Raw genomic sequence first — 113,526 nt, forward strand, 5'->3', positions numbered from 1 at the left:
GACGAAGGCCTGCTGACCGTGCGCCTGAACCGGGCGGATAAACTCAACGCCCTGACCAACGCCATGTACACGCGGCTGGCAGAGCTGTTCGAGGCCGCCAACAGCGACCCGCAGGTCGAGGTGATCCTGATCACCGGCAGCACCGGGTGCTTCACCGCCGGCAACGACCTGCCGGACTTTCTCGACCAACCCCCGACCGACCTGCAAAGCCCGGTGTTCCGCATGATGTGGGCGGTGCTGGCGCTGGACAAGCCGCTGATCGCGGCGGTTGCAGGGCCGGCGATCGGCATCGGTACCACGCTGCTGTTGCACTGCGACCAGGTGCTGGTCAGCCGTGACGCCAAGCTGCGCACGCCGTTCGTGGCACTGGGGGTATGCCCAGAGTTTGGCGCGAGCCTGTTGCTGCCACAGGTGCTGGGGCACGTGCGGGCGGCGCAACTGTTGCTGTGCAACCAGGCGCTGAATGGCGAACAGGCGGTGCAGTGGGGCCTGGCGAGCGAACTGTTCGACGATGGCGCGCAATGCCTGGCCGCCGCCGTCAAACTGGCGCGGCGCCTGCAGCAGCTGCCGGCCGATGCCCTGCGCATCAGCAGGCGTCTGCTCAAGGATGGGCAGCGCGAAGCATTGGCTGCAACGGTGGCCAAGGAAGGCCTGCTGTTCATCGAGCGGCTCAACAGCGATGCAGCAAGGGCAGCCTTGACCGCGATGGTATCGCGCAAGGGTGCCTGAGCCGGCACGCCGATTACGTGCGCAATACCTGCTCGCCAGCATTGCCGGGCAGGCGCACGGCATCGACCAGCGCGAGGCAGGCAATCAGCGCCACGCCGAACAACGCCCAATGGAAGTCGCTGACCGTCATCCCGCCCTCGCCGCCACGCAGCATCATCGCTACCCGTAACAACAGCGCCACCACGGCGACCCCCAGCGCCATCGCCAGCTGGAAGAACATGCTGAACAGTGTCGACGCCTCGCCCATCTGTGGCTTGGGCACCTCGGAGAAACCGACGGCATTGTAGGTGGTGAACTGCATCGAACGTGACAGCCCGCCCATGAACAGCACCAGCGCCATCCAGTACCACGGCATGCCCTGCTGCAAGCCCAGGCAGGCCAGAATGCTGCAGACACCGATCATGCCATTGACCAGCAATACGCGGCGGAAACCATAGCGGCGCAGCAAACCGGTGGTGAACGGCTTCATCGCCAGGTTGCCAGCGAAGATCGCCAGCACCAGCCAGCCGGCATCCACCGGTGACAGGCCGAAGCCGACCTGCAGCATCAGCGGAATGAGGAACGGCAAGGCGCTGATCGACAGGCGGAACAGCGTACCGCCGACGATGCTGGCCCTGAACGTAGCGATGCCCATGGCTGCCAATGGCAACAGCGGCGCCGGGTGGCGCTGGCAATGGCGAACCGCGAACCAGCTCAGCAAGCCGCCCGCTGCCACCAGTACCGCCCCGCCAGGCAGGCTGCCAGCGGCCAGCGATCCGAGCATTTCCAGGCCGATCATCCACGCGGCGCAGGCCGAGGCGAGCAAGCCGAAGCCGCGCAGGTCGAAGCGGCGTGCTTCGCCAGGGCGGCCAGCGGGAATCAGCCACCATGCTGCCGCAATGGCCAGCACGCCAAGCGGTATGTTCAGGTAGAAGATCCACGGCCACGACAGGTGGGTGACGATCAGCCCGCCGATGGGTGGCCCCAGTACCGGCGCTACCAGCCCGGGCCAGGTGACCACCGCGAGCCTCTTCACCAGGTCCTGCTTGTCGGTGGTGCGCAACACCACCAGGCGGCCGACCGGCACCATCAGCGCCCCGCCGATGCCTTGCAGCACCCGTGCGAAAACGAAGGTCTCCAGATCGGTCGCCAGGCCGCAGAGCCACGACGCCAGGGTGAACAGGCCGATGGCCCCGGCGAACACCTGCCGCGCGCCAAAGCGGTCGGCCAGCCAACCGCTGAGCGGGATGAACACCGCCACCGCCAGCAGGTAGGCGCTGATGCCGATGTTCAGGCTGACCGGGTGCTCGGCGAAGTCACGGGCCATCTGCGGCAACGCCGTGGCGATGACGGTGGCGTCGAGGTTCTCCATAAAAAAGGTAATGGCGACCAGCAAGGCGATGAAAGTGGTGTGCCGAGACGCGTTCACAAGTCCCTCCGGTGATTGATGGGTCCGGACCTGCGCGTTTTGTGCAGGCGCGCCGGCCATCAGATCATGTTCAGCGCCGCACGCAATGCCAGCAGGTAGGTCTCGACGCCAAACCCGCAGATCTGCCCGCGCACCACCTCGGCAAATACCGAATGATGGCGGAACGGCTCTCTGGCGTGGATGTTCGACATATGCACTTCGACCACCGGCGCCTCGACAATCGCCAGTGCGTCACGAATGCCGTAGCTGTAATGGGTCCAGGCCCCGGCATTGATCAGCACGGCATCCACCCGTTGCTCATAGGCCCGATGGATGCGTTCGCACATTGCGCCTTCGTAGTTGGTCTGGAAGCACTCTACGTGTGCACCGAGTTCCTCGCCCAGCGCCTGCAGGGCCTGGTCGATGTCGGCCAGGGTGGCCGTGCCGTACTGGCGCGGGTCGCGCTTGCCGAACATGTTGTGGTTGATGCCATGCAGCATCAGGACATTGGCGGGCATGGCTCACTCCAGGGGAATGGTCAGGCGGTCGATCACGGCACGGGTTTCAGGCCGTACCCCGCGCCACCAGGCAAATGCTTCTGCCGCCTGCTCCACCAGCATGCCGACGCCATCGGCCAAGCGCGCCACACCTTGCGCCTGCGCCATGCGCAGGAACGGTGTCAGGCCTTTGCCATAGGCCAGCTCATAGGCCAGGCGCGCGCCGCCCAGCACGCCAGCAGGCAGCGGCGGCAACTCACCGGTCAGGCTCGCGGAGGTGGCGTTGACGACGATATCGAAGGCTTGCCCGTCCAGTTCCTCATAACGGCTGATGCGCAGCCGGGGGTGATCCAGTTCGTTGCGCAAGGCCAGTGCCTTGGCCATGTCGCGGTTGGCGATCACCAGCTCACGCGGCCCGGCCTGCAGGAACGGCAGCAAGGCGCCGCGCACTGCGCCGCCGGCACCGAGCAAAAGCACCCGGCGCTGGCGCAGCGGCTCACCGAGGTTCTGCTCGATATCCCGCAGCAGGCCAATGCCATCGAAGTTCTCGGCGTAGATGCTGCCATCCTCGAACTTCAGCGCATTGGCCGCCCGTGCCAGCTGCGCACGCTCGCTGCGCCGGTCGGCCAGCTCGAAGGCGCGCAGCTTGAACGGCGCGGTGATGTTCATGCCCAGCCCGCCCTCGCTGCGCAATTGCAGCACCTGGGTCTCGAAGCCCTCAAGCTCGCCCTCGATGGCGCCGTACTCCAGGGCCTGGCCAGTGGCCTCGGCGAACAGGCCATGGATCAATGGGGACTTGGTGTGGTTGATCGGCCGGCCGATCACTGCATAGCGGTCGCTCATCGTGCATCTCCGTGGGTGAACAGCACACCATCTGCCTGCATGACGGTGATCTCTTCGGGGCTGAAGCCAAGTGCCGCGGCGACTTCGGCGTTGTGCTGGCCGAGGTCCGGAGCCACCTGGTGGATCGTGGTGTCGCAGTCGGAAAAGCGAAACGGCAGGTTGGGCAGGCGCAAGGTGCCGTAGCGCGGGTGTTGCTGTTCGATGACCATGTTGCGGGCCTGGATCTGCGGGTCGGCCAGCACCTCGTCGATGCGCTGCACCTTGGCGCTGGGGATGTCGATGCCATCCAGCAGCTGCAGGATATCGGCCACCTGGCGCGCGCCGACCCAGTCGCGGACCACGGCCAGGATCGCCTGGCGGTGGGCGTTGCGACCGTTGAGGCTGTGGTAGCGCGTGTCGCTGCCAAACCCGCTCGGGCCACCGTTGGCTTCTAGCATGGCGGCAAAGCGTTGCCAGGCATCGTCGACCTGGGCGGCGATCACCAGGTCGCCATCGGCAGCGCGGAACACGCCGTACAGGGTCGAGGTGGGCATGTCATGGCCCGTCTGTTCCGGCAACACGGTGCCATCGGACAACGTGTAGCACTGCACCGCGTACTCATGCATCGACACCAGCGTGTCGTACAGGGCCATGTCGATGTGCTGGCCGCGGCCGCTGCTGACCCGGCCCAGCAGCGCCGCATTGATTGCCGCCACGGCATGGATGCCGGTGTACATGTCGCCCAGCGAAATGCGCAGCAGCGGCGGCGCTTCGCCGGGCACGCCGACCATCTGCATGATCCCGCTCTTGGCCTCGGCGATCAGCCCGAAGCCGGCGCGGTGGGCGTCCGGCCCGGTATGGCCGTAGGCGGAAATCGAGCAGTACACCAGGCGCGGGTTGCGCGCCGCGAGTTCGGCGTAGCCCAGGCCCAGCTTGTCCAGGGCGCCGGGGCGGTAGTTTTCGATGAACACGTCGGCCGAATCGGTCAGGCGCTGCATGAAGGCCTTGCCGCGCGGGTCCTTCATGTTCACGCTGACGCCCTGCTTGCCCATGTTCAGCTGCAGGAAGTAACCGCTCTGCTGGTCGTCCAGGGTGAATGCATGCTGCCGGCCGGCATCGCCGCTGCCCGGCCGCTCGACCTTGATCACCTCTGCGCCCAGGGCTGCCAGGCAGCGCCCGACATAAGGGCCGGCGAGGAAGTGGCTGTAGTCGATGACGCGGATACCCGCCAATGGCAATGCCTGGCTCATGCTTCGGCCCTCCGCGGCACCATCAGCCGGTGCTCGCCGCGCTGCACGACTTCGCCGTGCTGGTTGATCAGCTCCGAGGGCAGCACCACGATGCCCCACCCTTGCCGGCTTTTGCTCGGGCGCATCGCCCCCACGCGCATGCGCACGTGCAACACATCGTTGACCTTGATCGGCAGCACGAAGTCCCAGGTCCAGCCCAGCGACATGCCCGGCAGGAAACGGTAGTCGCACTGGGTCTTCAGGCCGTCGGCAATCGACAGCCCGAACAGGCCGTGGGCAACCAGGCAGCCGAAGTGGCTGGCGTTGGCGTACGCCTCGTCGACGTGCACCGGGGTGTGGTCACCGGTCAGGTCGGCGTAGGCCAGGATCCGTTCGCGGGTCACGGTATAGGTCGGGCTGATGCATTCATCGCCTTCGCGGGCGTCGTCCCAGTATTTTTCCACCACGCTCATGCCTGAACCTCCGCGCGGGGGTCGATGGCCAAGGCCTGGGCGACGCAGGCCGCTGGCAACGCCTGGATGAATTCCACGGCCAGGCCGTCGGGCAGGCGCAACCAGTTACGCCCTTGGGGCATCTCGCTGACGCCGAAACACTGGGCCGCCGCCAAGGCGGCTTCGAGGTCTTCGCACATGATGCCCAGGTGCGCCATGCGCCCTTCCGGGCCGACGAAGTCCGGCTGGTGGATGAACTGCAGGCCACCCAGGGTCCAGTACTGCGCGGGCCGCTCGACGTCGCCCTGCACTTCGCGCATGGTCATGCCGCACACTTCGCTGAAGAAACGGATATGCCACTGGATGTCGCGCACCCAGAACGCGACATGTTCGAGGTAGGCTTTTGGCTGGCTCATGGGTTGTCCCTCTTCTGGTGATCGGCCATGGCGCGTTCGATGCCCTTGATGCAGGCCACCAGGGTTGCGTTGACCGGTGTGGCCACGCCATGGCGCTGGCCCCAGCGCACGACGGAGCCGTTGATGAAGTCGATTTCGGTGATCGAGCCTTTTTCCAGGCTTTGCAGCATTGAGGTGCGGAAACTCGCCGGCAGGCCTTCGGCAGCCAGCGTCCAGGCAGCCTCGGGGCTGGTCAGGCTCAGGCGGATGCCGGCGCGCTCGGCCACGGCGATGGCCTCGGCCACGGCGGCCTTGGCGGTGCTCGCCAGCAGCGGTTCGCTGTACAGCTGGCCGTAGCTGAGCATGGTGATACCGCTCAGCGCGCCGGTGGCGACGTTTACCAGAAGCTTGTCCCACATGGTGCCGAGGATGTTGTCGCTGACCGTGGTGGCCAGCCCGGCGCCGTTGAAGGCGGCGGCAATGGCTTGCACACGGGGCGTGAGCTGGCCGTCCAGCTCGCCGATGAAGGTCTGCTTGCCCGCCACACCGGCACGGATCGCACCCGGCGCCAGGAGCACGCCGCCGACGTAGGTCTTGCCCGCCAGCACCCGCTCGCGCCCTACCGCCTCCGCCAGGATGTCCTCGTGGCCCAGGCCGTTCTGCAGCGACAGCACCAGCGTCTGCGGCCCGATCAGCGCGCTGGCACCGGTAATGGCCTCGGCGGTGTGGAACGACTTGACCAGCACCACCACCAGGTCCGCCACGCCGACGTCCTCGGCATCGATTGCGGCGTTGACCCGCACTTGGCGCTCGCCACGTTCGTCCTGCACCTGCAGCCCGTGCAGGTTCATGGCCTCGACATGCGCACGGCCACGGTTCAACAGCCAGGTTTCATGCCCCGCCTCGCTCAAGGCCGCGCCAATGGCGCAACCCAGGGCACCGGCACCGAGAATGCAGATTTTCACGTCGCAGACCTCCTGTGGTTTGCGACTACCTTATGCAGCGAGGCTTATTTGGGCTATACAATGGCCTCAATAGAACTATTGAGATTCGCAATAATGACCCCGCTCGAGCCCTTGCCGGAACCCAAGCTGCTGCAGTTGTTCGAGGTGCTTTACCAGTGCCGAAGCGTGACCCGCGCCGCCGAGCAGCTTGGCCAGAGCCAACCGACCCTGAGCATCTGGCTGGCGCGCCTGCGTGAGCAGTTGAACGACCCGTTGTTCGTGCGCACGCCGGGCGGCATGGCCCCTACCCCGCGGGCCGACCAGCTGATAGGCCCGTGCCGGGAAGTGCTGGAGTCGCTGCGCCGCCTCAGCGACTGGGCGCCGCAGTTCATGCCGGCCACGGCACAACGGCGCTTTCGCCTGTGTGTCAGCGATGCCAGCCATATCACCTTGCTGCCCAGCATCCTCAACCATCTGCGCAGCCATGCGCCGGGCATTCGCCTGGAAGCGGCGCGGATCGATGGCAATACCGAGAGCGCGCTGGAATCCGGTGAAGCGGACCTGGCCATCGGTTTGGTGCCCGGGCTTGGCGCGGGCATGTATCAACAGGTGCTGTTCGAACAGGACTGGGTTTGCCTGAGCAGCGCACAGCATCCGCGGTTGGGCGATGGCATGAGCGTGGCGCGCTACCGCGCCGAGGGGCACGTGCAGATCAGTGCCGGGACCGGGCAGAAGCTGCTCGAAACCGGCCTGGCGCGGGCCGGGATCGAGCGCAAAACCATGCTCGAACTGCCCGGCTTTCTCGGCTTGGGCATGATCGTCGGGACCACCGACCTGGTCGCCACGCTGCCGCGACACATCGGCCAGACGCTTGCCGACATGCACGGGCTGCGGCTGCATGACTGCCCGTTTGCCGTGGAGCGCTTCACCGTCAAGCAACATTGGCATGCGCGCTATCACCAGGACGCTGGCAATCGCTGGATCAGAGGGGTGATCCGCGAGTTGTTTCAACAGCCGCCAGCCTGATGCTGCACCTCAACGCAGGTAGTCCTGGACCCATTTCACCCAGCAATCGGCGCCTATCTTCACCAGCGCATCGTTGAAGTCATAGTGCGGGTTGTGCACCGAGCAGCCATGGAACTCGCCGGTACCGTTGCCCAGCATGAAATAGCAGCCTGGCCGCGCCTGCAGCATGTAGGCGAAGTCTTCGGTGCCCATGACTTTTTTCGGCATCGTGTCCAGCAGCGCACCGTCAGCGAACAACGGCCTCAGGCTGTCACGCAGCAACGCGCTTTCCTGGTCGCTGTTGCACAGCGCCGGCGCCAGTTGAGTGAACTGCACATCGATCTGCACGCCGAAGCTTTCAGCATGGCCTTTGACCAGGGCGTCGATGCGACTGTTGATCTTCTGCTGCGTTTCGGCCGTGTCGGTGCGCACGCTCAGCAGCATGCACGCTTCATCGGGGATGATGTTGTAGACGGTGCCGGCCTGGATCATGCCAATGCTGATGACCGCGTATTCCTCGACACTCAGGTTGCGCGACTTGATGGTCTGGATGGCGCTGATCAGGCTGTTCAGTGCCATCACCGGGTCGACCGACAGTTCCGGCATCGCACCGTGGCCACCCTTGCCGGTGATGCGAATGCTGACGCGCTGCGAAGACGCCATGGTTGGCCCGGCCTGAACCACGCAGGTGCCCACCGGCAAGCCGGGCATGTTGTGCAGGGCGTACACCGAATCACACGGAAAACGCTCGAACAGGCCATCGTCGAGCATGGCCTTGGCCCCGGCCAGGCCTTCTTCATCCGGCTGGAAGATCACATTCAACGTGCCATTGAAATCGCGCGTGGCAGCCAGCTGCGAAGCGGCGGCCAGGAGGATGGCAGTATGCCCGTCGTGGCCACAGGCATGCATGCGACCAGGGATCTTGCTGGCATGGGCGAAGGGGTTTTTCTCGGTCATGGGCAAGGCATCCATGTCGGCGCGCAAACCGATGCTGCGTGGACTGTCGCCCACCTTCAACACGCCGACCACACCATGCCCGCCCACGTTGCGATGGACCTCGTAGCCCCACGCCTGGAGCCAGTCGGCCACCAGCGCGGCGGTGTCGGGGGTGTCGCCGCCCAGTTCCGGCGCGGCGTGGATCTGTCGGCGCAGCGTGACGAACTCATCCAGTGCCGCGGCCTCGCACTGAGGCGGTTTGCTCAGGAACGTACCCATGTCACTCGCATCCTTTGTTTTCAGGGAAATAACGGAGGCAGGCCAGGCTGACCACGCCACCCGCCAGGAGGAAATAGGCCGGCGCCATCGGGGTCTGTAGCGCGGCGATCAGCCAGGTGGCCACCAGCGGCGCGAAGCCGCCGAAGAGGGTCACGCCGAGGCTGTAACTGACCGAGGTGCCGAAGGAGCGCCGGGCTTTCGGGAAGCCCTCCATGATCAGCGCGAAGAATGCGCCCGCACCGATGCAGGTCGGCAAGATCAACACCGCGACGCACATCATGGCCAGGCCCATGTCGCGCACCTGCCCAAGCAGGTGGAACACTGGCAGGATCAGCACCACCGGCGTGGCCACTGTCCAGGCCAGCAGGCGCTTGCGCAACTGGTACCGGTCGGCAAACTTGCCCGCCAGCGGGCAGATCACCGCCATGCAGCCGCTGCTGATGCAGGCGATGGCCATGGCGCTGCCAGGCGGATACTGCAAGGTGGTGGTGAGGTAAGTGGGCATGTAGAACACCAACAGGTACATGCCGATGGTCGAACTGGCCATCAGGCCGATGCCCAGGGCAATGCGTTTGAGCAGTTGCGCATCGAGCCCTTGTCCGCCATGCGACACTGGCGTCGCCTCGTGGGTTTCTGGCAGGCGCGTGCGAATGTACCAACCGACCGGGCCGATCAGCAGCCCGACGATGAAGGGTAGCCGCCACCCCCAGCTTTCCAGGGCCACAGGGTCAAGCGACTGGTGCAGCGCAAAGCCGAAGGCGGCGCCCACCAAGGCGGCATACCCCTGGCTGGCGGCCTGCCAGCTGACATTCCGACAACGGTTGCTGACCGCACTCGACTCCATCAGAAACACCGATGCCGTCCCGACCTCCCCGCCTGCCGACAGGCCTTGAATGAGTCGACCGAGCACCAGCAAAAGCGTGGCGAAAATGCCAATCTGCGAATAGGTGGGCGCAAAGGCGATTAACGCGGTGCCCAGGGTCATCAGGCCTATGGTGAGGCTCAAGGCGGCCTTGCGCCCATGCCGGTCGGCATAGCGACCGATGACCATTGCCCCGATGGGACGCATGAGGAAACCCACACCAAAGGTGGCCAGCGACATCAATAACGACGCCGTCGCCGATTCGGCGGGGAAGAAATGCTTGCCGATCAGCACGGCGAAGAAGCTGTAGATGGTGAAGTCGTACATTTCCAACGCATTGCCCAGCGAACAGGCGACCAAGGTCTTGCGCGAAGCATGCCCCCCTTGTGCGGCGCTATGCGCGCCGGGCTGCACGGCGGTCGATGCGGGTAGCGGTGTCGTCATTGTTTTCTCCGATGGCAAATCGCGGCGTGCCACGACTATCGGCCAATCGGGCAAGCAACACACTTGCAGTTTCGGCATACACCTAACCGAGGGTTAATCACTCGGCGCAGTCGACGGCCAACATGCCCAGAAGTGGCGCACCATTCGCCCTGCCTGTACCCGCTGCCCCGTTAACGCACATTGAGCGGCCCACCGCACGGCACCTTGCCGGGTGTTGGCAGGCGCTCTGCAGCAGGCGTCGCCGCCAGACGTGGGCAGCGCCAGCAGTTGATTAACCAAGTTGCATAGGGTTGCCGAATAAGCAATCGCACTGAAACGATCTGTTCACCGACGCTACGGGCCACCCCATCAGTGAGTTGGCCTGGAGTCGTGAATGAACACTCGCACTACCTCGATGCTGTTGATGATTCAATGTGCCGGCCTTGCCGTGCAGGCGCACGCCGAGGGTTTCCCGAGCCTGGGCCGGATTGCGCCAGGCTTCGGTTATTACGGGGTGGATAACGGCTTCGATGACAAGCTCAAGGTCTACGGCACCGTGGACGCCTTCACCAGCTATCACGACTCGCAGCACCATTCGGGTTTTCGTCTGGCCGGTGGCGGCGCATGGACCAACAAGCTCGGGCTGTATGTCAGGAAGGCAGTGGGCACCGATACTGTCCTGGAACTGGATGTCGAAGAGGGCTTCAACGTCAACGGCAAAGCCTTGGCAGGGACCTGGGACACGATCGGCAGCCTGCGCCTGGCCACGCTGGCCTTGCGCTCGCGAACCCTGGGCAAGCTTGAGTTCGGCAAGACCTACAGCATGGGCACACCGACCTACGCCGACCCGTTCCTCGCCACGTATGGCTCGCCCTACACCTTCCTGGCCCTGCCTGCGGCCGGCAAAGGTGCCTATAACCTGGACCTGCGGCCGAAACATACCCTGGCCTACACCAGCCCGACCCTGAACGGCTTCAGCCTCGGCACCGCAGTCACCTTCGGCTTCGATGATGCCGCCAGCCAGGGGCGTACCGTGCGCGGTGGCGGCGCCAGGCTGCAATACCGCACCAGTACGCTGATGCTGCTGGCCTCCTACAACCTGTATTACAGCGATCCTTGGGACGACGGCGGCACCTCACGCCAGACCGCCAACCATTACAAGAGCCTGTCGACGTTCTATGATTTCGGCCCGCTGGCCACCAGCCTGACCTGGCAACACCAGGCTGTCGAACAGCACGGCACCCCCAGTACCACGCTGTACACCTTCGGCGTAATGGCACCGATTGGCCAACTGGACGTGCTGCGCCTGGCCGTGATGCAGCGCCAGGTCACGGCGCGCGATAAGAATGCCCAAGGGGTGATGCTCGGCTACGATCATTTCATCAACCCACGCTGGGCTGTGTATGGGCGGGTTGGCAAGATCTTCAACCAGCCTGCGTCCTCGGTCACCTACGCTGGCACCCCGCTGGACCAGCTGGGCGACGACCCCAGCAACCTCTCCCTAGGCATGTACTACCACTTCTGACGGCGCCGGGCGGGTTTGCCTGAGCACCTGCCCGCGCAAGCTGTGAAACAGTTCCTGGGCGGGTGCGGTCAGGCTGTGGCGGTCGATGCAGACCAGGTTGACCGGGTAATCCGGAATCAGCTCCTGCACTGCCACGGCCAGGTACTCGCCATCAACGCCAAAGGCAAACCCCTGGTCCACGGCCAGCTCACTGATGGTCATCAATGATTCGGTGTTCTTCAACAGCTTCAGCGCCATCATCACCGACGTGCATTCAACGGTGTTCTGCGGCACCCGCAGGCCGTTGCTATCGAACAGCTGGTGAAACTGCGATGCCGGGTCCGAGAGTTCATCCAGGCTGATCCACGGGGCGTATTGCAAGGTGCGCAGTGACTTGGCGAACTTCTGCTGATTCGACGCATGGCAGATCACCCGGCCCTTGATGCTGCCAAGCGCTTCCCAGTCCAGGTTGAGCCGGTTCAACGGCTGCTGCGAAGTAATGGCAAAATCCAGGCTGCCATCGCGCAGCCGTTGCAGAATCTGACTGGGGCGCAGGTCGGTGATGGTGATCTTCACCCGCGGGTATTTGCGCCGGAAGGCCAGGATGCTGTCGTCGACCCCGTCCAGCATCGCCGTCAGCGAAGTCACCCCGATGGACACTGCGCCCACCGCGGCGTCCTGGATACTGGCCGCTTCGATCTGCAGGCGGCGAATGCTTTCCACCACCAGGTTGGCATGGCGGATGACGCGCTTGCCTTCCTCGGTCAGGGCCATGCCTTTGGATGAGCGCTGCAACAGGCTGAAACCGACCTCGCGCTCAAGCTCCTTGATCGACCGGCTCAGTGCAGGCTGGGTGATATGCATGAGCTTGGACGCTTCGAGAATGCTGCCTGCGTTGTGGATGGCGACCAGCGCCTTGAGTTGGTGAAGTTTCAAAGGTCTCTACCTTGTTGTCAGCGGGCCACTTCCATGCCGCGCACAGATTACCGCAAGCACCACCTGCGCAGTGCAACGTCCGTGCCGCTTGCGTTACCATGGCGGCCCCTTCGTTGAGGTCGCGTGCAATGAGCAAACACGGCCAGACCATCCTGGTCGCCCTGCGCAAGATGATCGCCTCCGGCGAACTGGCCGGCGGTGAACGGTTGATGGAAGTCCCTACCGCAGAACGTTTCGGCGTTTCCCGCATGCCGGTGCGCATGGCGTTCCGCACCCTGGAACAGGAAGGCCTGCTGGTGCGCCATGGCGGCAAGGGCTTCCAGGTACGTACGTTGAGCGTCGATGACCTCACCGGCGCCGTGGAGGTCCGCGGCGTTCTTGAAGGGCTGGCAGCCCGCCTGTGCGCCGAACGTGGCCTGGACGCACAAGCCATGGCCACCCTGGTGCAATGCCTCGATGAGGGCGACGCCCTGTTCGCCAAGGGCTACATCACCGAACAGGACCTGGCGGCCTATCACGACCTCAACGTGCGCTTGCACCAGGTGATCGTGGCGGGCAGCGGCAACCCCGCCATTGCCGAGGCGCTGGCGCGCAATGACCATCGCCCGTTCGCCTCGGTGTCGGCGCTGGCCTTCGACCGCGACGACATGGCCCGCGAGTACCGGCGCTTCAATTACGCCCACATGCAGCACCACTCATTGGTCGATGCACTGCGCAACGGCCAGGGCGCACGCGCCGAAAACATCATGCGCGAACACGCCAATGCCACGCTGCGCTATGCCGAAGTGTTCGGCGCGGCCAGCACGGCAAGTGGCGTCCAGGTGATTTCCAGGGGCGACTAGGCGCACCCTACAGGTCCAGCACCAGCATGGGCGTCCTGGCCCGTGAACAGCACGGGGTGAACTGGTCATTGGCGGCCTGCTCGGCTTCGGTCAGGTACAGGTCGCGATGCTCCGGCACGCCTTCCAGCACCCGGGTCAGGCAGGTGCCGCAGACCCCCTGCTCGCACGACACCGCCATCGGCACGCCGTGGCTTTGCAAAACCTGAACCACGGTCTTGTCCGCAGGAATCTCGAATACCTGGCCGGTGCTGGCGAGCCTGACCGAAAACACCCCGTCACCCGCGTTGTCGACTGGCGCGGCGGCGAAGTACTCGCGGTGCAGCTGGGTGTCCTGCCAACCCTGACGGCGGGCATCGTCCAGTACCTGCTGCATGAAGCCAGCCGGGCCGCAGACGTACAGGTGATCCTCCGCGCCGGGCACAGCCAGTACCTGGGCCAGGTCAAGCCGGGTCTGCGGGAGCGCGTCGAAATGCAGATGGACCCGGCCGGCGAACGGTGTCGCCGCCAGGCGCTGGAGAAATGCCGCACGCTCGCTGGAGCGGGCGCAGTAGTGCAACTCGAAATGATCGCCTTGCAGCCACAATTGCTCTGCCATGCACAGGATCGGGGTGATCCCGATGCCGCCGGCAAACAGCAAACTGCGGCGGGCACTGGGCGCCAGGGCAAAGAGATTGCGCGGCTCGCTGATCAGCAGCCGCTGCCCCGCTTCGACCTGCTCGTGCAGGCAGCGGGAGCCGCCGCGCGATGCTGCATCATTAAGCACGCCGATCAGGTAGCGGTGACGCTCCTGCGGGTGATTGCACAAGGAGTACTGGCGCACCAGGCCGCCGGGCAAGTGCACATCGATGTGCGCCCCGGCACTGAATGCGGGTAGCGGCCGGCCTTGGGCGCAGCGCAATTCGTAGCTGCAGATACCTTCGGCTTCACGGGTTCGGGCTGTGACGACGACTTCAATCATGGCTCACCTTGCATGGACGGCCACCGGGATGGCCGGTCTGGGCATCGACGGGGACGGTTACTGCGCGGTTGCGATCAGCGCTGCAGCGGCGCCGGTCTGTTCTTGGGCGACCCACCGCTCGAGTATGCGTCGCGCCTGCACGCCGCCCGCATCGATATTGAGCTTGAGCAGGTTGCGCTGCGGGTTCGCCAGCAGGTTGGCCTGTTGCTGTTCAAGCATGTCGAGATCTTCGCTGAAGATCTTGCCCTGCCCTTCGCGAATGCTGGCGGTCAGGGCCTGATCCTCAGGGTTGAAGTTGCGCGCCATGCCCCAGAAGTACCAGATCGAGGTCTCGGTCTCCGGTGTGATGAAGTCGACCACGATGCTCGACGCTTTGTCCTGGGCGGCCGCGTGGTAGCCCCCTTTGCCGGCGAGCGCCACGCCCACTTCGATCAGGACATGGCTGGGTGGGGTGAAACGGCAGATCTGCCAGCGGTCGACCGGCTGGTCGTCGGGCAGCTGATTGCCCCGCAGTGCCATGCGCCAGAACGGTGGCGCCATGATGTTCTGCATGTGGCGGGCGGTGACCACCTCGTCGCCGTTGACCGTAGTGACCGGCGGTGCTTCGTCGATTTCCTTCTGGCCGATGCTGGAGGCATGAACGTAGGTTTCGTGGGTCAGATCCATCAGGTTGTCGATCATCAGGCGATAGTCGCAATTGATGTGGAACAACCCGCCGCCGTAAGCCCACTCGTCACTCTCTGCCCATGGCAGGTGGCACAGGCTGGCTGGGTCGGCCAGTGCCTGATCGCCGGGCCAGACCCAGACAAAGCCATAACGCTCGACCGTGGCATAGGCCTTGTTGCAGGGGAAGCCCCGAACTCGCTGGCCTGGCATCTCGACGGCCTTGCCATCGCCGCCCATGACCAGGCCATGGTAACCGCAGACGAGGTTGCCATGCTCGACATAGCCCAGGGACAACGGTGCCCCACGGTGCGGGCAGAAATCCTCGACGGCGCGGATCAGGTTCTGCTGACCGCGGTAGAACACCATCTTTTCTCCGCAGATCTGCCGGCCCAGGGGTTTTTCGGTGATTTCGTCAGGGGTGCAGGCAACGTACCAGGCGTTTTTCGGGAACATCCGATTCTCCGATTGATTGTTTTTGTGGATCCATTAACAACCAAAAACAGGAAATCAGTCAACAGAAAAGTAGCTTGAGAATATTTATGGATCCACAAGCCACTTAAAACGCGTGGCTACTTGCTGGCGATCGACTGATTCGTCAGCGGGCAGCTCTGGGCGTTGAGAAAACGCGATGTCTTCAGCCAGTGCTGCTGCGGGTAATAAGCAAACACATAACTGCCGCGTTGCAGCGTATCGATCAGCTTGCCGGCAATGGCCGGCCGCACGGCCGGGCAGCCCTGGCTGCGGCCCAGGCGCCCGAGGCCCGGAACCACCTTGGGGTCGGCATAGGCGGCGGCATGCATGACAATCGCCCGTGACATGCTGTTGTCGTTGAACCCCGGCTCCAGCCCCTGCAGGCGCAGTGAGCGGCCATGCTTGCCGCTGTAGATCTGGCCGGTTTCATACAGGCCGATGGACGATTGGTAGCTGTTCGGGGCGTTGGAGAACGTGGTCGGCACATCGGCGCCGCTGTTCTTGCCATGGGCAACCCACTCCTCGAACAACAGCTTGCGCGCGCGCAAGTCGAACACCCACAGGCGCTTGTCACGCGAGGCCTTGGAGTAATCGATCACCGTCAGCAGCTTGCCTGCCTCGCCGTGGCTGGCACAGGCGTAGGCCGTAAGGGCCATGCCCAGCGCCGACAGGCTGGCGTTGGGTGCCAGCTGCTGCAACTCGGCGGCGCTGGGCAGGGGCTGCGCGTGGGCGGCTTGCCAGGCGCTGAGGAAAAACAGGCCAAAACTGGCCACTGAGAGCCGGAAAGCTCCCCGCAAAGATTCAAACATCGACATGGACTACCCCGGGTAAAGGCCTGTCAGCAAAAAGTCAGCTGGCTTGCGGCCAAAAGCCACCACTTTGCTTGAATTCTTCGGGATTGCCGATCATTTCTTGACCAATGGCTTGTGTTCCTTGCCGTCGTCGGTGCTGATCACGGTGAATTTCCCGTCGCTACGGGTATCCCGGGTCGACGCCCAATCGGTGATCACCAGCATCGTGCCGACGTCCATCGCCGCACGCAGGTGTTGGCGGAACTCCGGGTTGATGGTCAATTGCCCTAGCTGTTCATAGGGCGTATTCCCGTATTCCGGGTTGCTCAGGGCGACCACCGACCAACGTAAGGGTAGTTCACCCTCGAGTGCCAGGGCGGAGGGTTTTTGCAGCAACGAGTAAACCGCCATGCCACTGCGGTGCTTGCTGCTTTCAAGCGAGAGTACCGGCGCCGAGCCGATCAGTTGGCCACCGCGATACACGTAGGCGCGCAGGTCGGCACGGCTGATCAGGATCGACAGCGGCCCGGCCGTCGGGTCCGGGTCGTTCCAGAACTGCTCGTTGTTCAATACCAGCGGGCCCTGGGCCTTGCCAGCGCTGACCGTGGGAGCCAGCACGCCAGGGTGGTAGACCTCCACCGGTGCACTCTGGGTATCGGAGACGATCACGGTGGTAGAGCTGAAGCCGGTGACCTCATACAGCTTCTTGGCAAACTCCAATGGCAGGCGCACGCAACCATGGGAAGCCGGGTAGCCTGGCAGATGCCCGGCGTGCAAGGCGATACCGTCCCAGGTCAGCCGCTCCATGTAGGGCATCGGTGCGTTGTTGTAGAGGCTGGAGTTGTACTCGACCTTCTTCTGCAGAATGCTGAATACGCCGGTGGGGGTTTCCCGCCCGGCCTTGCCGCTGCTCACGGTGCTGACGCCAATGGCGATGCCATTGCGATAAACGTAGGCACGTTGCTCGGTGAGGCTGACCACTACGGTCACCGGCCCCGCCGGCGAGACCTGCGGGTACCAGAGAAACTGGCCAGGTTTGAGGTTGTCGATCTGGCTCCTCAGTGCAGCCGGGGTGGGCACCTGCAGCGGCGCCGCTTCAACCCAGGTGGTGGCAAGCAACAGCCCCAGCGCGAGCGGTACATGCAACATCGAACTGATCCTCATGGCATCCTGCGGTAACAACAGTGCACGAAAACGTGCACAAATTTCCCACTTCAAAGCGTAATCCACAACGCAAATAACGGCGAGAACGCGCAGAGGGCTTGTAATCCAGCACTTTCATGGGTTGGTACGAATCTTGTTTGTATACAAATACAAACAATAAAAGTACACAACCATCATGGAGTCCCGATGGCGTCGATTTCCCGTTCCGATGTTGGCCAGCTTGCCGATCTCTCCGCCGAATCGGCCGGCTCCAGTGCGTCGCAGCTGAGCCCGCGGCTGTACAGTAACGACCTTGCACCGACCCGGGCGGCCAATCGCACCTGGGGGCGCTACAGCCTGTTCGCGCTGTGGACCAATGACGTGCACAACATCGCCAACTACTCCTTCGCCATCGGCCTGTTCGCCTTGGGCATGAGCGGCGCGCAGATCCTCGCCGCCTTCGCGCTCGGTGCGCTGGTGATCTACGGCCTGATGAACCTGTCCGGTTACATGGGGCAGAAGACCGGCCTGCCCTACCCTGTCATGTGCCGGATCAGCTTCGGCATCCATGGCGCGCAGATCCCGGCCCTGATCCGTGCAGTGATCGCCATCGCCTGGTTCGGCATCCAGACCTACCTCGCCTCGGTCGTCCTGCGCGTGCTGCTCACCGCCATCGCGCCAGACCTCAGGCCCTACGACCAGAACTCGATCCTCGGCCTGTCGATCCTGGGCTGGGTCACCTTCGTGGCCATCTGGTGCGTGCAGGTCGCAATCTTCGCCTATGGCATGGAGATGGTGCGCCGGTTCGAATCGCTCGCCGGGCCGATCATCCTGATCGCCTTCAGTGCCCTGGCGGCCTGGATGTACTGGCGCAGCGGCCTGTCGATCGCCTGGTCCAGTGGTAACGCGCCGACCGGCGCCGGCATGTGGCTGAAGGTGTTCGGTGCTGCCGCGCTATGGGTATCGCTGTACGGCACCATGATTCTCAACTTCTGCGATTTCACGCGTAACTGCCCAGACCGGCGGACCATCAGCGTTGGCAACTTCTGGGGCCTGCCAGTCAACATGCTGGGGTTCGCGCTGATCGCCGTGGTGCTTGCCGGTGCGCAATTCAGCATCGACGGCAAGCTGGTGCAAAGTCCCAGCGAAATCGTCGCCGCCATACCCAACACCGCCGGCCTGGTGCTTGCCTGCCTGGCCTTCCTGCTGGTCACCGTGGCGGTGAACATCATGGCCAACTTCGTCGCCCCGGCCTTCGTGCTCACCAACCTGGCACCCAAGGTGCTGAACTTCCGCCGCGCGGGCTTGCTCAGCGCCACCATCGCGGTGGTGATCCTGCCGTGGCACCTGTACAACAGCCCGTCGGTGATCGTGTACTTCCTCGGCGGCCTGGGCGCCCTGCTCGGCCCGCTGTACGGCATCATGGTCACTGACTACTACCTGGTGCGCCGTGGCCGGGTGAACCTGCCGGAGCTCTACAGTGAAAACCCCGAGGGCGACTATCACTACCGCGGTGGGGTCAACCTGCGCGCCGTGGCAGCGTTCATCCCGGCCGCGCTGATCGCCATCCTGCTGGCGCTGGTGCCGGCGTTCGAGACGCTGTCGCAGTTCTCCTGGTTCTTCGGCGCCGGGCTGGGTGGGCTGATCCACTACGCCATCGCCAACCGCAGTGCCCGGTATGAGGAAGTGTCTGGGGAGAGCATTGCCGTGGACGCCGCGCACCACTGATTGGTGCCGGTAAAGCAAGTGCCTGCCTTGAGATTGGAGGTGAGGCATAGATCGAGCGCCGCCCGCGCGGCGCTCGATCTCACAGGCGCTACAAATCCAATGCCGAAAGAGGCGGTCAGGAAGCCAGCGCTTGCTCACGCCGCCGCACCGGTGCCGCAAACCGCTGCGGTTGCTGCCAGGCCAGCTGGGCCTGCACCTGCTCCGCCGCATCCATCACCTTCTGCGCCCAATTGCCGTCTTGCGGGTCGACCACGACCACCCGGAAACCGTGATCGAAGCCCTCGATCCCCACCCCTTCGGAATCGTCGACGTGCAAGTCGATATCGAACGCCGGCGGGTATTTCGAAGGGGCATTCTCAAGCCGGCGCTGCGCCAGCACATGTTGGTGGCGATCACTGTTGACCACGCCGTCGACGTGAATACCGTAAAGCATCAGCCAGCGGCGGATATAGGCAGGTGTGCGGCCCGACGAGGTGTAGATCCAGATGCTGCAGCCTTGGCGGCGCAGGTCGCGGATCAACGACCGCGTGCCGCGGCGCAGCGGCTCGCCCAACCAGCGGTGGACGAACGCCGGCAGCTTGCTGTGTTCTTCATCGGCGTGGTGTGGCAGGCAGGCGAGCGTGTCATCGATATCGAAGGATATGCGCATCTGCGGGCGCCTGAATGTACGCCCGATGGCTTGCCACGCGCGTCGGCCACCGGCCTTGCCTTGCTCCAGCATCGAATACCTTTCCATCATCGGCTCCCCTGGCGGGCCGGCACACCGGTGCCGGGCAGGAAGAACTTTTCGGGTTCAGGCGCCTGCGCTTCGAGGAAGGCGGCGTACTTTTTCTTGATCTTGGGCAATTCGTACAAAGCTTTCACACCATGCTTGGCGGAGTTGCGAATGACCGAGGACGGGTTGAAGTAACCCTCGGCGTTGTCCAGCGTCAGCACGAACGGCGGCAGCCCGGCCCGCATCAGCAGATAGCTGACGATGAGCGACCCGGTGCGATTGTTGCCTTCGATGAACAATTGCGGCTTGCTGAGGATACGTACATAAACGCCGGCGGCGCGCTTCCAGATCGACTCGCTGCGGTACGAGCAATACCAGTTGTACAGGTCCTTGATGCCGCCTTCCACGTTGTTGAAAAAGCGTGCCTCGGTGGCCGCAAGGTGCGGCGCGAACTCGCGGCGGCGCGCTGGGTCGCTGCCGCACAGCACGGTGGCGTTGATCTCCAGCATCAGGTTCAGCTGCTGCAGGTCGAACAGGTCAACGCCCCGTGCGACATAGTCGTCAATCAAGGCATAGCCTTCAAGCACATTCAGCAGCACCTCGTCGGTGAACGGATCACGCGGTTCGGTGAAATGCTGGCTGAGTTCGCCAAAGCGGCCCTGCACTTCGCGCAGTGCGCGCTCTACCGCTGGCAGGTGAAGACGACAGGTCGCCCCCATTTCAGCTGAACTTGCCGCTGATGTAGTCACTGGTCAGTTGCTCACGCGGATTCTGGAAGATCTGCGTGGTCGGGCCCATCTCCACCAGGTAACCGGTGCGGGTGCCCTGGGAGATGTCGACCGAGAAGAACGCAGTGGTGTCGGCGACACGGATCGCCTGCTGCATGTTGTGCGTCACCAGGGCGATGGTGTAGTCCTTCTTCAGCTCGACCATCAGCTCTTCCACGCGGCGGGTGGCGATCGGGTCGAGTGCCGAGCAGGGCTCGTCGAGCAGCAGCACTTCTGGCTCGGTGGCAATGGCACGGGCGATGCACAGGCGCTGCTGCTGGCCGCCGGACAACGACAGGCCGCTGACCTTGAGCTTGTCCTTGACCTCGTCCCACAGCGCGGCGCCTTGCAGGGCGTGCTTGACGCGGTCGCCGATGTCACCCTTGTAGCGGTTCAGGCGCAGGCCGAAGGCGACGTTGTCGAAGATGCTCATGGAGAACGGGTTCGGCTGCTGGAACACCATGCCGATGTAGCGGCGCACCACCACCGGGTCCACCCCCTTGCCGTAGACATCCTGGCCAAGGAAGTGCACATGGCCTTCGAAGCGGAAGCCTTTGACCAGGTCATTCATGCGGTTGAGGCTACGCAGCACGGTACTCTTGCCGCAGCCCGACGGGCCGATGAAGCCGGTAATTTCGTTCTTGCGGATCGGTACATGGCTGTCACGCACCGCCATGAAGTTGCCGTAGAAAATCTTGTCCAGCTTGCAGTCCATGACGATTGGCGCTTCGCTGACCATGGGAGCGGCTCTCTGTGCAGTTGATACGTTCACGGTCGAATGCTCCCTTTCTCAGTACTTGGGCTTGCCGAAAATGCGGCTAAGAATATTGACGACCAGCACGATCATTACCAACACCAGCGAGGCCGCCCAGGCGAGCTCCAGCTGGTTGTCGAACGGCATGCCGGAGAAGTTGTAGATGAGTACGGCAAGCGAGGCCGTGGGGTTCATGACGGCCAGGCTGCCATCGTGGTAGATCCAGTAGTTGCTGAACAGCGCGGTGAACAGCAGCGGCGCGGTTTCGCCTGCGGCGCGGGCCACGGCCAGCATGACGCCGGTAAGGATGGCCGGCATGCCGGTCGGCAGGACGATCTTCCAGATCACCTGCGCGCGGGTGCAGCCCATACCGTAGGCGGCGTCCTTCATGATCTTGGGCACCATCTTCATGGCTTCTTCAGCGGTCAGCACGACGATCGGCAGCATCAGCACCGCCAACGCCACACCACCGGCCGGGGCCGAGTAGGTACCAGTGGTCATCACCACCAGGGCGTAGGCGAATACACCGGCAAGGATCGACGGCAGGCCGGTGAGCATCTTCGCGGCGAAGCGCGAGGCGTTGGCCAGCTTGCTCTCAGGCCCAAGTTCGGCGAGGAAGACCGCCGCCAGGATACCGACCGGAACCGCAATGGCGGCGGCGATGCCGACCATGACGAAGGTACCGGCCAGGGCATTACCGAACCCCCCGCCCATCTCGAAACCGGTGGGTGGCAGTTCGGTGAACACTTCCAGGCTCAGGCGCGCACCGCCCCGGGTGATCAGCATGTACAGCACGGAAATCAGCGGCACGCTGGCCAACAGGGCCACGCACCAGACCATGCTGGTCAGCACCAGGCTGCGCAGGGCGCGGCCTTCGAAGCGGCGCTGCAGACTGGGCAAGGCGGTAGTGGCTGCAGAGAGGTCAGTCATTATTTGTTACCCCGCTGGGCGTAGAGCATGATCAGCGACCCGAACACGTTCACCAGCAAGGTGATGAACATCAGGACCAGTGCGGCGTACATCAGTACTTCGATCTCGTTCGGCCCGGCTTCCGGGAAGTTCAGCGCCAGCAAGGCCGCCAGCGTGTTGGCCGGGGCAAACAGGGACAGGGTGATGGTGTTGGCGTTACCCACCAGCATCGCCAGGGCCATGGTTTCGCCCAGTGCACGGCCAAGGCCCAGCACCAGGGAGCCGAAGATGCCGGTGGCGGCCGACGGCACCATGACCTTGAGGATGGCCTCCCAGTGGGTGGTGCCCATGCCGTAGGCAGCCTGCTTGGTCTTCATCGGTACGCTGGTCAGCGCATCCTGGGAAACCGCGGCGATGGTCGGCAGGATCATGATCGCCAGCACCAACGCCGCCGGCAGCAGGCCGGGGCCACTCAGGGAGGTGCCGAAGAACGGGATCCAGCCCAGCTCGCTGTTCAGCCAGGCGGTCAGCGGCCGGATGGCCGGAATCACTACGTAGATGCCCCACAGGCCGTAGACGACGCTGGGGATGGCGGCGAGCAGCTCGACGATGGTGCGAAACACCGCGGCGAGCCTCGCCGGCAGGAAATCCTGGGTAAGGAATATGGCCATGCTGACGCCGAAGAAGCCAGCGATCAACAAGGCGATCAGGGCGCTGTAAAGCGTGCCCCAGATGGCGGGCAGAATGCCGTACTTGCCCTGGTTGACGTCCCACACACTGCCGAACAGCACGTCGAAACCGTGCTTTTCCATTCCTGGAAGTGCTTTGCGTCCTACTTCGTATACCAATGCGAATACCAGCGCGAGAATCAGCACCACACCGATGCGCGCAAGGGCACGGAAGGTGCGATCGACCAGGAAGTCCTTGGTGGACGGCGGCTGGCACGCGGAGTCTGGGTTATCCGGTATGGCAAAAGGTGTGTTCATTTAGCGGGTTCCGGGACTAAGGGCAAACACCCCGGCACGGCTGTCACACCGCGCCGGGAGCGCCTGAAGGTATTACTGGATGCTTTGCGAGGCTTTGCGCACTTCATCGACCACCGACGGCGGCAGCGGGATGTAGCCCATCGAGTCGGCAATCTGCTGACCCTTGGTCAGGCCGTACTCGACCATGTCACGCATGGCCTTGGCCTTTTCCGGGCTGCCGTTGTCCTTGCGGAAGATCATCCAGGTGTAGGAAGTGATCGGGTAGGACTTGGCACCTTCCGGGTCTGGCAGGTGAGCGATCAGGTTTTCCGGCATCTTCACTGCAGCCAGCGCTTGCGCACCGCTTTCGGCGTTCGGCACGACGTATTGGCCAGCCTTGTTCTGCAGCGAGGCGAAATCGACCTTGGCCAGCTTGGCGAAGCCGTATTCGATGTAGCCGATGGCGCCCGGGGTCTGGCGAACGGTGGCGGTCACGCCGTCGTTCTTCGGCGACTTGATGAACTTGTCGGTGGCCGGCCAGTTGACGGTGTTGCCTTCACCCAGGTCTTTCTTGAAGTCGGCATTGATGGCCGAGAGGTGCTTGGTGAAGACCGCGTTGGTGCCGCTGGAATCGGCACGCACGACCACGGTGATCGGCATGTCAGGCAGTTTCAGCTCTGGGTTGGCCTTGACGATCTGTGGGTCGTTCCACTGGGTGATCTTGCCGAGGAAGATGTTGGAGTACACATCGCGCGGCAGTTTCAGGCCTTTCGGGTTGCCTGGCAGGTTGTAGGCCAGGACGATTTCACCGGCGGTCATCGGCAGCAGCTGCACGCCTTCGCCGACCTTGGCAATGTCTGCTTCGCTCATGGCCGAGTCGCTGGCGGCAAAGTCGACGGTCTTGTTCAGGAAGTCCTGAACGCCTGCCCCGCTGCCCTTGGACTGGTAGTCGACGGTGACGCCAGCAGTGTTCTTGCTGAAGTCCTTGAACCAGGTCAGGTAGATCGGTGCAGGGAAACTGGCGCCGGAACCGGTCAGGCGAACGTTGTCTGCGGCAAAGGCCGAAGTGGCGCTGAGCGAGACGGCAACGGCGAGTGCAGCAGACTTCATCAGGCGTATCATGGAAAAGCGCTCCGTGTGATGGCCGACACACTTTGCAGCAGCTGTGTTACAGCTTTGTGACTGTTGAATGGCAGTGAACCTTTCAACCCCCTCTAGAACGGGGCACACAGTCAGCGGGCTGTCATTGCTTGGTAACCAAATGTGACTCGATACCTTGCCATCAGCTGCCTGCGCTGATCACGAAGCACAACTGGCCTGGGTCAGAGCGCCATGACCATTTCATGCCAGGCCATGCCACCGTGGTCCGAGGGCGAAGGCCGCACATACTGGTAGCCCATCTTGCGATACAGCTCGACGTGCTGTTCCTTGCACATCAGGTGGATGGTCTGCTTGCCCTGGGCCTGCATGCGGCTGATGAACTCGCGCATCAGCCGCTTGGCGTAGCCCTTGCCCTGGTGGGCCGTGTCCACCACCACTGACATGATCACCACGTTCGGCGCCTGCGGGTCGTGGCCGACCAGTTCCTTGAATGCCTCGTCGGACATCACCACCTCGTGGGCGCAGCCACTGTTGATGAAGCCGACGATGCCGTGGGGGTCCTGGAGCAGCAGGAAGCCTTCGGGGTATTGGCTGATGCGCGTGCGGATCTTCTCCAGCGTGGCCGCTTCGTCGCCCTCGTAGGCACCGATTTCGATCGCGTAGCAGCGCTCGGCGTCAGCGATGACGGGCTGGCGGAATGAGGTGTTAGTCATGGGTAGGCATCCATCAATGAAATGATCGTGCCACTAGGGTAATAGAGCTGAGCGGCAAACCCCGCATTCTTTTCGAGGGCTATCATGGAACGCCTGCTGCGCCCTGCCCTCCCATGATCATGCAGGACGAACGACGCACTGCCCATTTACCCCTGGAGGACTGGCTCGCATGAAAAAGATCCTGATGGTACTGACCTCGCACGACCAGCTTGGCGACACCGGCAAGAAGACCGGCTTCTGGCTGGAAGAATTCGCCGCGCCCTATTACGTGTTCGTCGACGCCAATGCCGACGTCACCCTCGCCTCGCCCAAAGGTGGCCAGCCACCACTGGACCCGAAAAGCGACGAAGCGGACGCCCAGACCGACGCCACCCGGCGCTTCGCCAGCGACACCGAGGGGCAGATGGCGCTCGCCGACACCGTGCCGCTGGGCGAGGTCGACCCTTATCACTTCGATGCGGTGTTCTACCCCGGTGGCCACGGACCGCTGTGGGACCTGGCCGAGGATACCGATTCGAAAACCTTGCTCGAAGCGTTCTATGCCGCCAACAAGCCGATTGCGACGGTATGCCATGCCCCAGGCGTTCTGAAGAATGTGAACACGCCAGACGGCCACCCGGTGGTAAAAGGCAAGCGGGTCACGGGCTTCGCCAACAGTGAGGAAGAGGCCGTCGGGCTGACCCACGTGGTACCTTTTCTCGTGGAAGACATGCTCAAGGCCAAAGGTGGCGAGTACTCCAAGGCAGCGGACTGGGCAAGCCATGTGGTCGAAGACGGCCATCTGATCACCGGGCAGAACCCTGCCTCATCCGAGGCGGTGGCCAAGGCATTGCTCAAGCGCTTGGCCAGCTGACAGTGCGACGCCCCAGGCGGCCAGGCACGCTGGCTGCCTGGGGCGCAGGCCAGTGCGATTGTCAGTCATTTTGTAACGCCTTTATTCGGCAGAGCCTTCTAAAGGTGAGTTTGCTTTGAACGAGGCCGAAGTCTTCCAAAGCGGTTCGGCTGCCGCAAGATAGTATGGAGCTGGCGAGTTAGCGAGGCGGCTGGATCAGGACTTCAACCTACAGAGTGGCTAGAACTCCACCTTCCCCCGCCCCGCCTTGACAGTACTGCGCCTGGCTTTTCCCTCCAGGCGTCGGGTCTTCGAACCGAGGGTCGGCTTGGTAGGCCGGCGTTTCTTCTCGACCTTGCCGGCAGCGACGATCAACTCGGCAAGTCGCGCCAAAGCGTCAGCGCGGTTCTGTTCCTGGGTGCGGTACTGTTGGGCCTTGATGATCAACACGCCATCACCGGTGATGCGGCTGTCACGCAGCGCCAGCAGCCGCGCCTTGTAGAACTCGGGCAGCGACGAGGCCCGAATGTCGAAGCGCAGGTGCACGGCGCTGGACACCTTGTTGACATTCTGCCCACCCGCGCCTTGCGCGCGGATGTAAGTCAGCTCGATGTCGGCATCTGGCAAATGCACGTTATTGGAAATGGTCAGCATGGCATGGCCCTTGGGATGGTCCTCCATTATCACAGCCTACGCCGCTCGCCCAAAGCACAAACCTCGCTGGACGCCAGGTTCAGTGCCGAGCTTTCTCATCAACCTCAGCCAAGCGCTTTCTGGTCGCGCGGGTCAGCGCTTCCTGCTCCTTGACCGATGTCGGCGTAATCACCTTGTCCACGGCTTCGGTATCAGGGTCCGGATTTTCAAGCACCGGGTCCGGCGCCTTCTCGCCGCGCTGCGCCTCCTCAGAGGAAATCGGCCGGGGGACTTTGTCGCCGGTCTTGCCGTCGGTGTGCTTCATGGGTTGCTCCTCGGGGCAGTGGTGTCTTTTAAGAAGAGCCCTGCGGCACGCAAAAGTTTGATCCATTCGCGCCCGGGCAGACTCCCTGGCAGCCACTGGCGAATCGGATTGAACAGCAACGCCCCTGCGCGCCCTAACGGAAGGTAACCATGCTTTCAGGAGACAGGCCATGATCGATCCCAACCACCCTGACCCGTATGTCGACGAGGTGCCGCACAATCCGGGCGAGCCCGTACCCAAGCCGCGACCCGAACCGCAACAGGAGGCTCCAGACTGGCCTGAGGGACAGGTGCCGCCAGAAGAGCAATCGGACGGCTGAGTGACGGCATTGCAGTGACGAGCCAAGCCTTGCAGGAGCGCGGTGCTGCCCCCGTGTACAGCACCGACATCCCTGCCCGCCTCGACCGCCTGCCGTGGACGCGTTTTCATACCTTGCTGGTGCTGGCGCTGGGCATCACCTGGCTGCTCGATGGCCTGGAAGTCACCCTGGCGGGCTCGGTGGCGGGCGCGCTCAGGGCCAGCCCTGCGCTGCACATGAGCAACACCGACATCGGCCTGGCAGGCGCTACGTACATCGCCGGTGCGGTCATCGGTGCGCTGTTCTTCGGCTGGCTGACCGACCGCCTTGGGCGGCGCAGGCTGTTCTTCATCACCTTGTTCCTGTACATCGGCGCCACGGCAGCCACGGCGTTCTCATGGAGCCTGTGGAGCTTCCTGCTGTTCCGCTTTCTCACCGGTGCCGGCATCGGCGGCGAGTACACGGCCATCAACTCGACCATCCAGGAATTCACCCCGGCGCGCTACCGCGGCTGGGTCGACCTGACCATCAACGGCACTTTCTGGATCGGCGCAGCGCTCGGCGCGGCCGGTGCGGTGTTTTTGCTCGACCCGGCGATTGCCGGTGGTGACCTTGGTTGGCGCCTGTGTTTCGGCATCGGCGCAGTGCTGGGCCTGCTGATCATGCTGATGCGCCTGTGGGTCCCGGAAAGCCCGCGCTGGCTGATGATCCACAAGCAGCCGCAACACGCCGAGCGCATCGTCGCCGATATCGAGCGGCATTACCACGAACGCGGGATCGCGATCCCACCGCTTCAAGACCCTCCGCTGAAGCTGCGCGCGCGCGACCACACGCCTTTGCGCGAGGTGTTCCAGAGCTTGTTCGTCGAGCATCGGCGTCGTGCCCTGGTAGGCCTGACCTTGCTCAGCGCACAAGCATTCTTCTATAACGCGATCTTCTTCACCTATGCGCTGGTGCTGACCGACTTCTACCAGGTGCCGGCGGCCAAGGTGGGCTGGTATATCCTGCCGTTCGCGCTGGGCAACTTCTGCGGCCCGCTGTTGCTGGGCAGGCTGTTCGACGTGGTCGGCAGGCGCATCATGATCAGTTCGACCTATCTGCTGTCGGGGATGCTGCTGGCCATCAGCGGCTACATGTTCCAGCGAGAGCTGCTCGACGTGACCCAGCAGACCCTGGCCTGGATGGTGATTTTCTTCTTCGCTTCGGCGGCGGCCAGTTCCGCCTACCTCACCGTGGCGGAGACCTTCCCGCTGGAAATCCGGGCCCTGGCGATTGCGGTGTTCTATGCCTTCGGCACCGGTCTGGGCGGCCTGGTCGGGCCGACCCTGTTCGGTGCGCTGATCGAAACCGGTGAACGCGCCTACGTGCTGTACGGCTACCTGATCGGCGCGGCGCTGATGATCATTGCCGGCCTGACCCAGGCGCTATGGGGCGTGGCGGCCGAGCGGTGTTCGCTCGAGCAGGTGGCCAGGCCGCTGTCGCAGATGAGCGAACCCTGAGCGCACCGTCCGTCCATTCAATGGCACTCCGGGCGCCCCCAGGCCTTCAACCGTTCAGGTACACCACGCAGGAGTGAATGCCATGCCACGCGGCGACAAGGACAAATACACCGACAAGCAGAAGCGCAAGGCCGAGCATATCGAAGAAAGCTACGAGCACAAGGGCGTGTCGAAGAATGAAGCCGAGGCGCGCGCCTGGGCCACCGTCAACAAGCAGTCCGGGGGTGGCGAGAAGTCAGGCGGTTCTGGCAGCAAGACCTCCGCTGGCGAGAAGAAGACTGCCCGTTCGGACTCGGCCAGGCGTGCAGCGAAGTCACGCGAAGGGCACGCCCGCGCATCCGGCAGCTCGCTGGAAAGCCAGACCAAGGCAAGCCTGCTCAAGGAGGCGCGCAGCAAGGACATCAAAGGCCGCTCGACCATGACCAAGGCCGAACTGGTGGCAGCCCTGCGCAACAACGCCTGACACTGTTGCGCAGGCAACAGCCGGCCAACAGTTGGCGGCGATCCACACAGGAACGCTCGCCCCAGGCTGGCTGCAAAGCCTTGGTTTGCGGCACTCCCGGGGCTGGCACAACAGCTGCAATGTGAAGTCGTCCGACTACACATCGAGTTGTCCATGCCTAGCGAAATCCTCTCTGCAGCCTACGAAATCCGCCGCCCTGCAGCCCACATCATCGAAAACGACGGCGAGGCGATCGCCGTCGCCCACTAGGTCGCTGCACTGCTGCGCGAAGGCGCGGCCGAACGCGATCGACAGCGGCAAGTACCGGTAGACATTGTCGACGCATTCTCCAACAGCGGGCTGTGGGGCATAACCGTGCCACGGGCCTATGGCGGTGCCGAGGTATCGTACGCCACGCTCGCGCGCGTCATCGCCATCGTCTCGGGCGCCGACCCTTCGTTGGGGCAGATTCCGCAGAATCATTACTGCCTGCTCGAAGACATCCGCCTGCAAGGCACCGCCGAACAACAGCGCCACTTCTTCGGCCTGGTGCTGCAGGGCCATCGCTTTGCCAATGCCTTGTCGGAAACCGGCGGCAAGACCGTCCAGGACATCCGCACACGCCTGGTGGCCGAAGGCGACGGCTTTCGCATCGATGGGCGCAAAGGCTACTGCACCGGCTCGTTGTACGCCCACTGGATCGGGGTACTGGCGCTGGATGAGCAGGACCGTGCGCAACTGGCATTCGTCGAACGCGGCACGCCTGGCCTGGTGATCGTCGACGACTGGAGCAGCATTGGCCAGCGCACCACCTCCAGCGGTACCGTGCTGCTCGATGGCCTGCGGGTACCGGCCTTCAACCTGTTCCCCAGCTACCGCTCCTACGAGAGCCCGACCCTCGCCGGCCCCTTCGCCCAGCTGACTACCGCCGCCATCGATGCCGGCATCGGCCGTGCGGCGCTGGACGACACCATTGCCTTCGTGCGCCAGCACGCGCGCCCGTGGATCGACGCCAAGGTCGAAAAGGCCAGTGAAGACCCGCTGACCATCATCCAGGTCGGCTCACTGGAAATCCGCCAGGAAGCGGCCGAGGCGCTGCTGGAGCGCGCCGGCCTGGCGCTGGACGCGGCCAGACCAGCACCGGATGAAGACAATGTGGCCCTGGCCTCGGTGGCCGTGGCCAAGGCCAAGGTGCTCACCACCGAGGTGGCCATCGAGGCCAGCAACCGCCTGTTCGAACTGGGCGGCACGCGCTCGTCACTGACCCAGCACAACTTCGACCGCCACTGGCGCAACGCCCGGGTGCATACCCTGCACGACCCGGTGCGCTGGAAATATCACCTGGTCGGCAACTGGGCCTTGAACGGCATCAAGCCTGCACGCCATGATTGGAACTGAGGCAGCGCGACCATGACCAAGCAGATCCGCCTCAATGCCTTTGCCATGAACACCGTCGGCCATCTTTCGCCGGGGCTCTGGCGCCACCCGCGGGACCAGGCCACCCGCTATACCGATATCCACTATTGGGTAGAACTTGCCAAGACCCTGGAAAGGGGCTGCATCGACGGGCTCTTCATCGCCGACGTGCTGGGTGTCTATGACGTGTATGGCGGCAATGCCGACGCGGCCTTGCGCAGCGCAGCCCAAGTGCCGGTCAACGACCCGTTGCAGCTGGTACCCGCCATGGCCGCCGCCACCCGCCACCTGGGTTTCGGCGTGACCGCGTCGGTGTCGTTCGAGCACCCCTACCCGTTCGCCCGGCGCATGAGCACCCTCGATCACCTGACCCAGGGGCGCGCCGGCTGGAACATCGTCACCTCTTACCTTGCCAGCGGCGCACGCAACCTGGGGCAACCGCCACTCAGCCACGATCAGCGTTATGCACTGGCCGAGGAATACCTGCAGGTCTGCTACAAGCTCTGGGAAACCAGCTGGGAAGACGATGCGGTCCAGGCCGACCGGGCAACCGGGGTGTATGCCGACCCGCGCAAGGTCCAGGGCATCGACCACCAGGGCACCTGGTTCAAGGTGCCGGGTTTTCACTTGAGCGAGCCCTCGCCGCAACGCTCGCCGGTGATCTACCAGGCCGGCGCCTCGAGCCGCGGCCGAGCCTTCGCCGCCGCCCATGCCGAGTGCGTGTTCGTCGCCGCCCCCAGCAAGGCGGTGCTGCGCAAGCAAGTGGCCGAACTGCGTGCGGCAGTGGCTGCCGCCGGCCGCGCGGCCGACGAGGTACAGATCCTCGAACAACTGACGGTCATCGTCGCGCCAACCGACCAGCAGGCCCTGGCCCTGCTCGATGAGTATCGCCAGTACGCCAGCGCCAGCGGCGCCTTGACGCTGATGGCCGGCTGGACCGGTATCGACTTCGCCGAATACGCCCCCGACCAGGTGCTGCGCGACGTGCCCAGCGACGCCATCCAGTCCGCCGTGGAGGCCTTCACCCGCGCCGACCCGACACGCACCTGGACCACCGCCGAAATTGCCGAATATTGCGCCATCGGTGGCGACGGCCCGGTGCTGGTAGGCTCGGCACAGACCGTGGCCGATCAATTGCAGGAATGGGTGGAGGAAACCGGCGTCGACGGTTTCAACCTGGCCAGCGTGGTCGCGCCGGAAACCTTTGCAGCGGTGGTCGACCTGCTGGTGCCGGAGCTGCAGGCCCGCGGCTTGTTCAAGCGGGCCTACCAATCCGGCACCTTGCGCAACAAGCTGTTCGGCCGCGGCGACCGCCTGGGCGGATCGCACCCTGTCGCCGCGCTGCGCCGTGAGGCTCGCCGATGAACGAACTGCTGAGCAACCTCGATTGGGGCGAAATCGCCCAGGCATGCCTCGACACCCTGAGCATGCTGGGCGCGGCACTGGGCTTCACGGTGCTGTTCGGCCTGCCCCTGGGGGTATTGCTGTACCTCACCGGGCAACGCCAACTGCTGGCCAACGGGCCGCTCTACCGTGCCCTTTCGGTTGTGGTCAACGTGCTGCGTTCGCTGCCGTTCATCATCCTGCTGATCGTGCTGATCCCGTTGACCACGCTGCTGACCGGTACTTCCCTCGGGGTCAAGGGCACCATCCCGCCGCTGGTGGTCGGTTGCACGCCGTTCTTCGCCCGCCTGGTGGAAACCGCCCTGCGCGAAGTCGACCGCGGTCTGGTGGAAGCCAGCCAGGCCATGGGCGGCAGCATCGCCCAGATCATCCGCTACACCCTGCTGCCCGAAGCGCGCACCGGGCTGATCGCGGCCGTCACGGTCACCGCCATCGTGCTGGTCGACTACACCGCCATGGCCGGCGTGATCGGCGGCGGCGGCCTCGGCGACCTGGCGATCCGCTTCGGCTACCAGCGCTTCCAGACCGATGTGATGGTGGTCACCGTGCTGCTGCTGATCCTGCTGGTGCAGGTGTTGCAGATGAGCGGTGACCGCCTGGTAAGACATTTCACCCGACGCTGAATCCCTTCAAGGTATCCCCATCATGAGAAAGACCCTCACTGCCCTCGCCGCCTTCATCGCCTTCAGCGCACAGGCCGCCGAACATCTGGTGGTCGGCGCCACGCCGGTGCCCCACGCCGAGATCCTCGAATTCGTCAAGCCAGCCCTGGCCAAAGAGGGCGTGGACCTCGACATCAAGGTATTCAACGACTTCATCCAGCCCAACCTGCAACTGGCGCAAAAGCACCTGGATGCCAACTACTACCAATACCGGCCGTTCCTCAACGACTTCAACCAGACCCGGCATACCGACCTGGTCCCGGTGGTCGGTGTGCACATCGAGCCGTTCGGCGCCTACTCGGCCAAGTACAAGACCCTGGCCGAGTTGCCCGATGGCGCCAGCGTGGCCATCCCCAATGACCCGGTAAATACCGGCCGTGCCCTGGTGCTGCTGGCCGAGGCCGGATTGCTCAGGCTCAAGGACCCGGCCAACCCGCAATCCACCCAGCGTGACATCACCGACAACCCACGCCATCTGAAGATCCGCGAGCTGGAAGGCGCCATGCTGGCCCGTTCGGTCAAGCAGGTGGACCTGGCCTTCGTTTTCGCCAACTACGCACTGGAGGCGGGTATCGACACCAACAGCGCGCTGATCGTCGAGAAAGGCAAGGACCTGTATGTCGAGTACCTGGTCGCCCGCCCCGACAACCTGCAGGACCCCGGTATCCAGAAACTGGCCAAGGCGCTCAACTCGCCCGAAGTGCGCAATTTCATCCTGACCCGCTACAAGGGCCAGATCGCCCCAGGGTTCTGAGCCATGAGTCGCTTTCAGCAGCAGCTCCAGCCAGCCCTGGCCCACGTCCAACTGCAGGGCATCCACAAGCGCTACGGCGGGGTCAGCGCGCTTGATGCCATCGACCTGGAAATACGCCGCGGCGAGGTGTTCGGCATCATCGGCCGCAGTGGCGCGGGCAAGTCCTCGCTGCTGCGCCTGCTCAACCGCCTGGAGGCGCCCAGCGCCGGCCAGGTGCTGATCGACGGCCAGGACATTGCCGGCCTGCAGGGCAAGCCCCTGCAGAGCCTGCGGCGCAAGGTGGCGATGATCTTCCAGCACTTCAACCTGCTGGCCAACAGCAACGTCTGGGAGAATGTCGAGTTGCCGCTGCGCATGGCCGGTGTGCCGCGCGCGCAACGCGCCGCCCGGGTGCGGGAACTGTTGCAGCTGGTGGGCCTGGCAGAGCGCGCCGGAAACTACCCGGCGCAACTGTCAGGCGGCCAGAAGCAGCGCGTGGGCATTGCCCGGGCGCTGGTGTTGCAACCGCAGATCCTGCTGTGCGACGAGGCCACCTCGGCACTCGACCCGCAAAGTACCGAGTCGGTGCTTGAGCTGTTGCGCGATATCAACCAGCGGCTGGGCCTGACCATCGTCCTGATCACCCACGAAATGCAGGTGATACGCGACCTGTGCGACCGCGTGGCAGTACTGGAACAAGGCCGTATCGTCGAGGCCGGTGAGGTGTGGCAAGTGTTCGGCAATCCCCAGCACCCTGTCAGCCGCATCCTCCTGAGCGACGCCGCCCTGCCGCGCCAGGCCAGCCAACCCGGTCACCGTTATATCGACCTGCACTACACCGGTAACCAGCACTTGCAGCCTGACCTGCCGGCTATCAGCGCAGCACTGGGCGAAGGGGTGACCCTGCATTCGGCTTCCATCGAGCCTATTCAAGGCCGCTACCTCGGGCGCCTGCGCCTGGCGATCAGCAACGCGACCCCGGCCGAAGTCCTGATGCAGCGGGCCAGCCGGCTGGCCGACCGGGTCGAGTGGGTTTGACAGCCCAGCGCCACAGCGACCAGGCCGCCCAGGGCTACAGGGCCATGCGCGCCCTCAGTCGTTTGAGGTTCGGTTATGCCAGTGGGTCATCTGCATGCCTGTGGCCGGGTCCTGCGCGGGGACGGGCACGGCAGCGATACGCGCCAACGCCTGTTGGTGCCTTGCCCGATCGGGACGCTGGATGTCGTACTGCTCCTGCCCGTGCGGATAGGCGCCGACCACCAGAAAGTCATCGCTGGCTTCTACGCAACGGTGACCGGTACCCGCCGGCAACACCAGCACATCCCCCACTTTGACACTCAGCGTCTGCCCCGCTTCGCCGCCAAGGGTGACCTGGGCATGCCCCCTGGCGACGCCCAGGGCCTCGTGGGCGTTGGGGTGAAAATGGTGGAAGTCGAAGATGCCGGCACGCCATAGCGGTGCCCACTGGTGGGCCGAGAACAGCGCCTCGAAAGCACTGGCATTGTCCTCTGCAGGGTCGAGCTGAAACCGGTACAGCAGTACCGGAAAACGGTTGTTGGGTGTGGCCCCGTCATCGTCGAAAAGCAGGGTCTGCAAGTTGCCGCTGGTAGTGTCGATAGCGCTCATCTGCATGGGTCCTGATCAGTGGGTCGATGTGCCTGGGAAGCCTGCGAGGACGACGAGGTTCCGGTCAGCCGACAGACGTGAACACAGGTGAAACTTTCCCGAAGCCGGCCAAGTCCAGACCCCTATCGAGGACATTCCGGGAGAAGACGATGACTGGCACGGTAGGCGACTTTCTGGTGGAGCGCTTGTATCAATGGGGGGTGCGGCGCATCTTTGGCTACCCCGGCGATGGCATCAATGGCGTGTTCGGTGCCCTGAGCCGGGCCAACGGCAAGATCGAGTTCATCCAGGCCCGCCACGAAGAAATGGCCGCATTCATGGCCAGCGCCCACGCCAAGTTCACCGGCGAACTGGGCGTGTGCATCGCTACCTCCGGCCCGGGTGCCTCGCACCTGCTCACCGGCCTGTACGATGCGCGCATGGACCACCAGCCGGTGCTGGCCATCGTCGGTCAGCAGGCGCGCGCCGCGCTTGGCGGGCACTACCAGCAAGAGCTCGACCTGCTGTCGATGTTCAAGGATGTGGCCGGTGCCTTCGTCCAGCAAGCATCCACGCCGGAACAGGTCCGCCACCTGCTCGACCGCGCTGTGCGCACCGCGGTCGGTGAGCGCCGGGTCACCGCCATCATCCTGCCCAACGATCTGCAGGACCTGCCCTACAACGAGCCGCCCAGAGCCCATGGCACGGTGCATTCCGGCATTGGCTACAGTAAGCCCAAAGTAGTCCCCTTCGACGAGGACCTGCAGCGCGCCGCCGACGTGCTCAACGCTGGGCGCAAGGTGGCGATACTGGTTGGGGCCGGCGCGCTGCAAGCCACCGAGCAGGTCATTGCGACTGCGGAAAAACTCGGCGCAGGGGTGGCCAAGGCGCTGCTGGGCAAGGCTGTGTTGCCCGATGATCTGCCGTGGGTCACCGGTTCCATCGGCCTGCTCGGCACCGAACCCAGCTACCGGCTGATGAGCGAGTGCGACACCCTGCTGATGATCGGCTCGGGCTTCCCGTATTCCGAATTCCTGCCCAAGGAAGGCCAGGCCCGTGGCGTGCAGATCGACCTGCAACCCGACATGCTCAGCCTGCGCTACCCGATGGAGGTGAACCTGGTTGGCGACGCCGCGCAAACCCTGCACGCGCTGTTGCCACTGCTGGAGCACAAGGCGGACCGGCGCTGGCGTGACAAGGTCGAAAGCTGGCGGGCGCACTGGGACAAGACCCTGGAAAAACGCGCACTGGTCAGGGCCGAGCCGATCAACCCGCAACGCGTGGTGCACGAGCTTTCTCCACGCCTGCCCGACAACGCGATCATCACCAGCGATTCCGGCTCCTGCGCCAACTGGTTCGCCCGCGACCTGCAAATCCGTCAGGGCATGCAGTGCTCGTTGTCTGGCGGCCTGGCCAGCATGGGCGCGGCCGTGCCCTACGCGATAGCCGCCAAGTTCGCTCAGCCAGAGCGCGCCGTGGTCGCCCTGGTCGGTGATGGCGCGATGCAGATGAGTAACCTGGCCGAGCTGATCACCGTGGCCAAGTACTGGCAGCAGTGGGACAACCCGCAATGGATCTGCGCCGTGTTCAACAACGAAGACCTCAACCAGGTCACCTGGGAGCAGCGGGTGATGGAGGGCGACCCGAAGTTCGAGGCTTCGCAATCGATACCCGACGTGCCCTACCACCTGTTCGCCATCTCCATCGGCCTGCAAGGCATCTACGTCGAGCGCGAAGAAGACATCGCCGGCGCCTGGGAGCGGGCCCTGGCCGCCGACCGGCCGGTACTGATCGAATTCAAGACCGACCCCGACGTGCCGCCGCTGCCGCCGCATATCAAGGTGGAACAAGCCAGGAAATTCGCCAGCACCCTGCTGCAGGGCGACCCGGACCAGGCCGGCGTCATCGTGCAGACGGCCAAACAAGTACTCAGCTCGGTATTGCCGGGCAAAAAATGACCCACCGTGAGGACCTCCCATGCGTGCAATCACTCCCGAAGACGCCCAGGCGCACCCCATCAGCCTGACACTGAACGGGCAGGCCCGCTCGCTGCAGGTCCTGCCATGGACGACGCTGCTGGATCTGCTGCGTGAACAGCTGGACCTGACCGGCACCAAGAAAGGCTGTGATCACGGCCAGTGCGGCGCTTGCACCGTGTTGCGTGACGGCCGGCGGGTGAATGCCTGCCTGACTCTGGCGGTCATGTGCGACGGCGCCGAATTGGTCACCATCGAAGGTCTTGCCACTGGCGACCAGTTGCACCCCATGCAACGCGCGTTCATCACCCATGACGCTTTCCAGTGCGGCTATTGCACCCCCGGGCAGATCTGCTCGGCTGTCGGCCTGGCCCGCGAAGGGCGGGCTGACAACCGCGAAGCCATACGCGAGCAGATGAGCGGCAACCTGTGCCGTTGCGGCGCCTACAGCAACATTGTCGCGGCCGTTGAAGAAGCCCTGCCGCTGATGCAGGAGGCAGGCAAATGAACCCCTTCAGCTACCACAAACCTGCCTCCGTCAACGAAGCCATCCACCTCGCCAGCCTGTCGTCCCGGTTCATTGCCGGCGGCACCAACCTGGTCGACCTGATGAAGGAAAACGTCATACGGCCTGAGCGCCTGATCGACATCTCGGGCCTGCCGCTCAGGGAAATCGAAGCCACTGCAAACGGTGGCTTGCGCATCGGCGCACTGGTCAGCAATGCCGAACTGGCCTGGGACCCACGGGTCGAGCAAGGCTATCCACTGCTGTCCCAGGCCATCCTGGCAGGCGCCTCGCCGCAGTTGCGAAACATGGCGACCACCGGTGGCAACCTGCTGCAACGCACACGCTGCGCTTACTTCTACGACACCGGCACGCCGTGCAACAAACGCGAGCCCGGCAGCGGCTGCCCGGCGCGCAGCGGGCTGAACCGGATGCACGCGATCCTCGGTGCCAGCGCCGCCTGTGTCGCCACCCATCCCTCTGACATGTGCGTCGCCCTGGCCGCCTTGGACGCGGTGGTACATGTGCAGGGTACGGGCGGTGAGCGCCAGATCACCTTCGCCCAGTTCCACCGCCTGCCGGGGAACGCACCCGAGCGCGACAATCACCTGAGCGATGATGAACTGGTCGTCGCCATCGAGCTGCCCCCGCCACACTTCGCGGCGCATTGCAGCTACCTGAAGATCCGCGACCGGGCATCGTATGCCTTTGCCCTGGTATCGGTCGCGGCGGGCCTGAGTATCAAGGGCGGCCTTATTGAGCAGGCCCGCCTGGCGCTCGGCGGTGTAGCGCACAAGCCTTGGCGCGAAGCCACCGCTGAACAGGCATTGCTGGGCCAGGCGCCTTCCGAGGCACTGTTCACGCAAGCCGCCCACCTCTTGCTGCAAGGTGCCAGGCCGCTGAACCACAACGGTTTCAAGGTCCCCCTCGCACACCGGGCCATCGTCCGTGCGCTGAGTGAAGCCGCCTTTGGCAAAACCTACCCAGGAGCCACCCCATGAATGGCATTACCCCCGTTGTCGGCCAGCCCATAGACCGTGTCGATGGCCTGGCAAAGGTCACCGGGCAGGCTCGCTATGCCGGCGAATACCCCGACACCGGCCTGCTGCATGGCAGCGTCGTCTGCAGCACCATCGCCCGTGGCCGGGTGCTTCGCATCGACAGCAGCGAGGCGCTCAAGGTACCCGGCGTCATCGCCGTGCTGGACCATGCCCACCGTCCTCGGGTTTCCAGTTACGACGATGACTACAGCGACGCAGACTCGGCCGAAGGCGCGCCCTTTCGCCCATTGTTCAATGACCGCGTGCTGTACAGCGGGCAGCCGCTGGCACTGGTGGTGGCGGAAAACCTCGAGCTGGCCCGCTACGCAGGCTCGCTGATCAGCATCGAGTACAGCCAGGAGGCGCACCAGACCGACTTGCTGGCCGTCCTTGATCACAGCCACCCGGCCCCGGCCGAGACGCCCGCGCCGCGTGGCGACTTCGCCGGGCAGTTCGCCCATGCGCCGGTCAAGGTCGATGCGACCTACCAGACCGCCAACGAGCATCACAACCCCATGGAACCGCATGCCTCGACGGTCCTCTACAAACCCGGCGATCAGCTCGAGATACACGACAAGACCCAAGGTACGCAGAACTGCCGGGACTACCTGCACAAGGTGTTCGGGTTGCCCAAGGACAACGTCCGGGTGCTGGCCGCGTATGTCGGTGGGGCGTTCGGCTCAGGGTTGCGTCCGCAGTACCAGTTACCGCTTGCGGTCATGGCCGCACTGCAACTGAAACGGTCGGTCAGGGTCACCCTCACCCGCCAACAGATGTTCACCTTTGGCTACCGGCCTCGCACGCTGCAGCGCCTGCGCCTGGGGGCCGATACCGACGGCCGGTTGCTGGCGGTTGCCCATGACGCGACTGGCCAGACGTCTCGCTTCGAGGACTTCACCGAGCACCTGGTGGAATGGAGCGGCATGCTGTACCGCTGCGATAACGTTGCCCTGAGCTATCGCCTGACCCCGCTCGACGTGTACACCCCCCTGGACATGCGTGCGCCCGGTGCAGGCTCCGGTGTCCTTGCCCTGGAATGCGCGATGGATGAACTGGCCTGTGCGCTCGACATCGACCCGGTGCAATTGCGGCGGGTCAACTTCGCCGACCATAACGGCAACGAAGGCAAACCGTACTCCAGCAAGGCATTGCTGGCCTGCTATGACCAAGGCGCCAGGCGCTTCGGCTGGAGCAGTCGTACTGCCGTACCACGTAGTATGCGAGAAGGCCGGCAACTGATCGGTTGGGGTATGGCGGGCGGCGTGTGGGAAGCCATGCAGATGAAGGCCAGCGCCAAGGCGCGGCTGGACGCACAAGGCCACCTGACGGTCAGCAGCGCGACCACCGATATCGGTACCGGCACCTACACGGTCATGACCCAGATCGCCGCCGACGCGGTGGGCCTGCCGGTCGCGGACGTGACCTTCGTGCTGGGCGACTCCTCACTGCCCACCGCGCCCTTGCAGGGCGGCTCGTTCACCGTCTCGTCCGTCGGTGCGGCAGTCCTGCAAGCCTGCCAGGTCCTGCGCAGCAAGGTGCTGGAGCACGCACGCATGGCCTACCCTGCACTGGCCAGCCTACCCGTGGAGGACGTCCGCTTCGCCGATGGCCACCTGCATTTCGGCAACCAGCGCATCGCGCTTGCGGACATTGCCGCCACTGCGGAAAAAGGCTGTTTCGAGATACAGATCGATGCAGAACCGAGCACCAAGCGTGACGCGTTTTCCACCGCAACGCACTCGGCAGTGTTCGTTGAAGTCCAGGTAGATGAGGCGCTGGGCACGATCAAGGTCAGGCGCGTGGTCAGTGCCATCGCGGCCGGGCGTGTGGTCAACCCGAAAACCGCTCGCAGCCAGATCCTGGGCGGTGTCGTGTGGGGGCTTGGCATGGCCCTGCAGGAACAGAGCCAGACTGACCACGCGCTGGGCCGGATACTCAACCACAACCTGGCCGAGTATCACATTCCGGTCAACGCCGACGTCGCCGATGTCGAGGTGATATTTGTCGATGAGCAGGACGACATCGTCAACGAGCTGGGTTCCAAAGGCGTGGGTGAAATCGGCGTGGTCGGGGTGGCGGCGGCAGTCGCCAATGCGGTCTACCACGCCACGGGCAAGCGCATCAGGGCGTTTCCGATCACCCTGGACACGCTGCTGTGAGCTATCGCTTGCGCCCACCCACCTCGATCCACACCGGCGCGTGGTCACTGGCCTTGGCTTCGTTACGCACCCAGGCGTCGACCCCGGCCCGTTTCAGGTAAGGCGCAAGGTCCGGGTTGAGCAGCAGGTGGTCGATGCGCAGCCCGGCGTTGCGTGCCCAGTGATTACGGAAGTAATCCCAGAAGGTGTACACGCGCTCGTCCGGGTGCAGGTGGCGGATGGCATCGACCCAGCCTTGGTCCAGCAACTGCTGATAGCACGCGCGGGACTCGGGCTGCAGCAGCGCATCCTTCAGCCACGAGCGGGGGTTGTAGATGTCCAGGTCGGTCGGCACCACATTGAAATCACCGGCCAGCAGCGTCGGGTGGCCGCTTGCGTACAGCCCTTTGGCATGCTTGATCAGGCATTCGAACCAGCGCAGCTTGTAGTCGAACTTCGGCCCCGGCTGCGGGTTGCCGTTGGGCAGGTACAGGCAGGCCACCAGCACGCCATGCACCGCTGCCTCCAGATAGCGGCTCTGGCTGTCATCCTCCATGCCAGGCAAGCCGCGGCGGACCTCCAGCGGTTCGCTGCCACGGGCCAGGATCGCCACGCCGTTCCAGGACGGCTGCCCCTGGTAAAGGCAGCCGTACCCTGCTGCCTCCAGCTCCTGACGAGGGAACTGCACGTCAGGCGCCTTGAGTTCCTGCAGGCAGGCGATATCTGGCTGCTCCCGTTCCAGCCAGGCCAGCAGCGCCGGCAAGCGGCTGCGGATGCCGTTGATGTTGAAGGTGGCAATCTTCAGCGCTTTCATGCGTCCGGGTCGCTCACGTGGGCCTGCACGGCATCTGCCAAGGCATGGACATGGGCGTCATCAGCCAGCGCTTTGAGTGCCAGCCAGTCATCCCAGTCGATGGCACCATCGTCGCGCAAGGCCTCCGCTGTGCGAACCAGTTCATGATAGTAGGCATCCGGCGACTCGCGGCGGTAGCTGATGTCATCGTACTGGGCGTACCAGGCCTCAAGCTCGGGGATGCTGCGTTCGATGCTCATGGGTGACACTCCTCGCTGTGCCCTTTGCATGTATGAGCCCTGCACCCTGGCAACGTTCAACCGCAACGTGGTCGGCGGCCTCTTCGTCGACCTGCGCCATGCTCAGGCGTGAGGTCTCGTGCAGCATCAGCGGGAATCGTGCTCGACCCACCCATGGCTGCGGTTGAGCAGCGGGTGGTGCAGCAAAGCGGCGAGGAAAGTGTGGCTACGCCAAGGTGGCGAAGCTGCCTTGGCGCGTCAGGTTTCGGCGGCACACCACCCTGAGTGCCCGCCGCAGGCGTCTTCATCTGGCGCGCTCAGCAGGCCGTTACGGCAGGCACAGGCGTAATCCGCTTCAGCCCGCGTAGGAAAATTTAGCGTCAGCCTGAGCTTGTCGCGCGTGTCGTAAAGGTCGTAGCCCCTGCCCAAGGACGTGGGGAAGCCCGCCCCTCTCGGTAGGTATTCCTTTTCCAGCGGTAGCGCGGGTACCACAACGAAGCGCGTCTGCATGACCATCCCTCTTCTCGGCAGCTCTTTAGTATTAGTCGCATTATGTGAATGCATCAAGGCAGCTCATGCTTGAATTTCGCCCCACTTTGGCGCCCGCAACGCCCCAAAACCACACATCCCGCCTACCGCTGCACCTGCCCGGCAACCTGCCCTGACTGGCCGTAGGCCCGTCTGCAACGGCCGTCGAACGGGAATCTGACCACCTGGCCATGTTTTTGCTTTGCAAGCTGCTCACCTCCACCACGTCGAGCAGCCCATGTCCGAAACCCCTGCGCACCTGCGCCTCGAGCTACGTGCCATCAGCAAGCGCTACCCGGGTACGCTGGCCAACGACCGCGTCGACCTGCGCATCGCCGCCGGTGAGATCCATGCCCTGCTGGGCGAGAACGGCGCGGGCAAGAGCACCCTGATGAAGATCATCTACGGGGTCACCCGGCCGGACGCCGGCCAGCTGTGGTGGGAAGGTCGGCCTGTGCAAGTGGATGAGCCGGGCCAGGCCCGCAGGCTGGGAATCGGCATGGTGTTCCAGCATTTTTCGCTGTTCGAGACCCTGACCGTGGCGCAGAACATCGCCTTGGCACTGGGCCGCGAGGCGGGCTCGCCGAAGCAGCTGGCGCCGCGCATCCGTGAGGTCTCGCAGCGTTATGGCATGGCGCTGGAGCCGGAGCGCCTGGTGCACAGCCTGTCGATCGGCGAGCGCCAGCGGGTGGAGATCGTGCGCTGCCTGATGCAGGACATCAAATTGCTGATCCTCGATGAACCGACCTCGGTGCTGACGCCCCAGGAAGTCGAGCAACTGTTCGTCACCCTGCGTACGCTGGCCAGCGAAGGCTGCAGCATCCTGTTCATCAGCCACAAGCTCAATGAAGTGCGTGCCCTTTGCCACAGCGCCACCGTGCTGCGTGCGGGCCGGGTTGCCGGCGCCTGCGTACCTGCCGACTGCAGCGACCTGCAGCTGGCGCGGCTGATGGTCGGCGATGCCGAAGGGCTCGAAGCCAGCTACCCGAAGCGCGCCGGTGGCCTGCCACGCCTGCGGGTAGACGACCTCAGCTGGCGCAACCAGGACCCGTTCGGCACCTCGTTCGAGCACCTGCGCCTGGAAGTACGCAGCGGTGAAATCGTCGGTATCGCCGGAGTTGCCGGCAACGGCCAGGAGGAATTGCTGGCCTTGCTCAGCGGCGAAACCCGCCTGAACGCCAGCGAGCGTGAACGCATCAGTCTCGACAACCAGCCCATGGCCAACCTGCATCCGGATGCCCGTCGCGCCCTGGGCCTGGCTTTCGTCCCGGCCGAGCGCCTGGGCCACGGCGCGGTGCCGGACATGAGCCTGGCCGACAATGCCCTGCTTACCGCCTTCCAGCAGGGCCTGGTCGAACGTGGCCTGGTCCGCTCGAGCAAAGTGCAGGCGCTGGCCGAGCAGATCATCCAGCGCTTCGCAGTCAAGGCGCCGGATGCGCAGGCAACGGCACGCAGCCTGTCTGGCGGCAACCTGCAGAAGTTCATCCTTGGCCGGGAAATCCTGCAGAACCCCAGGCTGCTAGTCGCCGCCCACCCGACCTGGGGCGTCGACGTCGGGGCCGCCGCAGCGATCCACCGCGCCCTGATCGCCCTGCGCGATGCCGGCGCGGCGATCCTGGTGATTTCCGAAGACCTCGATGAACTGTTGCAGATCAGCGACCGCATCGGCGCCCTGTGCAGCGGGCGCCTGTCGCCGCTCAAGGCCACTGCTGACACCCACAGCGTGGAGGTCGGCAGCTGGATGGCCGGCCAGTTCGATACCGCGCACACCGCCACCTGAGGAGAACCCGCCATGTTGCTATCCCTCGAACCCCGTAGCCAGCAGTCGCGGGCCATGCTGGTGCTGTCACCGCTGCTGGCCGGGCTGCTGACGCTTGTCAGCGGGGCGATCCTGTTCAGCGCCCTGGGCCATGACCCGCTGCTGACCCTGCACACGTTGCTGATCGAACCGGTCAGCGACCTCTATGGCCTCAGCGAGCTGCTGCTCAAGGCCCTGCCGATTCTACTCTGTGCCCTGGGCCTGGCGGTGGCCTACCAGGCGCGCATCTGGAACATCGGCGCCGAAGGCCAATTGCTGATCGGTGCCCTGGCCGGCAGTGCCATGGCGATTCAGCTCATCGACTGGGAAAGCCGCTGGGCCCTGCTCTGGGTGCTGCTGGCCGGCACCCTCGCTGGCGCATTGTGGGGCGCACTGGCGGCGTGGCTGCGCACGCACTTCAATGCCAACGAGATCCTCACCACCATCATGCTCAACTACATCGCCCTGAACCTGCTGTTGTACTTCGTGCATGGCCCGCTCAAGGACCCGCAAGGCTTCAGCTTCCCGCAGTCGGCGATGTTCGGCGATGCCAGCCGCCTGCCGGCGCTGCTGGACGATGGCCGCCTGCATGTGGGCCTGTACTTCGTGCTGCTGGCGCTGGTGGCGGCGTGGGTGCTGCTGCACAAGAGCTTCCTGGGCTTCCAGATCAAGGTGCTCGGCCTCGACCAGCGGGCCGCCGGTTTCGTCGGCTTTCGCGAACAGCGCCTGGTGTGGCTGGCGTTGTTGATCAGCGGTGGCCTGGCGGGCCTGGCCGGGGTCAGTGAAGTCAGCGGGCCGATCGGCCAACTGGTGCCGCAGGTGTCGCCGGGCTACGGCTATGCGGCGATCACCGTGGCCTTTCTTGGGCGGCTCAACCCGTTCGGCATCCTGGTGGCCGGCCTGCTGATGGCCCTGCTCTACCTGGGCGGCGAGAACGCGCAGATGACCCTCAACCTGCCCCAGGCGCTGACCGGGCTGTTCCAGGGAATGATGCTGTTCTACCTGCTCGCCTGCGACGTGCTGATCCTCTACCGGCCGCGGCTGACGCTGAAGTGGCGGCGGCGTACGCCGATGGCCGAAACGGCCAGTGCCTGACCTTCTTTGACCTGAGGCTTCGACTATGGATCTCGATCTGCTTGGCAACATTCTCTACGCCATGGTGCGTTGCGGTACCCCGCTGCTGCTGGTGGCCCTGGGCGAACTGGTGTGCGAGAAGAGCGGCGTGCTCAACCTCGGCCAGGAAGGCATGATGCTGTTCGGCGCGGTGGTGGGCTTCATCGCAGCCTTTGCCAGCGGCAGCCTGTGGCTTGGCGTGCTGCTGGCGTGCCTGGCCGGCATGTTGCTAGCCTCGCTGTTCGCCCTGCTGGCCTTGGGCTGCCAGGCCAACCAGGTGGCGACCGGCCTGGCCCTGACCATCTTCGGTGTCGGTCTGTCGGCGTCCATCGGCAGCGCCTGGGTCGGCAAGCCGCTGAGCGGCTTCGAACCGCTGGCGATTCCGCTGCTGGCCGACCTGCCGATCATCGGCCACATGCTGTTCAACCAGGACGTGCTGGTCTACCTGTCCTTCGCCCTCTTCGCCCTGGTCGCCTGGGTGCTGTTGCAAAGCCGTACCGGCCTGATTCTCCAGGCCGTCGGGGAGAACCCCGATGCCGCCAGCGCCATGGGCCTGCCGGTGCTGCGCGTGCGCACCCTGGCGGTGCTGTTCGGCGGCGCCATGGCGGGCCTTGCCGGCGCCTATCTGTCCTTGGCCTACACCCCGATGTGGGCCGAAAACATGACCGCCGGCCGTGGCTGGATCGCCCTGGCGCTGGTGGTGTTCGCCAGCTGGCGGGTGCAGCGCGTGCTGCTCGGCGCCTACCTGTTCGGCCTGGCCAGCATCCTGCACCTGGTGGCCCAGGGCGTCGGTGTGAGCGTCCCGGCCAACCTGCTGGCGATGCTGCCCTATGTGGCAACGATCCTGGTGCTGGTGGTGCTCTCGCGCGATGCGATCAAGACCCGCTTGTATGCACCGGTTTCACTCGGCCAGCCCTGGCAAGCGGGACGCTGACGACGCGCCGATAAACCCGGAAAAAACACAAGACCCACAGGAGTGAACCCTCGATGCATCAGAAGAAAAGCAATACGCTGCTACGCACCCTGGCCGCCGCGCTCGGCCTCAGCACGGCGCTCTCTGCCGCCGCTGCCGACCCGCTGAAAGTCGGCTTCGTCTACATCGGCCCGATCGGCGACCACGGCTGGACCTACCAGCACGAACAGGGCCGCCAGGCGTTGATCAAGCAGTTCGGCGACAAGGTCGACACCCGCTTCGTCGAGAACGTACCGGAAGGCGCCGACGCCGAGCGGGTCATCCGCAACATGGCCAAGGGCGGCTACGACCTCGTCTTCGCCACCTCGTTCGGCTACATGAACCCGATTGCCAAGGTCGCCAGACAATTCCCCAAGGTCACCTTCGAGCACGCCACCGGCTACAAGCAGGACAAGAACCTCGGCACCTACCTGGCAACCTCCTACGAAGGCCGTTACGTCGGCGGTTACCTTGCCGCGAAGATGACCAAGAGCAAGAAGATCGGCTACGTCGCCTCCTTCCCGATCCCGGAAGTGCTGCGTGACATCAACGCCATCCAGCTGGCGCTGGACAAATACAACCCCGGCACCGAGATCAAGGTGGTGTGGGTCAACTCCTGGTTCGACCCGGGCAAGGAAGCCGATGCGGCCAACGCCCTGATCGACCAGGGCGTCGACGTGCTGTTCCAGCACACCGACAGCCCGGCGCCAATCCAGACCGCCGAGCGCCGTGGCATCTACGCGGTGGGCTACGCCTCGGACATGGCCCACTTCGGGCCCAAGGCCGTGCTGACCTCGATCGTCAACAACTGGGGCCCGCATTACATCAAGAGCACCCAGGCGGTCATGGATGGCAGCTGGAAGCCGCAGGACTACTGGGGTGGCCTGGCTGACGGCACCGTCGAACTGCCGATCAGCGAGCTGGTGCCGGCCGACGTGAAAAGCGGCGCCGAGCAGATCATCGCCAGCATCAAGGATGGCGCGTTCCACCCGTTCACCGGGCCGATTTACGACCAGAGCGGTGCGCTGAAGATCGCCGAAGGCGCCGTGGCCAGCAATGCCGAACTGGCGGGCATGAATTACTACGTCAAGGGCATCACTGCGCAACTACCCAAGTAAGGCCCTGTTGGCATAACGCGGCCCCATGTGGGAGCGGGTTCACCCGCGAAGCAGGCAACGTAGTGGATGGCACGGGCTGCGCCCGTGTTCGCGGGCAAGCCCGCTCCCACAGGAATCGCGCCAGCTTTTAACATCTGAGCAAGACAGTTGCTCCTACAGGGTCGCGCCAGCGCTTGAAAGTCATTTCGTCCTGGTGACCTCACATAACTTCCGTATTCCGGAGCCCTGATGAACACACTGCCCATCATCGACATCGCCCCGCTGTACCAGCACGACGCCGCCGCCCGCCTGGCGGTGGCCCGGCAGATCGACGCCGCTTGCCGCCAATGGGGCTTCTACTACATCAAAGGGCACCCGATCCCGGCGGCGCGCATCGCGGCACTGAAGGCCGCCGCCGAAGATTTCTTTGCCCGCCCGATCGAGGAAAAGCTGCGCATCGACATCACCCGCAGCACGCACCACCGCGGTTATGGCGCCATCGCCACCGAGCAGCTCGACCCGAGCCGGCCGAGTGACCTCAAGGAAACCTTCGACATGGGTTTGCACATGAGCGCCGAACACCCTGAGGTATTGGCGGGCAAACCGCTGCGCGGCCCCAACCGCCACCCGGCCATCCCCGGTTGGGAAGCGCTGCTGCAACAGCATTACCAGGACATGCACGCCCTCTCCCTGACCCTGCTGCGGGCCATGGCCGAGGCGCTGGGCATCGAAGAGGACTTTTTCGACCAACGCTTTGCCGAGCCGATCAGCGTGTTCCGCATGATCCACTACCCGCCACGCCAGACCGCCAGTAGCGCCGACCAGCAAGGCGCCGGAGCACATACCGACTACGGCTGCGTGACCTTGCTGTACCAGGACGACGCCGGCGGCCTGCAGGTGCAGAACGTGAACGGCGAATGGATCGACGCCCCGCCCATCGAAGGCACCTATGTCGTGAACATCGGCGACATGATGGCGCGCTGGAGCAACGACCGTTACACCTCCACACCGCACCGGGTGATCAGCCCGCTGGGCGTGGACCGCTACTCGATGCCGTTCTTCGCCGAACCGCACCCGGACACCGAGATCAGCTGCCTGCCCAACTGCTCCAGCGCGGACAACCCGGCCAGGTACCCGGCAGTGTCGTGCAGCGCCTACATGCTGTCGCGCTTTGCCGAAACCTATGCCTATCGCCGCGAAGCGGTGGTTTGAACGCAAGGCCGTTGCAGAGGGTTGTAACGGCCTCACATCTCGACCTGAGTACCCAGTTCGATCACCCGGTTCAGCGGCAGCTGGAAGTACTTGAGGTTGCTGTTGGCGTTGCGCAGCAAGAAGGCGAACAGGTGCTCGCGCCAGCGGGCCATGCCCTTCTGCTTGCCGGCGATGACCGTCTCGCGGCTGAGGAAGTAGGTAGTGCGCATCGGGCCGAACGCCAGGTCCGGGTACGGGCAACGGCTCAAGGCCAGCGGCACGTTTGGCTCTTCCATGAAACCGAAGTGCAGGCTCACCCGGTAGAAGCCATCGCCGAAGGCCTCGACTGCAAAGCGCTTGCCGGCAGTGACCCGCGGCTCGTCCTCGAACACCACGGTCAGCAGCACCACCTGCTCATGCAGCACCTGGTTGTGCAGCAGGTTGTGCAGCAGCGCGTGGGGCACGGCTTCAGGCCGGGCGGACAGGAACACCGCCGTGCCATTCACCCGGTATGGCGGTTGCGCCTGCAGGCTGGCAATGAACAGCTCCAGCGGCAACGCGCTCTCGTCCAGACGCTCGACGATGATCGTGCGCCCGCGCTTCCAGGTGGTCATCAGCATGAACAGCGCGACCCCGGCAACCACCGGGAAAGCACCGCCCTGGAAGATCTTCGGGGCGTTGGCAGCGAAGTACAGGCTGTCCACCAGCAAAAACGCCAGCAACATCGGCACTGCCAGCCAGCGGGATGCCTTCCACAGCAACAGCACCACCGCCGAAGCCAGCAAGGTGGTGATCAGCATTGTGCCGGTCACCGCCACACCATAGGCCGCCGCCAGTGCTCCGGACGACTCGAAGCCGACCACCAGCAGCACCACGCCGACCATCAGCGCCCAGTTGACCATACCGATGTAGATCTGCCCCTGCTCCTCACTGGAGGTGTGCTGGATGAACATGCGCGGCACATAGCCCAGCTGGATGGCCTGGCGGGTCAGGGAGAATGCGCCGGATATCACCGCCTGGGAGGCGATGATGGTCGCCAGCGTGGCCAGCCCGACCATGGGCAGCAGGGCCCAGTCCGGCGCCAGCAGGTAGAACGGGTTGCGCACCGCCTCCGGGTTGCCGAGGATCAACGCACCCTGGCCGAAGTAGTTCAGCACCAGCCCCGGCAGCACCAGCAGGAACCAGGCGCGGGCAATCGGCTTGCGGCCGAAATGCCCCATGTCGGCGTACAGCGCTTCGGCGCCGGTCAGCGCCAGCACCACGGCACCGAGAATGGCCACGCCCATGCCTGGGTGGTAGACGAAGAACTTCACCGCCCAGGCCGGGTTGAGCGCCTGCAGGACCTCCGGGCGCTGCACGATGCCGTGCACGCCCAACGCACCGATCGCCACGAACCACAGCACCATGATCGGCCCGAACAGAATGCCGATGCGCGCGGTGCCGTGCTTCTGGATCAGGAACAGCGCCACCAGCAACAGGACTGCCAGTGGCACGACCCAATGCTCGATGCCGTCGAAGGCCAGTTGCAGCCCCTCGACGGCTGACAGCACCGAAACCGCCGGGGTGATCATGCTGTCGCCGTAGAACAGCGCAGCGCCGAACAGGCCGAGCAGCACCAGCATCCTGCTCAGCCGCTTGTAGGGCGCCGCCGCCCGGTGTGCCAGCGCGGTCAGGGCCATGATGCCGCCCTCGCCCTGGTTATCGGCGCGCAGGATGAACAGCACGTACTTGAACGACACCACCCACAGCAACGACCAGAACACCAATGACAGGACGCCGAGAACACCGGCGGTATTGGCCTGGACGCCGTAGTGCCCGGCGAAGACTTCCTTGAGGGTGTACAGCGGGCTGGTGCCGATGTCGCCATAGACCACGCCGACGGCAGCGACGAGCATGCCGATGGCAGCGGGCTTGCGGGAATGGGGAGGGTTTGCTGCGACGGCGGACTGGCTCACGAAAGGGCTTCTCTGGACTGGCGGGTAGAAGTGCATGCCATCCTTGAGCATCGCGCGACAAGTATCCCTTCAGTCCATTGGGAGAGTCGTAAAAAGAGCGTAAAAAATCAGGGGGGTCGCCTTGAGAGGTGCAGCGCCTGTGAGACCGAGCGCCGCCCGCGCGGCGCATCGCGGGCAAGCCCGCTCCCACATCTGTTTCGGGCCAATCTCTCCTGTGCCGCCAACAGGATCCGCCTTGGTGCTTGACTGAAGACTGATGAAAAGCAGTTGAGTCCACCTCAATATGAAAGGGAACAAACAAGGCGGTCCCTGTTGGCTTCACAGGAGTAACTGTCCCGAAACAGATGTGGGAGCGGCGGTGCGGCGATCCGACTTGCCCGCGATGCGCCGCGCGGGCGGCGCTCGGTCTCACAGGCGCTGCAAATCTCCCGGCAGGCACTTGGCGGCCTCCACACAATCCCAAGACAAGCAGACCCCACAGCCCTGCCCGCCATGCCCCCTTCCAAAATGTGCTGTATGGTTGTCGCAAACGAGTAACTCCGGAGACCTTCATGTTCCGTGCCTTTGAACGCTGGCTCGACCCCTTCCCCCCCGACGAGGTGCCGCCACCCCCGGTCGGCCTGCTGCGCTTCCTGTGCGCCTGCACCCGCGGCGCACGTGGCTATATCCTGGCGCTGGCACTGTTCAGTGCCGGGGTCTCGATCTACGAAGCCTGGCTGTTCTCCTTCCTCGGCCAGGTGGTGGACTTGCTCTCCAACTGGCAGGCTGGCGGTGAAGTGAGCCCGGAAGAAAGCCGTGTGCTGTGGGGCGTCGGCCTGCTGCTGATCGCCAGCATCGTGCTGGTGGCCTTGCGCACATTGATGCAGCACCAGGTGCTGGCGATCAACCTGCCGCTGCGCCTGCGCTGGGACTTCCACCGGCTGATGCTGCGCCAGAGCCTGTCGTTCTTCTCCGACGAATTTTCCGGGCGGGTCACCACCAAGGTGATGCAGACCGCGCTGGCAGTGCGTGAAGTGCTGTTTACCCTGATCGAGATCGTGCCGGGCATCGGTGTGTACTTCATCGCCATCATCGCCCTGGCCGGTGGCTTTGCCGCCAAGCTGATGCTGCCGTTCATTGCCTGGCTGGTGCTGTTCGGCCTGGCCATGCTGTATTTCGTGCCGCGCCTGGGCAAGGTCGGCCAGGAACAGGCCCATGCGCGCTCGTCGATGACCGGGCGGGTGTCCGACGCCTACACCAACATCACCACCGTGAAGCTGTTTTCCCACTCCAAGCGCGAGGCGCACTTCGCCCGGGCGGCGATGGAAGACTTCAAGCAGACCGGCTTCCGCCAGATGCGCCTGGTCAGCCAGTTCGAGATCGTCAACCAGGCGCTGGTGGTCGGGCTGATCTTCGGCGCGGGCGGCTACGCCCTGTGGCTGTGGCACCAGGGCCAGGTCGGTACCGGTGCGGTGGCCGCGATCACGGCCATGGCCCTGCGCGTCAACGGCATGTCGCACTGGATCATGTGGCAAATGACCTCGCTGTTCGAAAACATCGGCACCGTGCAGGACGGCATGGCCACTCTCACCCGTGGGCCCAAGGTGCAGGACGTGCCGAATGCCACCGTGCTGGAAACCCGGGGCGGCGCGGTGACCTTCGACAACGTGCGCTTCAACTACAACGGCGAACGCCAGGTGCTCGATGGCCTGAGCCTGAGCATCCGCGCTGGCGAAAAAGTCGGCCTGGTGGGCCGCTCCGGCGCGGGCAAGTCGACGCTGATCAACCTGCTGCTGCGCTTCTATGATGTGGACAGCGGCGAGATCCGCATCGACGGGCAGAACATCGCCCACGTCACCCAGGACAGCCTGCGCAGCGCCATTGGCATGGTCACCCAGGACACCTCGCTGCTGCACCGTTCGATCCGCGACAACATCGCCTACGGCCGCCCGGACGCCACCGAGGCGCAGATCCAGCGCGCCGCCATCAACGCCCAGGCCGATGGCTTCATCCGCCAGCTCAGCGACCGCGACGGCCACAGTGGTTACGACACCCTGGTCGGTGAGCGCGGTATCAAGCTTTCAGGCGGCCAGCGGCAACGCATCGCCATTGCCCGGGTGATGCTCAAGAACGCGCCGATCCTGCTGCTGGACGAAGCCACCAGCGCCCTGGACTCGGAAGTCGAGGTGGCGATTCAGGAAAGCCTCGACGAGATGATGCAGGGCAAGACCGTGATCGCCATCGCCCACCGGCTGTCCACCATTGCCGCCATGGACCGGCTGATTGTCATGGATGAAGGGCGCATCATCGAGCAAGGTACGCACAGTGAATTGCTGGCGAATAACGGTACCTATGCGCGACTGTGGCAGCACCAGAGCGGGGGTTTCCTGGGGGAGGATCAGGGGGTAGCCGAGGCGCTGGAATAGCCACGTACTGTCCTACCTGAAGGCTGCTGCAAACCCTGTGGGAGCGGCTTCAGCCGCGAACACCGGCGCAGCCGGTGCCATCCACCGCGGTGGCTGCTTCGCGGCTGAAGCCGCTCCCACAGGGAAACCTGCCGAATCCACTCGCTAGCCCGGCTTGCTGTATCAGCTCTGGATACGCTGGAGCTACAAACCGGCGCACTGTTCAACGAAACGTCTCGACATTGAGCACAGCGCGAGCGCTCTACCCGGCGCGTCCCATCGATCACGTTGATGAATACTATCGAGCGGCTCGCCTGTCGACGTCCCACTGCCGACTTTTATAATCGCCTCCAATTTTCCCTCCCCCCTTCGCCTGCAACAGGCGACCTCACCTTGGAATCAGGAACATGCCAAGCGTCAGTCAGGCCTCTCACGGCCGTCCCGAACATGATCAACAAAGCGTCAAACAGCAGTGGCTGGCGATTCTTTCGGTCGCCGTGGGCGCCTTCGCCCTGGTCACCAGCGAGTTTCTGCCGGTGGGCGTGCTCAACGATGTGGCCAGCGACCTGGGCATCAGCGCCGGCCACGCCGGGCTGATGGTGACCCTGCCCGGCATCATGGCGGCCCTGGCCGCGCCGCTGCTGTCGGTCGGCATTGGCGCCATGGACCGGCGCTACTTGCTGATTGGCCTGACGCTGATCATGATCATCGCCAACTCGGTGGTGGCCTACGCCAGCGACTTCAGCCTGCTGCTGTTCGGTCGCGTACTGCTGGGCATCAGCATCGGTGGCTTCTGGGCCACCGCCATTGCCCTCAGCGGCCGCCTGGCGCCCAAGGGGGTGAGCGTGGCCCGCGCCACTTCGATCATCATGGCCGGTGTAACCCTGGCCACCGTGCTGGGGGTCCCCGTGGGCACCTGGCTGAGCGGCCTGATGGGCTGGCGCATGACCTTCCTGGCCACCGCGCTGCTTGGCGTGCCGGTACTGTTGGCGCAGCTGTTGCTGCTGCCGCGGCTCAACCCGGACAAGGCCATCCGCATCAGTGACCTGCCGGCGCTGTTCATCAATCCGCAAGCCCGGGTCGGTTTGATCGCCGTGCTGCTGATCGGCCTGGCGCACTTTGCCGCGTACACCTATGTTGCACCGTTCTTCAAGCAGAGTTCCGGCTTCGATGGCTCGACCATCGGTTCCCTGCTGCTGCTCTACGGCGCGGCCGGTGTGATCGGCAACCTGTTCGCCGGCTACGCTGCCAACCAGAGCGTGCGCCACACGCTGTTGCTGGTGGCGGTGATGATTGGCGTCAGCACCGCGCTGTTCCCCTACTTCGCCACCGGCCTCACCGGCGCGGCGATGCTGATCGCCCTCTGGGGCTTCGCCTTTGGGGCGTTCCCTGCCTGCGCCAGCATCTGGATGTTTGTCGTGGCGCCCAAAGACGTCGAGCGCGGCATGCCGCTGTTCGTGGCCATGTTCCAGGTCATCATCGCCCTTGGCTCGTTCTTCGGTGGGCGCATCGTCGACCAGCTGGGCAGCTCGGTGCTGCTGAGCCTGGCCACGGCACTGGTGGGCTGCGGGTTCGTCACGGTATGGGTGCTGGGGCGCAAGGTCAGTAACAGCCTGGCGGCGCAGGCTGGTTGAGGAGATGAGCGATCGCGATCGGTCGCCGCTTTCTCGCCAAAAGGCGTCAGATCGTATTCGACATGCGGCGGTATCACGGGAGCAATGGCCCAGACTCTATGGGCAGTGGCTCGAGCCTTAGCCAGCCCAACGAGATGCACCAACACGTTGTTTAACTGCTGCGGTTCGCTTCGACTCCACGGTATTCTTGCACCATGCCAGGAATGGCTATGTGCCATGGCCTTCCGCCATTGAGCGCCAACGTCGAAATCCGGACTTCTCTCAGGTACTAACGTGAAGCGTGACATTCACCTCGTTGTCCTTTTGCTAACGGTCATTGGTTGCTCGCTCGCTTCGTTGACGCTATGGAAGGTCATGGCTTCTCGTGAACAAGCACTGGAAGACATCAACACCCATGGCCTGAACCTCACCCAGGCGCTTTCCACCTATTCCGAAGGCATCGTGCGGCAAAGTTCGATGTTCCTGCTCGGCCTGGTGGAACGCCTGGAAACCGAAGGCAGCGGGCCGGCACAGATCGAACGGCTGAGCCAGCTGATCAACCGGCAACAACCGCTGATGCCCCAGTTGAGCGGCATCACCATCTACGCTCGGGACGGGCGCTGGCTGATGTCGTCCAATCGCCCGATCCCGGTCGGCGCCAACAGCAGTGACCGGGCCTACTTCATCCATCACCGCGACGACCCTTCGCGCGAGTCGTTCATCGGTCCGCCGATCCGCAGCCGCGCCAACCAGGAATGGGTCATTACCATCAGTCGTCGCTTCAATGATGCCAACGGCGATTTCGCAGGCGTGGTGGCGGTCACCCTGGGGATCGAGAACTTTCTGCACCTGTTCGGTCAGATCGACGTCGGCCGGGATGGCGCCATCGGGCTGACCTATACCGACGGCACATTGCTGGTGCGCTACCCGTTTCGCGAGCAGGACATGGGGCGCAATTTCTCCCAGTCGCCGATCTACACCAAGTACCTGGTCGAAAAAACGGTCGGTACCGCCTCGTTCACCTCCAGCCTGGACGGTGTCGAGCGCCTGTATGCGTTTCGCAAGAGCGACCAGCTGCCGCTGGTGACCACCGTCGCCCTGGGTCAGCATGAAGCACTGGCAGCCTGGCGGATGGAGGCACAACTGTCGGTGCTGGTGGTGTGCGCGCTGCTTGGCCTGACCGGCGCCATCGGCTGGCTGCTGATCCGCGCCATGCGCCGGCGCAACCTGGCCGAGGATGATCTGCGGGTGGCCCAGCAACAGCTGCTCGACAGTAACCAGCAGCTTGAACGCCTGGCCATGCACGACCCATTGACCGGGCTGGCCAACCGCCGCAGTTTCGACCAGGCCCTGGCCGAGGAGGCAGGTAGGGCCCAGCGCAGCGCTGGTGCGCTGAGCCTGCTGATGATCGATATCGACCACTTCAAGCGCTACAACGACACCTACGGCCACCCGGCGGGTGATGCCTGCCTGCAACAGGTGGCCAAACGGCTGGCGGCCTGCATGCGTCGCCCGCCCGATCTGCTGGCCCGTTATGGCGGCGAGGAACTCGCGGCGATCCTGCCCGGCACCGACAGCGCTGGCGCGGCTATTGTTGCCCAGGCAATGCTCGAATGCCTGAGCAAAGCGCCTATCGCCCACCAGCAAAGCCCTTTTGCCCGGGTCACCGTTAGCATTGGCATTGCCTGCACCCAGGGTGGTGAACTGCACTGCTACCACGACCTGCTCGTGCGCGCCGACCAGGCGCTGTACCAGGCCAAAGGTGCAGGCCGCAATGGTGTGCACATCGGCTGAAACCGGCAGCCAGCCGCCGGCAATTGAAAATCCGGACTAAGGTTGCTGGGCACAAGTTGCCTCTGCCGTCATGAGCGCAACAGGTGCACCGCCAGCCCTGCCAGTGCACAGGCGAACAGCACCTGAATCACACCGCGCTTGAACCTGAACAAAGCAATCGCAGCGCTGAGCGCAATCACTGCGGACGGCCAGTCGAACGCCCCATTGAAGCCCGTCGGCCAAAGCACGTGGTAGCCGAAGAACAAGGCTAGGTTGAAGATCACCCCCACCACAGCCGCAGTGATGCCGGTCAGCGGTGCGGTGAATTTCATCTCGTTGTGGGTCGATTCCACCACCGGGCCTCCGGCAAGGATGAAGATGAACGACGGCAGGAAGGTGAACCAGGTGACGAGGCTCGCCGCGACTGCACCGGCAAGGAACGGGTGCTGGTTACCGAACATCGGATGCACGTACCCGCCTATGAATCCGACGAAGGCAACCACCATGATCAGTGGCCCTGGCGTCGTTTCTCCCAAGGCGAGGCCATCGATCATCTGGGTGGGGGTCAACCAGCCGTAATGCCCAACCGCTCCCTGATAAACATAGGGCAGCACCGCGTAGGCACCGCCAAAGGTCAGCAGTGCGGCCTTGGTGAAGAACCAGCCCATCTGCGTCAGGGTGCCGTCCCAGCCAAACGACAGCATCAGCAACCCCATGGGCAGCACCCACAGGCCTGCGCCGACCAGCAGCAGGCGTACCAGGTGACCCCATCTGAAACGCGCATGTTCTGGGGTTGGGGTGTCGTCATCGATCAGGGCTGGGCCATAACTGGATTTTGCCGCACCATGACCGCCACCGATCACGAATGTGCCTGGTGCGACGCGACCGCCCACATAGCCGATGATGGCGGCCGCCAGCACGATCAGCGGGAACGGCACGTTGAGCGCGAAGATCGCCGCGAACGAGGCGCCGGCTATTGCCCACAGCCAGCCATTCTTAAGGGCTCGTGAACCAATCCGGTGAGCGGCATGGACGACAATCGCGGTGACCGCGGGCTTGATGCCATAGAAGATCCCTGCGACGACCGGCACCTCGCCAAAGGCAACGTAGACCCAGGACAGGCCGATCAAGATGAACAGCGAAGGCAGCACGAACAATGCGCCGGCAATCAGCCCGCCCCAGCTGCGGTGCATGAGCCAACCGATATAGGTGGCGAGCTGCTGGGCCTCGGGGCCGGGCAACAACATGCAGTAGTTCAGCGCGTGCAGAAAGCGCTTCTCGCTGATCCAGCGCCTGCGTTCGACCAACTCCTGGTGCATGATCGAGATCTGCCCCGCAGGCCCGCCAAAGCTGATGAAGCCTAACTTGAGCCAGAACAGGAAGGCTTCATACAGGCCGATCGGCTGCCGAGTCGCTTGCGATGGCAGCTGCTCGCTTATTGCCGAGGGGGTATCAACCATTTTGCGATTCCTCACTTGCAAAAGCCGCCAGCAGGCCATCGAAGATGCCCCCGGCGACCACGGTCAATTGATCGTCATCGTCAATGCTCGCTCTCAAGCCTGCGAGGACACGCTCGATACCGGGTGCCTCGGCAGGTTGATTGCCGCCTGCATCCAGGTAGTGAATGACGCCGGCCAAACGTGCCAGGCCTGGCTGCTGCACGGCAAAGCTCTCGATGAGGGTTTCGAAGGAAACCCGCTGGCCAACGTGACTGAACCTGGCCCCATCAAAATCGAAGCCCAGTGCATCGCTTGGGCAGTCGCTGGGATGGTTCAACCAGATGAATTGGGCGTCAGTGTCGATGAAGCGACGAATCAGCCAGGCGCAGGCCAACCGATCCACCCATGGGCGTTTTCGGGTTGCCCATCGTCGTCCCTGGTAGTCGGTGCGGCTGAGTCGAGTGATGACTTGGTCGTGCGCACGTGGCTCATCGGCGGACAGCGCCCGGCTGATAGCGGTCTCAAGGTCTTGCAGGGCCGAGTCGGCATGAGCCTTGAGCAGGCCAGGGAAGAAATCGATGGCTGCCAACTGGCCAAAGGCCTTTCTGAGCTTGCGTGCCTGCCGTGCAATGTGAAGCGCATTATCCGGCGTCAGCTCAGTCCGGCTATCGGCAACGTCTTGCATCAGCCTGGTGTACTCATCGCTTCTGTCGAACAACCCGCTGAAGCGTTCCTCAGGTTCAGACAGCGAGAACAGAAACGCTGTGCCGTTGCTGGCCAGTACATCACGCTCCACGGCTTCGAAGGTTTCTCGGCCCACGTGACTTTCTGGCAGCAGGTATACGCCATCGCGCAGAACTGCTGCGCCAGAGGCTTTAAGGGTTCTCCAGGCACGCATTCGCTCGGTGGCGTTGGCCGTCGGCAACCCAAGGATCAGTAGCGACCACAGGCTCATGTAGAGTATTCATCATAAAATGTACTTACCTCTACAGTAATACAGGCTTATCCAAAAGCAACGATTATTCTTGGAGTGTGCTGAAAACCGGGACGCTGCTTCTACCGCCAGATTTGTCTCCAGTGTTCGTGAACCCGTATCCAGGCGCGCAGTCATACTCGGGCCCTTAGATCGACACGCCCGCCATCATCCCTCCAGAGCTGTTCGCCCATGCGCCAAGCTGCCCGCTGCTCGTCGTTTGTCTCGCTGTGCCTCGTTCACTTCTTCCTCCTGTTCATCAGCCCCGCCCTGGCCGGCGGGGAACGCCAGCTGGTGGCGGCCATCAATGATTACCGCGCCCAGCCACAGCGCTGCGAAGGGCGCAGAGTGGTGGTCTCGACACCGCTGGCGTTGAAGTCGAGCCTGGCACTACCGGTTGGCTACGGCGGCGCTTTGCGGGAAGGCTTGAAGGACGCTGGCTATCAGGCCGTAAAGGTGCGCAGCATCCGTTTAGCCGGCGCAACAGATGCCGAGGAGGCTTTCGACCGCCTGCGCAGCCACTACTGCGCGGCCTTGCTCGATAACCAGTTTGCCGACATCGGTGTCAGCCGCAGCCGCAATGAGTGGCAGGTGGTGTTGGCGCGTCCCGTGCTCGACGCACAGCTCGGCGATCAGCGCTCCGCGAGCAACGCGTTACTGGCGCAGGTCAACGCCGCTCGGGCCAAGTCGCGGCTGTGTGGTCGCCAGCGTTTCGCCGCTGCGCGCCCGCTCAGCTGGAACACCGCCCTGGGCACGGCAGCGCAGCGCCACAGCCGGGCGATGGCCAACGGCAACTATTTCGCGCACCGCGACCCCAACGGCGATTTGCCCACAGACCGGGCGTGGGATGCCGGCTACCGGGGGCGTCAGATCGGTGAGAATATTGCCGCCGGCCAAGGATCCCCGAGCAAGGCGATGGCCGGCTGGCTGGCCAGCCCCGGGCATTGTGCCAATCTGATGAACCCGATGTTCACCCAGGTTGGCGCGGCCTATGTCGCGAATGCGAGCAGTGATGAGGGGGTGTACTGGACGATGCTGTTCGGCGCGCCTTGAACGGCGCGCCAACCTCGGCGCCGATCAGTCGTCGTCGCGCCAGTCGCGGTGATGTTTGCGCCAGCCATAGTGATGACCACGGTCGTGGTGGTGACGGCGCCAGCCACGGTCGTCGTCATCATCGTCATAGTCGCGACCACCGCCGCGATGACCACTTTCATCGTCGTATTCGCGGCCCATGTGGTTACCCAGGGCACCGCCGACGCCGCCACCGGCTGCTGCACCGATCATGCTGCCCGTAGTGCCGCCCATCTGCCGGCCAAGCACGTTGCCGCCGGCAGCGCCCAGTGCGCCGCCAATGGCCGCTTCGCCACGGCTGTGCTTGTTGGCCCCCACCGCACCGCCGGCCGCGCCACCCAAGCCTGCGCCGATTGCCGAGCCGGTGCTGCCGCCGATCGACTGACCGACCACCGAGCCCAGTACCCCGCCCAGCGCGCCGCCTATGCCTGCTTCGGTATTGCCGCCTGCAGAAGCGACGCCGCTCAACAGGCCAAGTGACAACAAGAGAATCGAGGAGTACTTCATGGATGAAAGCCTCAAGGGAATGCCGAGGCGATCCTGAGGCTCTGCAAGGAGGCTTTCAACGGAAATCCGACCAGTAACACGGGTTGCAAAAATTCTCTAAGTTACTGTTTTTCCCGTGAAACTTTGCGGCTTTTTGACAGTCTTTGGCTACTTGGCACTCAGCAGCTCAAAGCCCGCCAGCGCCTGACGCAGCTACTGCGCGTCGACAAAGCGCACAGCTTGCATCCCCTGCGCTTTCGGCACATCCAAGGATATAGGCTGCATGGCCGGCCAAGCTCCAGGTCTGCAACTTCAAGCACACTGAAAGTCAAACTACCCTCACTGCAGGCGCGGGCTCTGTGGGAGCGGGCGCGCCCGCGAACACGGGCGAAGCCCGTGCCATACACCGCGTCGCTTGCTTCGCGGGCTTGCCCCACAGCAACCCAGGACAGCCTGTTACAGCTCAATCCAGCACCGGTTTGAGCAACCCCTGCGCCTCATACAGCGTCGCCAGGTAACGCAGGCGCATCTCTTCAATGCTCAACCGCGACGCATGGGTGGTGATCGTCAAGGTCGCCTTCAATTGGCCGCTGCGATCGAGCAACGGCACGCCCAGCACACGCATGCCGATTTCATATTCCTGATCGACGATGCTGTAGCCCTGCGCCCTCACCCGCTGCAACTCCGCCTCCAGCAACGCCCTGTCGGTCTGGGTATAAGGCGTCAGCGCCTGCAGCGGGTTGCGCGCGAAGTATTCCTCGCGTTGCTGCTCCTCCAGCCACGCCAGCCAGACCCTGCCACTTGCCGTGCAATACATCGGCACCCGCGACCCGGGGCGGATCGACAACGAAGCGATGTGGCTGTAGCGGCTGCGCACCAGGTGGATGATCTCGTCGCCATCACGGCTACCCACCGACACATGTTCCTGGGTCTGCCGCGCCACCTGCTCGACGATCGGCCGCAACATGCGTGGCAACTGCGCCGAGTCGACATAGGCCTGGCCGAGGCGCAGGGCCTTGGGCGTAAGCCAGTAATGGCGGTTGTCGGTCTCGGCAAAGCCTTCGTGGACCAACGTCAGCAGAAAGCGCCGGGCGGCACTGGGAGTCAAGCCAGACAGCCTGGCCGCCTGAGGCACACTCAGGCGTGGCTGCTCGGCATTGAAGAGCTGCATCAGCGCCAGGCCTTTCTGCAGGCCGGCGATCAGGTCGCGCGGGTGGATCTCGGGTCGGGACATGGGTTCGGCTCGGGTAAAGTGGCTGTTGATGCGATTACCGAAAGATAGCTGCGATTATCGCATCAAATGCCCGATAAGCGCATTGTTGATCAAATCGCCTCACTACAAGCTTGCCTCCACAACAACAGTCATGACGGAGGTCAGCATGATCCGAGGTTCAACCGAACTGGTCGCCATCGTCGGTTCACCTATTGCTCAGGTGAAGTCGCCGGAAAACTTCAATACTTGGTTCGCCAACAATGCCCGCGACCTGGCGATGCTTCCCATCGACCTGCAGCCAACCGCGCTGGACACCTTTGTCGACACCTTGCGCAGTTGGCGCAACTTGCGCGGCTGCGTGGTCACCGTGCCGTACAAGCAAGCCCTGGCCGCGCGACTGGACAGGCTCAGCGCACGTGCCCAGGCACTGGGTTCGGTCAACGTGATTCGCCGCGAAGGTGATGGCCGCCTGGTTGGCGACAACGTCGATGGCGCGGGGTTCCTCGGCGCCGCCCGCCAACAAGGCTTTGTGGCCAACGGCAAGCGTGCGCTGATGGTGGGCTGTGGCGGGGTCGGCAGTGCCATTGCCTACGCGCTGGGTGAAGCGGGCCTTGGCCAGATCACCCTCAGCGACCCCTGCGCGGAACGCGTCGGTGCGCTGGGAGAAGTGCTCGGCAATGCCTTCCCGGCACTGGCAGTCGCCACTGAATACCACTCGCTGGAGGTCTTCGACCTGGTCGTCAACGCCTCCCCCATCGGCATGGGCGACAGCGGCGAACTGCCGCTGCCGGTGGCACTGCTGGAGACCCTGCAAGCCAGCACGCTGGTGGCCGACGTGGTCACTTCACCAGAAATTACCCCGCTGCTGCACAAGGCGCGTGAACGCGGCTGCCCGATCCAGACCGGCGCGCAGATGGCCTTCGCCCAACTGGGCCACCTCGGCGCCTTCATGGGCGTCACCCCGCTGGAGATCTGAAACCATGAACGCTAGCGAACAAGCCGTGTTCGACCTGGTGGTGCTCGGCAGCGGTGCCGGAGGATTCGCCACGGCCGCCACGGCTGCCCGCCACGGGCTGAAGGTACTGGTGGTGGAAAAGGCCGAGCACTTCGGCGGCACCTCGGCAATCTCCGGAGGTGCGGTGTGGATCTACGGCAGCGATCAGGCACGGGCCGCCGGGGCCAAGGATTCCCCCGAGGCCCTGCGCACCTACCTGAAGGCCATCATCGGCGATGGTTACAACCCGGCACTGGTGGACGTCTTCATTGACCGGGGCCAGCAAGCCCTGCGCTGGCTGGAGCAGCACACCGAACTGCGTTACAGCCTGCGCCCGCATTCGCCCGACTACTACCCCGACGCGCCTGGCGCCCCCGAGTTCGGCCGCGCCCTGGAAATGGTCGAGTACGACGGACGCCATCTCGGTCCGCGTTTCAAGGACCTGAAAATGCCGCCGCCGGGCATGCTGTTGTTCGGTGGCATGATGGTCAACCGCGTCGACATCCAGCACTTTCTCAACCTGCGCCGCTCGCCCGCCTCGCTGTGGCACTGCCTGAAGCTGATGGCACGCTACGCACGGGATCGCCTCAAGCACCCGCGGGGCACCCGCCTGACCACCGGCAACGCCCTGATCGCCCGCCTGGCCAACAGTGCCTTCGCCGACGGCACAACACTTTGGCTGCGCAGCGAAGCACAAGCGCTGATCGTCGAACGCGGCGTGGTAACCGGCGTGATCGTGCAGCGCGAGGGCCGACGGATACGGGTGCAGGCCCGCGGTGGGGTGGTCTGTGCCATGGGGGGCTTTGCTGCCGGGCAGCTGGCGGCAGCTGACCGCCCGGATACCTCAGCGCCACACCTGAGCATGTCGCCGCCCACCAACGACGGCGCCGCGCTACGCCTTGGCGAGGCGGTATCGGCAGCCCAGGGCGCAGGCCTGGCGGCCAATTTCTTCTGGGCGCCGGTGTCCGAGCTGCAGCATGCCAATGGCCAACGCGAGCGCTTTGCGCACTTGGTCACCGACCGTGCCAAGCCTGGGGTGATCGCGGTCGACCCGGTCGGGCGGCGCTTCGTCAACGAAGCCAACTCCTATCACCACTTCGTGCAGAGCATGTTCGCCAACGGCATCGGCCATTGCTGGCTGATCTGCGACGCCGAGGCGATGAACCGTTACGGCCTGGGCCTGGCGCGGCCTAAGCCGGTGGACAATTCGGCACTGATTGCCGCCGGCTACCTGCTGCGCGCCGACAGCGTGCCCGCCCTGGCTGCGGCCATCAGCGTCGATACGCAAGCGTTGCAGCAGACGCTTGAGCATTTCAATGCCGACGCCCGCAACGGCATCGACCGTGCATTCGGCAAAGGCGGCAACAGCTACAACCGCTACATGGGCGACCCTCGGCACCAGCCCAACCCGTGCCTGGCTCCGCTGACCAAGGCGCCGTACTACGCCATTCGCCTCCATACCGGCGACCTCGGCTCGGCGCGCGGCCTGGTGACCGACGCCAATGCCAACGTACTGAACCGCAGCGGCGCACCGATTGCCGGGCTGTATGCAGTGGGCAACGACATGAATTCAATGATGAACGGCACCTACCCCGGCCCCGGGATCACCCTGGGCCCCGCCCTGACCTTCGGCTGGATCGCTGCCAGCCATATCGTCGAGCGCCTGCAGGCGCCAGCCAGCCACCAGGAGAAACCCGCATGTTCTACGAACTGAGAACCTACACCCTCGACCCGCTGAAGATGGCCGACTGGCTGGCGCTGTACCAGAGCCATGCGCTGGCGGTGCAGCGCGAGCACCTGGGCAACCTGGTGGGCTTCTTCACCAGCGAGTTCGGCGAGGTCAACCAGGTGGTGCACCTGTGGGCCTATGCCAGCCTCGACGAGCGCATGGCGCGCCGTGCCGCCATGGCCGCCGACCCGCGCTGGGCAGAGTTCTCGCGGCGCAATCGGGAGCTGGGCGCGGTGCTGCAACTGCACTCGCGACTACTGCGCCCTACCGGCTTTTCACCGCTGCAATGACTGACCCCTTCATAACCTGAGCGGCCCCCCCAGCATGCAACCCCTCGAATGTGACGTACTAGTGATCGGCTCCGGTGCCTCTGGCCTGGCGGCCGCCGTTACCGCCGCGCATCACGGCCTGCGGGTGATTGTCGCGGAAAAGGCCAGCCAGCTTGGCGGCACCAGCGCCTGGTCGGGGGGCTGGCTGTGGATTCCACGCAACCCGCTGGCGGTTGCCGAAGGTATCGTCGAAGGCGACGACGCCCCGGAACGCTACCTGCGTGCCCAGACCCACGTCACCGAACTGGACCCTCGCCAGCAAGCCTTCCTGCGCCATGGCCCGGAAATGGTGGCGTTCTTCCAGCAGCACACTGCCGTACAGTTCCAGTCCGGCAGCAAGATGCCCGACATGCATGCAGGCGATGGCAGCGCGAGCGGCGGGCGCTTGCTGTGCGCGTTGCCGTTCGACGGTCGGTTGCTTGGCCCATGGCTGCACACGCTGCGCCCGCCGCTGGACATCGTCAGCCTGGCGGGCATGGGCATCGCCGGGGGTGCCGACATGGCAGCCTTCTTCAATGCCCGCCGCTCGCCGCAAGCGGCCTGGCACGTTGCCAAGCGCCTGTTGCGCCATGGCCGCGACCTGCTGCTGCATCGGCGCGGCCTGCAACTGGTCAACGGCAACGCCCTGGTTGCACGCCTGTTGCGCAGTGCCCTGGACCTTGGCGTGACTGTGCTCACCGACAAAGCGGCCGTCCGCTTGCTCGGCGATGGGCGCATCGACGGCGCGCAGTTCGCCGATGGCCGGGTGGTCCGGGCACGCCGTGGCGTGGTCCTGGCCTGTGGCGGATTTGCCCATGATCGCCAACGCATCGCCCAGCTGATGCCCCACGCCCCCGATGGCACACAGCACCACTCGGCGGCGCCGCCAGAGAACAGCGGCGATGGCCTGAACCTCGGCGAACAGGCCGGGGCCCAGCTCGGCACGCTGGTGCAGGCAGGCGCCTGGGCACCGGTTTCCCGGGTGCCGCGCCGTGACGGCAGCGTTGGCCACTTTCCGCACCTGATCGACCGCGCCAAGCCTGGCTTCATCGCCGTGCGCCGCGACGGCCGACGTTTCGTCAACGAAGCGGACTGCTACCACGATTTCATGACTGCACTGTTCGCCGCCACGCCACCGGGCGAAGCGCACGAAGCCTGGCTGATCTGCGACCATGCCGCACAGCGACGCTACGGTATCGGCTGGGCCAAGCCGTTCCCTTTCCCGACCGGTTTCTATCGGCGCCGCGGCTACCTGTTCAGCGGCCAGTCCCTGGCAGAACTGGCGCAGCGCTGCGGCATCGATGCCAGGCAACTGCAGCGCACCGTGGCCGACTTCAATCGGCACGCCGCGCTCGGCGAAGACCCGGCCTTCCAGCGCGGCGCATCGGCCTACAACAAAGCCCAGGGCGAACCGCTGCATGGGCCAAACCCTTCGCTGCGCCCCTTGCTGTACGGGCCTTTTCATGCGGTGAAACTGCTGCCTGGCAGCCTCGGCACCTTTGTCGGCCTGTGCACCGATGCCTCGGCACGCGTGCTCGATCATACGCAACAGCCGATACCCGGCCTGTTCGCGGTCGGCAACGACATGCACAGTGTGATGGCCGGGCATTATCCTAGTGGCGGTATCACCTTGGGGCCGGGCATGACCTTCGGCTACTTGGCGGGCAAGGCGCTGAGCTGCCCGTAAACAGGCGCTATTGTTCGGTTATCGAACAATAGCCCCCTCCCCTGAATTGACGCTCGCCGATTCACTGCTCACCATGCACCGGCCTTGCGTGTACCCCCTGCCTGGGGCCAGGTCACGTTCGAGAAAAAGCCGTCCATTACAATTTCAAGAAATGACCCGGATATGAATCACTCCAAGCTCACAACCGCCAGCCCACAACTGCCCTGCGCCGGCATCGGCAACAAGATCCGTGGTGCCTTCGCCGTCGGCAAGACCCGTTGGGGCATGCTCGCCCTGGTATTCTTCGCTACCACCCTGAACTACATCGACCGCGCCGCGCTCGGCATCATGCAGCCGGAACTGGCCAAGGCCATGAGCTGGACGGCGATGGACTATGCCAACATCAATTTCTGGTTCCAGGTCGGCTATGCCGTCGGCTTCGTGCTGCAGGGCCGGCTGATCGACAAGGTCGGCGTCAAGCGTGCCTTCTTCGCCGCCGTGCTGCTGTGGAGCCTGGCCACCGGGGCCCATGGCCTGGCCACCTCGGCGGCCGGTTTCATGGTCTGCCGCTTCATCCTCGGCCTGACCGAAGCGGCCAACTACCCGGCCTGCGTGAAGACCGTGCGCCTGTGGTTCCCTGCCGGCGAACGCGCCATCGCCACCGGGCTGTTCAACGCCGGCACCAACGTCGGCGCCATGGTCACCCCGGCCCTGCTGCCACTGATCCTCAGCGTGTGGGGCTGGCAGGCCGCGTTCATCGCCATGGGCTGCCTGGGCTTGGTCTGGCTGGTGTTCTGGGGCCTGAAGTACTTCAACCCGGAAGAGCACCCGCATGTACGCCAGAGCGAACTCGACTACATCCTGCAAGACGGTGAGCCGCAAGCAGCGCGTTTGCCCTTCAGCCGTATCCTCGGCATGCGTGGCACCTGGGCCTTCGCCGTGGCTTATGCGATCACCGCGCCGGTGTTCTGGTTCTACCTGTACTGGCTGCCACCGTTTCTCAACCAGCAGTACAGCCTGGGCATCAGCGTCACTCAGATGGGCATCCCACTGATGTTGATCTGGCTGACCGCGGACTTCGGCAGCATCGGCGGCGGCATCCTTTCCTCGTGGCTGATCGGCCGCGGCGTGCGCGCCACCACGGCACGCCTGGTGTCGATGCTGATCTTCGCCTGCACCATGGTCAGCGTGACCTTCGCCGCCCATGCCAGCGGCCTGTGGATCGCGGTGCTGGCCATCGCCCTGGCAGTCGGCGCGCACCAGGCCTGGACCGCCAACATCTGGAGCCTGGTGATGGACTACACACCCAAGCACCTGATCAGCACGGTGTTCGGCTTCGCCAGCATGTGCGCAGCGATTGGCGGGATGTTCATGACGCAGATCGTCGGCAGTGTGCTGATGGCGACGAACAATAACTATGCCGTGCTGTTCACCATGATCCCGGCCATGTACTTCCTGGCGCTGACCTGGATGTACTTCATGGCACCGCGCAAGATCGAAGCCCGATAAGCGCGGGTTGCACTGACCTCGAAGGGGCCTTGGCAGGCCCCTTTTTCATGCCTGCCCGGTTTGCGCAGGTATCGAACCCGGGCGAACCGGTACCCAGCCCTGAACCAGGCAAGCGGCGTCAGACCGCCGTTCGTCGTGATTACATGATTTACATACAACCTTCATGCGCGGGTCCTCCTTCTAAACCAGCACAACAACATATTCAGCAACAATTACAGGACCGGGCGCATGGTAATGGGAACTTCCAAAGCCGCACGACTATTCGGGCTGTTGATGCTGGGCATCATCGCGCTACAGCTTTCGGGCTGCGACATGGTGTTGTTCAACCCAAAGGGCCAGGTCGGGCTGGAACAACGCAACCTGATCATCCTGGCCACGCTGTTGATGCTGGTGGTGGTCGTCCCGGTCATGATCATGGCGTTGGTGTTTTCGGTGCATTACCGCGCCTCCAACGAAAAGGCCCGCTATACGCCCGAGTGGAGCCACTCGCGCGCAATCGAGGCCGTGGTCTGGGGCGTGCCGCTGATCATCATCATCGTACTCGGGGTCGTGACCTGGCGCTCGACCCACGCGCTCGACCCTTACCGCCCACTTGATGCCGCCAAGGCGCCGGTCAAGGTGCAGGTCATCGCCACGGACTGGAAGTGGCTGTTCGTCTACCCCGAACTGGGTATCGCCACGGTCAACGAGCTGGCTATGCCGGTGGACACACCCGTGGATTTCCGGGTGACCTCCGATGGCGCCATTACCTCGTTCTTCATCCCTGCACTGGGTGGGCAGATCTACGCGATGGCCGGCATGCAGACCCAGCTCCACCTGATTGCCAACGCACCGGGGCGCTACACCGGTATCGCCGCCAACTACAACGGCCCCGGCTTCTCCGACATGCACTTCAATGCCCTTGCACTCGACCAGGCCGGTTTCGATGCCTGGGTGGCCAAGGTGCGCAGCTCGCAACGCCAGCTCGATCAGAGCCGCTATGCGCAGCTGGCCAAACCCAGCGTCGCTCACCCGGTAGAGCATTACGCTGCGGTCGATGCCGGGCTGTTCCAGTCGCTGATCGACAAGTACCAGGGTGTCAACCGATCCCGCGAGGTCGAGGAGCGCCTGGGCGCCCCTCAGGGTCAATCGCCGCAAGGCAGCAAGGAGTGAGGCACATGTTCGGAAAACTGACCTGGGATGCCATCCCGCTCGGCGAGCCCATCATCATGTATACCCTTGCGGTGGTCGGACTGATCGGCTTCGGCGGTGTCGCAGCCATCACCTACAAGCGCAAATGGACGTACCTGTGGAAGGAGTGGTTTACCTCGGTCGACCACAAGCGCATCGGCGTGATGTACATCGTCGTCGCCCTGGTGATGCTGCTGCGCGGTTTCGCCGACGCGTTGATGATGCGTACCCAGCAGGCCATGGCCTCGGACGGTTCGCCCGGCTATCTGCCGCCAGAGCACTATGACCAGATCTTCACCGCCCACGGCGTGATCATGATCTTCTTCATGGCCATGCCGTTCGTGGTCGGCCTGATGAACATTGTGGTGCCGTTGCAGATCGGCGCGCGCGACGTGGCCTACCCGTTCCTGAACGCGGTGAGCTTCTGGCTGTTCGTTTCCGGCGCGGTGCTGGTCAACCTCTCACTGGGCATTGGTGAGTTCGCCCGCACCGGCTGGGTCGCCTATCCGCCTTTGTCCGGCATCGCCTACAGCCCCGGAGTGGGCGTTGACTACTACATCTGGTCATTGCAGATATCGGGGATAGGCACCTTGCTGACGGGGCTCAATTTCCTGGTCACCATCCTCAAGATGCGTACCACGGGCATGACGCTGTTCCGCATGCCGGTGTTCACCTGGACGGTGCTGTGCACCTCGATCCTGATTCTGGCGGCATTCCCCATCCTGACCGCCACCTTGTTCATGCTCAGCCTCGATCGCTACCTGGGGATGCATTTTTTCACCAACGAGCTGGGTGGCAACCCGATGATGTACATCAACCTCATCTGGGCCTGGGGCCACCCTGAGGTGTACATCCTGATTCTGCCGGCGTTTGGCATTTTCTCGGAAGTCGCCTCGACCTTCTCGCGCAAGCGGCTGTTCGGCTATTACTCGCTGGTATGGGCGACGATCGTCATCACCGTGCTGTCGTTCATCGTCTGGGTGCACCACTTCTTCACCATGGGCGCCGGGCCGAACGTGAACGCATTCTTCGGCATCATGACGATGATCATCGCTGTACCCACGGGGGTGAAGATCTTCACCTGGCTGTTCACCATGTACCGCGGGCGAGTGCGTTTCGAGACACCGATGCTGTGGACCGTCGGCTTCATCGTCACCTTCAGCATCGGTGGCATGACCGGTGTGCTGCTGGCTGTGCCAGGCGCCGACTTCCTGTTGCACAACAGCCTGTTCCTGATCGCGCACTTTCATAACGTGATCATCGGCGGCGCAGTATTCGGCTACATGTGCGGGCTGACCTACTGGTTCCCCAAGGCGTTCGGCTTCAAGCTCTACGACCCGTTGGGGCGCGCTGCGTTCTGGTGCTGGCTGGTGGGGTTCTATTTCGCTTTCATGCCGTCGTACTTCCTCGGCTTCATGGGCATGACCCGGCGCCTGAACCATTTCAACGTGCCGGAGTGGCGGCCGTTCCTGCTGCTGGAGATGGTCGGCGTACTGATCATCCTCTGCGGCGTGGCCTGCCAGCTGACGCAGCTGGTTGTGAGCATCCGCAAGCGCCACGAAAACCGCGACCACACCGGCGACCCCTGGGACGGGCGCACGCTGGAATGGGCCACTGCGTCACCGCCGCCGTTCTACAACTTCGCCGAGCAACCGGTAGTACACGGCATCGATGCCTATTGGGGCATGAAGGAACGCGGGGTCAAGACGCTGATCGAGGCGGATTTCCGCAAGATTCACATGCCCTGCAACACCAGCCTGGGCGTGGTGATCGGCGCGTTGAGCGCGGTGCTGGGCTTCGCCTTGGTCTGGCACATCTGGTGGCTGGTGATCGCCAGCCTGCTGGCCACGGTGGCGGCATTGATCGTGCGCAGCTACGACCAGCATACCGAGTACTACGTGACAGCCGAGGAAGTCGAACGCGTGGAAACCGAACGGCGCCAACTGATGGCGGAGGCCTGATCCATGTCGCATATCGTCCTGAACGAAACCGCCCATCAGCAAGAGCAAGGTTACGAGGATGCGGGTTCCCTGAGCCTGTTTGGCTTCTGGATCTACCTGCTGACCGACTGCATCCTGTTCGCCACGCTGTTCGCCACCTACGCCGTGCTGGGCCAGTCTGTGGCAGGCGGCCCGGGTGCGGCAGACATCTTCGAACTGCCCTACGTACTCGGTGAAACCAGCCTGCTGCTGTTCAGCAGCGTCACCTACGGCTATGCCATGCTCGCCAATCACCGCAAGGACAAACGCCGCGTGTTGCAGTGGCTGGGTGTGACCTTCACGCTTGGCCTGGGCTTCATCGCCATGGAGGTGAACGAGTTCCATCACCTGATCGCCGAGGGCTACGGGCCACAGCGCAGCGCGTTCCTCACTGGCTTCTTCACCCTGGTCGGCACCCACGGCCTGCACGTGCTGACAGGTCTGGTGTGGATGGCCGTGCTGATGATTCAGGTACAGCAGCGCGGCCTGTGCTGCGTCATGTCCACACGGCTGAGCTGCCTGAGCCTGTTCTGGCACTTCCTCGACATTGTGTGGGTGTGCGTGTTTACCGTCGTTTACTTGTTCGGGGTGATCCGATGAGCAGCGAAAGCCAGGTTCATAGCAGCGCAGGGGCCAGCCAGTCCAGCCACAAGTCCTACAACGTCGGCTTTGTGCTGGCCGCATTGCTGACGCTCGTTCCCTTCGGGCTGGCCATGTATCCCAGCTTGTCGCGCAGCGCCACGTTCCTGCTGGTGCTGGCCTGCGCGGTGATGCAGATTCTGGTGCACATGGTGTTCTTTCTGCACCTGACCACCGCACGCGAGCAGCGCTGGAGCCTGGTGGCGCTTGTTTTCACCATAGTGATCATCGTGCTGCTGGTGGGGTTGTCGCTGTGGATCATGTACTACGTGCACTACAACATGCTCGGTTTGTGAAACCTGGCCGGCCTGTGGCCAGTTCGCCGAACGGTAATGGTTGACACGGCACCAGGCCTTGAAGAAGCCGCGGTCGCCAGACTGTGGGTCTCCGACGTCATAAAAAATGGCCCGCACTGGGCGGACCGAAGACCTGACGTGGAGAGTCGAACGAACTCTACAGCTGTTTTGACGGACGCCTTCGTCGAGGGTTTTTTCCTGTTTGCAAAGCCCCGACGGACGGATGATTCGTGTCTGCCTAAGGCTCAAGCGGCAAATCAGGCTGCCCAGGTTTCATGGAGATGGCGCCACAGAACGCGGTCTCCCTGGAGGCTGAACAGCGCCGTCGAGCGCCGTGCCGTCGCGTCCTGGCCGGGCAGCCGATGGGTCTCTTGATAGCGGACCATTGCACCCTCCGGCCATTGCGCCAAGGTTTCCAACCCAGAGAGCTCGATGATCAACCCCGGCTGGCTACCAGCACGCGTGGCGAACAGGTTGGCGACATCCTGCAGGCACACCTGCAAGCCAGTCGGCGTGATCATGGAGAAATCCGCCGTGAAGCGCTCGACCATGGCTTCGACCTGGCCCTCTCCTCTGGCGAAGAGCGCCTCGATCAACACGTGCAGGTCGATGACTTCTTGTAGATATGGATTCATGGCATTTCAGTCCTGGTTCGATAGCTGATTACAACCGATTGCCTACAAGCCCGACCCAGGTCGAACTCAAGCTGCGCAGTACCCCGGCCGTCGAGCATGATGACTCATATGTCATGAAACAGGTGGACTGCTCCCTGAAATACCGACGTACAGGAATGAGCCTGCAGATTCTGGCCATCGTGCTGTCGCTAACCAGCGGGGTGATGAACATCCTCCCTTGGGCACGGGACCGCCGTCCTTCCCAAGTGTCAAAGACCAAAAGGAAGTTATCGTCGTCGTTCCTGGAGAAGTTGCGAGGGTTTAGGGAGTGAAATAGGCTGCATCTTCATGAGTGGATGCTACTGACGCTGGGGAAACAATGATGGGATTACAAGGATGTGCAGCGTTTCACGGTCTGGCGTGCCGCCCTGTCGGGCCCTCTGACGCCGAAATGATCTGCTCGCATCGCGAGCAGATGTTCCTTGAAGCGGGTGGCATTGCTGAAGATCTGCGCGTCATGACTGAGCATTTTCGCCCATGGCTGGAGGAGCGGCTGCGAGACGGTCGGTATTACGGGTTCAAACTCCTGGATGGCGAACACGTGGTGGCCGCGATTGGCCTGATGAGCATCGATTGGCCTCCCCATCCCTCGCACCCAACCCTGGACAAGCGTGGCTATGTGCTGAATGTGTACGTCCAGCCGGCCTACCGCCGCCGGGGCCTGGCTTCGTCATTGATGCAAGCGGCTGAGCATGAGTTCGCTCGCCGAGGCATCACGTTCGCTGTGCTGCACGCCACCGAGACGGGCAAGCCGGTGTACGAGCAAGCCGGCTGGGCTGGAACGGCGGAAATGGCCAAATCCATTGCTGTGCGGTGATCACTTTCGAGACTTTGCGGACGCACGGCATTGATGACGAAAGTCCACCCGGTTAGGTCACGGGCGGCTGCTAACGACCCTGAGCGATCATACAAATCCGTTTTTTGCATGCGTGGACAAGGTCATTATGTCCTGAAAACCAACCCTAAACGACGTACCGCCTTGGACACCGAACCTTCAGGATTGGATCACACCAAACCAAGGAGCAGGCCAGATGTCCACCTCGATCAAAAGCGCTGAAGCAGAAACTCGTTTCATTGATGTCAGCAATCGCCGACTCGCTTACCGCACGATAGGCGATGGCAAGCCCTTGCTCTTGCTGATTCGCTATAGAGGCACGATGGATGATTGGGATCCACTGTTTCTCGATAGTCTGGTCACGCAAGGCTTTCAAGTAACAGTCTTCGACTACAGCGGTCTGGGCCAATCAACAGGTCAGGCGAGCTATAACCCAGGCTCTCTGGCAAAGGATGCCATCGAGCTGATTCACGCCCTTGGCCTGGGCCGCGTCGTGATTGGAGGGTGGTCGCTTGGCGGCATTGCTGCACAAATTGTTCTGGCGCAAGCACCACAGCTGGTGAGCCACGCGGTACTGCTGGGCACAACGCCTCCCGGCCAGCTGGTGAAGACGGGCGAGCCGCTTTTTTATGAGCTTGCCCGACGTGAAAACGACTTCGAAGATTTTGTGAAACTGTTCTTCGAGCCAACCTCAGATCGGAGTCGAGCAGCGGCTGAGCTCGCCTGGTCGCGACTGGCGTCTAGAACACAAAATCGTAGTCCGCAGGTGCCGGTTGCCTGGGCTGCACAGCAACTGGGCGACGCGCCCAAGAACCCGGTGTTCCCCGTGGAAGCAGTACTGCAGGTCCTTAAGACCACCAACATCCCAGTTCTTCACATAGGTGGTGATCACGACATCGTATTCCCTGTAGAGAACTGGCAGGCGCTGACCCAGCAATTTCCAACCCTGACCCAGCTCAGCTTGCCGAGTACCGGGCACGGTCCTCACATGCAATATCCCATCGCCACTGCCCAGCACATCGGGGCATTCGTGGCGGAGTAGCTGACCAGAAGCCGCACATAGAAAAGGCCACCTAATGTGGCCTTTTCTACGTTTCTACTCGCGTCATACCCTACTGCCACCACTTATCATCCTGTAAACCGCTATGAATGAAAGGCTCATTACCAGAATGGCGAAAACTATTGCGGTATCGAAGATGCCGTGTCCGCTTGCTACCGCGTACCCAGCGATCATCGCCGGAACACCCATACCGAGGTAGCAACAGAGGAAGGCTACGGACAATACACCTGCGACTTCCTCGGCGCGTGACTTGGATAAAACCAGTCGGATACCACCTTGAAAACCGGCACCAAAGCCAGCTCCTGAAATCACTACGCCAAAGACAAAGGGAGTGAGCGAACCGGTGATCAATGAGACTAAGACCATAGCCATACCGATCAGCAGCCCCAGTGCGCCAATCCAGGCCAGGGTATGCATTGATCGAGTAACGAATGCCCCAATAGCAGCTACCCCACTACCAGCGAAAGCAGCTAACACCAATCCGCCTGCCCATGACGCAGGTAGCGCAAAGAGCTGCTCAATTAACCTGGGCCCCATTGAGGCGAAGAAACCGGCGACAGCCCAGCCAGCAACGAATAGCGACGATGCAATGATCATTGGTCCGCGCACATCCACGGGTATGCTGAATTGCGGTATCAGTGACCGGGCCGCCCCAGGTATTTTTGCGCGGATATCCCTCATGAAGAGTAGACCCACGCCCTGAATGACCAAAATAAAAGCTAGCGCCGCGAACACAGTATGAGTGGGGTACGGTAACGCCTGTGCGAATACGCTACCCATCAGAGCCCCAACGGCACTGCCGATGGCAGGTGTGAGGGCATTCACGACCGCTCCGCGCTTGTGGTTGAGATCAATCAGGGCTGCGCCTACCGCTGGAACTGCAGCCCCTGTCGACACGCCTTGAATCAGCCTACCAAGCACTAGATCCGCGAAGCCATCAGCTACACCGAGCATGTACATGGCCACCAATTGCAAAACAGTCGTCCACAACAGTACTGACCGCCGACCGACGTAGTCGGACAGCCGTCCAAACACTAGCAGTCCGGCGAGTACTGATATGGCATAAATGCTGAAGATAAAGCTGATGCCCATCGCAGTGAAATGCCACTGGTCCTGATAGATCGGATACAACGGCGTAGGTACGCTGGATCCAGCCAAGAAAGTCACTGTGATGGAGGCAAGCAGACCAAAACGAGTCCGCGGGCCAAGACGCTGCTTGTCGTCATTGGCAACGCTCATTCCAGGGGATATCAGAGTCTGGCTCATGGCGGGTTCTCACAGTAAGCGGTTGATCAGCAGGCATACGCCCATCGCAAATACCAGTGTTCCAGTCCCGAAGCGCACGGCTCGCCAAGGGCGAGCACGTGCAAAGGTGACGAAAGCCATGCGTCACACTGAAGCCAAAAGCGAATAGTTGATCGCTTTTGTAACGTCAGCCTGGGGATTAGAAATGGCATCGAGCATACGCCCTATGACTTTTCCGCCTTTGATCAAGGCAGGCGCGTCGTGACTTGGCAGCAGAAATTTGCTGTCTGCAAGCGCCCTCTTAAGAGCTTTCTTTTCATCCAGCGTGGACATGGCCCGGTTCGCTGTGATCGTCGGCTCATGTGACGCTTGATCGAGAATGGGCTCAATCAATTGGTCGTGAATGTCATAGGCGATGTCGCCGCAGATATTCGCCATGCCTTCGTCAGTTTCGACCAGGACCGATATCGAGCCGGGCGTGTGTCCACCTGACAATCGAACTGCTACGCCCGGGATAACCTCTTCTTCGAACGTGCCGTCGACATCAAACAGGCGAATCGCGCCTCGTGTGTGGAGACGATCAATCAAATGCTTGGTATCAGCCGCAGTGTACATGAGCGGTCCCATGATGCCGGATGCGGCGAACTCCAGCTCGCGACGCGAGATGCCGACAGTAGTCGCCATCGGGAAGAGATCGGTCATGCCGACGTGATCGATATGAGCATGGGTGTGGACGATGTGCCGGATGTCTTTCATCCGCAGCCCGTGCTGGGCCAGATGGTACTCAAGCGTCATCTGCGGCGTCACTTCGTACGTGAGTCCATATTCTTCATACTGTTGGGCGTTGCGTGACCCTGTATCGACCAGGATCGGTTCCTCCCCTCCAGTAATAAGAAAACCCAGAACCGGGATGGTGACTTGCTCGCCGGGGTTCCGGAACATGACCAGACCACTCGAATCCATCTGCATGTTTCCGAGGTTAATTGGATGAATTTTCAGTGCCATGGTGATTCTCCTTGCAGCCGACGCTTGGGTTAAGACAGAGGATCAGGACGGGTAAATGCCGTCTTGCCCTGACTCGTTAAGAACCGATCGGTTCAATATAGGGTGGCCCAGGCGCAGGCGCAAGAGAAAAAAACCATTCGGTTCAAAAAAGTGATGGATGTTGCTCAGAGAGCTCGCAGCGCTTCCATGAAATGGTTGACCCGATCGCCAGTCCCGTCAGCAGGCAAGCAGCTTTCAACGCACACGCCAGAGAAAAACACCATGATGATGTCCGCAACAACCTCTGGTGCCAGTCGGGTTTTCTCAGCCCTTACGTTGTCAGCGATTTCCGGGAGCAAGCGGCGATGACAATCCACGAGCAGTTGACGCACCTGGTCGGAAAGCACGGGAAACTCACGTAGCGCATTGACCGAAAAACAGCCCATACACCCGTTATCTTGAGGGTCGCCAAGCCGAAGAAAACGCTCGATATTTGCCCATCCTTGCGGCTGAGAAGTCAGGATTTCTGGTGCTCCGCGGTTTGCGTAGTAATACGCCAAAGCGCTCAGAAACAGATCATCCTTATCCTTGAATTCTGAATACAGGCCTGACTTATTTACGCCCGTAGCCTGCTCAAGATGATGAAGAGAGGTGCCGGAGTAGCCGTACTGCCAAAACACGGGCAGTGCCTTCTCCAGAACCGTCTCACGATTGAATTTTCGAGGGCGTCCCATTTTCGGTACCTAAACGATCGACATGATCCCAGTATCGAACCGTTCGGTTTAATAGGAAAGCGATTTCTACCCGACTCGCCTCGCATCGCGGCGAACTGCTTGCGGGGGAACCCCAAAACCTCGGATGAATACCTCGCGCATGTGTCGACGATCTCTGAACCCGGTTTCTCTTGCTACCGTGTCCAGGCTATGGCGACTCTGCTCAATCATTAGCCGAGCTGCCTCTAGTCGTAGGCTCTCCACCGCTTTAGCAGGTGATTGACCGGTTTCGGCAGTGAAGACGCGCGTGAATTGCCTTGGGCTCAGATGAACAACCTCCGCGAGCTCTTCAACACTCAATGCCCTGTTCAAATGCTTACGCGCATAATCCAAAGCGCTCTGAATGCGATCAGACTTGGGCGCCAGAGCAAGCAACTCAGAGTGCTGAGACTGCCCTCCCGATCGGCGTTGGTGCATGACGAGCTTATGAGCAACCGATTTGGCAAGCTCCGTTCCCAAATCCTTCTCCACCATCCCCAATGCCATGTCGAGGCCTGCGGTCATTCCCGCAGAGGTCCAAACAGGGCCGTCCACAATGAAGATTCGATTCTCTTCCACCTCAATGCTCGGGTGCAGGCTTTGAAGCGTCTTGGCATATGCCCAGTGAGTAGTAGCACGCCGGTTATCGAGGACACCTGCTTGAGCTAGGACGAAAGCTCCTGTGCAGATGCCTGCGATGCGCCTTGAGCCCTGGGCAAATCCCTGCACGCTGGACAGAACCTCTGCAGCGGGAGGCGTAAGCGGAGTGAGTGTCCCTGTGATCATCCAGCTATTTGCAAGCCCTGGATCATCCAATGCCAGCGTGTCGATGTGCATACCCAGGGAGGATCGAATGGTCCCTCCTAACACCGAATAGTTCTGAATCCGGTACACAGGCTCGCCCGCGACCATATTTGCGAATTCAAAAACCGCCTGGGTGGCCAGTGACATCACCTGAAATCCGTCTGTAACCAAGTAGCCGATTCGATGCATAACCCTGCTCCAATTGCGATGTCCTAAAACACGACTATAAGCGTCGTTTAAGACAAATCTGTTTTTTTGCATCATGGCTCCACACCCAAACAACGGAGCTGGACCATGACTCAGGAATACAAAGGCACCGCCCTGATCACAGGCGCATCCACCGGCATCGGCGCAATCTTCGCAGACCGCCTGGCTCAACGTGGCTATGACCTGATACTGGTCGCCCGCAATCGTGATCGCCTGAACGCTCTTGCTAGTCGCATCACCAACGAGACTCAGCAGAGCGTTGAAGTCTTCCCCGCAGACCTGGCCAACGCAGCGGACCTGGCGCGAGTGGAACGCAAAATGCGCGAAGACGCCAGCATCAATCTGTTGGTCAACAACGCAGGCATCGGCACTCACACCAGTTTGCTGGACAGCGACGTTGAGCGAATGGCCGAGATGATTAGCCTCAACGTCACTGCACTCACTCGACTGACCTACGCTGCGGTTCCAGGCTTCATCGCTCGCCAACAGGGCGCAATCATCAATATCTCATCAATCGTCAGCCTGGCACCGGAAATTCTGAATGGCGTGTACGGCGGAAGCAAAGCCTACGTCACGGCCTTCACTCAGTCGCTGCACAAAGAGCTGGCAGAACATGGCATCAAGGTTCAGGCGGTGCTGCCAGGAGCTACGGCTACCGATTTCTGGGAGATCGGGGGACTGCCCGTCGAGAACCTTGATCCCAACATCGTGATGTCAGCAAGCGACTTGGTAGATGGCGCCCTTCAAGACTTCGACAACGGTGTCCTGATCTCCATCCCGTCCATGCAGGACATACAGCATTTCGAGCTGTACGAAAGCAGCCGCAAGGCGCTGTTCGGACATCTCTCCAGCAACAAGCTCGCCCCGCGTTACGACGTTTAATCACTCAATTGAAAGGATACAAATCATGAAAACTAGCGCAAACACCATCTTCATTACTGGCGGTACCTCGGGCATCGGCCGCGCTCTGGCCGAAGCGTTCCACCAGCGTGGAAACAAGGTCATCATCGCGGGCCGACGCCAATCGCTGCTGGATGAAATCGCCAGCTCCAATCCCGGCATCGATACCGTTCAGCTTGATATCAATGATCACCAGCAGATCAAGGATGTCGCACAAGAGGTTATCCGTCGCCATCCCTCGCTGAACGTCATCATCAACAACGCCGGCATCATGCCTTTCGACAACCCAGGCTCTGGCGATTATGACGATGAGCAGGCTGTAGGGCTGCTGCAGACCAACCTGCTGGGCCCGGTGCGTGTTAGCGCAGCGTTTGTAGAACACCTCAAGCGCCAACCTGATGCTTACATCATCAACAACAGCTCGGTACTGGCCTATCTGCCACTGGCCGCGACAGCCCTCTATTCGGCGACCAAAGCTGCGATTCACTCCTACTCGCTGTCGCAACGTTTTGCCCTGCGCGATACCAGCGTCAAGGTTCTGGAAATCGCACCGCCATGGGTAGACACCGATCTGATCCACAAAAGTGGTGATGAACGCGCCATGCCGCTGGACGAATTCATCCAGGAAACCCTGGAAAAACTGGAAACAGCGACAACCGAAGTCCTGGTTGACCGCGTCGTACCAGTACGCGCCAACCAAGGGCCAAACGAGCATGAACTGATCAACCAGTTCAACCAGGCTCTGGCCGAAAACCCTATCCCTGTCGCCTGAACATAAACGCATTGGACAACCTGGAAGGAAGCAAAATCATGACCCGAATTGCTGCTTTGACCCTTGACCAAGCTCCAGCCGCTGCGCGCACTGCCCTTCAGGGCATTGAAAAAGGCTTGGGGTTCATCCCTAACGCCTTCGCTACCCTGGCTCACTCTCCAGCAGCCTTGGGAGGATATCTCGCTCTGTCACAGGCGCTGAGCAAGAACAGCCTGACACCTGCCGAACGTGAAGTGGCGGCACTGGCGGCCTCTGAAGTTAACGGATGCGATTATTGCGTCGCGGCTCACAGCTTCTTCGGTGGGAAGACCGGACTAAACGCTGATGATCTGCTGGCAGCGCGCGCCGGCACGTTAAACGGAGTCGCTGCACTGGCTCGGGCTGTCACGCTCAGCCGCGGCCAAGTGAGTGACGAGCATCTCTCAATCGCACGGGAAGCAGGGTTGGACGATGCAAAAATCGTCGACGTTATCGCGCAGGTCTCGCTGCTGACCTTGACGAACTACCTGAACAACGTGGCGAAAACAGACATCGACTTCCCACCGAAAGCGATCTGAGTCGACGCCTAACTTAAGCGACGTGTGCGCTTCTCCTAAGGCGATCGGCCATTCCTTGAATGGCTGATCGCCTCAACCTTCAGCGAAACGGCGAAAGTCTTCCTCGGGTTAGCTAGTTTTTGAGGCTCACGAAGGGAGTTAGCCTGACATCACTCTCTGACCTGTAAAGGACAACCTCACATGAAAGCCGTAGTTTTCCAAGAAGCTGGTTTGCCAATCCAAAACGCTCGTTCCCTGTTCGAAACCGACCTGCCGAAGCCCACGCCAGGCGCTCGAGATCTGCTTGTCGAAGTGAAGGCGATTGCGGTGAACCCGGTAGATACGAAGGTGCGAGCTCGCAGTACCAGCCAAGAGATCCAAGTGCTGGGTTGGGATACCGTGGGTATCGTCCGTGAAGTAGGCAGCGACGTTTCATTGTTCAAAGTTGGTGACGAAGTATTTTACGCCGGCGCGATCGATCGCCCTGGTAGCTACAGCGAATTTCACTTGGTGGATGAGCGCATCGTCGGCCAAAAGCCACGTAGCCTGGACAATGCCAGTGCCGCAGCCTTGCCGCTGACCTCCATTACTGCCTGGGAGCTGTTGTTCGATCGACTGGGCGTCCAGGAAAACGGTGGTAAAGGACAAAGCCTGCTGGTCATCGGCGCCGGTGGTGGGGTTGGCTCGATCCTGGTCCAGCTGGCCCGCAAACTGACCCAACTCACCGTCATCGGTACAGCGTCGCGGCCAGAGACTCAGTCTTGGGTAAAAGAACTGGGTGCCCACCATGTGATTGATCATTCCGCCTCGATCCCGCTGCAGCTCGAAAATCTGAAACTCAACCCGGTCGACTACGTTATCAGCCTGACCCATACCGAAACCTACCTGGCCCAGATCGTTGAAGTGCTTCGCCCACAAGGCAAACTGGCGCTGATTGATGACCCAGCACAACTGGACGTCATGCCCCTCAAGCGCAAATCGCTTTCGCTGCATTGGGAACTGATGTTTACGCGTTCTCTGTATCAAACCGCCGACATGATCAAACAGCACGAGTTGCTGAACAGAATTTCCGAGTTGGTCGATAACGGCGTCATCAAGACCACCATTGGGGAACACTTCGGCAAAATCGGCTCAGATAACCTGAAGCGCGCCCATGCGCTCATCGAGAGTGGTAAAGCCAAAGGCAAGATCGTTCTCGAAGGCTTCTAACCCGCAGATACGCTCAAGGACAAGCATATGAAAGCTTTCTTCCAAGCCACTGGCCTGGCTGTCGCGGTCTCGCTCAGCGCAATGGCTATGGCCGATACAGCCACGGGCACAGGTAGCAACCCTGAACGTGTTTTCGCTTTCAATGGCGCCATGCCTACAGGCGTGACCGTCACCGAAACTGGTCGGATCTTCATCAACTTCCCTCGTTGGGGAGATGACGTTCCCTACACCGTGGCAGAGATCAAACAGGGCCACTTGGTTCCGTATCCAGACCTGAAAACGAATGTGGAAAACGCCAAGGATCCTGCCGCCGGGTTCATCAGCGTGCAGAGCGTCGTAGCTGACGGTCAAGGGCGTGTCTGGGTATTGGATACAGCCGCGCCCGCTTTCTCCGAGCCCAAGGCAGGTGGAGCCAAGCTGATCGCAATCGACTTGAACACCAACAAGATCGTGAAAACAGTTGTGTTCCCGCGTGACGTGATTCTGCCAACTACCTATGTGAATGACGTACGTTTTGATTTTCGCGTAGGCAAAGAAGGCACCGCTTACGTCACCGATTCGTCGGTAAAAGGGCCAGGCGGAATCATCGTCCTGGACCTGGCCAGCGGTACCGCAACGCGCCGCCTTAGCGGAGCCAAATCAACTTCCGTGGACCCTGAGTTCCGGCCAGTGATCGAAGGGAAACCAGCACTGATCACCCGCGACGCGCAAGGTAAATCAGGCCTACTGACCGTAGCCTCGGACGGCATCGCCCTGTCGAGCGATGGTAAGACGCTGTACTTCTGCCCGCTTTCGAGTCGACACCTGTATTCGGTTCCAACGGCTTTATTGCGAGACCCCAATGTAAGCGAAGCCGTGCTTGAACAAGCGGTTGTAGATCTCGGTGAAAAAGGCGCTTCCGACGGTCTTGAGGCTGATGCTAACGGTGCAGTCTATGCGGGGGATTATGAGCACAACTCCATCCATAAACGACTTGCCGATGGCACTTGGCAAACCGTGGTTGAGGATTCGCGGGTCCTTTGGCCGGATACCTTGTCGATCGGCCCAGACGGGTATCTGTATTTCACTGCCAACCAGCTGCACCGCTCTCCTGGCTTCAACGATGGCCAAGACAAACGGGTGAAGCCTTACAGCCTGATGCGCGTCAAGATCGACGCCAAGCCTGCGCCAACGCATTGATAAGGAAATGACATGCAAAAGCACATTCGCTTGGGCTACATCGACCTCAGCTTCCATGCCGCTAGCGCCGCGCTTGTGCAGCGCACACTAGAGCAACATGGTTACCTGGTGGAAGTCAGCACAGCTCCTCATGAGGAAATGTTCCGGTTGTACAGCGAAGGACAGGTAGAGATGCTTGTATCAGCATGGCTGCCAGACAGCCATGGAGCCTACCTCTCAGCTTGCAAGAAGCCGAGCACCTCCCTTGGAGTTCTTTACAACCCATACTGCATTTGGGGTGTGCCTGATTATGTACCGGAGGATCAGGTCGCTACGATTGCGGACCTGCTGAAGCCTGATGTTGCCCAGCGGATGAGCCGTCGTATTCAAGGTATCAACCCTGGTGCGGGCATCAGTCGCTTCTCGAAAGCCATGGTCACGCAATACGAGTTGGATGCCGAAGGCTACTTTTTTGCACAAGGCACCGAAGCTGATTGCTTCAATCGGTTTGAACAATCCTATGCAGAGCAGGAATGGTTCGTGGTGCCACTGTGGCATCCTCAATATTTGCACCATGCCTACAAAATCCGAGCTCTGGATGAACCGCTCGGGTTGTTGGGTGGTGAGGACCAAGCAACCCTCATTGCCGCCAGTGACGTTGTGGAGGAGATGCCGAAAGAACTGATTGAGGACCTAGCCTCGCTGCAACCTGGCAATGCCGCGATCAGCGAGCTTGATTTTCTTATCCGTCACAAAAAGCTTTCTGCGTTGGAAGCTGCAGACATTTGGCTCTCACGTCAGTCGGCACCGGCGCAAGCGTGAAGCAGTAGCGGGGCCCCGTGCCCCGCGACTGAGCCCTGACTAGCTTTCGAAACGCTTTGCTAGAAAAGCTCTAAGCGATTGGATGGCCGGCGTGAGCGATGTGCGATGGGCACATACCAGCTGAAGCGGTGCCGGCTGCCCATAGCTTTCCGGGAATAGCTCAACCAGGCGGCCGCTGCGAATATCCTCAGCAACATCGAGCCTGGACTTGTAAACGATCCCCAATCCGGCGACAGCCCAGCGTCGAACAATATCGGCATCATCGCTGATTCGATCACCTGTCACCTGAACCGTCCGTACTCCCTGTGGGAAATTGAAGCTCCAACGCTCGTAGGTTTGCTCGCCCATCACATATCTCAGGCAATTATGCCCGCTCAACGCTTCAGGAGATTCCGGCATACCATGACGCGCGAGATACGCCGGCGAGGCACAGACTGTTCTGCGGTTCATCGGCGCAAGTGCTAAGGACACCAGGCCCGAGTCACTCAACTGTCCGTACCTGATACTAGCGTCCAGATGTTCCCCCACCAGATCGGCCACCTGATCACTAACCCGCAATTGCAGGCGTATCAGGGGATGCGTTTGCTGAAACTCATCAAGCCATGGGAGCAACACATTCCTGCCGATATCAGATGGCATCGACAAGCGAATAGTGCCAGCGATCTCGTCACGGCCCTGGGTCAGCGCTACCTCGCCATTATCAAGCGCTTCCAAGGCTTGCCGCGCGTGCGGCAAGTAGCGCTCGCCATCATCGGATAATCTCAACCGACGCGTTGAGCGTACAAACAATCTCGCGCCCAAGTTGCTTTCCAGCCGCTGAATGGCACCGCTCGCCAAGGCGGGCGAGATGTCGAGCAAGCGCGCCGCGGCGGAGAAGCTACCCGCAGCGGCGGTCGATACGAAGACCTGCAGATCATCGATTCGTATGATTTTCTTCACTTTGACGAAATTCTTTACGTGATGGCGAGGTTTTTCAGCGTAATGGGAAAAATCATCATTGCCCAGCCCTTCAAACAGGAACTTGCAATGACCTTCCCTAAACGATTTGTACTAACAGCTCTGATGGCAGGCTTTATCGGTGTAGCTCACGCTGAGGTGCCACCAACCCTTCACGTGGTAGCCCAATCGGCCAATGCTGTATGGAATGCGGTGGCCGTGGACAGCGCCGGAAGCATGTACGTATCGGGCCCGAAATGGACTGGCTCGGCGGGGCCATCCGTATCCAAGCTAGATCAAGCTGGCCAGGCCCATCCGTTTCCAAATGAGCAATGGAATAGCAATGACGCGACCATTCCAGCCGAACAGCGCTTCGTCAATGTCAATGCCATGCGCGTTGATGACAATAGCCGGCTGTGGATTGTCGATGCAGGCGTAACTGACTTCGGCGGCAAAGTCATTCCAGGTGGTGCAAAGGTCGTGGTCGTTGACCTAAAAAGCGGCGAAGTGATCAAGGTCATCCCATTCGACAGCAGCATCGCTCAAGAACATAGCTACATCGACGATATCCGCCTCAATGGCAAGCATGCCTACCTGACGGACGCTGGCGTTCCTGGCATCGTTGTCTTGGACTTCGAAACCAACAAAGCCCGGCGCGTCTTAACGACCAGTCCTGCAGTACGCGCGCCCGAGAACCGCGACATTATCCTGAGCGGCAAAGTAGTCAGAGCGCCAGATGGGACAGCATTGAGGGTGCATTCCGATCCCCTTGAGGTATCCCCGGACGGGAAATGGCTCTACTTCGCACCGTTGGAAGGCCCTTGGCACAAGATTGAAACGCGCTGGTTGGATGATGCCAACTTGCCTGAAGTTGAACTCATCAAACATGTCGAGTTCTGGCGAGATCTACCGCCTGTCGGTGGGACAGTCATGGACAGCAAGGGCAATTTCTACTTCAGTGACCTAGCTGAAGATAGCGTCAAGCGAATCGCCACTGACGGGACCATTCAGACCATTGCGAAGGACACTCGCCTGCACTGGGTCGATGCACCTGCGTTCGACAACCAGGGCAGATTGTACTTGCCGGCAGCGCAAGTCGATCGAGTAGGCTTGTTCAACGATGGCGCATCGAAGGTCGAGCGACCACTGAGCGTCTATCGCATAGACCCTAAGTAACCTCATTACACCCGTTTCAGAGCTAATAGCTTGTCTATTGCGTGCTTTGAAACGGGTTATCGAAAAGTCTCCGCCAACCTTCTTGGTTTAGGTCCGGCGGGACCGCGAAGCTAACGCAGAGACCACGACTCCCAAAATCACCAGGCTCAGCCCGGCGATGAACATGGTGGAAACGCTCGCACCAAAAGCCAAGCAAGAAAAAACTGTCCCGACCAGGGGTACCCCAAGGGTGAAATTTGACATGCCAAAGGTCGAAATTCGCCGTCCGTACTCCGCAGAAATCACAAAGCAGGCCGATGTCGCAACCGGACCAATGAAGAACAATTCTTCCGCGAGTTTCCTATCCAGGACAATGGATGTCAGCGAGCCTTCGCTGACACAGGCTGCAATCGCCAACGGTATGGTGGCCAAGAGCATCTGCCAGGGAGCCAGGGCCAGGGGCGGGGTTACCCACCGATGACGCTTCACATGAAGAATAACAATCGCCCAGCTGACCGCTGCAAGGAGCAGGAAGATTGCTCCGAACACCGTGTCTTGACTCGTCCATTCGAGCTCTCCTGGTGAGCACACAGCCGCGACCCCCGACATCCCTACGACAAGCCCTGCGATCTGCAACCTGGAGGGCATTTCGCGAAACATGACCCAGGCTACAACTACACACCACAGCGGCGTTGTGTATGCCAAGAGAACAGCGCGGCTGGTGTCGACATGAACCATCGCCACCATACCGAGACCAGTAAAAGCCATCATCTGCAGCAAACCCACGCTCGCGATGATGGGCACATCCTCTTTAACGGGAAGCTTGAGCTGTCCTCTCGCGATCAAATAGGCAAAAAGACAGACCGCGGCACTGGCGAAACGAATGGTAGCCAGCCAGAGCGGAGGCACGCCCTGCAATGCAAGCTTAGTGACCGGCCAGCTACTTCCCCACAGAAGCACCATGACACCAAGCCAAACGTAAGTCGAAGATATTGCAAAGTTTTTGGTGCGACTTTTAAACACTTGCTGAGTTGAAGCGCTCATGGTGCCACCTCGTTGCAATCTAGTTACGTAGCATCATGATATTTTTGGGGAAGCGAAAAAACGTACCTATCTCTTCCTCAGAAGTAGAAATACCGGTACATTTCATTGAAAAGCTCTCATGCAGAGGAAAAATTTACCATGAGCCGCTCGAAGCTCGATGACGCTAGCCTGCGTATCCTTGATGCACTCCAAGAAAATGCCGAGTTGAGCAATGCCGAATTGGCTGACATTGTAGGGCTTTCAACTTCGCCGTGCTGGCGGCGAGTCTCGGAGATGAAGGAAAGTGGGGTCTTAAGAGGCGCCGTAACGCTAGTTGATCCTGCAGCGCTCGGCCTTGCAATAAACGTGTTTGTACACGTTTCGCTCAAGCTCCAGGACAAGCAGTCTCTAGAAGTATTTACTAACGCAATCAGGGAGCGCCCAGAGGTGATGGAGTGCTATTTGATGAGCGGCGAGGCGGATTTCATGTTGAGAGTGGTAAGCGAAGACCTGACAAAGTATCAGGCACTACTGCTTGACTGCTTAACCACGATACCCGTTGTGGCAAGCATCAAGTCGAGTTTCGCACTTAGCCAAGTTAAATATACGACTGCGCTGCCCACGAATCATTTGAGAGGGCGCGCTTCGGGAGGCAACAGCTGATAGTCATCATTAACTCACTCCTCAACTGAGGAGTGAAAGGAAATTTCTGATTGGCTGAGCTTGCTCGTGCCGCCTGCTCACCAAGCCTAACCAAGACACTTCCTCCAGACCATTAACAGGTCGGAAGGTAACACCAGGCAGGCTCACGGCGGCCGCTGCCGATTTCGGCACGATGGAGACACCCTGGCCCAGCGCCACCAGAGCCAATACCGCGACTAAGCTCCCCGGCTGGGGGCCAAGCTTAGGGACGAACCCGCCCAAACTGCCGGCTGTGATCGTCCCAGAGACCTGCTCTGGCAGTATGAACAACTCATCCCCCAGATCACCAGGATCGATGCTATGACGAGAGTTGAGCGGATGCGAGTAAAGTAACGCAAGGACATAACCTTCTTCATCTAGATGCGCGACCTTCAACTCAGCAGGAAGTACCATGGGCGCACGCACGTAGGCGAGATCAATACGCCCCTCCGCCAGTAGCCGAGGGAGCTCTACCATAGGATATTCGCGCAGGGACAACTGCACACCCGGGAAGGCCTTCTTGAACGTTGTCGTATGCCTCTGCAATGCTCCGTTGAACACTGCCGAGGCAACATAACCTATTTCAATATGCCCATTTTCACCCCGCCCGGCGCGTTGAGCTTGTTCTTGAGCGATATCAAATCGATAGACAACATCACGCGCCTCTGTAAGCAATGCTTTACCCGCTTCGGTTAAAGTCGCTTGACGCTGTGCTCGAACGAAAAGTTGAACCCCTAGCTCTTCCTCCATTTCCTTGATCTGTCGACTCAACGTCGGGACGGCGATATTCAGGCGAAATGCGGCCCTAGTAAAATGATTGGCTTCAGCTACCGCCAAAAAATACTTAAAATGTCTGATTTCCACTACTTTGTGTCTCGCCTAGGAACCGAACCAGTTCGAAACCAAACTTAGCCATTACGTTAGCTTAAAGCTCATGGCAAACCGTTCCCCAGCCAGAAGTTTGGGTTTACAACAGACTCTACCTGTACAGTAGAAGCAGCTGGAGCCAAGCGGTAAACCTGAACAGTCGCTTTGCCATCGATAGCTGCGCTCAAGTCTTTAAACCCCTCGCCGAGTGTATGTTGAGTCAGCGCATCATCATTTTCCCACAGCTCAAGCATGGTCCAGTGGCCTTGAGTGTCCATGTTTTCAAACAGACGATAATGAAGACATCCGTGCTCTGACTGCGTAGCGTCGACAGCTGTTAGCAGGGCGCTGTGAACCTCTGCTACTGATGATGGATCTGCGGTGATATGCGCTACAACGGTAATCGTACTGGTCATGGCGAGCACTCAGATGGTTGATGCCTTAGCTTGATCACTTCCATTGGTACGTGAAACCCAAAGGATAGTGAAACAGTTTCAACAAACTGACGAAAGTCCCGGAAACAGCTCTAGCGCGGGCCGGCGCACAACCATCACAGCAACGTTAGTTTTTAGCTAACGAAATCGTTCATGGATGATCGATCTTGATCGATTACTGCCAGATAAAATCGAGGGCCGCCACTCCAGGAATGCGAAAATTGGCTAGCGAACCGACCTACAAACATCCAGGCTTGATCCTCGCAACGGCATCCGCGGTCTGTGCGCTTATCATCCTCGACACGAACATTGTCGCAGTGAGCTTACCGACCATTGCTCGCGAGCTGAATGCCACCCTAACCGATATTGAGTGGGTGGTAAGCGCGTACCTACTGAGCTTCGCAGCTCTTTTGCTGCCTGCAGGAAGCCTGGCCGACAGGTTCGGTCGAAAACGAACGCTTCAGATTGGTTTGACAATCTTCGCCGTGGCATCGGCTGCCTGTGCAGCTGCTCCGACTTTGTTGCTCCTGGATGTAGCCCGCGCTTTCAAGGGTGTAGGAGCAGCCCTACTCCTAACGTCTGCACTGGCAAGCATCGGCCATTGCTTCCCCAACGAACCAGCTCGTGCCAAAGCCTGGGCATTTTGGGGAACCACAATGGGGATTGTCATTACTAGCGCTCCGCTCCTTGGCGGACTCATCACCACCACGATTGGATGGCGATGGATTTTCTGGCTGAACGTTCCGGTGAGCTTGTTGCTCATGTGTGCAGTGCATCGCCTGATCCCAGAGTCTGGCAACAAACAGGCGTCACGACTTGATCCAGTTGGAGCCTTGCTGTTCAGCACCTCCTTGGCTTGCATCATGTGGGGCCTCATTGAAGCCAACCGCGCGGGGTGGCAATCAACAGCAACTACCCTGCGCTTGGCTGCGGGACTACTGCTGATGGTGCTGTTCGTAATGTTCGAGAAGCGTCATCCACGCCCCATGGTCGACTTCGACCTGATGAAGCATGCCCGGTTTAACGCTGCGCTGCTGGGCATGTTTTCGTATGCCGCGTGCGCGCAAGTCATGATGACCCTCCTGCCATTTTACCTGCAGGCTGGCCTAGGCTTTTCGGCCATAAACTCGGGTCTCGGGATGCTTCCATTTGCTCTGGCCATGTTCCTGATGCCGCGGGTAGGTGCCTATTTGCCGAAGAACATTCACCCCGCCACGATCATGAGCATAGGCCTGCTGCTGGTGGGCCTGGGTAACGTTCTTTGCGCCATGGTAGCCACCTCTGGTAGCTATCTGCTCTTCGCGATGGCAAGCACGGTTCTTGGTGCCGGTGCTGGGTTGTTGAACGGCGACACTCAGAAAAACATCATGGCTTGTATCCCTCCAGACCGCCTAGGCATGGGTTCAGGCATGAGCACAACAATGCGATTCTCGGCCATCAGTCTTGCCATTGGGGTCTATGGCGCACTGCTCGTAGTGTTCACGAGGGATGCACTCCAGGACTCGCTCAGAACGATAGCCCCTCAACTGTCCTTTGAAGCAGAAAGGCTTGCGTTGAGCACCGCAGCGGGTGATCTGCACAGTGCCTTGGAAACCATCCCGGAAGCATCCAAGGCAGTTGTCCGCGGCGCTGCTGAACTTGCTTTCTTGCAAGGCTTTTCCCAGATGCTATTCGTGGCCGGAGTTCTGGGAATGTTTGCTGCGTTGATCGTTGGCATCTATCTACGCCGGCCGCTACCAAAGCCTGGCGCCATGCCAACTCTGAACATGAAACCTAACCACTGATTCCAATCATCAACTCCGACAGATGAATTCTCGACCAAGAGCAAAAGGCCTATCAAAAATGATCCGGAGACTGACCGTGGTTGCTGCAGCTCTTGCCGCTTCCGGCGTGCTTGCAGAACCGACCACAGCCCCTTCTACAAAACCGACGCTTAGCTTAGCGGAAGCCAAGCAGCTATCTGCTGCGGCCCAGGCCTATGCCGCCCAGCATGGATGGCCGTGTTCCATCGCAATCGTTGACGACGGTGGATGGCCGATCCTCACCGCAAGAATGGATGGTGCACCAGTAGTAGCCGGGATAGAACTGGCCCAAGGAAAGGCAAAGGACAGCGGCAATCTTCAGGTGCTCTTCAGGTGACTTGGAAACCAGTGTGAATAGCGGCCGGGCGGCAGCGATCACCTCAGGTTTCGTCATGATGAAGGGAGGTCTACCCGTTAAATCCAATGGAGTCGTCGTGGGTGCTATCGGCGTTAGCGGCGACACGCCTGAGCATGACATCAGAATCGCCATGGCCGCTCTAGAGCAGTGAAAGTTGGCGTTCCCCACGGGCGAAAGCGGCTCTGTGCCGCTGTAGTCGCAGGTTCCTAAGCCCAGAGGCACGAAAGCCGGCTCACATTTCAATCAAAGTGACTTGCATAATGAAAGTTACAGTGGAATAGTGATTTCATCCATCCGGTCACGCTCGGGGCGAAACATGAAAAAAGCCAGCTTCCAGTCGATGCCATGCCCAGTGGCACGCGCACTCGAACTCATCGGCGATGGTTGGAGCCTGTTGGTGCTCAGGGACGCGTTTTACGGACTGCGTCGCTTCGACGAGTTCCAGCACAGCCTGGGAATTGCCAGCAACACGCTAACCCGACGACTGAACGATCTGGTCGCCGCGGGCTTGATGGAGCGCCGGGCTTATCAAAACAATCCACCCCGCTTTGAGTACCTTCTAACGGAAGCGGGGCGCGATCTTCGCCCGGTAATCCTGACCTTGATGATGTGGGGTGCCAAACATGCCGAGGGTTCGAAAAAGGTCTATCTGGCCGATGTAGAAACTGGCGAGCCTGTCGCTCTGACGTTGATGGACAGCAACACGGGTAAGTCGATAACCGTGGAGGACCACCGTCTGCATATCGCGCCGGATGCAGATCCCTTGACTCATTGGCGCGTGGAGGCCGGTGAAGGTTATCGACACGAGAAGCTTTGGGTCAGCCCTTTCCCGCAATCAACATCGACCAGGAGCGAACAGCAATGAACGCTTCCGTCGATTCCCCTATCGAGAGCGCGCAGGCCGCGGCCCCCACTCGCGTGAGACCAAAACTCAGCAAAAAGCTGCTTAAGCTGGCCGCCTTGCTGTTTGTCATTGCTGTAGCAATAGCGTACTTGTTCCATTGGTGGACGATAGGCCGCTTCCTTCAAAGCACGGACGATGCCTACGTCGGCGCGGACGTGACAGTGATCAGTGCAAAGGTACCGGGCTACATCAAGGACGTAGCTGTGGCGGACAACCAATTCGTCAAAGCCGGCGATCTGCTGGTGCGTATCGATGCCAGCGATTTCAGAGCTGCTCTGGCAAAGGCCGACGGTGCAGTTGCAGCACAGCGTGCCAGCCTGGCCAATTTGAATGCCACGGAACAGCTCCAGCACTCATTGATCAGCCAAGCCAAGGCGCAGCTTCAGGCGCGCCAAGCGGAAACTGAACGAGCTCTGCAGGACAAAGCCCGGGCTCAAGTCCTGCTGAACAGCCATGCGGTTTCACTGGAGAATGCTCAGCATGCTGATGCCATCTGGAAGACAGCTCAGGCCGAGCAGAACCATGCCGCAGCCGGCGTAGTGGCTGCGCAGCAGCAACTCATTGTCATCGAGACCCAACGTGAGCAGGCCAGAGCTGCTCTGGTACAGGCTGAGGCGGCCCGCGAGCAGGCCCAACTGGATGTTGACTACACCGAATTACGCTCGCCTGTAGATGGTTACATCGGCAATCGCAGGGCCAAAGTGGGAGCCTATGCCGCAGCCGGCAGCCAGGTGGTATCGGTGGTACCTGCCCGAGGTTTGTGGGTGGATGCCAATTTCAAGGAAGATCAGCTATCAAGCTTGCAGGTTGGACAGCCGGCACGCATCCAGGCCGATATTCTACCTGGACGAGTGTTCCATGGACGTGTTGAGAGCATTGCCCCCGCCACTGGGGCGCAGTTCAGCATCCTTCCACCAGAAAACGCGACTGGCAACTTCACCAAAATCGTTCAACGTGTACCGGTAAGAATTCTTCTTCAGGATAGCGATGCAGAGTTCGGTGTACTGCGTCCCGGGTTGTCGGTGATCACCGAAGTCGACACCAACGCCAACAGCTTCGCACCTGCGGCGGCTGATTCCGGACGCGAATCAGCAGGCTCCCTGTGAGTAGCGGGCTGCCAGCGTTAAGCACGCCACAAAAGGTCGCCGCCTTCGCGTGCATGTGCGTAGGTATGTTCATTGCTTTGATTGACATCCAGATAGTCTCGGCCTCGCTCAAGGATATTGGCGGAGGCCTATCGGCAGGTGCGGATGACACGGCGTGGTTACAGACGGCTTACCTGATCGCAGAGATCATCGTCATCCCGCTCTCAGGGTGGTTGTCCCAAGTGATGAGCACTCGCTGGCTGTTCGCCGCTTCGGCAGCCGGTTTCACGATTACCAGCCTTTTGTGCGCTCTGGCTTGGGACATCCAAAGCATGATCGTCTTTAGAGCCCTGCAAGGTTTTTTGGGCGGTTCGATGATCCCGCTGGTATTCACCACGGCGTTCATTTACTTCACAGGTAAGCAGCGGGTGATCGCCGCCTCAGTGATTGGAGCGGTGGCATCATTGGCTCCCACTCTCGGGCCTGCGGTGGGAGGCTGGATTACCGACGCCCTCTCGTGGCATTGGCTCTTTTACCTAAATTTGCTTCCGGGCATCTTCGTCACCATCGCCGTTCCGTTGCTGGTCAATGTGGACCGCCCCAATCCAGGCTTGTTGAAAGGCGCCGATTATGTGGGAATTGTGTTGATGGCACTGTCCCTCGGATGCCTCGAATACACGCTCGAAGAAGGCGCACGATGGAATTGGTTTAGTGATCGCACCATTCTGTTAACGTCCTGGATTGCTTGCATCAGCGGTGCCTTGTTTGTATGGCGTTGCCTGACAATCCAGGCTCCGATCGTTGACCTGCGAGCGCTACGGGATCGGAACTTCGCTTTGGGGTGCTTGTTCTCCTTCATCACAGGGATAGGGATTTTCGCTACGGTCTATCTGACCCCTTTGTTCCTTGGGCGGGTCCGCGGTTATGACGCGCTGGATATTGGACTGGCATTTTTTTCCACAGGCGTGTTTCAGCTACTGGCTATCCCCGTATACGCCTTTCTGGCTAATCGAATTGACCTTCGTTGGGTAATGATGCTGGGACTCGCGCTTTTCGCCGTATCAATGTGGGACTTCTCACCCATCACTAATGATTGGGGGGCGAAGGAACTGTTGCTACCGCAAGCCATTCGCGGCTTCGCTCAGCAAATGACCGTGCCGCCCACTGTAACGTTGACGCTTGGAGCGCTGCCGCCCGCACGGCTTAAGCTCGCCGCAGGACTATTCAACCTGATGAGAAATCTGGGAGGCGCAATCGGCATTGCGGCCTGCGCGACCATTCTCAACGACCGGACGAATCTTCATTTCCTGCGTCTTGCGGAGCACCTGAACGTACGCAATGAAAACTTGAACATCTGGCTGGAACAGCTTCAGGAAAATGCTCAGGCTTATGGCCAGAACAGCTTTGATGCCAACCCGTACGTACTGCACCAACTCTGGGCGCTGACATGGCGTGAAGCCCAAACGATGTCATACGCCGACGCGTTTTTGGCAATCATGCTTTGCTTCATTGTCGCGGTCGCTCTCGTACCACTCATGCGCAAAATCGCCCCACCAGCTCAACCGTCAGCAGATCATTGAAACGCAGGTCGGTAAAGGGCTGCATAGCAGCCCTAGCGGCTTAATGCTTGGTTGGCAGCCAGTTGAGGAGAAAATCAGTGACTACTTGTGGATTCTCCAGGCTGGAGATGTGGCCGGCGCCAGGTATTTGTGCTGCTAAACAACTGATGATGCGCGCCATGAGATTTGATTCTTCTGGCGGACGAGGTATGTCCTGATCGCCACAAAGAACGATCGTTCGATCGCTCGCCAGGTTGGCAATTGCCGATAGAAGATCTGGCCGTCCGAAAATTACTCGTCCCATTGGATCAAGGCTATCGCGAATGCGCTCGGCGCTGCTGGCCTTGAGGGATACCCGAAAATCCTCGCGAACATCCGGCACCGTCTCTCCGCCTGCGTGGAAGAAGAGCGGTACAACAACATCTAGCAAGGAGTCGGGAAAGACACCCGCCGCACTGGCAGCATCCAGCAATCCGAAGTATTTCAATCGAGTTTCTTCGGGCTCTGCACCAAGAAAGGTATCCATCAATACCAGGCGGTCGACGCGCTCGGGATGCTCAAGGGCCAACTGAGCGCCCCACATGCCACCGACTGACAAGCCAACCAGGTGACATTGTTCGATTTCCAGGGCATCAAGGAGGGCGACGTGCTGACGAACCAAAGAGCTCATGTCTACTGTTTGAGTAGGCGGAGCGTCCGAGTAGCCGTGCCCTCAGAGCTCCGGGACGATCACCCGAAAATGTTGGGAAAGAGCCTTGATCTGGGGCTGCCACTTGTCAGCAGACCAGAGAAAGCTATGGCCAAGTACAACCGGAAAACCTTGGCCTACCTCAACGTAGCTCATCTTGGCACCGTCTACTTCAATGAATCGTCTATGTTTTCAGACACTCTGGGAGGTCGGATTTATCGACAAAGCGGTGTGCTGACCTACCTGAGATGATTGGACAAGAACCTGAGCCGAAAGCGAAAGAGCTCGTGCAGCTTCGCCAATAGCATGGTCATCAAGGGAGTCGAATAGATCCCGCCACCAAACGAGCGACACGCCGCTCAATGCAAATTGGAGATGATCATGAAAAAATTCATTGTTGCACTCGCCTTAGTGACCCCGGCCGCTTTCGCGGTAGCACAAGACAACAATCCGGACGCAGACGCTCACCAGTACCGCTACGGTGACGTGATTGACGTGGATAAAATAATCTCGCAAGACGTTGTGGTTCAGTCCGAAACTTCACAGGCGCTGGAAACGGTGAAGCTGGTGTACCGTGATCACGCGGGGGTAGAGCACGACCTTTACTACAAACGCGTCGCTGAAACGCATCAAGACAGCTGATATGCAATTTGGTGACTGGCCCGGCGCAATGCGCCGGGCCAACCGCGAAGTCAACCCACATCCTTGGCCAGCCTAGCCTCCACTTCACCCAGCTTTCGCTCTCGCCGATATTGTCCTGGTGTCTGTCCCAGAACATCCTTGAATACTTTGCTGAATGACGCCTGCGTTTGGTAACCCACCTCCAAAGCGATATCGCTTAAACCAGAGTCCGTCTTTGCCAGCAGCAAACAGGCAATTTCCATCCTGATCCGGACCAGTAAGGTACCCGGCGGACAACCTGCTATGCGCGTAAAGGTCCTCATAAAGCTGGCTCGCGACATGTTGGCCATTTCTGCCATGCGCTCAACGGTCCAGGCATCTGAGGGATCCTCTAACAACGCATGCCATACCTTGGAAAGACGGCGGTCTGCCAGAAGACCAATGCTGCTTTCAATAGGAGGGCTGGTATCCAGCCATGACCGTAGAACCATTGTGAATAGTGCGGTGGTAAGGGCATCGACTATGGAACGAGCTCCATGATGGTTGGCTTCGGCTTCGCTACGAATCAGCCCAATCATTGCAGAGAGCGCAGAAGCGGCCTGTGTTGAGCTCAAGCTGACATGGATGTACTCAGGAAGCGCTGCAAATAGTGACGAACCTGGCTGGTAGAGAAACCTGCCGCATAGCAAATCCAAGGGCTCGCCTTCGCCTTTTAATCGATGCATAGGTAAAAGCCCCTCGCGAACGACTACAGGACGATTTGGCTGATCGACACCCGAATCACTTTGAAGCAAGTGGTCGGTTCCGTGGGGGAGCAACAGGATGTCTCCAGCGTTGAGCTCAATAAGGCTGTGGTCAGGCAAACGTAATTGGCAGCGACCTGATAGGACGATGTGGTAGCGAGCAGTACCGAGCTCATCCGGCTGATGGTCAATCGACCAACGTCCCGCAAAATGGCAACGCAGATCCATGCTGCCACGCACATCGGCAAGCGTGATGAGTTTGTCCAACGTCGTCATGGTCATCTCTTCAGTAGGCTATCCTGGCGCAATTTAAACCAACCCAAGGAAAAGCGCAGTCGCTAGAGGCGATGATTTGAGACGATTGGCAAAAAGGCGGAGCGTATCCGGCAAAAGCGCGAAGCGGGATCTTCTTAGGATGGACTCATCTTGAAACCACAAGGAATACCATCATGACTCCCTATCAACTGCTGGTCACTGCAAGCCGCCTGGATAAGCTTGGAATTCATCTCGTACGCTTTGGCGTGGCCATTGTTTTCCTGTGGATTGGTGCGTTGAAATTCGTGCCCTACGAGGCTGACAGCATCACTCCATTTGTGGCAAACAGCCCGTTCTTCTCGTTCCTCTACGCACACCCAGAGGCCTATCGCGAGCACTTCACGCATGAAGGCCAGCTCGATCTGGCGCAGCGTGCTTGGCAAGTTGCAAACCATACCTATGCCTTCTCCAATGGACTGGGCGTGGTCGAGATCAGCATAGGGCTGTTGGTATTGGCTTACCTTATCTCACCGAAGCTGGGACTCGCGGGAGCTGTGCTCGCTTTCCTCACACCCCTCGTGACGCTGTCGTTCCTGATCACAACGCCTGAAGCGTGGGTAGCGAATCTAGGAGATGCTCAATTCGGCTTCCCATACCTTTCTGGAGCTGGACGCCTAGTCTTGAAGGATGTGTTGATGCTGGCAGGAAGCGTGTTGATGATTGCTGACTCTGCTAAGCAGCTAATAAATGACACCAGCCTGATCAACCTGGAGAATAAGAGATTGAGTGCTTAGGTAGCCCTCCCGGCCCCGAGTCAGCGCTGCGCGCAATCGAGGAAAGGGTATCCATGGGTCGATCGCGGTCAGTAGTGACCGGGTGCTTTCGACCCAATGCAGACGGTGAGCCGAACAGCAATTTTTGTGGGAAGGCAAGCTGATTGGGCTGCACTATCGTGCAGGGCACTGGTGCTGGCGCTCCCGCAGAATGCGCATCGCGCTCACGAAACCAGTTAATGTTCAGCGTCGGCCAGGTCGAAAGCAGCCGTTCTGTTGATAACCCTTCCGGCCCTGGCTTCGCGCCTGAGCCACTGACACCCGCCAACGGGCGGAGGAGCCCACCCATGCGAATACTGTTCATGTGCACGGCCAACAGCTGCCGCAGCATCCTTTCCGAGGCCATGTTCAATCACCTGGCGCCTCTCGGCTTTGAAGCCGTCAGTTCCGGCAGTTTTCCGAAGGGCCACGTATTACCTCGCAGCCTGACCACCTTGCAGCATGCCGGCATCTCGACCGATGGGCTGAGCAGCAAAGGCAATGACGCATTCGAAGGCAGCCCTCCGGATATCGTCATCACCGTTTGCGACAAGGCTGCCGGAGAAGCGTGCCCGGTGTATTTCGGCCCGGCGTTGAAAACGCACTGGGGGCTAGAGGATCCGTCCGTTGTCGTAGGTGACGAAGCGTCGGTCGACGCTGCATTCCACGCCACGCTGGCCCGCATCGAAGCACGCTGCCAGGCCTTCTTTGCACTGCCTTTCACTCACCTCGACCGTGAGCAGCTCAAGCGTGAGCTGGATCGCATCGGCACGCTTTGAGCAGCGTCTCATGGCCGGGCAACTGCCTGATCTCGACCTCGCGCTATTCGTCATGCCGCCAGCGGCAAACTACTCCAGCGAACACAACTCGTGAACGCGGGCCAGCACAGCCTTGGCCTTGTCCAGCGCCATGCGCGCCCGCTGCTCACCACTGATGCCCTGCTCCAGCAACTGCCGGGTAGGGATTTCCAGGCTCAATGGCAGTGTTGCCGGCAAGCCACGCAACAGCCCGACCAGGTCGGCGTCGCCCTCCCCTGGGAAGCGCCGTTCATTGCGCGCCTGGTGCAGGATCTCGTCCATCTCGGCCGGCACCGGGCCGGCGACGTCGCACAACTGGGCATAACGCATGCGCTGCGCCGGTAGCGTCGCCAGGTCGTCCAGCGAGGAACGCGAGCGGTTGAAGTGGAAGGCATCGACCAGCACGCAGCCATTGGCCCGCTCGGCATTGGCCACGACGCGCATGGCCTGGCGCAGGTCGCGCACGTCGGTCCAGGGCATGAACTCCAGGTGCGGGTGGATGCCGTAGCCGCCCGCCAGATCGCAGAGTTCGGCAAAGCGCGCGGTGAGGCGCGCTTCATCCGGATCGTTGCCGGCCACCAGCAGCTCGGTGCCGCCCAGTTCGGCGCCGACCGCCAGGATCGGTTCGAAATCGGCCACGCACGTGTTCGCCTTGAGGCGGAGGATTTCCAGATCGAGCACCTTGATGCCGGTGTCGCGCAGGCGCGCCTGGGTCTGCCGGCGCAGGGTGGGGTCAGCCACCAGCGGGAAGTGCTGTTCCTGCTCGGTGGCCGGCACCAGGCGCAGGCCGACATGGCTGTAACCGGCGCGGGCGGCGGCTTCCACCATGTCTGGCGGCGACAGTTCGAGCACCGTCAGGGCGGCAAGGGAAAAGATTCGGTCGGTCATGTCATTCACCAAAGGTCGGGAAATCAGGCGATCAGTTCGGGCGCGCAGGCCCGGCCCGTTTCGGCGGCCTGGCGGATCGCTTCGATCAGGGCCAGGGTACGGCCAGCGTCGGCTGCGTCGATCAAGGGCGCTTCGCTGCCCTGGACCACGCGGATGAAGTGTTGCAGTTGCAAGGTCAACGCCTCGCCTGCCGGGATGGCCTCCTCGCTCTGCAGCAACGGTGTGTGCCAGCCGGAACCGGCCTCAGCGTAGTGCCAGCGCTTGAGCTGCGGAATGCTCAGCGCCCCCTTGGTGCCCGCCAGCAGGTAGCAGGGCTGACCGTCCTGGCGCGGGTAGATCGGGCTCTCGCCGGAATCCAGCTCCCAGCTCCACGGCGCGGCGACCGCGTCGGAACCGGTCAGGCTACCCAGTGTGCCGTTGGCGAACTGCAACAGCACCGCCGCGCTGTCTTCGTTGGCGAAGCCGCGCACGTCGTTGCGGGTGAATGCCTGCACCTGCACCACCTCGCCGCACAGGTCGCGCAGCAGGTCGAGGTCGTGAATCAGGTTGGTGAGCAGAAAGCCCGCCCCCGGCTCGCGGCGCCAAGGCGTGTCGAAGTAGCTTTCGGGCTTCTGCAGCTGCCACAACGCGGTGACGTTGATCAGCCGCCCCAGTTTGCCATCGGCGATAACCTGGCGGGCCTTGGCGATCAGCGGGTTATGGCGCCGATGATGGCCCACCAGCACCGGCACGCCACGACGGCGCGAGGCTTCGACCAACGCACGCACTTCGTCCAGGTGCACGCCCACTGGTTTTTCCAGCAGCACCGGTACGCCAGCCTCGACGCAATCCAGGGCGGTGGCCACGTGCAAGTTGTTGGGGTTGGCGACGATCACCGCATCGGGGCGGGCCTGGTCGAGCATCTGCCGGTGATCGGCGAAGCAGGCTACCCCGCATTCTGCGGCAAACGCCTCGGTCTGCGGGCCCGGGTCTGCCACGGCACACAGCCGGGCGGCTTGCGGCAGCCTGAGCAGATGCTGGTAATGCTGGCGGCCCATGATGCCGGCACCGATCAGGGCGATGCGTAGGGGTGCGTTCAACGTGCTGTCCTCTTGTCTTTATTGTGCTACCGATTGTGAAACAGAGTTCCAGAATCGACATCAGCACACTGTAGAACCAAGTTCAGCTTTTCAGAACGACCTGTCACACAGACTGTGCGATTACCGACCAGAAACGCATCTCAGGCGAATAATTCGCTCGCTCGACTGGCCGCTGACAGCTCTTCTGCTGCCGCCAGCAACAACGGCGCCAATTCTGCCAAGCGGGTTTGCGCCAGACGGGCGCTAGGGCCGGCAATGCTGAGCACGCCTATGACCTCGTCGCTTTGCGGGCGTCGCACTACGGCGGCAAGGGCCGATGTGCCGATGGCCGAGGTCTGCTCGACCCAGGCATAGCCGCGCTCGCGGGCGCGGTGCAGGTAGGCCAGCAGGTCATCGGTGGAGCGCGGCGCGTTGGGGCCGAACTGGGCAGGGTCGGCAATGCCTTGGCGCAACACCATCTGCAGCGCTTCTTCATCGCTCAGGCTGGCCAGCCAGGCATGCCCGGAGGCGGTGTAGAACAAGGGCGCGTCACGCCCCATGTCCGGGTCGTAGCGCAAACCGGAACGGGCCCCTTGGGACTTGGCGATCCAGGTCTGGCGATGGCCCTCGATCACCCCCAGGCGTACCAGCTCGCCGCTGTCCTGGGCCAGGCGATCGAGAATGGGCTGGATGATGTCCGCACCGCTGCTGGACAGGTAGCGAAAGCCCATCGCCACCAGCTTGGCGGACAATTGATAGCGGCTGTTGTCGCGGTTCTGGCGCACGTAGCCCAGGCGCACCAGTTCGGTAAGCATGCGGTGGGCCGCACTCTTGGGGATGTCCAGGCGCTCGGCCAGGGTTTGCAGCGGCAGGCCGTGCGGCTCGCCGGTAAGGCTTTCTACAAGACTGAAGGCGCGTTCGATCTGACTACCAGCCATGACACATATTCCTGAAAATTTGCCCGATTCTAGAAGATGATTCCATGCCCTCAACATTCAACGCAGCCTGCTTGCATTGAAGTGTCCGGTTATCGACCAGTTATTGGCACCCGGCCTTGCAGTGCTGAGGCCTGCAAAGGAACATTGTGGAACCATGTTCCAATAATAATGCAGGAGATACCGCAATGCCCGCCGAACCCTTCCCAAGCGACTGCGACGTACTGGTCATAGGCTCCGGTGCGGCCGGCCTGGCAGCGGCAGTCACGGCCGCCTGGCACGGGCAGAAGGTCATCCTGGTGGAAAAAGACGCTGTGCTCGGCGGTGCCACCGCCTGGTCCGGTGGCTGGGCCTGGGTGCCGCGCAACCCGCTGGCGCGGCGCGCCGGGATCATCGAGGACATCGAGCAGCCGCGCGCCTACCTGCGCCACGAACTGGGCAGCCACTACGATGCCGAGCGCGTCGACGCCTTCCTCGAAGCCTGCCCGCACATGGTCGCCTTCTTCGAACGGCACACAGCCCTGCAGTTCGCCGACGGCAATGGCATCCCCGACATGCACGGCGACACGCCCGGCGCCGCGCTCGGTGGCCACCAGGTGATTGCCGCGCCATACGATGCCCGCCAGCTGGGCGCACTGCTGCCGCGCCTGCGCAAGACCCTGCGCGAAACCTCGTTCATGGGCATGCCGATCATGGCCGGTGCCGACCTTGCCGCCTTCCTCAACATGACCCGCTCGCCGCGCGCCTTGCTGCATGTGGGCAAACGCTTCGCCTGCCACCTCTACCACCTGGCCCGCCATGGCCGGGCGATGCACCTGGTCAACGGGGTGGCGCTGGTGGCACGACTGGCCAAGTCGGCGGACGACTTGGGCGTGCGGATGATCGAGTCGACCGCAGCCCAGGGCCTGCTGATGGAGGACGGCAAGGTGCAGGGGGCCTTGGTTGCCACCGCGCAAGGCGAGCGGGCGATCCGTGCCAAGGCCGTCGTGCTGGCGGCAGGCGGCTTCCCCAACGATACGGCCAGGCGCCGGCAGCTGTTCCCGCGCGATGCCAGCGGCCACGACAACCTCGCCCTGCCCCCGCAGTCCTGCTCCGGCGATGGCCTGCGCCTGGGTGAGTCGGCCGGTGGCGTGGTGGCCACCGACCTCAAGTCGCCAGTGGCCTGGGCGCCGGTGTCGAAAGTGCCGCACCGCGACGGCAGCGTCGGCCACTTCCCGCATATCATCGAACGCGGCAAACCGGGCATCATCGGTGTGCTCGCCAACGGCAAGCGCTTCGTCAACGAGGCGCACGGCTATTACGACTATGTATCGGCCATGGTTGCCGCCGTGCCGCAGGGCCAGGAAGTCTGCTCATGGCTGATCTGCGACCACCGCTTCCTGCGCCGCTACGGCCTCGGCCATGCGCGCCCGGCGCCCCTGCCAGTAGGGCCGCATCTACGCAGCGGCTACCTGAAACGCGGCACCACCCTGGCGCAACTGGCCCAGGTTTGCGGCATCGACACCGCAGGGCTGGCCGCCACGGTCGCCGAATTCAACCGGCATGCGCGCCAAGGCCAGGACCCAGCCTTCGGCCGTGGCTCGACGCCGTTCAACCGCAAACAGGGCGACCCGTTGCACAAAGGGCCGAACCCCTGCGTAGCGCCTATCGAGCATGGGCCGTTCTACGCGGTGAAGGTACAACCTGGCTGCTTCGGCACCTTCGCCGGCCTGCGCACCGACGGCCACGCCCGCGTGCTGAACGACGCCGGCGAGCCAATCAGCGGCCTGTACGCGGCCGGTACCGACATGGCCAGCGTGTTCGGCGGCTGGTACCCGTCTGGCGGCATCAACCTCGGGCCGGCGCTGACCTTCGGCTATGTCGCCGCGCGGCATATCAGCGGCGTCACGGCATACGAATAACGGCAGCGGTTGGCAAACCATGGACATTGGCGGGGTTTGCCACTCACACTTGGCCAGCGCCAAAAAGAGTGCCCACCGACCTTACCCGAGGAGGACGACCGCCCTTGAACAAGAACACCGAGCCCTCACGCGGCTGGCTCGCGAGTAAACTGCTCGCCGATGGCCAGGAACCGGACCCGCGCTTCACCCTGGCCAACGAGCGCACCTTCCTGGCCTGGATCAGGACCGCGCTGGCGTTGCTGGCCAGCGGCATCGCCGTGGACATGTTCACCGCCGAAATCTTCAGCGCCGGCACCCGCCGCCTGCTGGCAGTGGCGTTGATCAGCCTGGCCCTGCTGCTGAGCTTGCCGGCCTTCGTCCGCTGGCTCAATGTGGAGCGGGCGATGCGCCAGAAGCGCCCGCTGCCGTTCCCACTGATCGCCCCTGCGCTGTCGATTGGCGTGTCACTGGTGATGGCGTTCTTTGCCTACGCGGTGTTCTTCCATGCCTGACCCGCAACTGGCCAACGTCGATGAGGGGTTGCAGCCAGAGCGCACGCTGCTGGCGTGGCGCCGGACCATCCTGGCGATGGTCGTGTGCAGTTGTTTCTTCCTGCGCTGGGTGCCGCACCATCGCTGGCTGGCGGTGGCACCGGCGGTGCTTTGCCTGCTGGCGGCCGGCGCCGCCTGGCTGCGTTTGCGGCGCAGCTACCTGCGCAATGTGACTGGCCTGCAAGCCGAGACCATTGCCTCTGGCATCACCGTGAACCTGTTGCTGGCGGTATGCGTTACCGCCCTGTGCGCCGTCGAGCTGGCCGCGATCCTGGCCTGGTGAGTCAGCGCACCCTAGAACTGCGCCAGCCAGTACGTCACATCCACCTCGTCGATCTGGTCCTCACGCAGGAAGCGCGCGGCATATTCCCGATGCACACCGCTGCTTAAGAACAGCCGCAGCAGCTGCCCATCGATGTGGTTGTCGCGGGCCATGGCGACCAGGATCTTCACCGACTCCGACAAGCTCTTCGCCGCCTTGTACGGCCTGTCCGCAGCCGTCAGCGCCTCAAAGATATCGGCAATGGCCATCACCCGCTCGGCAATGCTCAGGTCATCTTTGCCCAGCCGCCGCGGGTAGCCGCCGCCATCCATCTTCTCGTGGTGGTTGCCGGCGATATCCGGCACCCGCCGCAGCTGGCGCGGGAACGGCAGCGCGGTCAGCATGATGATGGTCTGCACAATATGTTCGTTGATCTTGAAGCGTTCTTCATCGTTGAGCGTGCCACGGCGGATCGACAGGTTGTACAGCTCGCCGTGGTTGCTGGCATTGGCCGGCAGGCGCATGTCAAAGCCCCAGACATTGCGCGGGTCGTCCTTGGCCACTGGCGGCTTGCGCGAGCCCCAAGGCACCTGGTGGTCAGGCCGATCGGCCAGCAACGATTCAGCCACCGGCAACGGCGCGGGCGTGGCACCTGCATGGCGCTGCGCCTCCTCGTGGGAAATGCCCAGACGGTTGTCGAAATGCCGCAGCCAGCGGCGCTGGCCGATACGCTGCAGGCGCTCGACGTCCTCATCCTGCATGAATTCGCCACCGATATTGGCCTTGGCGACGAAGGCGAAGTCGTCCTGCAGTTCGCCACGGCAGTGCGCCAGGGTTCGTTGCAGCACCGTTTTATCCTCGCCCGCCGCCAGGCCTTGCCAATAGGCCAGTTCGGCGTCGCGCCAGAGCACCTCGAAGCGCGTGCGGACTTCATGGATGCGGTTGTACAGGGTCTCCAGCTTGGTTGAAGGCCAGCAGGCGGATGCTGCTCTGCACCGGGTCGACCAGGCGCCGGGCACGTTCGTCGATGGTCTTGCCAACCTGCTGCGCGGCATCGCCGGCAGCGGCCACCAGGGCCTGACTGATACCGTGATAGCCCTGCCAGGCCAGGCCGGCGCCGAGCAGCAGCATACCCAGCATGATGGCCATTGCTACCAACAGTTGCAGGGGAATACCCCGCCCGGCGTTGCTCATGGCTGGCTGCTCCACGAACGCCCGATGCACACCCTGTTCGCCCACAGGCGACCTGCCGCCCCGGCAGCATGACCCAGCAATACGCAGACCATCCGCAGCATTCCTTGTGTGGCGACTTCAACAGTGTAATCAGTCGAGACAAACATGCCGGGCGGTAGTGGCATGTGGCAGCTAGGCATGCCCGATAGTGGCACAGCGCAATTATCGACTTCAATGCAGAACGACCAAGACCGCCCCAGCGTAGGAGACTGCTGTGGTGGAAATCCTTGGCCTGCACGCCCCTACCCGCTAAAATCCCCCGCGGGTGCTAGCTGCAAGGTGCAGTGATGCAGGTTAAAGAACAGTGCAGGTCGGGCCGCCTGCAGGAGTTCTTGTGCCTATGCAAAAAACCAAATTGACCCGCGCCCAGCGCCTGGCCCAGCGGGCCTTCGCCAATTTCGAGCGTTTCCTGCACATCGAAGCGGTCAGCGGCATCGTCCTGCTGGTCACCGCCGTTGCAGCGCTGATCTGGGCCAACTCCCCGGCCGCTGCCAGCTATGACGCCCTTTGGCACACGCCGATCAGCTTCGGGATCGGGTCGCTGAGCTTCTCGCAGTCCCTGCACTTCTGGATCAACGATGGCTTGATGACCATCTTCTTCCTGGTGGTGGGCATGGAGATCCGCCGCGAAATCCACGAAGGCGCGCTGTCCAGCCTGCGCCAGGCCACCTTACCGATGGCCGCTGCGGTGGGTGGCGTCGTCGCTCCTGCACTGATCTACCTGGCCTTCGGCCATGCGCCGGCCGAGCAGCAAGGCTGGGCCGTGCCGACTGCCACCGACATCGCCTTCGCGGTCGGCGTGCTGGCCTTGCTGGGCAAGTCGATCCCGTCCAACATCCGCGTATTCCTGCTGGCGCTGGCGATCATCGATGACATCATCGCCGTGCTGATCATCGCCGTGTTCTACTCCGGTGGCCTCGACTACAGCGGCTTCGGCGTCGCTGCCATCGGCCTGCTGCTGGTAGTAGCGCTGCAGAAAATCGGCGTCGGCTCGGCTTGGGCCTATGTCATCCCCGGCGCGATCACTTGGGTCGGCATGCTGATGACCGGTGCCCACCCAACCCTGGCCGGGGTGATCCTCGGCCTGATGACGCCGGTGGCCGCCATGCCCCTGGGCGAGCGCCCGGTGGATGCGATTTCGCGGTTCACCCACGATCTGCTGGGCCGGGCCAAGACGCCCGAGTCGGACACCGGTGAACTCATCGACCCGCTCAAACGCCTGCGCCTGGCGCAACGCGAGCTGGTGCCCCCAGTGACCCGTGTCGGCGGCGCCCTGCACCCTTGGGTAGCCTATGCGATCATGCCGCTGTTCGCCCTGGCCAACGCCGGTGTGGGCCTGTCTGGTATCGACTTGTCCGCCGAGGCGCCACACTGGGTGATGATGGCAGTTGCCGTGGCGCTGGTGGCTGGCAAGCCGCTGGGCATCATCAGCGTCAGCTGGCTGATGGTGCGCCTGGGCTGGTGCAGCCTGCCGGCCCAGGTCAACTGGCGCGGCATCACGCTGATCGGCCTGCTGGCTGGCATTGGCTTCACCATGTCGATCTTCATTGCCAACCTGGCCTACAGCGACCCGGCCTCGCTGGGTGCAGCCAAGCTTGGCGTGCTGTCGGGCTCGGTCATCGCAGCCGTGCTGGGCCTCGCCTGGGGCATCACGGGCCTGCGCAAGGGCGCGAACAAGGCGCCTGTCCAAGTTAGTTGAAGGGTGACCGGGGCCTGATGGCCCCGGCATTTTCCTGTATACAAAATACTCGAACTTTGCTTACATGCGTGTCTGTGCGCCTACGACAGCGGCAATCGTCGCTGCGTATTGTGCCAGGCATGAGCCATGCAAGCTTCTCAGCAACACACCCCTAAGACCCTCCTGGTCAAGAATGCCGCACTGCTGGTCACCATGGACGGCGAACGCCGTGAAATCAGAGGTGGCGGCCTTTATATCGAAGACAACCTGATCAAGCAGGTCGGCCCCGGCGATACGCTGCCACAGCACGCCGATGTGATCCTCGACATGGCCGGCAAGGTGGTCATCCCGGGCCTGGTCAACACCCACCACCACATGTACCAGAGCCTTACCCGCGTGGTGCCGACGGCCCAGGACGGTGAGCTGTTCAACTGGCTGACCAACCTTTACCCGATCTGGGCGCGGCTGACCCCGGAAATGATCTCGGTTTCGACCCAGACGGCCATGGCCGAGCTGATCCTGTCGGGCTGCACCACCTCCAGCGACCACCTGTACATCTACCCCAACGGCTGCAAGCTCGACGACAGCATCCACGCTGCCAGCGAGATCGGCATGCGTTTTCATGCCGCCCGCGGCAGCATGAGCGTGGGCCGCAGCCAGGGTGGCTTGCCGCCTGACTCGGTGGTGGAGAAGGAAAGCGACATTCTCAAGGAGTCGCAGCGCCTGATCGAGGACTACCACGATGCCCGTCACGGTTCGATGCTGCGCGTGGTGGTGGCGCCCTGCTCGCCTTTCTCGGTCAGCCGTGACCTGATGCGCGAAGCCGCAGTACTGGCGCGCAACTACGGCGTATCGCTGCACACCCACCTGGCCGAGAACGTCAACGACATCGCCTACAGCCGCGAGAAGTTCGGCATGACCCCGGCCGAATATGCCGAAGACCTCGGTTGGGTCGGCCATGACGTGTGGCACGCCCACTGCGTGCAGCTTGACCAGCATGGCATCGAGCTGTTCGCTCGCACCGGCACCGGTGTCGCCCACTGCCCGTGCTCGAACATGCGCCTGGCGTCTGGCATCGCGCCGATCCGCAAGATGCGCGACCACGGTGTACCGGTGGGCCTGGGCGTCGACGGCTCGGCCTCCAATGACGGTGCCAGCATGATCGGCGAAGTGCGCCAGGCGCTGCTGCTGCAGCGCGTAGGCTTTGGGCCTGACGCGATGACCGCCCGCGAAGCCCTGGAAATCGCCACCCTGGGCGGCGCCAAGGTGCTCAACCGCAACGACATTGGCGCCTTGGCGCCGGGCATGACCGCCGACTTCGTGGCCTTCGACCTGGGTCATGTGGCCTATGCCGGTGCCTTGCATGACCCGCTGGCGGCCCTGGTGTTCTGCACCCCGACCCACGTCGACACCAGCGTGATCAATGGCCGTGTGGTGGTGCAGGATGGTCGCATCACCACCATCGACCTGCCGCGTGTGCTGGAACGCCACAACCAACTGGCCTACCAGCTCGTCAGCGGCGACTGACTCCGCCAGGAAGTGCTCTGCTTCTGCTCTGCTTTTGCTTCTAAGCGCGCGGTAGTTCAGCAAACGCAGAATGCGACTTCAGGAGGCCGAGCGCAGGCCTTGCGGAGGGAGGTGACGGGCATGGATGCCCGTCAAGCGCTGCGGCCCAGGATGGGCCGTTCAGCGCGGTCCTCCCGGGAGCAAGGCCGGAGCGAGGGAACCCCGGAGCGCAGCGCAGGGGCCGGATGATAGGAGCCAGCGTTTTTTGGTTACTTTTTGTCGCGTTTGACAAAAAGTGACCCGCCGTAAGGGCGGAAAGGTGACTGTGCGTCGCCATCGCAAATGAATGCACTCGACTGATTCAAAACCACCGCAGTCGAGCTTTTGGCTTTTGGCTTTTGGCTTTTGGGAGTGGGCTTTCAAATCAAGTCAACATTCATTCGCCATGGTGGCGCTGAATCACCTTTTCGCCTTTACGGCGACCTACTTTTTGACTGGGCAAAAAGTAGGCAAAAACCCCCGCTCCCATCATCCGGCCCCTGCGCTGCGCTCCGGGGTCCCCTCACTCCGGCGCCTTCCGGGCCCGCGCGGCCTACGACTTGCTGCGCAAGTCTACATCTCGCGCCTTCGGCTGCGCCGAAGGGGTGCTGCGCACCCTGGCCCTCCAGACGCCTGCGTTCGGCCTCCTGAAGTCGCACTCAGCGTCGCCTGGACTATCGCGCGCTTAGAAGCCAAAGCAAAAGCAGAGCAAAAGCAGGAGCAAGAGCAAGAGCAAGAGCAAGAGCAAGAACCGAGGCTCAGCGGTTGCAGGACTGATTCTGAAACCGCATGAACAAATCTTCATCTGGCCCTCAACGCCCTGATGGTGGGGTGGATGCACGATGCGCAGCGGTACACGGATCGCGCTTGCCTTGAGGCGCGGGGCCGGGTTGCGTAGCATCGCCGGCCCCGGGGCCGCTGGGCGGCCCATTCGCGGGCACGCCCGCTCCCACAGTTACGCGCAAGCTCAAGATCGGCGCAGTACCTGTGGGAGCGGGCGTGCCCGCGAACGAGGGCGAAGCCCTCGCCTGCCGAATTCGCTACTGTACAGAGCCCCCATGCCGCAACCGATCCCCCTCAAGGACCACGAAAAGGAAAAACACCTGGTCAATCGCCGGCTCCTGGCCTGCGCCGCCCTGGTGTTCAGCCTGTGCGCCGTCCTGGTGGGCAGGCTCTACGTGCTGCAAGTGCTGCAACACGACCAGCAGAGCGCCGTTTCGGAAAACAACCGCGTGCATATCCTGCCCATCGCCCCCGAACGCGGGCTGATCTACGACCGCAATGGCGTGGTGCTGGCCGACAACAAGCCCAGCTTCGACCTGACCATGACCCGCGAGCGCGCCGGTGACTCGGCCAAGGTGCTCGACACCCTGGCGCAAATCCTCGGCCTGGGCGAGGACGACCGCAAGCAGTTCGACAAAGACCTGCGTCGCGGCCGCAAACCGTTCGAGCCGGTCACCCTCATGGTCGGCCTGACCGAAGAACAGATCGCCCTGATCGCAGTCAACCAGTTCCGCCTGCCCGGCCTCGACGTGGAGCCGCAGTTCATCCGCGAATACCCGCTGGCCGAACATTTCGCCCATTCGGTCGGCTACGTCGGGCGCATCAACGAAAAAGAAGCCAAGACCCTCGACAGCACCGAGTACCGCGGCACCCAGTCCATCGGCAAGACCGGCATCGAGCACTTCTACGAAGCCCAACTGCACGGCCATGTGGGTTACGAAGAAGTGGAAACCAACGCCCAGGGCCGGGTGATGCGCGTGCTCAACCACAAGGACCCGATCCCCGGCAAGGACATCATCCTCAGCCTCGACGCCCACCTGCAGGTGGCCGCCGAAAAGGCCCTGGGTGACCGCCGTGGCGCAGTGGTGGTGCTCGACCCGGCCAACGGCGACGTGCTGGCGATGGTCAGCAACCCGAGCTTCGACCCCAACCTGTTCGTCAAGGGCATCAGCTTCAAGCAGTACGCCGCGCTGCGCGACTCGATCGACCGGCCGCTGTTCAACCGCGTGCTGCGCGGCCTCTATGCGCCAGGCTCGACGGTCAAGCCGGAAGTGGCCATCGCCGGCCTCGACAGCGGCGTGATTACCCCCGGCAGCCGCGTGTTCGACCCCGGCTACTACGAGCTGCCCAACTACGACCACAAGTACCGCAACTGGAACCACAGCGGCGATGGCTGGGTAGATATGTACACCGCCATCATGCGGTCCAACGACACCTACTTCTACGACCTCGCGCACAAGCTCGGCATCGACCGCCTGCACGACTACATGGCCGAATTCGGCCTGGGCCAGAAGGTCTCGCTGGACATGTTCGAGGAAGCCCCAGGGCTGATGCCTTCGCAAGCCTGGAAGCGTGCCACCCGCCGCCAGGCCTGGTTCCCGGGCGAGACGCTGATCCTCGGCATCGGCCAGGGCTACATGCAGGTCACCCCGCTGCAACTGGCCCAGGCTACCAGCCTGCTGGCCAGCAAAGGCGTGTGGCACCGCCCGCACCTGGCCATGACCGTGGGTGGCGAGGCCCCGGTCGACCCCAACCCGATGCCCGACATCGTGCTACACGACAAGCACGCCTGGGACCAGGTCAACGTCGGCATGCAGATGGTCATGCACGATCCGCGCGGCATCGCCCGCGCCGCTGCGGCCGGTGCCCAGTACCGCATCGCCGGCAAGAGCGGCACGGCACAGGTGGTGGCGATCAAGCAAGGTGAGCGCTACAACCGCAACAAGACCCTCGAACGCCACCGCGACAACGCCCTTTTCGTCGGTTTCGCCCCGGCCGACCACCCGAGCGTGGTAGTCGCCGTGATGATCGAGAACGGCGAGGCCGGCGGCCGCGTTGCCGGCCCGGTGGTGCGCGAAGTGATGGACGCGTATCTGCTCGATGAACAGGGCCACCTGAAGCCTCAATTTGCCGGCACGCCAGCGGCCAAGCCGGTGCCGCACAGCTGAAAGGCCCGGCGGCATCGGCTGAGCGCTGCTCTAGCCACGTTCGAAGAAGCTGCTGCCTTTTTCCTTGAGCAGCGTCACCAACGCCCCTGCCGCCGGCGACAAGTAGCCATCCGTGCGCACCGACACTGCTACGGTGCGGCGCATGGTGGTCTGCCGGAGCGGCACTTCGCGCAGCCAGGACATGCCCAAGCCATGCTCCAGGGTTTCCCTGGCAGCGAAGCTGAGCAACTGGGTACGCGCAATCAGCCGGGGCAGCAGCGAGATGGCGTTGGTCTCGATCTGCACCTGCGGCGCTGGCAACTGATGGGCGATGAACACGTTGTCGATCCAGCGACGGGCAGTCACCGTCGGCCCCGCCAGCACCCAGCGGTACTGGCAGAGGCGCTGTAAGGTGATGGGGCCAGCGAAGATCGGGTGCTCGGCGCTGGCCACCACGATCGCTTCGTCTTCGAGAATCGGATAGGTGGTGAACTCGGGATCCATGGCGATCTGCGGTGAAATGATCACATCCAGCCGCCCGGCGCGCAGGGACTCCTTGAGCACGTCGTCCTGGGCGATCGACAGCTTCAAGGTCACTTCCGGCGCTCGCTCCAGCAGCGCTGCGGTCAGATGCGGCAGCAGGTGATCGGCCATGCTCGCGGCGCAGCCCAGGCGGATGTTGCCGACCAGCCCACTGGCGAAGTCGCGCACCTCGCGCTCGGTTTCGGCGATGTTCAACTGCAGTTGCTTGCCCCGCGCCAGCAGCAGCTTGCCGACATCGGTGAGCTTGATGCGGCGGCCATCGCGCTGGAACAAGCGGGTGCCCAGCGATTCTTCCAGGCGCTGGATGCTCTTGCTCAGCGCCGGCTGGCTGCGGTTGAGCTTTTCCGCAGCCCGGCCCAGGTGGCCGAGTTCGGCAATGGTTTCGAAATAGGTGAGGTCACGCAGGTCCATGATTCATGAATTTCAGTTATGGATTCATCGAAAGTAGAAAATAGACTTGATCGATTGCGCCGTCGATAATTTTCTCCGCTGGCGCTGCCAGCCAAGCGTTATCCGCTGCGCAAGGAGTATCCACGTTGCAGACCGCCCTACCCCCCGCTTTCAGGCCCCTCTTGCAATGGCTCGCACTGCTGATCTGTGCCGGCGCATTCGGCCAGTTGCTGCATGCCCTGGCCGTGCCGGCCGGGTTGTTCCTCGGCCCCATGCTGGTGGCCATCGTCTTCGGCGTCTCGGGCGCGCAACTGCACCTGCATCGCCAGCTGTTCCGTTTCGGTCAGGGCTGCGTCGGCCTGCTGGTCGCCCATTCGGTGACGTGGGCGGTACTGGTGTCGATGGCCCAGTCCTGGCACTTGATGCTGGTCGCCACCTTCATCACGGTGGCGCTCAGCGCCCTGGTGGGCCTTGGCACGGTGCGCTTCGGCGGCATCCCAGGCAGCACTGCCGCCTGGGGTACGGCACCGGGGGCAGCTTCGGCGATGGTGTCGATGGCCGAGGACAATGGCGCCGACGGCCGCGTCGTGGCAACCATGCAATATGTGCGGGTGGTCTGCGTGGTGATGATTGGCTCGCTGGTCAGCCACTTGCTCGGCGCCACACCGGCTGCAGGCGCGGTGGCTAATGCACCGGCGGCGCTGGCAGGCCCGCACCTGCTCGACAGCCTGCTCAGCCTGGGTGTGGTGCTGCTGGGCATCACCCTCGGCAACCGCCTGCCTGCCGGCGCCTTGCTGACACCGCTGCTGCTGGGCGGTGCCCTGCAACTCAGTGGGTTGCTGACCATCCGCTTGGCCGAGCCCTTGCTGGCCATTGCCTACGGTGCCATCGGCTGTTACATCGGCCTGCGCTTCGACCGGCAGACCGTGCGCTATGTGTGGAAGCGCCTGCCGACCATGATTGCCGGGGCGGTGGTGCTGATTGCGCTATGCGCCGCGTGCGCTTACGGGCTGGCCTTGGCGATGGGCACGGACTTCTTGTCGATGTACCTGGCGACCAGCCCGGGGGGGCTGGATGCCATGGCAATCATTGCAGTGGAAACCCATGCAGATGTCGGCCTGGTACTGGCCATGCAGACCTTGCGGCTGTTCGGGGTGATCCTGACCGGGGCCTTCTGTGCGCGGCAGATCATTCGCCTGACCCAGGGGTGCGGTGGCTAGCGGCGCCACAATCCTCACGCCGGGCCCTTCAATGCCGCCTCGATCTTCGCCACATCGATCTTGCCCATGCTCATCATCGCGTCGAACGCCCGCTTGGCCGCTGCCTTGTCGGGGTGGGAGATGGCTTGGATGAGTATGCGCGGGGTGATCTGCCAGGAGATGCCCCACTTGTCCTTGCACCAGCCACAGACGCTCTCGCTGCCGTCGTTGCTGACGATGGCATGCCAGAGCCGGTCGGTCTCGGCCTGGTCCTCGGTGCAGACCTGGAACGAAAACGCCTCGCTGTGCTTGAACGTGGTACCGCCATTGAGCCCGACGCAAGGGATGCCCATCACGGTAAATTCGACGGTAATCACCTCACCGACCTTGCCCGACGGGTAGTCGCCGGGGGCCAGG

Annotated in this window: 107 protein-coding genes and 4 pseudogenes (1 of these 111 only partly in view); 61 read left to right on the forward strand and 50 right to left on the reverse strand. The window is 62.2% G+C overall.

The features are described 5' to 3' along the window. On the forward strand, nt 1-729 hold a 729-nt coding region (locus APH33_RS03275; RefSeq protein WP_156351874.1), incomplete at its 5' end, for an enoyl-CoA hydratase-related protein. Between the two features lie 13 nt (nt 730-742). On the opposite strand, the gene APH33_RS03280 is transcribed toward APH33_RS03275, so the two are convergent. Genes APH33_RS03280 through APH33_RS03310 form a run of 7 tightly spaced genes read right to left on the reverse strand, consistent with a single transcriptional unit; the run spans nt 743 to nt 6,476 of the window. Next, complete coding sequence (locus APH33_RS03280) at nt 743-2,197, reverse strand: MFS transporter (RefSeq protein WP_082433417.1); 1,455 nt, start codon at nt 2,195-2,197, stop codon at nt 743-745. After that, nucleotides 2,197-2,634 (reverse strand): type II 3-dehydroquinate dehydratase, encoded by a 438-nt coding sequence (gene aroQ / locus APH33_RS03285; protein ID WP_054883771.1) that lies wholly within the window; start codon nt 2,632-2,634, stop codon nt 2,197-2,199. The genes APH33_RS03280 and aroQ overlap by 1 nt, the downstream gene beginning before the upstream one ends. A gap of 3 nt (nt 2,635-2,637) precedes the next feature. Then, entirely contained in the window at nt 2,638-3,456 is an 819-nt protein-coding gene (gene aroE / locus APH33_RS03290) for a shikimate dehydrogenase (protein ID WP_054883772.1), read from the reverse strand. Beyond that, entirely contained in the window at nt 3,453-4,685 is a 1,233-nt protein-coding gene (locus APH33_RS03295; protein ID WP_054883773.1) for a CaiB/BaiF CoA-transferase family protein, read from the reverse strand. The genes aroE and APH33_RS03295 overlap by 4 nt, the downstream gene beginning before the upstream one ends. Then, nucleotides 4,682-5,137: a MaoC family dehydratase gene (locus APH33_RS03300; protein ID WP_054883774.1), complete on the reverse strand. Its 456-nt coding sequence runs from the start codon at nt 5,135-5,137 to the stop codon at nt 4,682-4,684. The genes APH33_RS03295 and APH33_RS03300 overlap by 4 nt, the downstream gene beginning before the upstream one ends. Further along, entirely contained in the window at nt 5,134-5,532 is a 399-nt protein-coding gene (locus tag APH33_RS03305) for a VOC family protein (protein WP_054883775.1), read from the reverse strand. Before APH33_RS03305 ends, APH33_RS03300 begins: the two co-directional genes overlap by 4 nt. Beyond that, the gene (locus APH33_RS03310) at nt 5,529-6,476 is read right to left on the reverse strand and encodes a ketopantoate reductase family protein (protein ID WP_054883776.1); all 948 of its coding nucleotides are present in this window, start codon (nt 6,474-6,476) and stop codon (nt 5,529-5,531) included. The genes APH33_RS03305 and APH33_RS03310 overlap by 4 nt, the downstream gene beginning before the upstream one ends. Nucleotides 6,477-6,569: 93 nt before the next feature. Here APH33_RS03310 and APH33_RS03315 point away from each other — a divergent pair, with 93 nt between their 5' ends. Beyond that, complete coding sequence (locus APH33_RS03315) at nt 6,570-7,481, forward strand: LysR family transcriptional regulator (RefSeq protein ID WP_054883777.1); 912 nt, start codon at nt 6,570-6,572, stop codon at nt 7,479-7,481. A 9-nt stretch (nt 7,482-7,490) separates the two neighbouring features. Here APH33_RS03315 and APH33_RS03320 read toward each other — a convergent pair whose 3' ends face one another. Continuing rightward, on the reverse strand, nt 7,491-8,675 hold the full coding sequence (locus APH33_RS03320; protein ID WP_054883778.1) for a M20 aminoacylase family protein: 1,185 nt from the start codon (nt 8,673-8,675) through the stop codon (nt 7,491-7,493). 1 nt (nt 8,676) lies between these two features. Then, nucleotides 8,677-9,981, reverse strand: a complete 1,305-nt coding sequence (locus APH33_RS03325; RefSeq protein WP_054883779.1) for an MFS transporter — start codon at nt 9,979-9,981, stop codon at nt 8,677-8,679. 373 nt (nt 9,982-10,354) lie between these two features. On the opposite strand from APH33_RS03325, the gene APH33_RS03330 reads away from it, so the two are divergent. Continuing rightward, nucleotides 10,355-11,485 (forward strand): porin, encoded by a 1,131-nt coding sequence (locus APH33_RS03330; protein ID WP_054883780.1) that lies wholly within the window; start codon nt 10,355-10,357, stop codon nt 11,483-11,485. Here the strand turns inward: APH33_RS03330 and APH33_RS03335 are convergent. Next, nucleotides 11,462-12,400: a LysR family transcriptional regulator gene (locus APH33_RS03335; RefSeq protein WP_054883781.1), complete on the reverse strand. Its 939-nt coding sequence runs from the start codon at nt 12,398-12,400 to the stop codon at nt 11,462-11,464. The two genes, APH33_RS03330 and APH33_RS03335, sit on opposite strands and share 24 nt — an antisense overlap. 128 nt (nt 12,401-12,528) lie before the next feature. Here APH33_RS03335 and APH33_RS03340 point away from each other — a divergent pair, with 128 nt between their 5' ends. Continuing rightward, nucleotides 12,529-13,242 (forward strand): GntR family transcriptional regulator, encoded by a 714-nt coding sequence (locus APH33_RS03340; protein WP_054883782.1) that lies wholly within the window; start codon nt 12,529-12,531, stop codon nt 13,240-13,242. A gap of 7 nt (nt 13,243-13,249) precedes the next feature. On the opposite strand, the gene APH33_RS03345 is transcribed toward APH33_RS03340, so the two are convergent. The 4 genes from APH33_RS03345 to APH33_RS03360 all read right to left on the reverse strand — a co-directional run bounded on the left by APH33_RS03345 (nt 13,250) and on the right by APH33_RS03360 (nt 17,277). Then, nucleotides 13,250-14,200: a PDR/VanB family oxidoreductase gene (locus APH33_RS03345; RefSeq protein ID WP_054883783.1), complete on the reverse strand. Its 951-nt coding sequence runs from the start codon at nt 14,198-14,200 to the stop codon at nt 13,250-13,252. 57 nt (nt 14,201-14,257) lie between these two features. Continuing rightward, entirely contained in the window at nt 14,258-15,319 is a 1,062-nt protein-coding gene (locus APH33_RS03350) for an aromatic ring-hydroxylating dioxygenase subunit alpha (RefSeq protein ID WP_054883784.1), read from the reverse strand. A gap of 116 nt (nt 15,320-15,435) precedes the next feature. Further along, nucleotides 15,436-16,152: a murein L,D-transpeptidase catalytic domain family protein gene (locus tag APH33_RS03355; RefSeq protein WP_082433419.1), complete on the reverse strand. Its 717-nt coding sequence runs from the start codon at nt 16,150-16,152 to the stop codon at nt 15,436-15,438. A 90-nt stretch (nt 16,153-16,242) separates the two neighbouring features. Next, nucleotides 16,243-17,277, reverse strand: coding sequence for a L,D-transpeptidase (locus tag APH33_RS03360; RefSeq protein ID WP_054883785.1), 1,035 nt, complete (start codon nt 17,275-17,277; stop codon nt 16,243-16,245). A gap of 201 nt (nt 17,278-17,478) precedes the next feature. Between APH33_RS03360 and APH33_RS03365 the strand changes: the two genes are divergently transcribed. Beyond that, nucleotides 17,479-18,999, forward strand: a complete 1,521-nt coding sequence (locus APH33_RS03365) for an NCS1 family nucleobase:cation symporter-1 (protein WP_054883786.1) — start codon at nt 17,479-17,481, stop codon at nt 18,997-18,999. 115 nt (nt 19,000-19,114) lie between these two features. Here APH33_RS03365 and APH33_RS03370 read toward each other — a convergent pair whose 3' ends face one another. From APH33_RS03370 to APH33_RS03400, 7 genes are all read right to left on the reverse strand, one after another. Next, complete coding sequence (locus APH33_RS03370; RefSeq protein ID WP_054883787.1) at nt 19,115-19,735, reverse strand: hypothetical protein; 621 nt, start codon at nt 19,733-19,735, stop codon at nt 19,115-19,117. Then, on the reverse strand, nt 19,735-20,433 hold the full coding sequence (locus tag APH33_RS03375) for a hypothetical protein (protein ID WP_054883788.1): 699 nt from the start codon (nt 20,431-20,433) through the stop codon (nt 19,735-19,737). Before APH33_RS03375 ends, APH33_RS03370 begins: the two co-directional genes overlap by 1 nt. A 1-nt stretch (nt 20,434) precedes the next feature. After that, nucleotides 20,435-21,196, reverse strand: coding sequence for a phosphate ABC transporter ATP-binding protein PstB (gene pstB, locus APH33_RS03380; protein ID WP_050437214.1), 762 nt, complete (start codon nt 21,194-21,196; stop codon nt 20,435-20,437). A 75-nt stretch (nt 21,197-21,271) separates the two neighbouring features. Beyond that, a complete protein-coding gene (gene pstA / locus APH33_RS03385) occupies nt 21,272-22,165 on the reverse strand; it encodes a phosphate ABC transporter permease PstA (RefSeq protein ID WP_054883789.1) in 894 nt (297 codons plus the stop codon). Continuing rightward, the gene (pstC, locus tag APH33_RS03390) at nt 22,165-23,130 is read right to left on the reverse strand and encodes a phosphate ABC transporter permease subunit PstC (RefSeq protein ID WP_054883790.1); all 966 of its coding nucleotides are present in this window, start codon (nt 23,128-23,130) and stop codon (nt 22,165-22,167) included. Before pstC ends, pstA begins: the two co-directional genes overlap by 1 nt. Before the next feature lie 72 nt (nt 23,131-23,202). Continuing rightward, nucleotides 23,203-24,231 (reverse strand): phosphate ABC transporter substrate-binding protein PstS, encoded by a 1,029-nt coding sequence (gene pstS, locus APH33_RS03395; protein WP_054883791.1) that lies wholly within the window; start codon nt 24,229-24,231, stop codon nt 23,203-23,205. 200 nt (nt 24,232-24,431) lie between these two features. After that, nucleotides 24,432-24,923 (reverse strand): GNAT family N-acetyltransferase, encoded by a 492-nt coding sequence (locus APH33_RS03400; protein ID WP_054883792.1) that lies wholly within the window; start codon nt 24,921-24,923, stop codon nt 24,432-24,434. Nucleotides 24,924-25,092: 169 nt separating this feature from the next. Here APH33_RS03400 and APH33_RS03405 point away from each other — a divergent pair, with 169 nt between their 5' ends. Next, a complete protein-coding gene (locus APH33_RS03405) occupies nt 25,093-25,776 on the forward strand; it encodes a type 1 glutamine amidotransferase domain-containing protein (protein WP_054883793.1) in 684 nt (227 codons plus the stop codon). Nucleotides 25,777-25,995: 219 nt separating this feature from the next. On the opposite strand, the gene arfB is transcribed toward APH33_RS03405, so the two are convergent. Continuing rightward, entirely contained in the window at nt 25,996-26,409 is a 414-nt protein-coding gene (gene arfB / locus APH33_RS03410) for an alternative ribosome rescue aminoacyl-tRNA hydrolase ArfB (protein ID WP_054883872.1), read from the reverse strand. A 79-nt stretch (nt 26,410-26,488) separates the two neighbouring features. Further along, nucleotides 26,489-26,713, reverse strand: coding sequence for a hypothetical protein (locus tag APH33_RS03415; protein ID WP_054883794.1), 225 nt, complete (start codon nt 26,711-26,713; stop codon nt 26,489-26,491). Nucleotides 26,714-26,882: 169 nt separating this feature from the next. Between APH33_RS03415 and APH33_RS27125 the strand changes: the two genes are divergently transcribed. The 8 genes and pseudogenes from APH33_RS27125 to APH33_RS03450 all read left to right on the forward strand — a co-directional run bounded on the left by APH33_RS27125 (nt 26,883) and on the right by APH33_RS03450 (nt 34,205). Beyond that, the gene (locus APH33_RS27125; protein WP_156351877.1) at nt 26,883-27,032 is read left to right on the forward strand and encodes a hypothetical protein; all 150 of its coding nucleotides are present in this window, start codon (nt 26,883-26,885) and stop codon (nt 27,030-27,032) included. Nucleotides 27,033-27,046: 14 nt separating this feature from the next. After that, nucleotides 27,047-28,510, forward strand: a complete 1,464-nt coding sequence (locus APH33_RS03420) for an MFS transporter (protein WP_082433421.1) — start codon at nt 27,047-27,049, stop codon at nt 28,508-28,510. An 82-nt stretch (nt 28,511-28,592) separates the two neighbouring features. Next, nucleotides 28,593-28,973: a hypothetical protein gene (locus tag APH33_RS03425; RefSeq protein ID WP_054883796.1), complete on the forward strand. Its 381-nt coding sequence runs from the start codon at nt 28,593-28,595 to the stop codon at nt 28,971-28,973. A 153-nt stretch (nt 28,974-29,126) separates the two neighbouring features. Beyond that, nucleotides 29,127-30,350: pseudogene (locus tag APH33_RS03430) on the forward strand (SfnB family sulfur acquisition oxidoreductase). A 12-nt stretch (nt 30,351-30,362) separates the two neighbouring features. Further along, complete coding sequence (locus APH33_RS03435; protein ID WP_054883797.1) at nt 30,363-31,733, forward strand: LLM class flavin-dependent oxidoreductase; 1,371 nt, start codon at nt 30,363-30,365, stop codon at nt 31,731-31,733. Next, nucleotides 31,730-32,395: a methionine ABC transporter permease gene (locus APH33_RS03440; protein WP_054883798.1), complete on the forward strand. Its 666-nt coding sequence runs from the start codon at nt 31,730-31,732 to the stop codon at nt 32,393-32,395. The genes APH33_RS03435 and APH33_RS03440 overlap by 4 nt, the downstream gene beginning before the upstream one ends. Nucleotides 32,396-32,417: 22 nt before the next feature. Further along, the gene (locus APH33_RS03445) at nt 32,418-33,188 is read left to right on the forward strand and encodes a MetQ/NlpA family ABC transporter substrate-binding protein (RefSeq protein WP_054883799.1); all 771 of its coding nucleotides are present in this window, start codon (nt 32,418-32,420) and stop codon (nt 33,186-33,188) included. A 3-nt stretch (nt 33,189-33,191) separates the two neighbouring features. Continuing rightward, nucleotides 33,192-34,205 carry a methionine ABC transporter ATP-binding protein gene (locus tag APH33_RS03450; RefSeq protein ID WP_054883800.1) on the forward strand — a complete coding sequence of 338 codons (1,014 nt, stop codon included), beginning with the start codon at nt 33,192-33,194 and terminating at the stop codon, nt 34,203-34,205. Between the two features lie 54 nt (nt 34,206-34,259). Here the strand turns inward: APH33_RS03450 and APH33_RS03455 are convergent, their stop codons facing one another. Further along, nucleotides 34,260-34,793, reverse strand: a complete 534-nt coding sequence (locus tag APH33_RS03455) for a cupin domain-containing protein (protein WP_156351880.1) — start codon at nt 34,791-34,793, stop codon at nt 34,260-34,262. A 149-nt stretch (nt 34,794-34,942) separates the two neighbouring features. Here APH33_RS03455 and APH33_RS03460 point away from each other — a divergent pair, with 149 nt between their 5' ends. The 4 genes from APH33_RS03460 to APH33_RS03475 are packed head-to-tail and all read left to right on the forward strand — an operon-like array spanning nt 34,943 to nt 40,452. After that, nucleotides 34,943-36,730, forward strand: coding sequence for a thiamine pyrophosphate-requiring protein (locus tag APH33_RS03460; RefSeq protein ID WP_054883802.1), 1,788 nt, complete (start codon nt 34,943-34,945; stop codon nt 36,728-36,730). Between the two features lie 19 nt (nt 36,731-36,749). Then, on the forward strand, nt 36,750-37,256 hold the full coding sequence (locus APH33_RS03465; protein WP_054883803.1) for a (2Fe-2S)-binding protein: 507 nt from the start codon (nt 36,750-36,752) through the stop codon (nt 37,254-37,256). Then, entirely contained in the window at nt 37,253-38,254 is a 1,002-nt protein-coding gene (locus APH33_RS03470; RefSeq protein WP_054883804.1) for a xanthine dehydrogenase family protein subunit M, read from the forward strand. The genes APH33_RS03465 and APH33_RS03470 overlap by 4 nt, the downstream gene beginning before the upstream one ends. Continuing rightward, nucleotides 38,251-40,452, forward strand: a complete 2,202-nt coding sequence (locus APH33_RS03475) for a xanthine dehydrogenase family protein molybdopterin-binding subunit (protein WP_054883805.1) — start codon at nt 38,251-38,253, stop codon at nt 40,450-40,452. Before APH33_RS03470 ends, APH33_RS03475 begins: the two co-directional genes overlap by 4 nt. Before the next feature lies 1 nt (nt 40,453). Here the strand turns inward: APH33_RS03475 and xth are convergent, their stop codons facing one another. From xth to APH33_RS27600, 3 genes are all read right to left on the reverse strand, one after another. Next, nucleotides 40,454-41,245: an exodeoxyribonuclease III gene (xth, locus tag APH33_RS03480; protein ID WP_054883806.1), complete on the reverse strand. Its 792-nt coding sequence runs from the start codon at nt 41,243-41,245 to the stop codon at nt 40,454-40,456. Then, on the reverse strand, nt 41,242-41,484 hold the full coding sequence (locus APH33_RS03485) for a hypothetical protein (RefSeq protein ID WP_054883807.1): 243 nt from the start codon (nt 41,482-41,484) through the stop codon (nt 41,242-41,244). Before APH33_RS03485 ends, xth begins: the two co-directional genes overlap by 4 nt. A gap of 237 nt (nt 41,485-41,721) precedes the next feature. After that, complete coding sequence (locus APH33_RS27600) at nt 41,722-41,979, reverse strand: hypothetical protein (RefSeq protein ID WP_054883808.1); 258 nt, start codon at nt 41,977-41,979, stop codon at nt 41,722-41,724. Between the two features lie 250 nt (nt 41,980-42,229). On the opposite strand from APH33_RS27600, the gene APH33_RS03495 reads away from it, so the two are divergent. From APH33_RS03495 to APH33_RS03515, 5 genes are all read left to right on the forward strand, one after another. Beyond that, nucleotides 42,230-43,771: an ABC transporter ATP-binding protein gene (locus tag APH33_RS03495; RefSeq protein ID WP_054883809.1), complete on the forward strand. Its 1,542-nt coding sequence runs from the start codon at nt 42,230-42,232 to the stop codon at nt 43,769-43,771. Nucleotides 43,772-43,783: 12 nt separating this feature from the next. Next, the gene (locus APH33_RS03500) at nt 43,784-44,884 is read left to right on the forward strand and encodes an ABC transporter permease (protein WP_054883810.1); all 1,101 of its coding nucleotides are present in this window, start codon (nt 43,784-43,786) and stop codon (nt 44,882-44,884) included. 25 nt (nt 44,885-44,909) lie between these two features. Beyond that, nucleotides 44,910-45,836: an ABC transporter permease gene (locus tag APH33_RS03505; RefSeq protein WP_054883811.1), complete on the forward strand. Its 927-nt coding sequence runs from the start codon at nt 44,910-44,912 to the stop codon at nt 45,834-45,836. Nucleotides 45,837-45,889: 53 nt separating this feature from the next. Beyond that, the gene (locus APH33_RS03510; protein ID WP_054883812.1) at nt 45,890-46,972 is read left to right on the forward strand and encodes a BMP family ABC transporter substrate-binding protein; all 1,083 of its coding nucleotides are present in this window, start codon (nt 45,890-45,892) and stop codon (nt 46,970-46,972) included. 228 nt (nt 46,973-47,200) lie between these two features. Continuing rightward, entirely contained in the window at nt 47,201-48,163 is a 963-nt protein-coding gene (locus APH33_RS03515; RefSeq protein WP_054883813.1) for a 2-oxoglutarate and iron-dependent oxygenase domain-containing protein, read from the forward strand. Nucleotides 48,164-48,195: 32 nt separating this feature from the next. Here the strand turns inward: APH33_RS03515 and APH33_RS03520 are convergent, their stop codons facing one another. Further along, complete coding sequence (locus APH33_RS03520; protein ID WP_082433423.1) at nt 48,196-50,037, reverse strand: potassium transporter Kup; 1,842 nt, start codon at nt 50,035-50,037, stop codon at nt 48,196-48,198. Between the two features lie 611 nt (nt 50,038-50,648). Between APH33_RS03520 and APH33_RS03525 the strand changes: the two genes are divergently transcribed. From APH33_RS03525 to APH33_RS03535, 3 genes are all read left to right on the forward strand, one after another. After that, a complete protein-coding gene (locus tag APH33_RS03525) occupies nt 50,649-52,502 on the forward strand; it encodes an ABC transporter ATP-binding protein (RefSeq protein WP_054883814.1) in 1,854 nt (617 codons plus the stop codon). Nucleotides 52,503-52,888: 386 nt separating this feature from the next. Next, nucleotides 52,889-54,115, forward strand: coding sequence for an MFS transporter (locus APH33_RS03530; protein ID WP_054883815.1), 1,227 nt, complete (start codon nt 52,889-52,891; stop codon nt 54,113-54,115). Nucleotides 54,116-54,388: 273 nt separating this feature from the next. Continuing rightward, complete coding sequence (locus tag APH33_RS03535) at nt 54,389-55,888, forward strand: diguanylate cyclase (RefSeq protein ID WP_082433427.1); 1,500 nt, start codon at nt 54,389-54,391, stop codon at nt 55,886-55,888. A gap of 68 nt (nt 55,889-55,956) precedes the next feature. Here APH33_RS03535 and chrA read toward each other — a convergent pair whose 3' ends face one another. Together chrA and APH33_RS03545 are read right to left on the reverse strand one after the other, a co-directional pair. Continuing rightward, entirely contained in the window at nt 55,957-57,327 is a 1,371-nt protein-coding gene (gene chrA / locus APH33_RS03540) for a chromate efflux transporter (protein WP_054883816.1), read from the reverse strand. Beyond that, nucleotides 57,320-58,261, reverse strand: a complete 942-nt coding sequence (locus APH33_RS03545; protein WP_156351883.1) for a chromate resistance protein ChrB domain-containing protein — start codon at nt 58,259-58,261, stop codon at nt 57,320-57,322. The genes chrA and APH33_RS03545 overlap by 8 nt, the downstream gene beginning before the upstream one ends. Before the next feature lie 210 nt (nt 58,262-58,471). Between APH33_RS03545 and APH33_RS03550 the strand changes: the two genes are divergently transcribed. After that, nucleotides 58,472-59,332, forward strand: coding sequence for a CAP domain-containing protein (locus APH33_RS03550; RefSeq protein WP_054883817.1), 861 nt, complete (start codon nt 58,472-58,474; stop codon nt 59,330-59,332). Nucleotides 59,333-59,356: 24 nt separating this feature from the next. Here APH33_RS03550 and APH33_RS03555 read toward each other — a convergent pair whose 3' ends face one another. Both APH33_RS03555 and APH33_RS03560 read right to left on the reverse strand, forming a co-directional pair. Then, nucleotides 59,357-59,857 (reverse strand): glycine zipper domain-containing protein, encoded by a 501-nt coding sequence (locus APH33_RS03555; RefSeq protein ID WP_054883818.1) that lies wholly within the window; start codon nt 59,855-59,857, stop codon nt 59,357-59,359. A 442-nt stretch (nt 59,858-60,299) separates the two neighbouring features. Continuing rightward, nucleotides 60,300-61,070, reverse strand: a complete 771-nt coding sequence (locus tag APH33_RS03560; RefSeq protein ID WP_054883819.1) for an IclR family transcriptional regulator C-terminal domain-containing protein — start codon at nt 61,068-61,070, stop codon at nt 60,300-60,302. Nucleotides 61,071-61,215: 145 nt separating this feature from the next. Between APH33_RS03560 and APH33_RS03565 the strand changes: the two genes are divergently transcribed. The 9 genes from APH33_RS03565 (at nt 61,216) to cyoD (ending at nt 71,339) form a co-directional block, all read left to right on the forward strand. Further along, a complete protein-coding gene (locus APH33_RS03565) occupies nt 61,216-62,025 on the forward strand; it encodes a shikimate dehydrogenase (RefSeq protein ID WP_054883820.1) in 810 nt (269 codons plus the stop codon). Nucleotides 62,026-62,029: 4 nt separating this feature from the next. Next, a complete protein-coding gene (locus APH33_RS03570; RefSeq protein WP_054883821.1) occupies nt 62,030-63,757 on the forward strand; it encodes an FAD-dependent oxidoreductase in 1,728 nt (575 codons plus the stop codon). Continuing rightward, nucleotides 63,742-64,062, forward strand: a complete 321-nt coding sequence (locus APH33_RS03575; protein WP_054883822.1) for an NIPSNAP family protein — start codon at nt 63,742-63,744, stop codon at nt 64,060-64,062. The genes APH33_RS03570 and APH33_RS03575 overlap by 16 nt, the downstream gene beginning before the upstream one ends. 34 nt (nt 64,063-64,096) lie before the next feature. Continuing rightward, nucleotides 64,097-65,767 (forward strand): FAD-dependent oxidoreductase, encoded by a 1,671-nt coding sequence (locus tag APH33_RS03580; RefSeq protein ID WP_054883823.1) that lies wholly within the window; start codon nt 64,097-64,099, stop codon nt 65,765-65,767. 162 nt (nt 65,768-65,929) lie between these two features. Next, nucleotides 65,930-67,255 (forward strand): MFS transporter, encoded by a 1,326-nt coding sequence (locus tag APH33_RS03585; protein WP_054883824.1) that lies wholly within the window; start codon nt 65,930-65,932, stop codon nt 67,253-67,255. Nucleotides 67,256-67,489: 234 nt separating this feature from the next. Further along, the gene (gene cyoA / locus APH33_RS03590; protein WP_099813700.1) at nt 67,490-68,407 is read left to right on the forward strand and encodes a ubiquinol oxidase subunit II; all 918 of its coding nucleotides are present in this window, start codon (nt 67,490-67,492) and stop codon (nt 68,405-68,407) included. Between the two features lie 5 nt (nt 68,408-68,412). Beyond that, the gene (gene cyoB, locus APH33_RS03595) at nt 68,413-70,386 is read left to right on the forward strand and encodes a cytochrome o ubiquinol oxidase subunit I (RefSeq protein ID WP_054883826.1); all 1,974 of its coding nucleotides are present in this window, start codon (nt 68,413-68,415) and stop codon (nt 70,384-70,386) included. A gap of 3 nt (nt 70,387-70,389) precedes the next feature. Continuing rightward, entirely contained in the window at nt 70,390-71,004 is a 615-nt protein-coding gene (cyoC, locus tag APH33_RS03600) for a cytochrome o ubiquinol oxidase subunit III (protein ID WP_054883827.1), read from the forward strand. After that, entirely contained in the window at nt 71,001-71,339 is a 339-nt protein-coding gene (gene cyoD / locus APH33_RS03605) for a cytochrome o ubiquinol oxidase subunit IV (protein ID WP_054883828.1), read from the forward strand. The genes cyoC and cyoD overlap by 4 nt, the downstream gene beginning before the upstream one ends. 257 nt (nt 71,340-71,596) lie before the next feature. Here cyoD and APH33_RS03610 read toward each other — a convergent pair whose 3' ends face one another. After that, nucleotides 71,597-71,974: a hypothetical protein gene (locus tag APH33_RS03610; protein WP_054883829.1), complete on the reverse strand. Its 378-nt coding sequence runs from the start codon at nt 71,972-71,974 to the stop codon at nt 71,597-71,599. 358 nt (nt 71,975-72,332) lie between these two features. Here APH33_RS03610 and APH33_RS03615 point away from each other — a divergent pair, with 358 nt between their 5' ends. Both APH33_RS03615 and APH33_RS03620 read left to right on the forward strand, forming a co-directional pair. Next, nucleotides 72,333-72,830, forward strand: coding sequence for a GNAT family N-acetyltransferase (locus tag APH33_RS03615; RefSeq protein ID WP_054883830.1), 498 nt, complete (start codon nt 72,333-72,335; stop codon nt 72,828-72,830). A gap of 214 nt (nt 72,831-73,044) precedes the next feature. Next, nucleotides 73,045-73,890 (forward strand): alpha/beta fold hydrolase, encoded by an 846-nt coding sequence (locus tag APH33_RS03620; protein ID WP_054883831.1) that lies wholly within the window; start codon nt 73,045-73,047, stop codon nt 73,888-73,890. Nucleotides 73,891-73,953: 63 nt separating this feature from the next. Here APH33_RS03620 and APH33_RS03625 read toward each other — a convergent pair whose 3' ends face one another. The 4 genes from APH33_RS03625 to APH33_RS03640 form a co-directional block, all read right to left on the reverse strand. Further along, complete coding sequence (locus tag APH33_RS03625) at nt 73,954-75,174, reverse strand: MFS transporter (protein ID WP_082433429.1); 1,221 nt, start codon at nt 75,172-75,174, stop codon at nt 73,954-73,956. A gap of 123 nt (nt 75,175-75,297) precedes the next feature. After that, nucleotides 75,298-76,158: an N-acyl homoserine lactonase family protein gene (locus APH33_RS03630; protein ID WP_054883833.1), complete on the reverse strand. Its 861-nt coding sequence runs from the start codon at nt 76,156-76,158 to the stop codon at nt 75,298-75,300. Between the two features lie 164 nt (nt 76,159-76,322). Next, nucleotides 76,323-76,871: a TetR/AcrR family transcriptional regulator gene (locus APH33_RS03635; protein ID WP_054883834.1), complete on the reverse strand. Its 549-nt coding sequence runs from the start codon at nt 76,869-76,871 to the stop codon at nt 76,323-76,325. A 66-nt stretch (nt 76,872-76,937) separates the two neighbouring features. Continuing rightward, nucleotides 76,938-77,882 carry a GlxA family transcriptional regulator gene (locus tag APH33_RS03640; protein WP_054883835.1) on the reverse strand — a complete coding sequence of 315 codons (945 nt, stop codon included), beginning with the start codon at nt 77,880-77,882 and terminating at the stop codon, nt 76,938-76,940. A gap of 105 nt (nt 77,883-77,987) precedes the next feature. Here APH33_RS03640 and APH33_RS03645 point away from each other — a divergent pair, with 105 nt between their 5' ends. From APH33_RS03645 to APH33_RS03670, 6 genes are all read left to right on the forward strand, one after another. Further along, nucleotides 77,988-78,782: an SDR family oxidoreductase gene (locus tag APH33_RS03645; RefSeq protein ID WP_054883836.1), complete on the forward strand. Its 795-nt coding sequence runs from the start codon at nt 77,988-77,990 to the stop codon at nt 78,780-78,782. 25 nt (nt 78,783-78,807) lie between these two features. Next, nucleotides 78,808-79,572 (forward strand): SDR family oxidoreductase, encoded by a 765-nt coding sequence (locus tag APH33_RS03650; protein WP_054883837.1) that lies wholly within the window; start codon nt 78,808-78,810, stop codon nt 79,570-79,572. Nucleotides 79,573-79,610: 38 nt separating this feature from the next. Further along, entirely contained in the window at nt 79,611-80,129 is a 519-nt protein-coding gene (locus APH33_RS03655; RefSeq protein ID WP_054883838.1) for a carboxymuconolactone decarboxylase family protein, read from the forward strand. Between the two features lie 180 nt (nt 80,130-80,309). Then, nucleotides 80,310-81,317 carry a zinc-binding alcohol dehydrogenase family protein gene (locus APH33_RS03660; RefSeq protein WP_054883839.1) on the forward strand — a complete coding sequence of 336 codons (1,008 nt, stop codon included), beginning with the start codon at nt 80,310-80,312 and terminating at the stop codon, nt 81,315-81,317. 27 nt (nt 81,318-81,344) lie between these two features. Then, nucleotides 81,345-82,496 carry an L-dopachrome tautomerase-related protein gene (locus tag APH33_RS03665; RefSeq protein WP_054883840.1) on the forward strand — a complete coding sequence of 384 codons (1,152 nt, stop codon included), beginning with the start codon at nt 81,345-81,347 and terminating at the stop codon, nt 82,494-82,496. A gap of 12 nt (nt 82,497-82,508) precedes the next feature. Then, complete coding sequence (locus tag APH33_RS03670; RefSeq protein ID WP_054883841.1) at nt 82,509-83,297, forward strand: glycine betaine ABC transporter substrate-binding protein; 789 nt, start codon at nt 82,509-82,511, stop codon at nt 83,295-83,297. Nucleotides 83,298-83,336: 39 nt separating this feature from the next. On the opposite strand, the gene APH33_RS03675 is transcribed toward APH33_RS03670, so the two are convergent. After that, a complete protein-coding gene (locus tag APH33_RS03675; protein WP_054883876.1) occupies nt 83,337-84,227 on the reverse strand; it encodes a LysR family transcriptional regulator in 891 nt (296 codons plus the stop codon). 51 nt (nt 84,228-84,278) lie between these two features. Here APH33_RS03675 and APH33_RS03680 point away from each other — a divergent pair, with 51 nt between their 5' ends. Then, a complete protein-coding gene (locus APH33_RS03680; protein WP_218187122.1) occupies nt 84,279-85,409 on the forward strand; it encodes an L-dopachrome tautomerase-related protein in 1,131 nt (376 codons plus the stop codon). A gap of 87 nt (nt 85,410-85,496) precedes the next feature. Here the strand turns inward: APH33_RS03680 and APH33_RS03685 are convergent, their stop codons facing one another. Next, nucleotides 85,497-86,432 (reverse strand): DMT family transporter, encoded by a 936-nt coding sequence (locus APH33_RS03685; protein ID WP_054883842.1) that lies wholly within the window; start codon nt 86,430-86,432, stop codon nt 85,497-85,499. A gap of 138 nt (nt 86,433-86,570) precedes the next feature. Between APH33_RS03685 and APH33_RS03690 the strand changes: the two genes are divergently transcribed. Continuing rightward, nucleotides 86,571-87,074, forward strand: a complete 504-nt coding sequence (locus APH33_RS03690; RefSeq protein WP_054883843.1) for an Lrp/AsnC family transcriptional regulator — start codon at nt 86,571-86,573, stop codon at nt 87,072-87,074. Nucleotides 87,075-87,095: 21 nt separating this feature from the next. On the opposite strand, the gene APH33_RS03695 is transcribed toward APH33_RS03690, so the two are convergent. Further along, nucleotides 87,096-87,956, reverse strand: coding sequence for a LysR family transcriptional regulator (locus tag APH33_RS03695; protein WP_054883844.1), 861 nt, complete (start codon nt 87,954-87,956; stop codon nt 87,096-87,098). Between the two features lie 68 nt (nt 87,957-88,024). Then, a complete protein-coding gene (locus APH33_RS26300) occupies nt 88,025-88,375 on the reverse strand; it encodes a putative quinol monooxygenase (protein WP_156351886.1) in 351 nt (116 codons plus the stop codon). A gap of 239 nt (nt 88,376-88,614) precedes the next feature. Here APH33_RS26300 and APH33_RS03700 point away from each other — a divergent pair, with 239 nt between their 5' ends. The 5 genes and pseudogenes from APH33_RS03700 (at nt 88,615) to APH33_RS03720 (ending at nt 94,122) form a co-directional block, all read left to right on the forward strand. Next, nucleotides 88,615-90,177 (forward strand): MFS transporter, encoded by a 1,563-nt coding sequence (locus APH33_RS03700; RefSeq protein WP_256218585.1) that lies wholly within the window; start codon nt 88,615-88,617, stop codon nt 90,175-90,177. A 58-nt stretch (nt 90,178-90,235) separates the two neighbouring features. Continuing rightward, nucleotides 90,236-90,704 (forward strand): annotated as a pseudogene (locus APH33_RS03705) (heme-binding protein). 165 nt (nt 90,705-90,869) lie between these two features. Continuing rightward, nucleotides 90,870-91,418 (forward strand): helix-turn-helix domain-containing protein, encoded by a 549-nt coding sequence (locus APH33_RS03710; RefSeq protein ID WP_054883845.1) that lies wholly within the window; start codon nt 90,870-90,872, stop codon nt 91,416-91,418. After that, the gene (locus tag APH33_RS03715; protein ID WP_054883846.1) at nt 91,415-92,563 is read left to right on the forward strand and encodes an HlyD family secretion protein; all 1,149 of its coding nucleotides are present in this window, start codon (nt 91,415-91,417) and stop codon (nt 92,561-92,563) included. Before APH33_RS03710 ends, APH33_RS03715 begins: the two co-directional genes overlap by 4 nt. A 53-nt stretch (nt 92,564-92,616) precedes the next feature. Further along, nucleotides 92,617-94,122 carry a DHA2 family efflux MFS transporter permease subunit gene (locus tag APH33_RS03720; protein WP_082433437.1) on the forward strand — a complete coding sequence of 502 codons (1,506 nt, stop codon included), beginning with the start codon at nt 92,617-92,619 and terminating at the stop codon, nt 94,120-94,122. Nucleotides 94,123-94,162: 40 nt separating this feature from the next. Here APH33_RS03720 and APH33_RS03725 read toward each other — a convergent pair. Then, nucleotides 94,163-94,945: pseudogene (locus tag APH33_RS03725) on the reverse strand (alpha/beta fold hydrolase). Between the two features lie 225 nt (nt 94,946-95,170). Between APH33_RS03725 and APH33_RS03730 the strand changes: the two are divergent. After that, a complete protein-coding gene (locus APH33_RS03730; protein WP_177332342.1) occupies nt 95,171-95,431 on the forward strand; it encodes a DUF2790 domain-containing protein in 261 nt (86 codons plus the stop codon). A 50-nt stretch (nt 95,432-95,481) separates the two neighbouring features. On the opposite strand, the gene APH33_RS03735 is transcribed toward APH33_RS03730, so the two are convergent. Then, entirely contained in the window at nt 95,482-96,429 is a 948-nt protein-coding gene (locus APH33_RS03735) for an AraC family transcriptional regulator (protein WP_054883879.1), read from the reverse strand. Between the two features lie 173 nt (nt 96,430-96,602). On the opposite strand from APH33_RS03735, the gene rclC reads away from it, so the two are divergent. Both rclC and APH33_RS03745 read left to right on the forward strand, forming a co-directional pair. Further along, nucleotides 96,603-97,202, forward strand: coding sequence for a reactive chlorine resistance membrane protein RclC (gene rclC, locus APH33_RS03740; protein WP_054883849.1), 600 nt, complete (start codon nt 96,603-96,605; stop codon nt 97,200-97,202). Between the two features lie 326 nt (nt 97,203-97,528). Then, nucleotides 97,529-97,999, forward strand: a complete 471-nt coding sequence (locus APH33_RS03745; protein WP_054883850.1) for an arsenate reductase ArsC — start codon at nt 97,529-97,531, stop codon at nt 97,997-97,999. Nucleotides 98,000-98,068: 69 nt separating this feature from the next. On the opposite strand, the gene APH33_RS03750 is transcribed toward APH33_RS03745, so the two are convergent. The 3 genes from APH33_RS03750 to APH33_RS03760 all read right to left on the reverse strand — a co-directional run bounded on the left by APH33_RS03750 (nt 98,069) and on the right by APH33_RS03760 (nt 100,901). Next, entirely contained in the window at nt 98,069-98,905 is an 837-nt protein-coding gene (locus APH33_RS03750; RefSeq protein WP_054883851.1) for a sugar phosphate isomerase/epimerase, read from the reverse strand. A 23-nt stretch (nt 98,906-98,928) separates the two neighbouring features. Continuing rightward, complete coding sequence (locus APH33_RS03755) at nt 98,929-99,984, reverse strand: Gfo/Idh/MocA family protein (protein ID WP_082433433.1); 1,056 nt, start codon at nt 99,982-99,984, stop codon at nt 98,929-98,931. Nucleotides 99,985-100,124: 140 nt separating this feature from the next. Then, a complete protein-coding gene (locus APH33_RS03760) occupies nt 100,125-100,901 on the reverse strand; it encodes an IclR family transcriptional regulator (protein WP_054883852.1) in 777 nt (258 codons plus the stop codon). Nucleotides 100,902-101,086: 185 nt separating this feature from the next. Here APH33_RS03760 and APH33_RS03765 point away from each other — a divergent pair, with 185 nt between their 5' ends. The 3 genes from APH33_RS03765 (at nt 101,087) to APH33_RS03775 (ending at nt 103,612) form a co-directional block, all read left to right on the forward strand. Beyond that, on the forward strand, nt 101,087-102,799 hold the full coding sequence (locus APH33_RS03765) for an FAD-dependent oxidoreductase (RefSeq protein ID WP_054883853.1): 1,713 nt from the start codon (nt 101,087-101,089) through the stop codon (nt 102,797-102,799). 104 nt (nt 102,800-102,903) lie between these two features. Beyond that, nucleotides 102,904-103,290 carry a YidH family protein gene (locus tag APH33_RS03770; protein WP_082433435.1) on the forward strand — a complete coding sequence of 129 codons (387 nt, stop codon included), beginning with the start codon at nt 102,904-102,906 and terminating at the stop codon, nt 103,288-103,290. Beyond that, complete coding sequence (locus APH33_RS03775) at nt 103,283-103,612, forward strand: DUF202 domain-containing protein (protein ID WP_054883855.1); 330 nt, start codon at nt 103,283-103,285, stop codon at nt 103,610-103,612. The genes APH33_RS03770 and APH33_RS03775 overlap by 8 nt, the downstream gene beginning before the upstream one ends. Nucleotides 103,613-103,623: 11 nt before the next feature. On the opposite strand, the pseudogene APH33_RS03780 reads toward APH33_RS03775, so the two are convergent. Both APH33_RS03780 and APH33_RS03785 read right to left on the reverse strand, forming a co-directional pair. After that, nucleotides 103,624-104,559: pseudogene (locus APH33_RS03780) on the reverse strand (HD-GYP domain-containing protein); the annotation flags it as partial. Continuing rightward, the gene (locus tag APH33_RS03785) at nt 104,522-104,785 is read right to left on the reverse strand and encodes a hypothetical protein (protein WP_177332344.1); all 264 of its coding nucleotides are present in this window, start codon (nt 104,783-104,785) and stop codon (nt 104,522-104,524) included. The gene APH33_RS03785 and the pseudogene APH33_RS03780, both read right to left, overlap by 38 nt. 379 nt (nt 104,786-105,164) lie before the next feature. Here APH33_RS03785 and nhaA point away from each other — a divergent pair, with 379 nt between their 5' ends. The 3 genes from nhaA to mrdA all read left to right on the forward strand — a co-directional run bounded on the left by nhaA (nt 105,165) and on the right by mrdA (nt 110,998). Continuing rightward, complete coding sequence (gene nhaA, locus APH33_RS03790; RefSeq protein WP_054883857.1) at nt 105,165-106,523, forward strand: Na+/H+ antiporter NhaA; 1,359 nt, start codon at nt 105,165-105,167, stop codon at nt 106,521-106,523. 126 nt (nt 106,524-106,649) lie between these two features. Then, nucleotides 106,650-108,029, forward strand: a complete 1,380-nt coding sequence (locus APH33_RS03795; RefSeq protein WP_054883858.1) for an 8-oxoguanine deaminase — start codon at nt 106,650-106,652, stop codon at nt 108,027-108,029. 1,076 nt (nt 108,030-109,105) lie between these two features. Beyond that, nucleotides 109,106-110,998, forward strand: coding sequence for a penicillin-binding protein 2 (gene mrdA, locus APH33_RS03805; protein WP_054883860.1), 1,893 nt, complete (start codon nt 109,106-109,108; stop codon nt 110,996-110,998). 30 nt (nt 110,999-111,028) lie between these two features. On the opposite strand, the gene APH33_RS03810 is transcribed toward mrdA, so the two are convergent. Then, the gene (locus tag APH33_RS03810; protein WP_054883861.1) at nt 111,029-111,931 is read right to left on the reverse strand and encodes a LysR family transcriptional regulator; all 903 of its coding nucleotides are present in this window, start codon (nt 111,929-111,931) and stop codon (nt 111,029-111,031) included. Nucleotides 111,932-112,056: 125 nt separating this feature from the next. On the opposite strand from APH33_RS03810, the gene APH33_RS03815 reads away from it, so the two are divergent. After that, nucleotides 112,057-113,130: an AbrB family transcriptional regulator gene (locus APH33_RS03815; protein WP_054883862.1), complete on the forward strand. Its 1,074-nt coding sequence runs from the start codon at nt 112,057-112,059 to the stop codon at nt 113,128-113,130. A gap of 14 nt (nt 113,131-113,144) precedes the next feature. On the opposite strand, the gene APH33_RS03820 is transcribed toward APH33_RS03815, so the two are convergent. Further along, nucleotides 113,145-113,526 carry the 3' portion of a VOC family protein gene (locus APH33_RS03820; RefSeq protein WP_054883863.1) on the reverse strand. The gene runs 104 nt beyond the window's last position, so the window shows 382 of its 486 coding nt (coding positions 105-486); its start codon lies off the right edge, out of view; the stop codon is at nt 113,145-113,147.

Source organism: Pseudomonas sp. NBRC 111130 (assembly GCF_001320485.1).
GTDB classification, from domain to species: domain Bacteria; phylum Pseudomonadota; class Gammaproteobacteria; order Pseudomonadales; family Pseudomonadaceae; genus Aquipseudomonas; species Aquipseudomonas vlassakiae.

Coding starts and splice junctions, on each gene's coding strand:
- APH33_RS03350 (WP_054883784.1), bottom strand. CDS start 15,319: ATGTTCCCGAAAAACGCCTGGTACGTTGCCTGCACCCCTGACGAAATC.
- APH33_RS03445 (WP_054883799.1), top strand. CDS start 32,418: ATGAGAAAGACCCTCACTGCCCTCGCCGCCTTCATCGCCTTCAGCGCA.
- arfB (WP_054883872.1), bottom strand. CDS start 26,409: ATGCTGACCATTTCCAATAACGTGCATTTGCCAGATGCCGACATCGAG.
- APH33_RS03550 (WP_054883817.1), top strand. CDS start 58,472: ATGCGCCAAGCTGCCCGCTGCTCGTCGTTTGTCTCGCTGTGCCTCGTT.
- pstC (WP_054883790.1), bottom strand. CDS start 23,130: ATGAACACACCTTTTGCCATACCGGATAACCCAGACTCCGCGTGCCAG.
- APH33_RS03470 (WP_054883804.1), top strand. CDS start 37,253: ATGAACCCCTTCAGCTACCACAAACCTGCCTCCGTCAACGAAGCCATC.
- APH33_RS03710 (WP_054883845.1), top strand. CDS start 90,870: ATGAAAAAAGCCAGCTTCCAGTCGATGCCATGCCCAGTGGCACGCGCA.
- APH33_RS03775 (WP_054883855.1), top strand. CDS start 103,283: ATGCCTGACCCGCAACTGGCCAACGTCGATGAGGGGTTGCAGCCAGAG.
- APH33_RS03665 (WP_054883840.1), top strand. CDS start 81,345: ATGAAAGCTTTCTTCCAAGCCACTGGCCTGGCTGTCGCGGTCTCGCTC.
- APH33_RS03455 (WP_156351880.1), bottom strand. CDS start 34,793: ATGAGCGCTATCGACACTACCAGCGGCAACTTGCAGACCCTGCTTTTC.
- APH33_RS03510 (WP_054883812.1), top strand. CDS start 45,890: ATGCATCAGAAGAAAAGCAATACGCTGCTACGCACCCTGGCCGCCGCG.
- APH33_RS03760 (WP_054883852.1), bottom strand. CDS start 100,901: ATGGCTGGTAGTCAGATCGAACGCGCCTTCAGTCTTGTAGAAAGCCTT.
- APH33_RS03415 (WP_054883794.1), bottom strand. CDS start 26,713: ATGAAGCACACCGACGGCAAGACCGGCGACAAAGTCCCCCGGCCGATT.
- APH33_RS03615 (WP_054883830.1), top strand. CDS start 72,333: ATGATGGGATTACAAGGATGTGCAGCGTTTCACGGTCTGGCGTGCCGC.
- APH33_RS03345 (WP_054883783.1), bottom strand. CDS start 14,200: ATGATTGAAGTCGTCGTCACAGCCCGAACCCGTGAAGCCGAAGGTATC.
- APH33_RS03645 (WP_054883836.1), top strand. CDS start 77,988: ATGACTCAGGAATACAAAGGCACCGCCCTGATCACAGGCGCATCCACC.
- APH33_RS03405 (WP_054883793.1), top strand. CDS start 25,093: ATGAAAAAGATCCTGATGGTACTGACCTCGCACGACCAGCTTGGCGAC.
- APH33_RS03555 (WP_054883818.1), bottom strand. CDS start 59,857: ATGAAGTACTCCTCGATTCTCTTGTTGTCACTTGGCCTGTTGAGCGGC.
- APH33_RS03400 (WP_054883792.1), bottom strand. CDS start 24,923: ATGACTAACACCTCATTCCGCCAGCCCGTCATCGCTGACGCCGAGCGC.
- APH33_RS03655 (WP_054883838.1), top strand. CDS start 79,611: ATGACCCGAATTGCTGCTTTGACCCTTGACCAAGCTCCAGCCGCTGCG.
- APH33_RS03565 (WP_054883820.1), top strand. CDS start 61,216: ATGATCCGAGGTTCAACCGAACTGGTCGCCATCGTCGGTTCACCTATT.
- APH33_RS03515 (WP_054883813.1), top strand. CDS start 47,201: ATGAACACACTGCCCATCATCGACATCGCCCCGCTGTACCAGCACGAC.
- APH33_RS03320 (WP_054883778.1), bottom strand. CDS start 8,675: ATGGGTACGTTCCTGAGCAAACCGCCTCAGTGCGAGGCCGCGGCACTG.
- APH33_RS03305 (WP_054883775.1), bottom strand. CDS start 5,532: ATGAGCCAGCCAAAAGCCTACCTCGAACATGTCGCGTTCTGGGTGCGC.
- cyoC (WP_054883827.1), top strand. CDS start 70,390: ATGTCGCATATCGTCCTGAACGAAACCGCCCATCAGCAAGAGCAAGGT.
- APH33_RS03475 (WP_054883805.1), top strand. CDS start 38,251: ATGAATGGCATTACCCCCGTTGTCGGCCAGCCCATAGACCGTGTCGAT.
- APH33_RS03500 (WP_054883810.1), top strand. CDS start 43,784: ATGTTGCTATCCCTCGAACCCCGTAGCCAGCAGTCGCGGGCCATGCTG.
- APH33_RS03355 (WP_082433419.1), bottom strand. CDS start 16,152: ATGTCGATGTTTGAATCTTTGCGGGGAGCTTTCCGGCTCTCAGTGGCC.
- chrA (WP_054883816.1), bottom strand. CDS start 57,327: ATGGTTGATACCCCCTCGGCAATAAGCGAGCAGCTGCCATCGCAAGCG.
- pstS (WP_054883791.1), bottom strand. CDS start 24,231: ATGATACGCCTGATGAAGTCTGCTGCACTCGCCGTTGCCGTCTCGCTC.
- APH33_RS03425 (WP_054883796.1), top strand. CDS start 28,593: ATGCCACGCGGCGACAAGGACAAATACACCGACAAGCAGAAGCGCAAG.
- APH33_RS03525 (WP_054883814.1), top strand. CDS start 50,649: ATGTTCCGTGCCTTTGAACGCTGGCTCGACCCCTTCCCCCCCGACGAG.
- cyoD (WP_054883828.1), top strand. CDS start 71,001: ATGAGCAGCGAAAGCCAGGTTCATAGCAGCGCAGGGGCCAGCCAGTCC.
- APH33_RS03300 (WP_054883774.1), bottom strand. CDS start 5,137: ATGAGCGTGGTGGAAAAATACTGGGACGACGCCCGCGAAGGCGATGAA.
- APH33_RS03530 (WP_054883815.1), top strand. CDS start 52,889: ATGCCAAGCGTCAGTCAGGCCTCTCACGGCCGTCCCGAACATGATCAA.
- APH33_RS03370 (WP_054883787.1), bottom strand. CDS start 19,735: ATGGAAAGGTATTCGATGCTGGAGCAAGGCAAGGCCGGTGGCCGACGC.
- APH33_RS03640 (WP_054883835.1), bottom strand. CDS start 77,882: ATGCATCGAATCGGCTACTTGGTTACAGACGGATTTCAGGTGATGTCA.
- APH33_RS03435 (WP_054883797.1), top strand. CDS start 30,363: ATGACCAAGCAGATCCGCCTCAATGCCTTTGCCATGAACACCGTCGGC.
- APH33_RS03505 (WP_054883811.1), top strand. CDS start 44,910: ATGGATCTCGATCTGCTTGGCAACATTCTCTACGCCATGGTGCGTTGC.
- pstB (WP_050437214.1), bottom strand. CDS start 21,196: ATGGACTGCAAGCTGGACAAGATTTTCTACGGCAACTTCATGGCGGTG.
- APH33_RS03485 (WP_054883807.1), bottom strand. CDS start 41,484: ATGAGCATCGAACGCAGCATCCCCGAGCTTGAGGCCTGGTACGCCCAG.
- APH33_RS03630 (WP_054883833.1), bottom strand. CDS start 76,158: ATGGCACTGAAAATTCATCCAATTAACCTCGGAAACATGCAGATGGAT.
- APH33_RS03610 (WP_054883829.1), bottom strand. CDS start 71,974: ATGAATCCATATCTACAAGAAGTCATCGACCTGCACGTGTTGATCGAG.
- APH33_RS03315 (WP_054883777.1), top strand. CDS start 6,570: ATGACCCCGCTCGAGCCCTTGCCGGAACCCAAGCTGCTGCAGTTGTTC.
- APH33_RS03440 (WP_054883798.1), top strand. CDS start 31,730: ATGAACGAACTGCTGAGCAACCTCGATTGGGGCGAAATCGCCCAGGCA.
- APH33_RS03280 (WP_082433417.1), bottom strand. CDS start 2,197: ATGGCCGGCGCGCCTGCACAAAACGCGCAGGTCCGGACCCATCAATCA.
- APH33_RS03660 (WP_054883839.1), top strand. CDS start 80,310: ATGAAAGCCGTAGTTTTCCAAGAAGCTGGTTTGCCAATCCAAAACGCT.
- APH33_RS03545 (WP_156351883.1), bottom strand. CDS start 58,261: ATGAGCCTGTGGTCGCTACTGATCCTTGGGTTGCCGACGGCCAACGCC.
- aroQ (WP_054883771.1), bottom strand. CDS start 2,634: ATGCCCGCCAATGTCCTGATGCTGCATGGCATCAACCACAACATGTTC.
- nhaA (WP_054883857.1), top strand. CDS start 105,165: ATGCAAAAAACCAAATTGACCCGCGCCCAGCGCCTGGCCCAGCGGGCC.
- APH33_RS03295 (WP_054883773.1), bottom strand. CDS start 4,685: ATGAGCCAGGCATTGCCATTGGCGGGTATCCGCGTCATCGACTACAGC.
- APH33_RS03745 (WP_054883850.1), top strand. CDS start 97,529: ATGCGAATACTGTTCATGTGCACGGCCAACAGCTGCCGCAGCATCCTT.
- cyoB (WP_054883826.1), top strand. CDS start 68,413: ATGTTCGGAAAACTGACCTGGGATGCCATCCCGCTCGGCGAGCCCATC.
- APH33_RS03625 (WP_082433429.1), bottom strand. CDS start 75,174: ATGAGCCAGACTCTGATATCCCCTGGAATGAGCGTTGCCAATGACGAC.
- APH33_RS03580 (WP_054883823.1), top strand. CDS start 64,097: ATGCAACCCCTCGAATGTGACGTACTAGTGATCGGCTCCGGTGCCTCT.
- APH33_RS03575 (WP_054883822.1), top strand. CDS start 63,742: ATGTTCTACGAACTGAGAACCTACACCCTCGACCCGCTGAAGATGGCC.
- APH33_RS26300 (WP_156351886.1), bottom strand. CDS start 88,375: ATGACCAGTACGATTACCGTTGTAGCGCATATCACCGCAGATCCATCA.
- APH33_RS03765 (WP_054883853.1), top strand. CDS start 101,087: ATGCCCGCCGAACCCTTCCCAAGCGACTGCGACGTACTGGTCATAGGC.
- APH33_RS03560 (WP_054883819.1), bottom strand. CDS start 61,070: ATGTCCCGACCCGAGATCCACCCGCGCGACCTGATCGCCGGCCTGCAG.
- APH33_RS03810 (WP_054883861.1), bottom strand. CDS start 111,931: ATGGACCTGCGTGACCTCACCTATTTCGAAACCATTGCCGAACTCGGC.
- xth (WP_054883806.1), bottom strand. CDS start 41,245: ATGAAAGCGCTGAAGATTGCCACCTTCAACATCAACGGCATCCGCAGC.
- APH33_RS03465 (WP_054883803.1), top strand. CDS start 36,750: ATGCGTGCAATCACTCCCGAAGACGCCCAGGCGCACCCCATCAGCCTG.
- APH33_RS03360 (WP_054883785.1), bottom strand. CDS start 17,277: ATGTTGCATGTACCGCTCGCGCTGGGGCTGTTGCTTGCCACCACCTGG.
- APH33_RS03735 (WP_054883879.1), bottom strand. CDS start 96,429: ATGACGACGTTGGACAAACTCATCACGCTTGCCGATGTGCGTGGCAGC.
- APH33_RS27600 (WP_054883808.1), bottom strand. CDS start 41,979: ATGGTCATGCAGACGCGCTTCGTTGTGGTACCCGCGCTACCGCTGGAA.
- pstA (WP_054883789.1), bottom strand. CDS start 22,165: ATGACTGACCTCTCTGCAGCCACTACCGCCTTGCCCAGTCTGCAGCGC.
- rclC (WP_054883849.1), top strand. CDS start 96,603: ATGACTCCCTATCAACTGCTGGTCACTGCAAGCCGCCTGGATAAGCTT.
- aroE (WP_054883772.1), bottom strand. CDS start 3,456: ATGAGCGACCGCTATGCAGTGATCGGCCGGCCGATCAACCACACCAAG.
- APH33_RS03750 (WP_054883851.1), bottom strand. CDS start 98,905: ATGACCGACCGAATCTTTTCCCTTGCCGCCCTGACGGTGCTCGAACTG.
- APH33_RS03730 (WP_177332342.1), top strand. CDS start 95,171: ATGAAAAAATTCATTGTTGCACTCGCCTTAGTGACCCCGGCCGCTTTC.
- APH33_RS03585 (WP_054883824.1), top strand. CDS start 65,930: ATGAATCACTCCAAGCTCACAACCGCCAGCCCACAACTGCCCTGCGCC.
- APH33_RS27125 (WP_156351877.1), top strand. CDS start 26,883: ATGATCGATCCCAACCACCCTGACCCGTATGTCGACGAGGTGCCGCAC.
- APH33_RS03330 (WP_054883780.1), top strand. CDS start 10,355: ATGAACACTCGCACTACCTCGATGCTGTTGATGATTCAATGTGCCGGC.
- APH33_RS03495 (WP_054883809.1), top strand. CDS start 42,230: ATGTCCGAAACCCCTGCGCACCTGCGCCTCGAGCTACGTGCCATCAGC.
- APH33_RS03720 (WP_082433437.1), top strand. CDS start 92,617: ATGTGCGTAGGTATGTTCATTGCTTTGATTGACATCCAGATAGTCTCG.
- APH33_RS03340 (WP_054883782.1), top strand. CDS start 12,529: ATGAGCAAACACGGCCAGACCATCCTGGTCGCCCTGCGCAAGATGATC.
- APH33_RS03650 (WP_054883837.1), top strand. CDS start 78,808: ATGAAAACTAGCGCAAACACCATCTTCATTACTGGCGGTACCTCGGGC.
- APH33_RS03325 (WP_054883779.1), bottom strand. CDS start 9,981: ATGACGACACCGCTACCCGCATCGACCGCCGTGCAGCCCGGCGCGCAT.
- APH33_RS03365 (WP_054883786.1), top strand. CDS start 17,479: ATGGCGTCGATTTCCCGTTCCGATGTTGGCCAGCTTGCCGATCTCTCC.
- APH33_RS03785 (WP_177332344.1), bottom strand. CDS start 104,785: ATGAGCAACGCCGGGCGGGGTATTCCCCTGCAACTGTTGGTAGCAATG.
- APH33_RS03375 (WP_054883788.1), bottom strand. CDS start 20,433: ATGGGGGCGACCTGTCGTCTTCACCTGCCAGCGGTAGAGCGCGCACTG.
- APH33_RS03670 (WP_054883841.1), top strand. CDS start 82,509: ATGCAAAAGCACATTCGCTTGGGCTACATCGACCTCAGCTTCCATGCC.
- APH33_RS03795 (WP_054883858.1), top strand. CDS start 106,650: ATGCAAGCTTCTCAGCAACACACCCCTAAGACCCTCCTGGTCAAGAAT.
- APH33_RS03635 (WP_054883834.1), bottom strand. CDS start 76,871: ATGGGACGCCCTCGAAAATTCAATCGTGAGACGGTTCTGGAGAAGGCA.
- APH33_RS03620 (WP_054883831.1), top strand. CDS start 73,045: ATGTCCACCTCGATCAAAAGCGCTGAAGCAGAAACTCGTTTCATTGAT.
- APH33_RS03520 (WP_082433423.1), bottom strand. CDS start 50,037: ATGCTCGTCGCTGCCGTCGGCGTGGTCTATGGCGACATCGGCACCAGC.
- APH33_RS03690 (WP_054883843.1), top strand. CDS start 86,571: ATGAGCCGCTCGAAGCTCGATGACGCTAGCCTGCGTATCCTTGATGCA.
- APH33_RS03715 (WP_054883846.1), top strand. CDS start 91,415: ATGAACGCTTCCGTCGATTCCCCTATCGAGAGCGCGCAGGCCGCGGCC.
- APH33_RS03460 (WP_054883802.1), top strand. CDS start 34,943: ATGACTGGCACGGTAGGCGACTTTCTGGTGGAGCGCTTGTATCAATGG.
- APH33_RS03685 (WP_054883842.1), bottom strand. CDS start 86,432: ATGAGCGCTTCAACTCAGCAAGTGTTTAAAAGTCGCACCAAAAACTTT.
- APH33_RS03570 (WP_054883821.1), top strand. CDS start 62,030: ATGAACGCTAGCGAACAAGCCGTGTTCGACCTGGTGGTGCTCGGCAGC.
- APH33_RS03450 (WP_054883800.1), top strand. CDS start 33,192: ATGAGTCGCTTTCAGCAGCAGCTCCAGCCAGCCCTGGCCCACGTCCAA.
- mrdA (WP_054883860.1), top strand. CDS start 109,106: ATGCCGCAACCGATCCCCCTCAAGGACCACGAAAAGGAAAAACACCTG.
- cyoA (WP_099813700.1), top strand. CDS start 67,490: ATGGGAACTTCCAAAGCCGCACGACTATTCGGGCTGTTGATGCTGGGC.
- APH33_RS03680 (WP_218187122.1), top strand. CDS start 84,279: ATGGGAAAAATCATCATTGCCCAGCCCTTCAAACAGGAACTTGCAATG.